Annotated in this window: 115 protein-coding genes, 2 tRNA genes and 1 pseudogene (2 of these 118 cut by a window edge); 48 read left to right on the forward strand and 70 right to left on the reverse strand. The window is 63.1% G+C overall.

Annotated elements, in window-relative coordinates; translation table 11 throughout:
* The 3 genes from ASE71_RS15495 to ASE71_RS15505 all read left to right on the forward strand — a co-directional run.
* On the forward strand, positions 1-46 hold the 3' portion of the coding sequence (locus ASE71_RS15495) for an antibiotic biosynthesis monooxygenase family protein (protein WP_034801289.1). Its footprint begins 305 nt before the window's first position; 46 of the gene's 351 nt are visible here — the last part of the coding sequence; the start codon falls outside the window, past its left edge; it ends in the stop codon at positions 44-46.
* A gap of 198 nt (positions 47-244) precedes the next feature.
* Complete coding sequence (locus ASE71_RS15500) at positions 245-1,375, forward strand: site-specific DNA-methyltransferase (RefSeq protein ID WP_034801293.1); 1,131 nt, start codon at positions 245-247, stop codon at positions 1,373-1,375.
* A gap of 240 nt (positions 1,376-1,615) precedes the next feature.
* Positions 1,616-2,017, forward strand: coding sequence for a YkvA family protein (locus tag ASE71_RS15505; protein WP_060516293.1), 402 nt, complete (start codon positions 1,616-1,618; stop codon positions 2,015-2,017).
* A 57-nt stretch (positions 2,018-2,074) separates the two neighbouring features.
* Here the strand turns inward: ASE71_RS15505 and ASE71_RS15510 are convergent, their stop codons facing one another.
* The 3 genes from ASE71_RS15510 to mutY all read right to left on the reverse strand — a co-directional run bounded on the left by ASE71_RS15510 (position 2,075) and on the right by mutY (position 4,872).
* On the reverse strand, positions 2,075-3,007 hold the full coding sequence (locus ASE71_RS15510; protein ID WP_060516292.1) for a hypothetical protein: 933 nt from the start codon (positions 3,005-3,007) through the stop codon (positions 2,075-2,077).
* Between the two features lie 99 nt (positions 3,008-3,106).
* Complete coding sequence (locus ASE71_RS15515) at positions 3,107-3,724, reverse strand: HAD family hydrolase (RefSeq protein WP_060516291.1); 618 nt, start codon at positions 3,722-3,724, stop codon at positions 3,107-3,109.
* A gap of 59 nt (positions 3,725-3,783) precedes the next feature.
* Positions 3,784-4,872 (reverse strand): A/G-specific adenine glycosylase, encoded by a 1,089-nt coding sequence (mutY, locus tag ASE71_RS15520; protein WP_060516290.1) that lies wholly within the window; start codon positions 4,870-4,872, stop codon positions 3,784-3,786.
* Positions 4,873-4,964: 92 nt separating this feature from the next.
* Here mutY and ASE71_RS15525 point away from each other — a divergent pair, with 92 nt between their 5' ends.
* The 3 genes from ASE71_RS15525 (at position 4,965) to ASE71_RS15535 (ending at position 10,096) form a co-directional block, all read left to right on the forward strand.
* On the forward strand, positions 4,965-5,471 hold the full coding sequence (locus tag ASE71_RS15525; protein WP_060516289.1) for a DUF721 domain-containing protein: 507 nt from the start codon (positions 4,965-4,967) through the stop codon (positions 5,469-5,471).
* 221 nt (positions 5,472-5,692) lie between these two features.
* The gene (locus ASE71_RS15530) at positions 5,693-6,529 is read left to right on the forward strand and encodes a DsbA family protein (RefSeq protein ID WP_060516288.1); all 837 of its coding nucleotides are present in this window, start codon (positions 5,693-5,695) and stop codon (positions 6,527-6,529) included.
* A 105-nt stretch (positions 6,530-6,634) separates the two neighbouring features.
* Positions 6,635-10,096: a chromosome segregation SMC family protein gene (locus ASE71_RS15535; RefSeq protein WP_060516287.1), complete on the forward strand. Its 3,462-nt coding sequence runs from the start codon at positions 6,635-6,637 to the stop codon at positions 10,094-10,096.
* A 1-nt stretch (position 10,097) separates the two neighbouring features.
* On the opposite strand, the gene ASE71_RS15540 is transcribed toward ASE71_RS15535, so the two are convergent.
* Together ASE71_RS15540 and ASE71_RS15545 are read right to left on the reverse strand one after the other, a co-directional pair.
* Positions 10,098-11,867: a caspase family protein gene (locus ASE71_RS15540; RefSeq protein ID WP_060516286.1), complete on the reverse strand. Its 1,770-nt coding sequence runs from the start codon at positions 11,865-11,867 to the stop codon at positions 10,098-10,100.
* 59 nt (positions 11,868-11,926) lie between these two features.
* Entirely contained in the window at positions 11,927-13,807 is a 1,881-nt protein-coding gene (locus tag ASE71_RS15545) for a caspase family protein (protein ID WP_060539199.1), read from the reverse strand.
* Between the two features lie 317 nt (positions 13,808-14,124).
* On the opposite strand from ASE71_RS15545, the gene ppdK reads away from it, so the two are divergent.
* Positions 14,125-16,791, forward strand: coding sequence for a pyruvate, phosphate dikinase (gene ppdK / locus ASE71_RS15550; protein WP_034801313.1), 2,667 nt, complete (start codon positions 14,125-14,127; stop codon positions 16,789-16,791).
* Between the two features lie 49 nt (positions 16,792-16,840).
* On the opposite strand, the gene ASE71_RS15555 is transcribed toward ppdK, so the two are convergent.
* Both ASE71_RS15555 and ASE71_RS15560 read right to left on the reverse strand, forming a co-directional pair.
* On the reverse strand, positions 16,841-17,113 hold the full coding sequence (locus ASE71_RS15555; protein WP_034801317.1) for a hypothetical protein: 273 nt from the start codon (positions 17,111-17,113) through the stop codon (positions 16,841-16,843).
* A 349-nt stretch (positions 17,114-17,462) separates the two neighbouring features.
* Positions 17,463-17,846: a hypothetical protein gene (locus tag ASE71_RS15560; protein ID WP_060516284.1), complete on the reverse strand. Its 384-nt coding sequence runs from the start codon at positions 17,844-17,846 to the stop codon at positions 17,463-17,465.
* A 267-nt stretch (positions 17,847-18,113) separates the two neighbouring features.
* On the opposite strand from ASE71_RS15560, the gene ASE71_RS15565 reads away from it, so the two are divergent.
* Positions 18,114-19,022, forward strand: coding sequence for a DUF1499 domain-containing protein (locus ASE71_RS15565; RefSeq protein WP_060516283.1), 909 nt, complete (start codon positions 18,114-18,116; stop codon positions 19,020-19,022).
* Between the two features lie 25 nt (positions 19,023-19,047).
* On the opposite strand, the gene ASE71_RS15570 is transcribed toward ASE71_RS15565, so the two are convergent.
* Genes ASE71_RS15570 through ASE71_RS15585 form a run of 4 tightly spaced genes read right to left on the reverse strand, consistent with a single transcriptional unit; the run spans position 19,048 to position 21,348 of the window.
* The gene (locus ASE71_RS15570; protein ID WP_060649568.1) at positions 19,048-19,659 is read right to left on the reverse strand and encodes a DUF4166 domain-containing protein; all 612 of its coding nucleotides are present in this window, start codon (positions 19,657-19,659) and stop codon (positions 19,048-19,050) included.
* Entirely contained in the window at positions 19,656-20,108 is a 453-nt protein-coding gene (locus ASE71_RS15575) for a thiol-disulfide oxidoreductase DCC family protein (RefSeq protein ID WP_060516281.1), read from the reverse strand. Before ASE71_RS15575 ends, ASE71_RS15570 begins: the two co-directional genes overlap by 4 nt.
* Before the next feature lie 2 nt (positions 20,109-20,110).
* Positions 20,111-21,034, reverse strand: a complete 924-nt coding sequence (locus ASE71_RS15580; protein ID WP_060516280.1) for an MBL fold metallo-hydrolase — start codon at positions 21,032-21,034, stop codon at positions 20,111-20,113.
* 17 nt (positions 21,035-21,051) lie between these two features.
* A complete protein-coding gene (locus ASE71_RS15585) occupies positions 21,052-21,348 on the reverse strand; it encodes a cupin domain-containing protein (RefSeq protein ID WP_060516279.1) in 297 nt (98 codons plus the stop codon).
* A 203-nt stretch (positions 21,349-21,551) separates the two neighbouring features.
* Here ASE71_RS15585 and ASE71_RS15590 point away from each other — a divergent pair.
* Positions 21,552-21,626, forward strand: a tRNA-Gln gene (locus ASE71_RS15590).
* A gap of 123 nt (positions 21,627-21,749) precedes the next feature.
* A complete protein-coding gene (locus ASE71_RS15595) occupies positions 21,750-21,932 on the forward strand; it encodes a YegP family protein (RefSeq protein WP_034801332.1) in 183 nt (60 codons plus the stop codon).
* A 109-nt stretch (positions 21,933-22,041) separates the two neighbouring features.
* On the opposite strand, the gene ASE71_RS15600 is transcribed toward ASE71_RS15595, so the two are convergent.
* Together ASE71_RS15600 and ASE71_RS15605 are read right to left on the reverse strand one after the other, a co-directional pair.
* Positions 22,042-23,772: a hypothetical protein gene (locus tag ASE71_RS15600; RefSeq protein WP_060516278.1), complete on the reverse strand. Its 1,731-nt coding sequence runs from the start codon at positions 23,770-23,772 to the stop codon at positions 22,042-22,044.
* Positions 23,773-23,886: 114 nt separating this feature from the next.
* The gene (locus tag ASE71_RS15605; protein ID WP_034801335.1) at positions 23,887-24,324 is read right to left on the reverse strand and encodes a hypothetical protein; all 438 of its coding nucleotides are present in this window, start codon (positions 24,322-24,324) and stop codon (positions 23,887-23,889) included.
* 318 nt (positions 24,325-24,642) lie between these two features.
* Here ASE71_RS15605 and ASE71_RS15610 point away from each other — a divergent pair.
* Positions 24,643-24,719, forward strand: a tRNA-Pro gene (locus ASE71_RS15610).
* A gap of 177 nt (positions 24,720-24,896) precedes the next feature.
* Here the strand turns inward: ASE71_RS15610 and ASE71_RS15615 are convergent.
* Positions 24,897-25,829 (reverse strand): ribose-phosphate pyrophosphokinase, encoded by a 933-nt coding sequence (locus tag ASE71_RS15615; RefSeq protein ID WP_060516277.1) that lies wholly within the window; start codon positions 25,827-25,829, stop codon positions 24,897-24,899.
* Positions 25,830-26,118: 289 nt separating this feature from the next.
* On the opposite strand from ASE71_RS15615, the gene ASE71_RS15620 reads away from it, so the two are divergent.
* Complete coding sequence (locus ASE71_RS15620; protein WP_060516549.1) at positions 26,119-26,532, forward strand: hypothetical protein; 414 nt, start codon at positions 26,119-26,121, stop codon at positions 26,530-26,532.
* 356 nt (positions 26,533-26,888) lie between these two features.
* Positions 26,889-27,725, forward strand: coding sequence for a glycosyltransferase family 8 protein (locus tag ASE71_RS15625; RefSeq protein WP_051659149.1), 837 nt, complete (start codon positions 26,889-26,891; stop codon positions 27,723-27,725).
* Positions 27,726-27,793: 68 nt separating this feature from the next.
* Here the strand turns inward: ASE71_RS15625 and ASE71_RS15630 are convergent, their stop codons facing one another.
* The gene (locus ASE71_RS15630) at positions 27,794-27,973 is read right to left on the reverse strand and encodes a hypothetical protein (protein WP_034789185.1); all 180 of its coding nucleotides are present in this window, start codon (positions 27,971-27,973) and stop codon (positions 27,794-27,796) included.
* Positions 27,974-28,463: 490 nt separating this feature from the next.
* Here ASE71_RS15630 and ASE71_RS36435 point away from each other — a divergent pair, with 490 nt between their 5' ends.
* A complete protein-coding gene (locus ASE71_RS36435) occupies positions 28,464-28,607 on the forward strand; it encodes a hypothetical protein (protein ID WP_089045238.1) in 144 nt (47 codons plus the stop codon).
* A 130-nt stretch (positions 28,608-28,737) separates the two neighbouring features.
* Here ASE71_RS36435 and cysN read toward each other — a convergent pair whose 3' ends face one another.
* From cysN to ASE71_RS35085, 4 genes are all read right to left on the reverse strand, one after another.
* Complete coding sequence (gene cysN, locus ASE71_RS15635; protein ID WP_034789186.1) at positions 28,738-30,243, reverse strand: sulfate adenylyltransferase subunit CysN; 1,506 nt, start codon at positions 30,241-30,243, stop codon at positions 28,738-28,740.
* Positions 30,243-31,196: a sulfate adenylyltransferase subunit CysD gene (cysD, locus tag ASE71_RS15640; protein WP_060516276.1), complete on the reverse strand. Its 954-nt coding sequence runs from the start codon at positions 31,194-31,196 to the stop codon at positions 30,243-30,245. The genes cysN and cysD overlap by 1 nt, the downstream gene beginning before the upstream one ends.
* 43 nt (positions 31,197-31,239) lie before the next feature.
* Complete coding sequence (locus tag ASE71_RS15645; RefSeq protein WP_034789190.1) at positions 31,240-31,998, reverse strand: phosphoadenylyl-sulfate reductase; 759 nt, start codon at positions 31,996-31,998, stop codon at positions 31,240-31,242.
* 231 nt (positions 31,999-32,229) lie between these two features.
* Positions 32,230-34,143 (reverse strand): methyl-accepting chemotaxis protein, encoded by a 1,914-nt coding sequence (locus ASE71_RS35085; protein ID WP_082566276.1) that lies wholly within the window; start codon positions 34,141-34,143, stop codon positions 32,230-32,232.
* 382 nt (positions 34,144-34,525) lie between these two features.
* On the opposite strand from ASE71_RS35085, the gene ASE71_RS15655 reads away from it, so the two are divergent.
* Together ASE71_RS15655 and ASE71_RS15660 are read left to right on the forward strand one after the other, a co-directional pair.
* The gene (locus ASE71_RS15655) at positions 34,526-34,915 is read left to right on the forward strand and encodes a DUF6152 family protein (protein ID WP_034789195.1); all 390 of its coding nucleotides are present in this window, start codon (positions 34,526-34,528) and stop codon (positions 34,913-34,915) included.
* The gene (locus ASE71_RS15660; protein WP_060516275.1) at positions 34,912-35,391 is read left to right on the forward strand and encodes a hypothetical protein; all 480 of its coding nucleotides are present in this window, start codon (positions 34,912-34,914) and stop codon (positions 35,389-35,391) included. Before ASE71_RS15655 ends, ASE71_RS15660 begins: the two co-directional genes overlap by 4 nt.
* A gap of 8 nt (positions 35,392-35,399) precedes the next feature.
* On the opposite strand, the gene ASE71_RS15665 is transcribed toward ASE71_RS15660, so the two are convergent.
* The 6 genes from ASE71_RS15665 to betI all read right to left on the reverse strand — a co-directional run bounded on the left by ASE71_RS15665 (position 35,400) and on the right by betI (position 42,830).
* The gene (locus tag ASE71_RS15665) at positions 35,400-36,035 is read right to left on the reverse strand and encodes a flavodoxin family protein (RefSeq protein ID WP_060516274.1); all 636 of its coding nucleotides are present in this window, start codon (positions 36,033-36,035) and stop codon (positions 35,400-35,402) included.
* Between the two features lie 165 nt (positions 36,036-36,200).
* Positions 36,201-37,094, reverse strand: a complete 894-nt coding sequence (locus ASE71_RS15670) for a sigma-70 family RNA polymerase sigma factor (protein WP_060516273.1) — start codon at positions 37,092-37,094, stop codon at positions 36,201-36,203.
* 219 nt (positions 37,095-37,313) lie between these two features.
* A complete protein-coding gene (betA, locus tag ASE71_RS15675) occupies positions 37,314-38,963 on the reverse strand; it encodes a choline dehydrogenase (protein ID WP_060516272.1) in 1,650 nt (549 codons plus the stop codon).
* A gap of 267 nt (positions 38,964-39,230) precedes the next feature.
* A complete protein-coding gene (betB, locus tag ASE71_RS15680) occupies positions 39,231-40,694 on the reverse strand; it encodes a betaine-aldehyde dehydrogenase (RefSeq protein ID WP_060516271.1) in 1,464 nt (487 codons plus the stop codon).
* 1 nt (position 40,695) lies between these two features.
* Positions 40,696-42,231, reverse strand: a complete 1,536-nt coding sequence (gene betC / locus ASE71_RS15685) for a choline-sulfatase (RefSeq protein WP_060516270.1) — start codon at positions 42,229-42,231, stop codon at positions 40,696-40,698.
* Complete coding sequence (gene betI / locus ASE71_RS15690) at positions 42,228-42,830, reverse strand: transcriptional regulator BetI (RefSeq protein WP_034789209.1); 603 nt, start codon at positions 42,828-42,830, stop codon at positions 42,228-42,230. The genes betC and betI overlap by 4 nt, the downstream gene beginning before the upstream one ends.
* A gap of 146 nt (positions 42,831-42,976) precedes the next feature.
* Here betI and ASE71_RS15695 point away from each other — a divergent pair, with 146 nt between their 5' ends.
* Positions 42,977-43,525 (forward strand): HdeD family acid-resistance protein, encoded by a 549-nt coding sequence (locus ASE71_RS15695; protein ID WP_034789210.1) that lies wholly within the window; start codon positions 42,977-42,979, stop codon positions 43,523-43,525.
* Positions 43,526-43,527: 2 nt separating this feature from the next.
* Here ASE71_RS15695 and ASE71_RS15700 read toward each other — a convergent pair whose 3' ends face one another.
* Positions 43,528-44,103 (reverse strand): TetR/AcrR family transcriptional regulator, encoded by a 576-nt coding sequence (locus tag ASE71_RS15700; protein ID WP_034789212.1) that lies wholly within the window; start codon positions 44,101-44,103, stop codon positions 43,528-43,530.
* An 83-nt stretch (positions 44,104-44,186) separates the two neighbouring features.
* Here ASE71_RS15700 and ASE71_RS15705 point away from each other — a divergent pair, with 83 nt between their 5' ends.
* From ASE71_RS15705 to ASE71_RS15720, 4 genes are all read left to right on the forward strand, one after another.
* Entirely contained in the window at positions 44,187-44,588 is a 402-nt protein-coding gene (locus tag ASE71_RS15705) for a hypothetical protein (RefSeq protein WP_060634956.1), read from the forward strand.
* A gap of 34 nt (positions 44,589-44,622) precedes the next feature.
* Positions 44,623-45,057 carry a DUF3995 domain-containing protein gene (locus ASE71_RS15710; RefSeq protein WP_051659152.1) on the forward strand — a complete coding sequence of 145 codons (435 nt, stop codon included), beginning with the start codon at positions 44,623-44,625 and terminating at the stop codon, positions 45,055-45,057.
* A gap of 218 nt (positions 45,058-45,275) precedes the next feature.
* Positions 45,276-47,072, forward strand: coding sequence for a GGDEF domain-containing protein (locus ASE71_RS15715; protein ID WP_060516268.1), 1,797 nt, complete (start codon positions 45,276-45,278; stop codon positions 47,070-47,072).
* Between the two features lie 95 nt (positions 47,073-47,167).
* Positions 47,168-48,166, forward strand: coding sequence for an NAD(P)H-quinone oxidoreductase (locus tag ASE71_RS15720; RefSeq protein WP_060516267.1), 999 nt, complete (start codon positions 47,168-47,170; stop codon positions 48,164-48,166).
* A 12-nt stretch (positions 48,167-48,178) separates the two neighbouring features.
* On the opposite strand, the gene ASE71_RS15725 is transcribed toward ASE71_RS15720, so the two are convergent.
* The 3 genes from ASE71_RS15725 to ASE71_RS15735 form a co-directional block, all read right to left on the reverse strand.
* Positions 48,179-48,475, reverse strand: a complete 297-nt coding sequence (locus tag ASE71_RS15725; RefSeq protein ID WP_034789220.1) for a hypothetical protein — start codon at positions 48,473-48,475, stop codon at positions 48,179-48,181.
* Positions 48,476-48,485: 10 nt separating this feature from the next.
* Positions 48,486-48,971 (reverse strand): NUDIX hydrolase, encoded by a 486-nt coding sequence (locus ASE71_RS15730; RefSeq protein ID WP_060516266.1) that lies wholly within the window; start codon positions 48,969-48,971, stop codon positions 48,486-48,488.
* Between the two features lie 89 nt (positions 48,972-49,060).
* Positions 49,061-49,798, reverse strand: a complete 738-nt coding sequence (locus ASE71_RS15735; RefSeq protein WP_060516265.1) for a DUF3750 domain-containing protein — start codon at positions 49,796-49,798, stop codon at positions 49,061-49,063.
* A gap of 71 nt (positions 49,799-49,869) precedes the next feature.
* Between ASE71_RS15735 and ASE71_RS15740 the strand changes: the two genes are divergently transcribed.
* The gene (locus tag ASE71_RS15740; protein WP_060516264.1) at positions 49,870-50,877 is read left to right on the forward strand and encodes an asparaginase; all 1,008 of its coding nucleotides are present in this window, start codon (positions 49,870-49,872) and stop codon (positions 50,875-50,877) included.
* 63 nt (positions 50,878-50,940) lie between these two features.
* On the opposite strand, the gene ASE71_RS15745 is transcribed toward ASE71_RS15740, so the two are convergent.
* Positions 50,941-51,693, reverse strand: coding sequence for a DeoR/GlpR family DNA-binding transcription regulator (locus ASE71_RS15745; RefSeq protein ID WP_060516263.1), 753 nt, complete (start codon positions 51,691-51,693; stop codon positions 50,941-50,943).
* Between the two features lie 92 nt (positions 51,694-51,785).
* Between ASE71_RS15745 and ASE71_RS15750 the strand changes: the two genes are divergently transcribed.
* Entirely contained in the window at positions 51,786-52,157 is a 372-nt protein-coding gene (locus ASE71_RS15750; protein ID WP_060516262.1) for a hypothetical protein, read from the forward strand.
* Positions 52,158-52,417: 260 nt separating this feature from the next.
* Positions 52,418-53,038: a glutathione S-transferase family protein gene (locus ASE71_RS15755; protein WP_060516547.1), complete on the forward strand. Its 621-nt coding sequence runs from the start codon at positions 52,418-52,420 to the stop codon at positions 53,036-53,038.
* Between the two features lie 17 nt (positions 53,039-53,055).
* On the opposite strand, the gene ASE71_RS15760 is transcribed toward ASE71_RS15755, so the two are convergent.
* Positions 53,056-53,961 (reverse strand): bestrophin family protein, encoded by a 906-nt coding sequence (locus ASE71_RS15760; RefSeq protein ID WP_060516261.1) that lies wholly within the window; start codon positions 53,959-53,961, stop codon positions 53,056-53,058.
* A gap of 170 nt (positions 53,962-54,131) precedes the next feature.
* Here ASE71_RS15760 and ASE71_RS15765 point away from each other — a divergent pair, with 170 nt between their 5' ends.
* Positions 54,132-54,716, forward strand: coding sequence for a dihydrofolate reductase family protein (locus ASE71_RS15765; RefSeq protein WP_060516545.1), 585 nt, complete (start codon positions 54,132-54,134; stop codon positions 54,714-54,716).
* On the opposite strand, the gene ASE71_RS15770 is transcribed toward ASE71_RS15765, so the two are convergent.
* Together ASE71_RS15770 and ASE71_RS15775 are read right to left on the reverse strand one after the other, a co-directional pair.
* Entirely contained in the window at positions 54,692-55,072 is a 381-nt protein-coding gene (locus tag ASE71_RS15770) for an MmcQ/YjbR family DNA-binding protein (RefSeq protein ID WP_060516260.1), read from the reverse strand. The genes ASE71_RS15765 and ASE71_RS15770 overlap by 25 nt on opposite strands.
* Positions 55,073-55,112: 40 nt before the next feature.
* On the reverse strand, positions 55,113-55,307 hold the full coding sequence (locus ASE71_RS15775; protein WP_034789229.1) for a hypothetical protein: 195 nt from the start codon (positions 55,305-55,307) through the stop codon (positions 55,113-55,115).
* An 89-nt stretch (positions 55,308-55,396) separates the two neighbouring features.
* On the opposite strand from ASE71_RS15775, the gene ASE71_RS15780 reads away from it, so the two are divergent.
* Positions 55,397-56,335 carry a LysR substrate-binding domain-containing protein gene (locus tag ASE71_RS15780; protein WP_060516259.1) on the forward strand — a complete coding sequence of 313 codons (939 nt, stop codon included), beginning with the start codon at positions 55,397-55,399 and terminating at the stop codon, positions 56,333-56,335.
* Between the two features lie 28 nt (positions 56,336-56,363).
* Here the strand turns inward: ASE71_RS15780 and ASE71_RS15785 are convergent, their stop codons facing one another.
* Positions 56,364-57,026, reverse strand: a complete 663-nt coding sequence (locus ASE71_RS15785; protein ID WP_060516258.1) for a glutathione S-transferase family protein — start codon at positions 57,024-57,026, stop codon at positions 56,364-56,366.
* A gap of 197 nt (positions 57,027-57,223) precedes the next feature.
* Between ASE71_RS15785 and ASE71_RS15790 the strand changes: the two genes are divergently transcribed.
* From ASE71_RS15790 to ASE71_RS15805, 4 genes are all read left to right on the forward strand, one after another.
* Positions 57,224-57,592 carry a hypothetical protein gene (locus tag ASE71_RS15790; RefSeq protein ID WP_060516257.1) on the forward strand — a complete coding sequence of 123 codons (369 nt, stop codon included), beginning with the start codon at positions 57,224-57,226 and terminating at the stop codon, positions 57,590-57,592.
* Between the two features lie 124 nt (positions 57,593-57,716).
* On the forward strand, positions 57,717-59,087 hold the full coding sequence (locus tag ASE71_RS15795; protein WP_060516256.1) for a PepSY-associated TM helix domain-containing protein: 1,371 nt from the start codon (positions 57,717-57,719) through the stop codon (positions 59,085-59,087).
* 174 nt (positions 59,088-59,261) lie between these two features.
* Positions 59,262-61,595 carry a putative bifunctional diguanylate cyclase/phosphodiesterase gene (locus ASE71_RS15800; RefSeq protein WP_060516255.1) on the forward strand — a complete coding sequence of 778 codons (2,334 nt, stop codon included), beginning with the start codon at positions 59,262-59,264 and terminating at the stop codon, positions 61,593-61,595.
* Between the two features lie 139 nt (positions 61,596-61,734).
* Positions 61,735-62,523, forward strand: coding sequence for a L,D-transpeptidase family protein (locus ASE71_RS15805; RefSeq protein WP_034789236.1), 789 nt, complete (start codon positions 61,735-61,737; stop codon positions 62,521-62,523).
* 74 nt (positions 62,524-62,597) lie between these two features.
* Here ASE71_RS15805 and ASE71_RS15810 read toward each other — a convergent pair whose 3' ends face one another.
* Complete coding sequence (locus tag ASE71_RS15810; RefSeq protein WP_060516254.1) at positions 62,598-63,074, reverse strand: MarR family winged helix-turn-helix transcriptional regulator; 477 nt, start codon at positions 63,072-63,074, stop codon at positions 62,598-62,600.
* Between the two features lie 116 nt (positions 63,075-63,190).
* Here ASE71_RS15810 and ASE71_RS15815 point away from each other — a divergent pair, with 116 nt between their 5' ends.
* Positions 63,191-63,613 carry an organic hydroperoxide resistance protein gene (locus ASE71_RS15815; protein ID WP_043610962.1) on the forward strand — a complete coding sequence of 141 codons (423 nt, stop codon included), beginning with the start codon at positions 63,191-63,193 and terminating at the stop codon, positions 63,611-63,613.
* An 89-nt stretch (positions 63,614-63,702) separates the two neighbouring features.
* Here the strand turns inward: ASE71_RS15815 and ASE71_RS15820 are convergent, their stop codons facing one another.
* Positions 63,703-63,990: a DUF1236 domain-containing protein gene (locus ASE71_RS15820; RefSeq protein ID WP_060516253.1), complete on the reverse strand. Its 288-nt coding sequence runs from the start codon at positions 63,988-63,990 to the stop codon at positions 63,703-63,705.
* 138 nt (positions 63,991-64,128) lie between these two features.
* Here ASE71_RS15820 and ASE71_RS15825 point away from each other — a divergent pair, with 138 nt between their 5' ends.
* Positions 64,129-64,386, forward strand: a complete 258-nt coding sequence (locus tag ASE71_RS15825) for a hypothetical protein (RefSeq protein ID WP_060516252.1) — start codon at positions 64,129-64,131, stop codon at positions 64,384-64,386.
* A 58-nt stretch (positions 64,387-64,444) separates the two neighbouring features.
* Here the strand turns inward: ASE71_RS15825 and ASE71_RS15830 are convergent.
* Both ASE71_RS15830 and ASE71_RS15835 read right to left on the reverse strand, forming a co-directional pair.
* Positions 64,445-64,646 (reverse strand): annotated as a pseudogene (locus ASE71_RS15830) (PhnA domain-containing protein).
* An 80-nt stretch (positions 64,647-64,726) separates the two neighbouring features.
* Positions 64,727-66,301: a helicase HerA-like C-terminal domain-containing protein gene (locus ASE71_RS15835; protein WP_060516251.1), complete on the reverse strand. Its 1,575-nt coding sequence runs from the start codon at positions 66,299-66,301 to the stop codon at positions 64,727-64,729.
* 250 nt (positions 66,302-66,551) lie between these two features.
* Between ASE71_RS15835 and ASE71_RS15840 the strand changes: the two genes are divergently transcribed.
* On the forward strand, positions 66,552-66,944 hold the full coding sequence (locus tag ASE71_RS15840) for a hypothetical protein (RefSeq protein WP_060516250.1): 393 nt from the start codon (positions 66,552-66,554) through the stop codon (positions 66,942-66,944).
* A gap of 75 nt (positions 66,945-67,019) precedes the next feature.
* On the opposite strand, the gene ASE71_RS15845 is transcribed toward ASE71_RS15840, so the two are convergent.
* Both ASE71_RS15845 and wrbA read right to left on the reverse strand, forming a co-directional pair.
* On the reverse strand, positions 67,020-68,222 hold the full coding sequence (locus ASE71_RS15845; protein WP_060516249.1) for a CynX/NimT family MFS transporter: 1,203 nt from the start codon (positions 68,220-68,222) through the stop codon (positions 67,020-67,022).
* A complete protein-coding gene (gene wrbA / locus ASE71_RS15850; protein WP_060516541.1) occupies positions 68,222-68,854 on the reverse strand; it encodes an NAD(P)H:quinone oxidoreductase in 633 nt (210 codons plus the stop codon). Before wrbA ends, ASE71_RS15845 begins: the two co-directional genes overlap by 1 nt.
* Positions 68,855-68,962: 108 nt before the next feature.
* Here wrbA and ASE71_RS15855 point away from each other — a divergent pair, with 108 nt between their 5' ends.
* A complete protein-coding gene (locus ASE71_RS15855) occupies positions 68,963-69,874 on the forward strand; it encodes a LysR family transcriptional regulator (RefSeq protein WP_060516543.1) in 912 nt (303 codons plus the stop codon).
* Here the strand turns inward: ASE71_RS15855 and ASE71_RS15860 are convergent.
* The 3 genes from ASE71_RS15860 to ASE71_RS15870 form a co-directional block, all read right to left on the reverse strand.
* Positions 69,871-71,031: an MFS transporter gene (locus ASE71_RS15860; RefSeq protein ID WP_060516248.1), complete on the reverse strand. Its 1,161-nt coding sequence runs from the start codon at positions 71,029-71,031 to the stop codon at positions 69,871-69,873. The genes ASE71_RS15855 and ASE71_RS15860 overlap by 4 nt on opposite strands.
* Positions 71,032-71,124: 93 nt before the next feature.
* Positions 71,125-71,961, reverse strand: coding sequence for an aldo/keto reductase (locus ASE71_RS15865; protein ID WP_060516247.1), 837 nt, complete (start codon positions 71,959-71,961; stop codon positions 71,125-71,127).
* A 104-nt stretch (positions 71,962-72,065) separates the two neighbouring features.
* Positions 72,066-73,247: an MFS transporter gene (locus tag ASE71_RS15870; protein WP_060516246.1), complete on the reverse strand. Its 1,182-nt coding sequence runs from the start codon at positions 73,245-73,247 to the stop codon at positions 72,066-72,068.
* A 139-nt stretch (positions 73,248-73,386) separates the two neighbouring features.
* Between ASE71_RS15870 and ASE71_RS15875 the strand changes: the two genes are divergently transcribed.
* Positions 73,387-74,280: a LysR family transcriptional regulator gene (locus ASE71_RS15875; RefSeq protein ID WP_060516245.1), complete on the forward strand. Its 894-nt coding sequence runs from the start codon at positions 73,387-73,389 to the stop codon at positions 74,278-74,280.
* A gap of 21 nt (positions 74,281-74,301) precedes the next feature.
* On the opposite strand, the gene tam is transcribed toward ASE71_RS15875, so the two are convergent.
* The 6 genes from tam to ASE71_RS15905 form a co-directional block, all read right to left on the reverse strand.
* Positions 74,302-75,075: a trans-aconitate 2-methyltransferase gene (gene tam / locus ASE71_RS15880; protein ID WP_034789252.1), complete on the reverse strand. Its 774-nt coding sequence runs from the start codon at positions 75,073-75,075 to the stop codon at positions 74,302-74,304.
* A 12-nt stretch (positions 75,076-75,087) separates the two neighbouring features.
* Positions 75,088-75,750, reverse strand: coding sequence for a haloacid dehalogenase type II (locus tag ASE71_RS15885; RefSeq protein WP_034789254.1), 663 nt, complete (start codon positions 75,748-75,750; stop codon positions 75,088-75,090).
* A gap of 190 nt (positions 75,751-75,940) precedes the next feature.
* Positions 75,941-76,501 carry a phosphatase gene (locus ASE71_RS15890; protein WP_034789256.1) on the reverse strand — a complete coding sequence of 187 codons (561 nt, stop codon included), beginning with the start codon at positions 76,499-76,501 and terminating at the stop codon, positions 75,941-75,943.
* A 106-nt stretch (positions 76,502-76,607) separates the two neighbouring features.
* Positions 76,608-77,291: a YoaK family protein gene (locus tag ASE71_RS15895; RefSeq protein WP_034789257.1), complete on the reverse strand. Its 684-nt coding sequence runs from the start codon at positions 77,289-77,291 to the stop codon at positions 76,608-76,610.
* Between the two features lie 108 nt (positions 77,292-77,399).
* Positions 77,400-78,440 (reverse strand): zinc-dependent alcohol dehydrogenase family protein, encoded by a 1,041-nt coding sequence (locus ASE71_RS15900; RefSeq protein ID WP_034789258.1) that lies wholly within the window; start codon positions 78,438-78,440, stop codon positions 77,400-77,402.
* Positions 78,437-78,970, reverse strand: a complete 534-nt coding sequence (locus ASE71_RS15905; protein ID WP_060516244.1) for a GNAT family N-acetyltransferase — start codon at positions 78,968-78,970, stop codon at positions 78,437-78,439. The genes ASE71_RS15900 and ASE71_RS15905 overlap by 4 nt, the downstream gene beginning before the upstream one ends.
* A 152-nt stretch (positions 78,971-79,122) precedes the next feature.
* On the opposite strand from ASE71_RS15905, the gene ASE71_RS15910 reads away from it, so the two are divergent.
* On the forward strand, positions 79,123-80,004 hold the full coding sequence (locus ASE71_RS15910) for a branched-chain amino acid aminotransferase (RefSeq protein WP_034789259.1): 882 nt from the start codon (positions 79,123-79,125) through the stop codon (positions 80,002-80,004).
* Positions 80,005-80,078: 74 nt separating this feature from the next.
* On the opposite strand, the gene ASE71_RS15915 is transcribed toward ASE71_RS15910, so the two are convergent.
* The 3 genes from ASE71_RS15915 to ASE71_RS15925 form a co-directional block, all read right to left on the reverse strand.
* A complete protein-coding gene (locus ASE71_RS15915) occupies positions 80,079-80,594 on the reverse strand; it encodes a hypothetical protein (protein ID WP_060516243.1) in 516 nt (171 codons plus the stop codon).
* Between the two features lie 184 nt (positions 80,595-80,778).
* A complete protein-coding gene (locus ASE71_RS15920; protein WP_060516242.1) occupies positions 80,779-81,366 on the reverse strand; it encodes a TetR/AcrR family transcriptional regulator in 588 nt (195 codons plus the stop codon).
* 112 nt (positions 81,367-81,478) lie between these two features.
* On the reverse strand, positions 81,479-81,817 hold the full coding sequence (locus tag ASE71_RS15925; protein ID WP_060516241.1) for a hypothetical protein: 339 nt from the start codon (positions 81,815-81,817) through the stop codon (positions 81,479-81,481).
* A gap of 218 nt (positions 81,818-82,035) precedes the next feature.
* Between ASE71_RS15925 and ASE71_RS15930 the strand changes: the two genes are divergently transcribed.
* The gene (locus tag ASE71_RS15930; RefSeq protein WP_060516240.1) at positions 82,036-82,638 is read left to right on the forward strand and encodes a superoxide dismutase; all 603 of its coding nucleotides are present in this window, start codon (positions 82,036-82,038) and stop codon (positions 82,636-82,638) included.
* 84 nt (positions 82,639-82,722) lie between these two features.
* Here ASE71_RS15930 and ASE71_RS15935 read toward each other — a convergent pair whose 3' ends face one another.
* Complete coding sequence (locus ASE71_RS15935; protein ID WP_060516239.1) at positions 82,723-83,406, reverse strand: helix-turn-helix transcriptional regulator; 684 nt, start codon at positions 83,404-83,406, stop codon at positions 82,723-82,725.
* 130 nt (positions 83,407-83,536) lie between these two features.
* Here ASE71_RS15935 and ASE71_RS15940 point away from each other — a divergent pair, with 130 nt between their 5' ends.
* The 4 genes from ASE71_RS15940 to ASE71_RS15955 all read left to right on the forward strand — a co-directional run bounded on the left by ASE71_RS15940 (position 83,537) and on the right by ASE71_RS15955 (position 86,603).
* Positions 83,537-84,172 carry a LysE family translocator gene (locus ASE71_RS15940; protein ID WP_060516238.1) on the forward strand — a complete coding sequence of 212 codons (636 nt, stop codon included), beginning with the start codon at positions 83,537-83,539 and terminating at the stop codon, positions 84,170-84,172.
* Positions 84,173-84,402: 230 nt separating this feature from the next.
* On the forward strand, positions 84,403-84,849 hold the full coding sequence (locus tag ASE71_RS15945; protein WP_034789273.1) for a c-type cytochrome: 447 nt from the start codon (positions 84,403-84,405) through the stop codon (positions 84,847-84,849).
* 106 nt (positions 84,850-84,955) lie between these two features.
* A complete protein-coding gene (locus ASE71_RS15950) occupies positions 84,956-85,870 on the forward strand; it encodes a c-type cytochrome (protein ID WP_060516237.1) in 915 nt (304 codons plus the stop codon).
* A gap of 58 nt (positions 85,871-85,928) precedes the next feature.
* A complete protein-coding gene (locus ASE71_RS15955; protein WP_060516236.1) occupies positions 85,929-86,603 on the forward strand; it encodes a nitroreductase family protein in 675 nt (224 codons plus the stop codon).
* A 52-nt stretch (positions 86,604-86,655) separates the two neighbouring features.
* On the opposite strand, the gene ASE71_RS15960 is transcribed toward ASE71_RS15955, so the two are convergent.
* The 8 genes from ASE71_RS15960 to ASE71_RS15995 form a co-directional block, all read right to left on the reverse strand.
* Positions 86,656-87,243 carry a DJ-1/PfpI family protein gene (locus ASE71_RS15960; protein ID WP_034789277.1) on the reverse strand — a complete coding sequence of 196 codons (588 nt, stop codon included), beginning with the start codon at positions 87,241-87,243 and terminating at the stop codon, positions 86,656-86,658.
* Positions 87,244-87,253: 10 nt separating this feature from the next.
* The gene (locus tag ASE71_RS15965) at positions 87,254-87,757 is read right to left on the reverse strand and encodes a GNAT family N-acetyltransferase (protein ID WP_034789278.1); all 504 of its coding nucleotides are present in this window, start codon (positions 87,755-87,757) and stop codon (positions 87,254-87,256) included.
* Between the two features lie 214 nt (positions 87,758-87,971).
* Positions 87,972-88,385: a MerR family transcriptional regulator gene (locus tag ASE71_RS15970; RefSeq protein ID WP_060516235.1), complete on the reverse strand. Its 414-nt coding sequence runs from the start codon at positions 88,383-88,385 to the stop codon at positions 87,972-87,974.
* A 125-nt stretch (positions 88,386-88,510) separates the two neighbouring features.
* Positions 88,511-89,386 carry an alpha/beta fold hydrolase gene (locus tag ASE71_RS15975; RefSeq protein WP_060516234.1) on the reverse strand — a complete coding sequence of 292 codons (876 nt, stop codon included), beginning with the start codon at positions 89,384-89,386 and terminating at the stop codon, positions 88,511-88,513.
* Between the two features lie 229 nt (positions 89,387-89,615).
* Positions 89,616-90,083, reverse strand: a complete 468-nt coding sequence (locus ASE71_RS15980; RefSeq protein ID WP_060516233.1) for a hypothetical protein — start codon at positions 90,081-90,083, stop codon at positions 89,616-89,618.
* A gap of 104 nt (positions 90,084-90,187) precedes the next feature.
* Positions 90,188-92,521, reverse strand: a complete 2,334-nt coding sequence (locus ASE71_RS15985; protein WP_413814640.1) for a glucose/quinate/shikimate family membrane-bound PQQ-dependent dehydrogenase — start codon at positions 92,519-92,521, stop codon at positions 90,188-90,190.
* Between the two features lie 424 nt (positions 92,522-92,945).
* Entirely contained in the window at positions 92,946-94,451 is a 1,506-nt protein-coding gene (locus ASE71_RS15990) for a protein adenylyltransferase SelO (protein ID WP_060516232.1), read from the reverse strand.
* Between the two features lie 152 nt (positions 94,452-94,603).
* Positions 94,604-95,560, reverse strand: coding sequence for a homocysteine S-methyltransferase family protein (locus ASE71_RS15995; RefSeq protein ID WP_060516231.1), 957 nt, complete (start codon positions 95,558-95,560; stop codon positions 94,604-94,606).
* Between the two features lie 238 nt (positions 95,561-95,798).
* Here ASE71_RS15995 and ASE71_RS16000 point away from each other — a divergent pair, with 238 nt between their 5' ends.
* A complete protein-coding gene (locus ASE71_RS16000; RefSeq protein WP_034789290.1) occupies positions 95,799-96,413 on the forward strand; it encodes a TetR/AcrR family transcriptional regulator in 615 nt (204 codons plus the stop codon).
* A 57-nt stretch (positions 96,414-96,470) separates the two neighbouring features.
* Here ASE71_RS16000 and ASE71_RS16005 read toward each other — a convergent pair whose 3' ends face one another.
* From ASE71_RS16005 to gstA, 5 genes are all read right to left on the reverse strand, one after another.
* On the reverse strand, positions 96,471-96,989 hold the full coding sequence (locus tag ASE71_RS16005) for a DUF1697 domain-containing protein (RefSeq protein WP_060516230.1): 519 nt from the start codon (positions 96,987-96,989) through the stop codon (positions 96,471-96,473).
* A gap of 70 nt (positions 96,990-97,059) precedes the next feature.
* Positions 97,060-99,168: a S9 family peptidase gene (locus tag ASE71_RS16010; protein WP_034789294.1), complete on the reverse strand. Its 2,109-nt coding sequence runs from the start codon at positions 99,166-99,168 to the stop codon at positions 97,060-97,062.
* Between the two features lie 147 nt (positions 99,169-99,315).
* The gene (locus tag ASE71_RS16015; protein WP_060516229.1) at positions 99,316-99,528 is read right to left on the reverse strand and encodes a tautomerase family protein; all 213 of its coding nucleotides are present in this window, start codon (positions 99,526-99,528) and stop codon (positions 99,316-99,318) included.
* A gap of 9 nt (positions 99,529-99,537) precedes the next feature.
* Positions 99,538-99,933 carry a nuclear transport factor 2 family protein gene (locus ASE71_RS16020; protein WP_034789298.1) on the reverse strand — a complete coding sequence of 132 codons (396 nt, stop codon included), beginning with the start codon at positions 99,931-99,933 and terminating at the stop codon, positions 99,538-99,540.
* On the reverse strand, positions 99,930-100,547 hold the full coding sequence (gene gstA, locus ASE71_RS16025) for a glutathione transferase GstA (protein WP_309139229.1): 618 nt from the start codon (positions 100,545-100,547) through the stop codon (positions 99,930-99,932). Before gstA ends, ASE71_RS16020 begins: the two co-directional genes overlap by 4 nt.
* Before the next feature lie 134 nt (positions 100,548-100,681).
* Here gstA and ASE71_RS16030 point away from each other — a divergent pair, with 134 nt between their 5' ends.
* Positions 100,682-101,113 (forward strand): winged helix-turn-helix transcriptional regulator, encoded by a 432-nt coding sequence (locus ASE71_RS16030; protein WP_051659156.1) that lies wholly within the window; start codon positions 100,682-100,684, stop codon positions 101,111-101,113.
* Here the strand turns inward: ASE71_RS16030 and ASE71_RS16035 are convergent.
* Positions 101,073-101,993: a LysR family transcriptional regulator gene (locus ASE71_RS16035; RefSeq protein ID WP_034789469.1), complete on the reverse strand. Its 921-nt coding sequence runs from the start codon at positions 101,991-101,993 to the stop codon at positions 101,073-101,075. The genes ASE71_RS16030 and ASE71_RS16035 overlap by 41 nt on opposite strands.
* Positions 101,994-102,140: 147 nt before the next feature.
* Between ASE71_RS16035 and ASE71_RS16040 the strand changes: the two genes are divergently transcribed.
* From ASE71_RS16040 to ASE71_RS16050, 3 genes are all read left to right on the forward strand, one after another.
* Positions 102,141-102,413 (forward strand): DUF2798 domain-containing protein, encoded by a 273-nt coding sequence (locus ASE71_RS16040; protein WP_060516228.1) that lies wholly within the window; start codon positions 102,141-102,143, stop codon positions 102,411-102,413.
* 164 nt (positions 102,414-102,577) lie between these two features.
* A complete protein-coding gene (locus tag ASE71_RS16045; protein WP_090294691.1) occupies positions 102,578-102,943 on the forward strand; it encodes a hypothetical protein in 366 nt (121 codons plus the stop codon).
* A gap of 112 nt (positions 102,944-103,055) precedes the next feature.
* The gene (locus ASE71_RS16050; protein WP_060516226.1) at positions 103,056-103,814 is read left to right on the forward strand and encodes a class I SAM-dependent methyltransferase; all 759 of its coding nucleotides are present in this window, start codon (positions 103,056-103,058) and stop codon (positions 103,812-103,814) included.
* A gap of 64 nt (positions 103,815-103,878) precedes the next feature.
* On the opposite strand, the gene ASE71_RS16055 is transcribed toward ASE71_RS16050, so the two are convergent.
* Both ASE71_RS16055 and ASE71_RS16060 read right to left on the reverse strand, forming a co-directional pair.
* Entirely contained in the window at positions 103,879-106,038 is a 2,160-nt protein-coding gene (locus ASE71_RS16055) for an inverse autotransporter beta domain-containing protein (RefSeq protein ID WP_060516225.1), read from the reverse strand.
* Positions 106,039-106,204: 166 nt separating this feature from the next.
* Positions 106,205-107,044 (reverse strand): SDR family oxidoreductase, encoded by an 840-nt coding sequence (locus tag ASE71_RS16060; protein ID WP_060516224.1) that lies wholly within the window; start codon positions 107,042-107,044, stop codon positions 106,205-106,207.
* A gap of 130 nt (positions 107,045-107,174) precedes the next feature.
* Here ASE71_RS16060 and ASE71_RS16065 point away from each other — a divergent pair, with 130 nt between their 5' ends.
* On the forward strand, positions 107,175-107,531 hold the full coding sequence (locus ASE71_RS16065) for a winged helix-turn-helix transcriptional regulator (RefSeq protein ID WP_034789314.1): 357 nt from the start codon (positions 107,175-107,177) through the stop codon (positions 107,529-107,531).
* Between the two features lie 61 nt (positions 107,532-107,592).
* On the opposite strand, the gene ASE71_RS16070 is transcribed toward ASE71_RS16065, so the two are convergent.
* Complete coding sequence (locus ASE71_RS16070) at positions 107,593-108,471, reverse strand: VOC family protein (RefSeq protein WP_034789472.1); 879 nt, start codon at positions 108,469-108,471, stop codon at positions 107,593-107,595.
* Between the two features lie 300 nt (positions 108,472-108,771).
* On the opposite strand from ASE71_RS16070, the gene ASE71_RS16075 reads away from it, so the two are divergent.
* Positions 108,772-109,117: the 5' portion of a universal stress protein gene (locus ASE71_RS16075; RefSeq protein WP_029742913.1), read on the forward strand. It continues 77 nt past the right edge of the window; only the first 346 of its 423 coding nucleotides appear in the window; it begins with the start codon at positions 108,772-108,774; its stop codon lies off the right edge, out of view.

Consider the following 109,117-nt stretch of genomic DNA (forward strand, 5'->3'; position numbering starts at 1 on the left):
CCATGAGGCCCCCTCAGACAGCCGCGCCTTTCACGACGCCCGGTGAAACGGCGTCCGCGACGCTTGAACGGGGCGGCGGGAGGCGGGTGAACGCCCGTTCCCGCCTTTCCTGTCCACTCCAGAAGACCTCTCTAACATAGCGCGACTACGCACTTTTTCGAAACGGCCTTCAGGCTTTGGTAACCATCTTCGGTAACCATACGCTCCATGATCCGTTCCGAGTAAGCGTATTTGCGAGTTGTCCATGTCTTCAGTTGTTTCGCTTGCCGAAGTCTCCCGTTCCACCCGTCCGTTGGGCTGGCTCGACAGCATCATCAAGGGTGACTGCGTTGCGGCGCTCAATGCGCTTCCCGACAATTCGGTCGACGTCGTTTTCGCCGACCCGCCCTACAACCTCCAGCTCGGCGGCATGCTGACCCGTCCCGATCAGTCGGTGGTCGACGCCGTCGACGACGAATGGGACCAGTTCGCGTCGTTCGAAGCTTACGACGCCTTCACCCGTGCCTGGCTGCTGGCCTGCCGCCGCGTGCTGAAGCCGACCGGCACCCTCTGGGTCATCGGCTCGTACCACAACATCTTCCGCGTCGGCGCCATCCTGCAGGATCTGCACTTCTGGATCCTCAACGACATCATCTGGCGCAAGACCAACCCGATGCCGAATTTCAAGGGTCGGCGGTTCCAGAACGCTCATGAGACGCTGATCTGGGCGACGCCGAATGCCAATGCCAAGGGCTACACCTTCAACTACGATGCGATGAAGGCGGCCAATGACGACGTGCAGATGCGCTCCGATTGGCTGTTCCCGATCTGCTCCGGTCACGAGCGCCTGAAAGGTGATGACGGCAAGAAGGTGCATCCGACCCAGAAGCCGGAAGCGCTGCTCGCCCGTATCATGATGGCTTCGACCAAGCCGGGCGACGTCATTCTCGATCCCTTCTTCGGTTCCGGCACGACCGGTGCCGTCGCCAAACGCCTCGGCCGCCACTTCGTCGGCATTGAGCGCGAGCAGGATTACATCGACGCGGCATCGGCACGCATCGACGCGGTCGAACCGCTCGGCAAGGCGATGCTCTCGGTCATGACCGGCAAGAAGGCCGAGCCGCGCGTCGCCTTCAACACGCTGATCGAAAGCGGGCTGATCAAGCCCGGCACGGTTCTGACGGACGCCAAGCGCCGCTACAGCGCGATCGTTCGTGCCGACGGCACGGTCGCCTCCGGCGGCGAGGCCGGTTCAATTCATCGCCTGGGCGCCAAGGTCCAGGGGCTTGATGCCTGCAACGGATGGACATTCTGGCACTTCGAAGAGGGGAACACCCTGAAGCCCATCGACGAACTCAGAAGCGTCATTCGAAATGATCTGGCAAAACTGAACTGATCAACCAGTTCCGCCGGATCCTTCGAAAAGCGCTCTAACCGGATTTTGTACCTTCAGTCCCGGAAAGAGAGCTTTAAATGCCCGGAATCCTCAATGTGAGGATTCCGGGCATTTGTATGTTTGGGCCATCCGACGGAGCGTTTGAAGCGCCCGGCAGGGCCCTGAGGTCGATTGCCAATCTTCGCATCCGCTCATAGGGTTCGGACAGAGCAACTTCATCCGAACAAGAGTGTTAACCGCATGGCCGTGCCCGATCGTCTCCAGCGCGTGAAGCAATGGGCGCGGCAAATCAAACGCGACGTCGTTGCGCTCTGGTTCGCCGCGCGAGATCGTCGAACGCCGTTTTCGGCGAAATTCGTTGCCGGCACTGTGGCGGCCTACGCACTTTCGCCGGTTGACCTGATCCCCGATTTCATTCCGATACTCGGCTACCTCGATGATCTTATTCTCGTTCCGCTCGGCATCCTCTTGGCCGTACGTCTGGTGCCGCCAGCGCTGATGGAAGAATTCCGAGAGCGGGCGGCGGCATTGGAAGGACGCCCGTCCAGCCGCAGCGGCCTCCTCGCGATCCTGAGCATCTGGTTCGTGGCCGCAGTCATTGCGGCCTGGCTGGCATGGGGCTTCATCGCGGCCAGGCCCTGACAATGGGCGGCGGCGACCCGTGCCGCCGCCGCGCGCCGAATGGAGGATACGCCGCCTTTAGAGAGCCGGCGTTCCCTGTGGGCGCAAGTGGTAGAGGGTTCGGGCGCCCTTATCCTCGAAGCCGCAACTGGCGAGCACAGGCTCGAGGCGTGCTCTTTCGTCTTCCTGTAACTCGACGGTGGCGACCCTGATATCGGGATAGGCCGCGGGTATGCGCTGAAGCAGTGCGGCAACCAGGGCAATCAGCCCGCAAGACGGGGCATGGTGTTCGGTGATGTGGATCATCATTTCATCGCTCCAGACAAAGGCGTAGGCCTCGGCGACCACGAGGTCGTGATGTTCCAGCCACTGCATCAGCAGCCCGCCCTCATCCCAGTCAGCGATACGTTGGGCGACGGAGTCCGCGTCCCAGGTCGTGGTGCAGGTTTCTTCACTGCAGTCCGGTATCCCCGCGCGTGTGAGGAAGTCCACGAACTTTGCGAGGAGATTTTCTGGAAGAGGCGCCTGGACGGCGTAAACGACGGCACCGTCCTTGGGTTTTGCGATTGCGGCCGGCCAGCGCTTGGGTGACGCCTGCCAGGTCCTGAACAGATCCCGAAGCGCGGTCGCGCCGGTCATTTCGACGACCTGCTGGTTGAGGGCGGTTTTTCGGGAGTGCCAGATGATGCCTTCTGAACCGGCCTCTACGGCTGCAAGCCGAATGAGCCGCGCGAGAATTTCGGCGTCGTGCAGGTCGTGCGACGGCATGGCGTGCCAGCCTCGATCGGCCACTCTCTTGTCGTCGCCTTCAGTCGGCGGCCGAAGGCTGAGCCAGCCCGCCAGTTTGGCATCGCGTCTGGCGACGACGAAACGGGTATCTGAAAACCGTTCTCCAAACTCTTCCGGAGGCACCTCGTCGCGAAAGCTGGCCTCGGTCGTCGCGTAGAGCTCGTCGATGAAGGCGTCCTTGGCGGCGCCGTCTGGAATTACTGAAAATTCTAAACTATTCATATATTACCTCTGCGATTACGCAATCGCAGGTAGTAAATATGATTCGTGGCGGAATCGTGCCGCCACGAGCAGGAACCATCCTCGACCGGCAGTTTCAGCCTACGGATGAATGCCGTAGCCGGCGAGATCGGCCTTCAGCTTTTCCGGATCGACGAAATGCACCGCATGCCAGCCGGCAAGCCGCGCGGCTTCGACGTTGGGAATGCTGTCGTCGATGAAGAGGGTGGCCGATGGGTCGAGATCGAAGGTCCGCGTGTGCGTCTCATAGATGGCGATATCGGGCTTGATCAGCTTGACGTCGCCCGAAACGGTGACGCCGCGTGGCAGCGTCAGGAAGGGATAAAGGACCTGCGCCTCGCGGAACGTGTCGGAGGCGAAGTTGGTCAGCATCGTCACGTCGCGTCCTTCGGCGATCAGTCGCTCCAGGAGCGACACCGTCTCCACATAGGCGTGCGGCACCATCTCCTGCCAATATTTGCGGAAGGCGCGGATCTGTTCTTCACGCTCGGGAAAGTCCTTGATCAGCAGCGCTTCCGCCTCTTCCCAGGAACGGCCGCGGTCCTGCTCGATGTTCCAGTCGTGAGTGCAGACATTGGCAAAGAACCATTCGCGCTCGGCCTCGTCGGGGATGAGGCGGCTATAGGGCAGGTTGGGGTCGTAGTGGATCAGCACCTTGCCGATGTCGAAGACGATGTGGCGGATGTCGATGCTGCTCATGAACGTATTCCCTGCTTGAACTTTCGGAGTTGGAGCGGGACGGGTGGCCCCGTACCGCGCTAGCGTTCCGCCTTGAAGGCATGCGGGATCGCTTGGGCGATCGCCTTCTTCATCACCGTCGGCAGCGCCTGGGCACTCAGCGAGTGAACTGGCTCCCACCAGCCGTTGCCCTGCGTTCCGGCGCGCGCGACATTGGCGCGGTAGACGGAGAGACGCAACTCGAAATGCGTGAACACGTGGCTGATGGTGCCGCAATCTTCCCAGGCCGCTGCAAAGGGCTGCGAGGCAAGCGAAGTGTCGCCGTCCTGCCGCGACGTCCAGTCAGTGCCGGGCACTTCGGTCATGCCGCCAAGCAGGCCCGTCTCGGCCCGCTTGCGCAGATAGACCGCGTTGTCGGCGTCGATCGCGACGAAGGCGGCGCCGCGCCGAAGCGGCTTGTCCTTCTTCTGCGCTTTGCGCGGAAAGGTTTCCGGGTCTGCGACGGCAAGCGCGCGACAGTGGGCGCGGAAGGGACAGAGCGAGCAGGCGGGCCGTTTCGGCGTGCAGATCGTCGCGCCGAGATCCATCATCGCCTGGGCGAAATCACCCGGCCTGCTCTCAGGGGTGAGCGCGGCGACGCGGGCCCGCATCTCGGGCTTTGCCGCCGGCAGCGGCGTTTCGATTGCATAGAGGCGGGAAATCACCCGCTCGACATTGCCGTCGAGCACGGCGCTTCTGCGATTGAAGGCGATCGCCGCGACCGCGGCGGCGGTATAGTCGCCGATGCCGGGAAGGGACTTCAGCCCATCCTCCGTGTCGGGAAAGCGGCCGCCATGATCGTTCGCGACGGCCTCGGCGCATTTCTTCAGGTTGCGGGCGCGCGCATAATAGCCGAGCCCGGCCCATGCCTTCATCACGTCCTCATTCTCGGCGCGCGCAAGGTCCTCGACGGTCGGCCACAGTGACAGGAACTTTTCGAAATAGGCTTTTACCGCCTGCACCGTCGTCTGCTGCAGCATCACTTCGGAAAGCCAGACATGGTAGGGATCGGCGACGATGCCTCGGCGCGCCATCGGCGGCGAAACCCGCCAGGGCAGGTCGCGATGGTGCCTGTCGTACCATTCCAAAAGCAGGGGTGCGGCGTCCGCCGCCGGTATCGTATCGTGCATGATTTGCCGGGAGTTCCGTTTCCGGCCTATACTTGGCGAAGCGGAGCCGCGGCATCAAGGCTCAATCGACATTGCCTACAGAAAGTCCATACGTGAGCGAGCAGAAGACCCGGAAGGGCGTCGTCCAGATCAGCGAAGTCGCGAACGGCCTGATCGACCCGGTGCTCGCCAAGCGGGCAGGCATCAACACCATGCTGCTCGGCTCCTGGGACGAAATCGCCGGCGAGGACTTTGCCGATTGCACGCGGCCCGAAAAGATCGCCTGGCCGCGCCGGGCCTCCGAGATCATGGGCGAGGGCGGCCATCAGCCGGGCGTCCTGACGGTTGCCTGCGAGGGCGCGCGCGCCCTGTTTTTGACCCACGCCCAGGGCGAATTGATCCAGCGCATTAACGGCTTCTTCGGCTTCTATGCGATCGGGCAGCTGCGCATCGTTCAAAAGCCCGTCTCCCAGCAGCCGAAACACCGTGGCAAGCCCAAGCCGCTGACCGGTGAACCTGCACGGCGGCTCGAGACCATGGTCGAAGGCATCGAAAGCGAGGAGCTGAAGGCGGCCTTGCGTCGGCTGGGGACCGCCGTGCTCAATCCCCGGCGCCGCTAAGGCACGGCGCGCAAAACTATGCAGCGGTTTTCGCGACTACGAGACGCGAAAACCAGAGGCTTAAAGCGCAAGCAGCGAATCGGAAAGATCGCGATGCGCTTTTGGGCAGCCATCGCTCGGTCACAATTCTTTGAATTCTGTTGACGCCGCGCCACTTGCCGCCCTGCGCGGGGCAAGATATCGAATCCGCACTGCAATTCCCTCCGAACACGGGTCAAATCATGTCCGCTTCCGCAATGAACCTTACCAAGCGCCTGCTCAGCGGTGCCGCCGTCGCAACTGTCGCCCTGGTGCTTGCTGCCTGCAGCGACGAAAAGAAGGAAACGGCCTCCACCGCACCGGCCGAGACCACCGAAGCCGCCAAGGCTGAAACCAAGCCGGCAACGGACGCGACCACGACTGCATCGACGACCGCGACCCCGGCCACCACCGAAGCCAAGCCCTCTGCCGGCACCGAAGTCGCCCAGACGACGGCTGCTCCCGTCAAGGTCGAGCTCCCCTCGTCGGAAGGGTCCGTCGACGTCGCCAAGCTGATGGAACCGGGCGCCCTGCCGGAAATGGCGATCGGCGACGCCAACGCGCCGGTGACGATCGTCGAATACATGTCGATGACCTGCCCGCACTGCGCCGCCTTTCACAACAACACCTTCGAGGCGATCAAGACCAAGTATGTCGACAGCGGCAAGGTCCGCTTCGTGCTGCGCGAATTCCCGTTCGATCCGCGCGCGGCGGCCGCCTTCATGCTGGCGCGCTGCGCTCCGGAAGGCCAGTACTTCCCGATGATCTCGATGCTGTTCAAGCAACAGCAGCAGTGGGCCGCAGCCCAGAATGGTCGCGACGCTCTGCTGCAGATGTCCAAACTCGCTGGTTTTACACAGGAGAGCTTCGAGGCCTGCTTGACGAACCAAAAACTTCTGGATGATGTGAACACTGTTATGCAACGGGGCGCCAAGGAATTCGGGGTTCAGTCGACGCCGACCTTCTTTGTCAATGGCGAGCACTATTCGGGGGACATGTCGGTTGACGTTATGTCGGCCCTCATCGACAGCAAGCTCTGATCCTTCGCTTTTCCTGAAAACGGGCGACGGCAGCAGCTGTGCGCCCGTTTTTCTTGTCTGGGCTGATGGTAGAGGGGGGGACCTCGTAGCCCCAGCGTCCGCTCCATGAAGTTCAACAAGCTTCGCCTGCTCGGCTTCAAGTCCTTCGTCGAACCGACCGAATTCATCATCGAGCGCGGATTGACCGGTGTCGTCGGACCGAACGGTTGCGGCAAGTCGAACCTCGTCGAAGCCTTGCGCTGGGTGATGGGGGAGAACTCCTACAAGAACATGCGCGCTTCCGGCATGGACGACGTGATCTTTTCCGGATCCGGCAATCGTCCCGCGCGTAACACGGCCGAGGTCGGCCTCTATCTCGACAACAGCGACCGCACGGCACCCGCTGCCTTCAACGACAGCGACGAGATCCAGGTCAGCCGCCGCATCGAGCGCGAGCAGGGCTCGGTCTACCGCATCAACGGCAAGGAAGTGCGCGCCAAGGATGTACAGCTTCTCTTCGCCGACGCGTCGACTGGTGCACGCTCGCCGTCGATGGTCGGGCAAGGGCGCATCGGCGAACTGATCGCCGCCAAGCCGCAGGCCCGTCGCCAGCTCCTGGAAGAGGCGGCCGGCATCTCCGGCCTGCACTCTCGCCGCCACGAAGCGGAGCTGCGTCTGCGTGCCGCCGAGACCAATCTCGAGCGTCTCGACGACGTCACCTCGCAGCTCGAAAGCCAGATCGAGAGCCTCAAGCGCCAAGCGCGCCAGGCCAACCGCTTCAAAATGCTCTCGGCCGATATCCGCAAGCACGAGGCGATCCTGTTCCATATTCGCTGGGTGCAGGCCAAGGAGGCGGAGGGCGAGGCGACGAGCCAGCTCAACCAGGTGACTGCGCTGGTCGCGGAAAAGGCGCAGCAGCAGATGCAGGCGGCCAAGGACCAGGCGATCGCCAGCCTGAAGCTGCCGGAGCTGCGCGAAAACGAAGCGAAGTTCGCCGCCGCCCTCCAGCGTCTGCAGATTGCCCGCTCACAGCTCGAAGAGGATGCCGGCCGCATCCTCAGGCGCCGCGACGAGTTGCAGCGCCGGCTGGCGCAGCTTGCCGAGGATATCGCCCGCGAGGAGCGCCTTGTCGTTGACAATGCCGGCATTCTTTCGCGTCTCGACGAAGAGGAAGCCGAACTCAGCGACATGCTTGCCGAGGCCGACGACCGTGCGACGGAAGCGCGCGAGCGCCTCGAAGACGCAAACGAAAAGCTCGCCGGCAGCGAGGCGCTTTTGGCGCGTCTAACGGCGGAACGCGCCGAGGCACAGGCCGGCCGCAACCAGCTGGAGCGCACGCTGCGCGACCTGTCGGAGCGCCAGGCACGTCTTGCCCGCCAACTTGGCGACCAGTCGCGCGATCTCGATGAACTCGACCGCCAGATGGCGGCCCTTCCCGATCCGCACGAAAAGCAGGGTCAGGTCGAGGTCGCAGAAGCTGCGCTGGAAGAAGCCGAAAGCAATGTGCTCGCGATCGAGGAAAGCCTCGCTGAAGCGCGGCGCATGGAGGTCGAGGCGCGTCAGCCCGTCGATCGGACGCGCGCGACGCTGAACGGCATCGAGACCGAGGCACGCACCATCCGGCGCATGCTGGAGGCGGTGGCCGGTGGCGCCTATCCCGCCGTCGTCGAGGAGATGAAGGTCGACCGGGGCTTCGAGACCGCATTGGGCGCGGCCCTTGGCGACGATCTCGACTCGCCGCTCGAAACCGACGCGCCGGCCCATTGGCGCGCGCCGGGGGATCATGTCGGGGACGGCGAATTGCCGGAAGGCGTGAGCCCGCTGATTGCCCATGTAAAGGCGCCCGACGCGCTGACCCGCGCCCTGAAGCAGATCGGCATCGTCGCAAGCGAGGCGGAAGCCGAGCGGCTGCTGCCCCTGCTGAAACCCGGCCAGAGCCTTGTCACCAAGCAGGGCTCCGTCTGGCGCTGGGACGGCCACGTGACCGGCTCCGAGGCGCCAAGTGCTGCCGCATTGCGGCTGGCGCAGAAGAACCGGTTGGCCGAACTCGATACCGAGGCCGACGGCGCCGCTGAGGCGCTGCGCCTCGCGGAGGCCGAACTTGCCTCTGCGGGCAGTCGCATCCGCGCCGAGGACGAGCGGCTGCGGCTTGCCCGCGACGCGCAGCGCATGATCACCCGACAGCTCGGCGAAGCCCGCGACGCGCTCGCCGCCGCTGAACGCGCCTCGGGCGACCTTGCCCGCCGCCGCGCGGTGCTTGCCGAATCGCGCAGCCAGATCGAGTCGCAGGTCGAAGAGGTGGCCGAGCAGATCGAGACGGCCAACGACGCGCTCGCCGATGCGCCCGATCTCTCCGAACTGGAACTGACGCTGCGCACCCAGACGGCCGATGTCGCAGCCGATCGTGCCGCCGTCGCCGAGGCCCGTGCCGCCCATGATGGCCTGGCGCGCGAGAACGAGGCGCGTCAGCGGCGCATCGCGGCGATTGCCAATGAACGACAGACCTGGAAGGCGCGCGCGGCGAGCGCCGATGAGCACATCGCGACCCTGCGCGACCGCGAGGCAGAAGCCCGCGACGAGGTCGAAGAGCTGATCGATGCGCCCGACGAGTTCGAGGACAAGCGCCGGGCGCTGATGAACGAGTTGCAGAAGGCGGAAGCGGCCCGACGCGAAGCGGCCGATCTGCTCGCCGAGGCTGAAAACCGTCAGCGCGAGGCGGACCGGTTGGCGGCAACCGCGCTCTCCGAACTGGCGGAATCGCGCGAAAAGCGCGGCCGCGCCGAAGAGCGGCTGGTCTCCGCCCGCGAACGTCGCGTCGAGATCGAGGCCCGCATTCAGGAAGCGCTCTCCTGCGCGCCGCACGAGGTCATGCGATTGACGGGGCTTGCCGTCGACGAGGCACTGCCGGACATGCGCAACATCGAGCGCGAGCTCGAACGGCTGAAGATCGAGCGCGAGCGGCTTGGCGCCGTCAACCTGCGGGCCGAAGAAGAACAGAAGGAGCTTTCAGAAAAGCTCGCCCTGCTGCTCAGAGAGCGCGACGACGTCATCGAGGCGATCCGCAAGCTCAGGAGCGCCATCCAGAACCTGAACCGCGAGGGCCGCGAGCGCCTGATCGCCGCATTCGACGTCGTCAACGTACAGTTCCAGCGGCTGTTCACCCACCTCTTCGGGGGGGGCACGGCCGAGCTGCAACTGATCGAGAGCGACGATCCGCTGGAGGCCGGCCTTGAAATTCTCGCCCGCCCGCCGGGCAAGAAGCCACAGACCATGACGTTGCTTTCCGGCGGCGAGCAGGCGCTGACGGCGATGGCATTGATCTTCGCCGTGTTCCTGACCAATCCCGCGCCAATCTGTGTGCTGGACGAAGTGGATGCACCGCTCGACGACCACAATGTCGAGCGCTACTGCAACCTGATGGACGAAATGGCGGCGTCGACCGAGACACGCTTCATCATCATCACCCACAACCCGATCACCATGGCCCGCATGAACCGCCTGTTCGGCGTGACCATGGCCGAGCAGGGCGTATCCCAGCTCGTCTCCGTTGACCTGCAGACGGCGGAACGCCTGCGCGAAGTCGTCTGATTCACTCAAATTCGGCGATGAAACCGGATACCGGCCGCGATGGGTCGCGCGCTTCCCAGGTGTCGATGTAGGCGGCGAGGGGGACTTTGTTTGCTCGATAGGCTGCGTAAAGCGTTGCCGCCCCAGCCTTTTCCGGCGGCCGCCTGAACCACCTGCCGAAGGTGACGGCAGCGCCCGTCGTCCATCTCCACCCTTCGGCACTGCCGTTCTCGTTGGAGAGCCCGAGCCATGGCCCGACCCGCCGGTGCTCGCCGCCTTCGAACGAACTGCTGAAGAACCGGTCATCCGTATTCACGAGTGAGGCGACGAACGTATTTTCATCGCTGGAATCGATCGTGGCAAGGTGACCGCCGCAGCGCTCGACGATCGCCTTCGCTTCCTGCCAACCGACTTGCTGCCCGTCATAGACCGCTGCATAGAGGTGTCTGGCAAAGGTGCCGTAGGTCAGTGGTAGAGGCGAAAGACACCGCACCATGGCGATCACCGGTTCGTCCTCCAGTCCCTCGAGATCGGTGGCGTCATAGCGGCGTGCGCTGGTAGCCGAGAGAATGTCCTGATCGATGCGGGCAAAGGTGAGACCCAGGCTCGCTCCGGTTTCCTGATCAATAAATCCGGATTGCTTTAGCCCGCGGGCCGCCTGAAATGCCGTGACCGCCCTGCGTGTCTGGCCACCGAAGGCGCCGTCCGTCGCGCCCGTGTCAAAGCCCTTGCTCTGCAGGGCCTGTTGCGCGGCTGCGCGCTTGTCCTTGCTATCGAGCATCTTCTGTTCCTGTGCCATCGCAGCCAGGGATGATCTGAAGTCGTCGCTTTTGCCGAGCCGCTGAATGGATTGACGCGCCGCGTCGGCGTAGCTGCTCTCGCCATGTTTGGCGATGAAGCGTTTCCAGGTCCTGGCCGTGTCCACGCGCATCGCCTTGTTGAAGTCGAGCGCGGTGATATCGACGTTGTCAACTTTCGAGGGTCGGGGCGCTTCAAGCGTGGCGCTGCCGTCGAGGTAGAATTCCAGATCGAGAGAGGAGAGGATCTGCGGCGACTGTTTGCCGCCCGTTGCCGAGCGCACCTCACGGATCACGCGCTTGAAGGCGGTGCCGATTTCGATCCCTGGGCCGGAGAGGTTGGCTATCAGCGCCCGGGTGAAGGGCGAATGCCCGTCGGTTCCGTCAGCCGCCACCTGTCCGGGCGCCGCAGCAAAGGCAACGAGCGTGCCGGCGCCCTGTGTCTCGATCGGTGCCAGACCTCTGGTGGCGCCGCCGCGGCTTGTCCCCGCCACGTCACGATTGAGTCTGTCTGCGAGCGGATTGTTGCGGCAGGCGTCGAGGAAGATCAGGGAGATTTTCGCGCGTTGTTCCAGCGCGTTCATGATCTCCGACAGCGGCATGGTTTCTGCCGGAACGTCAAACTCGCTCTCGAGCCGTGCGTCGGTGCCGACGAGGAAGTTCTCGCCGCGCAACTGCATGCCGTGACCGGCGTAGTAGAACAGGGCGACATCGTCAGGCCCGATCTTGCGCGAGAAGTTTGAAAGTGCGCCGGCAAGACCACGGCGATCGGCGTTGAGGATCAAGTCGGTTTCAAAACCCTGGCCTTTGAGAAAGACATTGAACGCTTCAGCGTCGCGCGAGGCGTTAGGCAGGGTTCCCGCAAGCACATAGTTGCTCATGCCGATGACGAGCGCCAGTCGTTTGCCATTGCCTTCGGCGGGGGCATTCCCTGTGGTGAAGGGCACGATCACAGCGCAAAGAACCAGCCATAGCAGCTTCACACGCCAGTTCATGACCTTGCCTCCTGCTTATGATTGACTCAGCCGTGCAGGTGTTGAATTGCCCCAAGCGGTCACTCGAATTCGAGGATCAGACCGCCCGTTCCATCGGTTGGCCCCATATCGTCCCAGCTATCGACGTAGACGGATTTCGTGTCGGCTCTGCCGTTGCGATGGGCGTAGTACATGCCGATATCGTCGCCCTTCTTGCCTTCGTTCGGCATATCCTGGAACCATTTCGTGTAGGTCAGGGGCGCGCCGGTGTCCCAACGCCAGCCGCCTCTGGGCTCCTTGCCCTGTGGGTCCTGCGTCAGGCCGATCCAGGGCCCCATCTTGTAGCTGACATTGCCTGAGGGGTCGTAGCCGGTGTTGAAAAAGGTCTGATCGGCGTTGAAAAGCGATGCGACGAAGGCGTTCTCCTCTTGAGACGAAATCGACGCGAGGTGCGCTCCGCAACCGCCGGCGATCCCCCGCGCATAAACGGCCAAAATTATTCCCGTCCGCACTGCGACATAGAGGTGCCCTTCGAACACGCCATATACGGTTTCGAAGTGGCGCAGGCAGGTCAGCGCCCGCAGGACGGTTTGATCGGTTTCCAGACCCTCGAGGTTGGCAACATCATAGCGTCGGGCCTTCGAAGAGCTGTATATGCCCTCGGCTCTGTCATTGACTTTGATGCCGAGGGCTTCTGCCGTGCGCTCTGTGATGAAGCCGCTTGCTGGCTGCTGGTTGGTGCTCTGGAACCGCTTGATCGCTTCGCGCGTCTGTCCACCAAAAACACCATCGGCTGTGCCCGCCGCAAATCCGCGCGAGGCGAGTGCCACCTGGACGTTTCGTCGCTTGTCCTTGTCCGGCAATAGCCACGCTTCGACGGACTGAGGCAGATGCGACTGGTTGCGCACGGCGGCGGGTTCGATCTGCGCCAGCGCCTGGCGTCCGAGGTCGGCATATTCGCCGATGCGGTGTTTTTCGACGAAGAAGTGCCAGATGCGCGCCGTTCCGATCTTCAGCGCCTTTTTGAAGTCCTTCTCTGCCTCAAGCGCTTCGGGATCCATGGCCGGCACAGTGAGGGCCGGCTGCACCGGCTGAACCGCCGCAGTCTGCGGTATGGCCGTCTGTACCGCCGGGGTTTGCACCGCCGGGGTCGTCTGGGGCGCTGCGGTTTCCGGCCCGAAGTAGAATTCCAGCGACAGGGATGACAGGATCTGCGGCTGCTGCTTGCCTTGCGTTTCCTTGCGCACGTCGCGCACGACCCGCTTGAAGGCGGTGCCGACTTCGAGGCCGGCGCCCGAGAGATTGGCGATCAGCGCCCGCGTAAAGGGCGAATGCCCGTCGGTGCCGTCGGCGGCGACCTGTCCCGGGGCTGCGGCAAAGGCGACGAGCGTGCCGCCGCCCTGCGTTTCGATCGGCGCCAGCCCGCGGGTCGCCGCACCGCGGGTCGCACCTTCGACTTCGCGTGTCAGCCGCTCGGCGAGCGGATTGTTGCGGCAGGCATCGAGGAAGACCATCGAGATGCGGGCACGTTTTTCCATCGCGCCGATGATCTCGGACAGTGCCACGGTCTCGGCCGGCACGTCGAACTCGCTTTCGAGCTTGGCATCGGTGCCAACAAGGAAATTCTCGCCGTGCAACTGCATGCCGTGGCCGGCGTAGTAAAACAGGGCGGTATCGTCGGGCCCGATCTTGCGCGAGAAGTTTGAAAGTGCGCCGGCAAGACCACGGCGATCGGCGTTGAGCACGAGGTTCGTTTCGAAGCCCTGGTCCTTGAGAAAGGTGTTGAAGGCTTCTGCATCGCGTGAAGCATTGGGCAGCGTTCCAGCGAGCACGTAGTTGCTCATGCCGACGACGAGCGCCAGCCGCTTGCCGTTTCCTTCGGCAAAGGCGTTTCCCATGGTGAAAAGGACCATTAGCGCCGCCGAAAGGAGCCAGGTTGTCAGATTTGCACGCCACCTCATGACCGACCCTCCGAGCCATCGAGACGGAAACGGATTGCCATGACGGGATATTCCTGGATGCACCCCCATCGCACATCTGTATATTAGATAATTGTTATGTTGCGGGCAATGTCGGATCGGGCCGCCCGGCGCAGCCTTTTCAGGAATTTCGGCTGCTATTTAAAGCCACCGACACGATTTGTGGGAGGTCAAGCGCGATGTGTAGCAATGTTACAGAAAATGATGCGCTGCAGCATAAATCTTCGCCGGGTGCATTTTCAGCCTGAAGCATATACTGTAAATCGTCATTAAAGACTGTTTCTGGGTGGAGAGCAGGCATGACGAAATGGGTTTACACCTTCGGTGGGGGCAAGGCCGAGGGACGTGCGGGTGATCGTGAGCGCTTGGGTGGCAAGGGCGCCAACCTTGCCGAGATGTGCAACCTCGGCCTGCCGGTTCCGCCGGGCCTGACGATCATCACCGATGCCTGCAACAGCTTCTTCGACAACGACAGGCAAATGCCGGATGGCCTGCGCGACCAGGTGCGCGAGGGGATCAGCCGGATGGAAGAGGTGACCGGCCGCGTCTTCGGCGACACCTCCCGTCCGCTGCTGCTTTCGGTTCGCTCAGGCGCGCGCGCGTCCATGCCCGGCATGATGGACACGGTTCTCAACCTCGGTCTCAACGATCAGTCGGTACATGCGCTTGGCCATGACGCCGGTGATGCCCGTTTTGCCTGGGACAGCTATCGTCGCTTCATCCAGATGTATGGCGACGTCGTCATGGGCGTCGACCACGACGTCTTCGAGGAAATCCTCGAGGATGAAAAGGCGCGCCTCGGCCATGAGCAGGATACCGAGCTTTCGGCGGTGGAGTGGCAGAGCGTCATTGCCCGTTACAAGGAAGCGATCGAGGAAGCGCTGGGCGAACCCTTTCCGCAGGATCCGGAAGTGCAGCTCTGGGGCGCGATCGGCGCCGTGTTTTCGAGCTGGATGAACCCGCGGGCGATCACCTATCGCCACCTGCACGCCATCCCCGCCGCCTGGGGCACCGCCGTCAACGTCCAGGCGATGGTCTTCGGCAATCTCGGCAATTCGTCGGCGACTGGCGTTGCCTTCACCCGCAACCCCTCGACCGGCGAGAACGAGCTTTACGGCGAGTTTCTGGTCAATGCACAGGGCGAGGACGTCGTTGCCGGCATCCGCACGCCGCAGAACATTACCGAAGCGGCGCGCCTTGGCTCCGGCTCCGACAAGCCCTCGCTCGAAAAGCTGATGCCGGAAGCCTTCGCCGAGTTTCGCTCGATCTGCGATACGCTCGAACGCCACTATCGCGATATGCAGGATCTGGAATTCACCATCGAGCGCGGCACGCTCTGGATGCTGCAGACGCGCTCCGGCAAGCGCACCGCCAAGGCGGCGCTGAAGGTCGCGGTCGATATGGCGGAGGAGGGGCTGATCTCCGAACAGGAGGCCGTTGCCCGCATCGATCCCGCCTCGCTCGACCAGCTGCTGCACCCGACGATCGATCCACATGCGCGCCGCGACATCATCGGCTCGGGCCTTCCGGCCTCGCCGGGGGCTGCGACGGGCGAGATCGTCTTTACCTCGGAGGAAGCGGTGCAGGCCGACAAGGAAGGCCGCAAGGTCATCCTCGTCCGCGTCGAGACCAGCCCTGAAGATATCCACGGCATGCATGCCGCCGAAGGCATTCTGACGACCCGCGGCGGCATGACCAGCCACGCCGCCGTGGTTGCCCGCGGCATGGGTACCCCTTGCGTTTCCGGCGCCGGCAGCATTCGTGTCGACCTTCGCAACGAAACGCTGACCGCCGGAGGCGTGACGCTCAGGAAGGGCGACGTCATCACCATCGACGGCTCGTCAGGCCAGGTGCTGAAGGGCGCGATCGCCATGCTGCAACCGGAACTTTCCGGGGACTTCGGCAAGATCATGGCCTGGGCGGATGCCACCCGCCGGATGACCGTCAGGACCAACGCCGAAACGCCGGCGGACGCACGCGCCGCGCGCTCCTTCGGTGCGGAGGGCATCGGCCTCTGCCGCACGGAACACATGTTCTTCGAGGACGACCGCATCAATGTCATGCGCGAAATGATCCTCGCCGACGACGAAGAAGGTCGCCGTTCGGCGCTCGCCAAGCTTCTGCCGATGCAGCGCTCGGATTTCGCCGAGCTGTTCTCGATCATGCACGGCCTTCCGGTAACGATCCGCCTGCTCGACCCGCCTCTGCACGAGTTCCTGCCGAAGACCGACGAGGAGATCGCCGACGTTGCCGGCGCGCTCTCGCTCGATCCGTCGGAACTGCGCCAGCGCGTCGATGAACTGCACGAATTCAATCCGATGCTCGGCCACCGTGGTTGCCGGCTGGCCATCTCCTATCCGGAGATCGCCGAGATGCAGGCGCGTGCCATCTTCGAAGCCGCCGTTGAAGCGGCGCACGAGACCGGAGCGGCCGTCGTTCCCGAAATCATGGTGCCGCTTGTCGGCCTCAAGGCAGAGCTCGATTACGTCAAGGCGCGCATCGATGCGGTCGCCAAGGAGGTGATCGGTGAGGCGGGTATCGACATCGACTATCTCGTCGGTACCATGATCGAATTGCCGCGTGCAGCCCTGCGCGCCGGCGTCATCGCCGAAGCGGCCGACTTCTTCTCCTTCGGCACCAACGACCTGACGCAGACGACCTTCGGCATCTCGCGCGACGACGCCTCGCAGTTCCTGGCGACCTACCAGCAGAAGGGCATCATCGAGCAGGACCCCTTTGTCTCGCTCGATTTCGACGGCGTCGGCGAACTGATCCAGATCGCAGCCGAGCGTGGTCGTCGCACCAAGAACGGTCTGAAACTCGGTATCTGCGGCGAACACGGCGGGGATCCGGCCTCGATCCGCTTCTGCGAGGACGCCGGCCTCGACTACGTCTCCTGTTCACCCTTCCGCGTGCCGATCGCCCGGCTCGCCGCGGCCCAGGCCGCGATCAACGGCAAGGGGTAACGTCTATCGCCAGCGCCGCCCAAGCGGCGTTGGCTCGGCATGATCCGCTTTACCTGGCCTGGACGATCACCGGTCGTGAGACGATGACCGGCCGGTCCCAGCCCCACATCATCATGTCGTTCTGGTAGCGGAATGCGCGCGATTCGGCGCGGCGGTCGAGCTCGATCCGCTGCAGGCAGGTGGCAAACGCATCGGTGCCGCGGCGGAAGCCGTAGGACGCGCAGGTGTTGCCGTCGGCGATGCGCCGTTCCTCCGGCGTCATCGTCTGGCATGCCGTCAAGAGAAGCGCGGCTGCGATAAGGATGGACAGTCGTTTCATCATGGTTCTCGCGCCTCCTGGGCGCAACCGGATCGTGTGAGGCCGTACCGGTCTGCGTCTCGCCGTGAGCAATCGAGCGGCACACCACTCAACGCCTCGAATCACAATCAATATAGGGACTTGTATCGAGAATCGAAACGAACGTTGCCAATTCGGTGTCGTGTCGCGGTTGTAGGCGAGGGCACCTCACACCCGTCGTTGACGGGTGTGTGTGTGAGCCTGTTCCGGAGGGGGGCGGGGTGTGATCCCTGCGCGATTGTCCGATTGCGCGTAATCCGCTGCCAAAACGCATTCACCGTCGCTGGCGGCCTCGCCCAGGGGTATGGTTAGAGTTGTCCCTGTGAGAGGTCCGCTACATGCGTTCCAGCACGCCGACAAAGGATTCGGCGAAGCGCTCGAGGTCGCGCGTGGTGTCGCTGGGATGTTCGATACGGACGGCTCGGCCTTGTTCGTCGAGGCAGGCAAACAGGATCGAAGCGTCGCCTCCGGCATCAGGCAGACGGAGCACGGCAATGCTGCGGCAGTCTTCGATCAGATCAGAAGCGGGCAGGGCAAACAGAAACTCACCGCCGACGTTGTCAGCAACCGCGCGCACGAAGCTGGTGAAATCGGCATTGTTGCCGGAGAAACCATCGAGGGAGAGTTCGAGCTCAAGGAGCCCCATGGGGATGCCGCCGTCTCCGGCCGGAAGGGCAGAGGGGGTGGCGATGGCCACGGCTGCTTGCGATGCGCCCATGTCGGTTCTCCGTCGATTGCCGAGCGCCCTCGTTTGATGTTGCGCGCTGGCCGTTGCCTCCGATTGAAACTCCGCGTGCCCTTTAAATCCCGGGCGCGCGGGCACATTCCCATGTGTTGATAGGTGGTTAACGAGAATGGCGATTTTGCGGCGAACTGTAAGGTAGGCCCGGAGCGCGGTGGCGGACTGCCGCATTGCCTGTTCCCTCGGCACGGGGCATGGTCTAAGAATGCGGTCTGTTTCGCGGCAGGGAATTGATTCAACTATATGATGGTCCGGTACGAGCGCCCCTATTCCTTTGCCGCCCACTGGGCGCGCCGCTTCGCCCGTGTCTCGTTCCTGCTCTTTGCGCTCTCGCTGCTGGCGCACCGCTTCGGTCCGCTGACGACACCGCATTTCCTCGCCCTTGTCGGCGTCGCCGGCGTCTTTGCGCTGTTAGGCGTGCTGTTTGCCGTCGTCGGGTTGGCGCGCTTGTGGCAGGTTGCGGCGATTGGTGGCCTGGCGTCTGCTGCGGCGCTTGTCTACGCCGCGCCGACGCTCGGCTTTATCGGCTATGGCGTCGTCCAATATCTGACCCGCCCGGAAATCTACGACGTCAGCACGGATACGGTGACGCCGCCGCCGTGGCTCAAGGTGCCGCAGGCGGAAGAGAGCTGGCTGAAGCGCAAGGCGGCGGTAACGCCTCAGGACCGTGAAGCGCAGATCCTCGCCTATCCGGCTCTGACCGGCCGGCGCTACGATGGCGCACTCGACCGCGTCTATCAGGGGGTGCGCAACGTCATCGAACAGAGCCGCGTCGGCATCACCGAAGAACTTGGTGTCGAGAACGCCCGCGCCGATCTGGAGGATCTGGCAGTACGGCCGAATGCGGGCGCGGATACGAACGCCGAACCGGAAAATGTACCCGTTCCGGCGGCGCGCCCGGAGATGGCTCTCGAAGGCGCGATTGCAGGGCGCCGCGCCAGCGATGTCGTGCTGCAGGGCGAGTGGCGCACGCTGATCGCGGGTTTTCGTTTCGATGTATTGATCCGGCTGCGCGAAGAGGCGGAGACCACCTTCGTCGACCTGCGCGTCGCCTCGCGTTACGGGCCTCATGATCTCGGCATGGGCGCCGCCTTCGCCGATCAATTCCTGCGGGCGCTCGATGCCGAGCTGTTGGGCATTGCCGGCGACTGATCGGCGGAGTGCCCGCCAGAAAACGTCATTCGTCTACGAGGGCTTTGCGACCACCCAAGTCGGCTGTCGGCTCGCCCGCTGGCCGTAGCCAGCCGCGATAACGCACGATCAGGCTGGTCAACGGGCTTGCGACCTCCACGTGGAAATGAAACAGGCCGTCACGATCCTCCTCGAACGTCCGGCCACCCGGCGCAAGCAGTAAAGGAAGCGGAAGGCCGAGGAAGGACCAGGCGCGAACCAAGAGATGCAGGCGGTTTTCGGCGGGCTCAAGCGCGCACAGGACACGGAACGGTCCGAAATCTTCCGCGAGCAGTGGTTCGTTCTGCCTCTCGGCCTTTCGTTGCGAGCTGCGCAGGACTTTCCCACCGAAGCGTCGGGTCCAGACTTCCCGACCATTGCTGCATGCGAAGTGGATTTCAACAGGGACGTCAGCGCCTGCGCCGGGAAAGCCGAGCATGGAGGCGACGAGCCGAGCCCCTATCGAGCTGCCGCGCTCGATGACCGCACGTCCGCGAAAGGTGGCATGTCCCTCTGATAGGTCGTGCAGGGCGCGGATCGACGCGGGCAGGTGGTTCCATTGCCGGCCGAGGATCTGGCGGTAAAGGCTCTGTTTTTGGACCATGTCTTCCATCGTCATGCGATGAAGCGCCCACGCTCCTCAGGCGTCGGCACCATGCAGCTCTGGCGGCGGCCGGCGATGCGGTAGCGGTTTCTCGCCACGAGATCATAGAGCGGATCGCGAAGGGCAGCGGGCAGGATCCGGCAGATGTTGGCGAGCGACCACGGCAGACCCAGCCGCGCAAGCGTGCGGATCGATCCGTCGGATTTGATGCGGGCGATGCCGTCCTCGATCAGCATGTTGCTCTCGAAATGGACGGTATCGAGCCCGTAGTGCCGGTAGAGCGCCTGGCCAAGCGGCGACTGTGCTGTCAAATAGCGATATTGCGCCCGTCGGTCGTGGCGAAGCAGAAAGCGCACCCAGCCGGAACAAAAGATGCATTCGCCGTCGAAGACGATCACCGGCTTGTCGTCGGCAAAGGCGGGCACCGAAGCATCATTGCGATAGCTGTAGGCCTCGCGCCGCATGATCAGCCCGCTCCGCCGGGCGCCAGCCGGTAGGCGCCGAGAAGCGAGGGCGGGCCATCGGTTTCGATCCGTCCCTGTTCGATCAGGTCTTCGAGATGGGCGAGCACCGAAAGTGCCGCCGCCCCATGCAGCCGCACGTCGGTGGACGCATAGATGACCTTGACCATGTCAGGGATATGGCTGTCGCCGGCGCGGATGCGTTCGAGCACGGCACGCTCGCGCATCTTGCGGTGGGCGCGCAGGCCGCGAAGGAAGGAGGCAGGCTCGATCACAGGTCCGCCATGGCCGGGCAGGTAGAGATGCTCGTCGCGGGAAAGCAGCTTTTCGAGCGAGGCCATGTAATCGGCCATGGCGCCATCGGGCGGCGCGACGATCGTCGTCGCCCAGGCCATGACGTGGTCGGCGGAAAAGAGAATGCCGGTGCCATCGAGCGCGAAGGCCATGTGGTTGGCCGTATGGCCGGGCGTCGTAAGCCCCGTCAGGCTCCAGCCGTCGCCCTCGATGCGCCCGCCGTCGGCAAGCCCGAGATCGGGGACGAACTCCATGTCGGAACTCTCGGCGAAAGGATTGCTCTCGCCCGCATGCAAGGGACGGGCGGAGCGATGCGGGCCTTCGCCGACGATCACCGCACCTGTGGCAGCCTTCAGCCGGCGCGCCAGCGGCGAGTGGTCGCGATGCGTGTGGCTGACGGCGATATGGGTGACCTCGCGGCCAGCGAGCGCCGCCATCAGCGCCTGGAAATGCGCCTCGTCATCGGGACCGGGATCGATGACGGCAACGGAACGTCTTCCGACGATATAGCTGTTGGTTCCGTGAAAGGTGAAAGGGCCGGGATTGTTGACCGTGATGCGCTGCACATCGTCCGCAACCGTCACGGCCTCGCCATGGGCCGGCTTGAAATCGAGATCGAAGTCCGGGCCCTGCATGCGTCCCTTCCTGGATTTCACTTGTATTCGATCTCGATGAACGACATCGGCTCTTTGCCGGCATTGACGACGTTGTGCGCCATGCCCGCCTCACGGCGGTAGGCGGCACCCTTGGCGATATCAACCCGCCGGCTGCCCGCCTCTTCCTCGAGCAGGAGCTGGCAGTCGGTCATCGGCACCACCACATAGCCGAGCCCGTGCACATGGTGACCGGTGTCGGCGCCGGGCTCGAAATCCCAACGGGTGATCCTGACGACCGTGTCGTCGACGAGTACGGTTGGAACGGCAGGGGGGCGGGCGCGAAACTGGCTCATGAAATTCTCCATCTGCCGGGACAATAGGAGGTGCGGTCAGCGAAGGGAAGGGTACATCCGGTACCCACGGCGAGCGCCCTTCGGCGTCGTCGCCAACAAATCCGCCGAAAATTCAACTTAGTGCCAACTTAGTGATTGTGACGGGCGGCGAGCTTTGATAATCAGGCGCTCGATTTGGCGGACGTATTGTCCCGTCAATCCGTTGGGGCGTCGCCAAGCGGTAAGGCACCGGTTTTTGGTACCGGCATTCCCAGGTTCGAATCCTGGCGCCCCAGCCACATTTTTCCAGGCAGTTGATCCATTGGGCGGGCGATCGCGCGCCGGATTTGCATGCACTCTTGTCAAGTCATCTTGCAACTGACACGCTAGTTTCGTTGATTCCAACATGTGTGAGGGAGAAGATGGCTCACAAATTCGAAATCTACAAAGACAAGGCTGGCGAGTTCCGTGTTCGCTTCAAGTACAACAGCGAAGTGATGTTCTCGACCGAGGGCTACAAGACCAAGGCCAGCGCGCAGAACGCCATCGACTCGATCAAGAAGAACGGTCCCGACGCGCCCGTCGAGGACAACAGCGCCGGCTGAGTTCGACGCAATCCCCTAGAAAAAACCCGCCGATTTTCACCCCAGCCACTTACTTAAATGTGGAATCGACTTTCGGGTCGATTCCACATTTATTAGGTATCGCTAAATTTCAGTCGAAATAGAGGATATCCTCGAAGCGAACTGGCCCCTTGGCGAGGCCCAACCGCATGGCTGGTGTCTGGCCATCCTTGCCCTTGGCGATGAAGTTGAAGTAGGTGCGGAAGATCACCAGGCACTTCTCGACCATGTCCGGGGAGTAAAACCCGTACAGGTACCATTTCCGTGCCGCCCGCCTCGGATACGACGGCGCTCGTTCCAGCCCGGCGATGCTGCGGCGGACCTGCATGAAGAACCTGTCGACCTGGTGGAGCGAGACATCGTGGAGCACCCTTGCGATCTGCAGACCCGTCCTTCTGCCGTCGTCCGTTAGCAGGCGGACGCGCTTTCCGGGTTCTGACTTGTTGATGTACGGGTAGTCGACCTCGGTGGTCCTGAGGTGCTCGCTTCGCTCCGAGGTGCTCATCCGATCCAGCCCGCTAATCTGCAGGAAGAATGTCAGCCAAGCCACGAATGGATGAAGGAAGGGATACGCCTCCTCGGCGAGCGCCTTGATCTTGTTGGCCGCCATCACCCGCTCGTTCTTCTCGTCGATGGTGGAGTTCTTGTCGAACGACATCACTGCCACGTCCAGCTTGCGGGCCATCGCCTTGTCGACCCAGCCCGCCAACACCGCAGTCGGGAGACCGGGGTCAGCGTCGAGCGAAAAGTACACATGGTCGGCGCGGCCGAGCAGATGGCGGAGATATCGGAAGTGCCCTATTGCCAGATAATCGATGTGAACCATCGCCCCCTGCCTGGGTAGCTGGCGGTCTTCGGTCATGTGCTCTGGCGACTCCTGGTCCTCGCGGACTGGTCGAAACACGTTCGATGGAAGTGACAGGGCGCTGGCGTAATCCTCGAAGTTCCAAAGGCGGGCGTACTCCCGGAAGGCAGGGCGCTTCAGGAGATCGTCGCATTCCTCGACGAGCTGCTGGACCTCCAGCGTATTGAAACGTAGATCGAGCTGCGGGTGGCAGGCGAGGACGTATCCGGTGTTGAGGCAGCTCGTCACGATTGCTCGGAACTGGATCGTCTTGCGCATCGCCTTGGTCGGCCAGTTGACCATGTAGTCCTGCATGTCCGTGCAGAGACGCATGTCGCCCAGGTCCATCGTGGGAAGGCGACGCTCGCGGTCCGCGACGAACTTGGCGCACTGGCCGTGGATAAAATCGATCTTGTCGTAGACCGTCTTGATATTCAGGCCCGTGACCTGCGCGATCTTGGCAAGGGCGACCTTTGCGACGAGAAGCTGGAAGACGGTCTTGTTCTCGTGCGACTTCCGATGCCTTGCATGCCGCCTTGCCGCCGAAAAGGTCGTCCGGCATTCACGGCATCGGTATCGCGGGTCGCCGCTCGCGTTGGTGCCGTGGCGGTAGTATTCTCCGGGATGCGAATCAAGCGGCTTCGAGTGGTTCGAGCAGGCCTTCTTCGTGCACCTGTGGCCAAGAGGTGCGGCGAGCGACTGTAGGTGTCGGTCGAACTCCTCCCAAACGGCCTTGTTGCTTTTGACGATGGAGGACGTGCCGCATGTCGTGCACCTGAGGACAGCGTTATCGTCCCTCGCTGAAACCTTATACGGTGTCCGATTGTTGTCTGATCGGGATCGCCCTCGACCGTCCTCCAGCTCCGCTGCAACGCCAAAGTTTGGGCAGTGCGGATTTTTACAGAAGTTGACGTTCACTCCCTGGAAGGGGAGAGGCAGTCGCAAGCGTTTTTGGGTCTCCGAAAAAATCTCCGGCATACGCAATACCCCCGATAACCAGGGTTATAAGGGGTATTGCTGAAGACGGTCCTAACGATTCCACATTTAAGTAAGTGGCTGGGATTTTCACCGGCGGGTTTTTTGTTTGTTGGTTTAGCCTGCAGTTGCCGCCGGCTTGGTCTGGGCCGGGGCGCCGAGGAACTCTTCGCACCAGCTCGGGCCTTCGGCACGCTTGCGGTCGCCGGCAATGTGGATCGAGCGGATGACGTAGTCGGACGAGACGGTCAGTTGCACCGCGCAGCTCAGATACTCGGTGCGCGCCGAGGAAATGCGCTTGCCGCGCTTGCCGTCCTTGGTGGTTTCGTACTGCGCCGGGATCTTGCGGGTCTTGTAGCCGCCCTTCCAGCTATAGACCGTGGAGCTGCCGCTTTCGACGTCGGAGATCGGCGGACCGTACTGGGCGAAGAAGCCGCCGGCCGGCTGGCCGAGCCAACGGGCTTCGACTGCGTTCCTGGAAATCCCCGTCCCGGTCGTCGTGCAGCCGGCGAGCACGAGCGCGAGGCCCGCCACCGTCATCATGCGGAAGTTCATGTTTCTGCCCCTTTGGCTCTCGTTCTGAAATCGGCATGGCACGGAAGCCCGTATCCCCTGGCTTTCCGCGCTTTCCGTTGAGCCTCTAGCGCCAAAAGAGACGAAAGGAAATGCACGCAGCGGTTCCTGTTCCAGGAAATTATGAAGCGTTGCAGAAAGTCCCTATCACGCGCATCTCCGGGGCGCCGTTGGCGCCGACCAGGGCCATTTCGCGCCTACGTTTTCCACCGTCACGATTTTTTTGGAAAAGGCGCAATGTTTTTCGAGATAGGCGCTTGTGAAATCAAAATGCCTGTTCTATAGAGGCGCCGCTGGTCACGGAGTGTAGCGCAGTCTGGTAGCGCACCACGTTCGGGACGTGGGGGTCGCAAGTTCGAATCTTGCCACTCCGACCAGCCAAATCAACCGCTTAGCCGATCTTTCCCGAAATATGCGCCAAAGCGCGGATCGACTGCGGACTGCTTCAATCATCACTTCTATAATGCATTTCGGATGGGCGGGCGGATTACATTCTTTTCCCCGCGGCCACGCCGCCTGGCTCAATCGAAACGGCCTTGCACCGTTCGCGTGGGTCAGTTGAAAAGGCTTGAAACACTTTGCTCTCGGGCGGTTCGGGCAAGGGCCTCTCCGAGCAGCGGCGCGACGGTGACGCGGCGGATCTTGGTGGTCTGGCGTTGCGCTTCGGTGTCTTGAATGGAATCGGTCAGCACCAGTTCCCTGAGGTTGCTGGCGCCAATACGCTCGCAAGCCCCCTCGGAAAGCACGCCGTGGGTGATGTATGCCGAGACCTCTCTGGCGCCCGCTTCCAGCAAGGCGTCAGCCGCATTGATCAAGGTCCCGCCGCTATCGATGATGTCGTCGATCAAGAGGCAGGTCTTCCCGAAGACGTCACCAATGATGTTCATGACCTCCGACACGCCGGCGCGGGGGCGCCTCTTGTCGACGATCGCAAGATCGGTGCCAGTGCGCTTGGCGATGCCGCGAGCCCGCGCCACGCCGCCGACGTCAGGCGAAACGACCATGAGATTTCCGACGTCGTAGCGCTCTTTGATGTCGCGGGTCGTCACCGGCGCCGAATAAAGGTTGTCGGTCGGGATATCGAAAAAGCCCTGAATCTGGTCCGTATGCAGATCGAGCGTCATAACGCGATTAACACCCGCGCCGGCGATCATGTTGGCGACCAGCTTCGCCGAAATCGGTGTGCGGCCGGTGGCGCGGCGGTCCTGACGGGCATAGCCGAAATAGGGGATGACGGCGGTGATCCGGCGCGCAGACGAACGGCGCAGCGCATCGGTCAGGATCAACAGTTCCATGAGGTTGCCGTCGGCAGGAGCACTGGTCGACTGGAGGATATAGACATCCTCGCCGCGCACGTTCTCGTGAAGTTGAACGTTGACTTCCTGGTCGGCGAAGCGCCCGACCGTACAGTCCGTGAGGGGAAGATTGAGATATCTGGCAATGGCTTCGGCAAGGGCGCGGTTGGAGTTACCGGTCACCAGCTTCATGAGCGCAATCCTGTTACAGGGAGCCTTTGAGGCAGCTTTAGAGCCTCGCTGGTGGATTCACAACCAGTGCTGCACACTTTTGTGACGCAACCGGTTTGGGGTTGTTTGAGATGGCTATTCGCGACGCTGCACTCCGGTGCCTTAATGTCTGCGCAAATGCCGTTCGTCGCCGCTTAAAAGCCGTTGGTCGAATAGAGGTGTATTCGCAACGGGGTTGCTCTGTCGGCATGCGGGCGAAGCCTCTAGGTTCCCGCCATTCAATCACGGACGACGGGGAACGGGAATGTCGATCAAGCATCTATCCATTGCGACGGTTCTGCTGGTGGCCGGCCATTCGGTGGCGGCGGCGCAGAGCTGCGAGAAGAATTTCAAGGCGAGCGGCGTTCCGCTGGTGACGCCTGTTTTCTATAAGACCTGGCAGGAGTTCCCGAAGGTGAAGCCCGAGACCGCTCTGCAGCGGATGGCGCGGGGCGTCGCGGCGGAAGGCTTTTCCGGGATCGAGATCAACAAGGCACTCGGAACCATCGAAGCTTACCAGGATACGGCAGGCTCCGGGCGGCTGCAGACATTGCGAGTCGTCGCCCGCAAGCGCGGTTCAGGCACGCGGGTTGATGCGATGTTTGATATTCAGGTGGGGCAGGTGGCCACCAAGCAGGTGGTGCAGGAAGGCCTTTGCAACATCATCCGGTCCGCGACCGAATAGGTGCCGCGCGCAGGTCTTTTACACGATCTGCGCGAGATTCTGCGGACAAACAACTATTATCTGCTCTGCCCACTTGACGCGGAAGCATGGTGTGCGAAGTCATTCGCCATGAAGAGAAGCACACCAGTGCATCCGCGTGTTTTCGGGTAAGAGATGACCTATTAATTTCATTGATACTTCCGTCGCATATTGCGCGACACCATGAGCGTGGCCCTCGCTTGGCGAGGGTCACGCCATTTCAAATGAAAGCAATCAAAGCGTCTACCGGTATGTCCGGTCGAGCGAGATCTTGCTTTTGGCCTGGACACCGCATGCGGCCCTGTGGCTGCGCGTTGCATTGCTGAAATTGACTTTAAATGATTGTTGCATGCTCGATCGACAGGCGCTTCGCGGAACTCGCGGGTGTCATGCTTTACTCGCTCGAAAAGAACGGTGGCATTCCAGATGCGCAGGTCTTTATCCTGGGTGACGGGCTGCGGGCGTCCGACAAGGAAATGCTGCAAGCCTGTGCCAAACGGAAGCTGTGCTTCATCGATGTCGAAGGCGACATTCTCTCAAAAATCTCAGGCCTGAAGACGACGAGCTACTGGAGCCGCGCTACCTACGCTCGACTGTATCTGCCGGAATTGCTAGCCGACCGGCACGACCGTCTGCTCTACCTGGATGCTGACACGCTGATCAAAAAGAGCCTGGCACCACTGGCGGATCTGTCGTTTGAAGGCAGGGCCGTTGCAGCCGTTCCCTATGATGACCCGACGCGTTTCAATCCGTCGCTCGGCCGAGAGGCGAACACACCCTACTTCAACGCGGGAGTCCTGCTGGTCGATATCGACGCCTGGAACGCGCAGGACTACACGGCTCGCATTGCCAGGCTGCTTCAGGCGCGTTCGTTCGATTTCTTGGATCAGGACGTACTGAACCTTACGACCGAAGGGAATTTCGTTCATCTCCCCGGCCACTGGAATGCGCAGAAGGGGTGGGAAGACTATTCTCAAGCTTCCATCGTGCACTTCACTCACGCCAAGCCGAACACGAAAGAATGCGAGCACCCGGAGAAGGCGACGTTTCTGGAGTACCGGAAACAGACGCCCTGGCGTTCGGCGCGACTAATCACAAATCGCGACCGGCGCATTCGCACGCTGCTGCTATCGATCAGAAAGAAGTGGCAGTGGCTCTCGGCGTTTGCTCGGTAGCTGCGCTTGACTTGTGTAGGGGCGGTGCGGTGCGGGCCGCATAGCACCGCCGCCCGCCATGCGCTCGGTCAGCCCCGCTTTTCCAGGCCGTTCAGCACGGATTGCGCGGCGGCCTGTGCCTCCAGCATCGACGTGAAGTTGCCTTGGGCGGGGTAGGTGACGCCGCGGAACTTGATGACGAAGCACCATTTGCCGTTGATGCGTTTCTCGACCTTTACGGTGGTTTCCGGTTGCTTGTCGGTGCTCACCCTGTCGTCTCCCTGATTCGGCATTCTTGCGCCAAGGCCGCCCAGATACGCCGAGGAGAGCGGTTCTGTCCACCGCAGGGTGCGCGACCGTCGATGCAAATGTTCCGGGCGAGGGGGTGAAGGCGAACGTCGCGTCCGCTTTCATTCGTCCATGGTCAGGCGGACTGTCCCACGGCGTTCGGAAACGGTGAAACAGCCCTATCGATCCTCATGATCGACGCGCCAAGTTACGAATGCGGCGGTGGATTGATAGTCGTGATCGCGCGAGGCTTGCGCCATGGTGAAGCGATTACCAGTGTTGTTTCATTTTGAAGCAACGCCTCTCCGGCTTGATAACGCCGCAACGGAACCTTGACCTCGGCGATCGCGGCGCCGACGCAGGCCGTTTATTGTTCACATGGAAACGACGTGTTCGCAGATTGGTGTCTTATCAGCGTGAACAATCGGGGCGATATTTCCATCAACACTTGTTTTTGCCCGAGAGGCTCAGATGTTGAAGGAACCAATTTTTACCTTTCGCGAGATCGCCATTTGGTCCGCTATTCTTGGCAGCGTCGTCGGCTACCAGCTTTGGCAGCACGCCGATCCCGCGCCGTTGACGATCACTCTTCCTGCGATCGAGCAGCAGCTTTGATGAATGCCTGCGGAGTTGCGCCTCCGGCAAACCGTCGAAATGCGTCCACGGCGATCACCACTGATTCTCAGCCGTCCATGCAAATTAAAAAGGGGCCGCTCCGGCCCCTTTTTGCTGCGTGCGATGTCACTCACCCGTCGATGTCGTCGATGATTTCCACGGCCCTGCCGGCGGAGACGCGGCGAACTTCGGCTTCCTCGCGGCGACCGGCGAAAAGTTCGGTCGCCATCAGCTGGTCGGCAAGGTCGGCCGGCAGCGAGAGGATGACGCGGGCGTCTTCCGTGTGGATGCCGCCGAGCGCCGAGCGCTTGGCGGTGATCATGCCGCCCGCCACCGTGTTGTTGGTGTCCGGATCGATCAGGATGAACGCGCCGGTGGTGCGGTTCTGCTCGTAGGTGTCGAAGATCGCCTGCTCGTCGAAGGCAAGATGCACCTTGCCGATGGCGTTCATCGGCAGCTGATCGGCCTGGTTCCACTTACCGGTCTGGAGGTCAAGCTGGCTTGCCGGCTGCACCTGGACGCGCTGGCGTCGGCTGCCACTCTTCAGCCAGTAGCGCTTGCCGGGCTGGATGCCTTCGGCCTGCAGCGCGACGAGCTGGGCGTCGAAGGAAAGACCGGTCAGCGGCTGGCTGTCGATCGCGACGATCATGTCGCCGCGCGAGACGTCCACTTGGCGGTCGAGCACGAGCGTGATCGCGTCGCCGGCGACCGCTGCGTTGCGCACGAGATCGAAGGTGACGATCTTGGTGACGTTGGCAACCATGCCCGAGGGCAGGATGACAACACTGTCGCCGGGCTTCACCGAGCCGCCGGCAACCGTGCCCTGATAGCCGCGGAAGCTTTCGCCGGGCCGCGAGACGCGCTGCACCGGCAGGCGGAAACCAACGGTCTGGGCCGAACGAGTGGTTGCCAGCTCCAGTACCTCGATCAGCGTCGGGCCGTCATACCAGGGCATCGAGGCGCGGCCGTCATAGACGACGTTCTCGCCCTTTAGCGCCGAGACCGGGATGGCGATGACCTGGCGCACGCCAAGCGACAGCGCCAGCTCGCGGAACTCGTGGCTGATCTCTTCGAAACGGGCGCGGTCGTAGTCGGTGAGGTCGATCTTGTTGACCGCCAGCACGAATTGCTTGATGCCCATCAGCGTCGCGATCGTCGCATGCCGGCGGGTCTGTTCGAGCAGTCCGACGCGTGCGTCGACGAGCAGCACGGCGAGATCGGCGGTCGAGGCGCCGGTCGCCATGTTGCGGGTATATTGCTCATGACCGGGCGTGTCGGCGACGATGAACGAGCGCTTGTCGGTCGAGAAGTAGCGATAGGCGACATCAATGGTGATGCCCTGTTCGCGCTCGGCCTGCAGCCCGTCGAGCAGCAGCGCGAAATCGGGAAGGCCAAGATCGTTCTGCTTGCCTTTGGAATCGCGCTGAAGCGTCGCTGCCTGGTCTTCCTTGACCGCCTTGGTGTCCCAGAGCAGGCGGCCGATCAGTGTCGACTTGCCGTCGTCGACCGAGCCGCAGGTGATGAGCCGAAGGGGACGGCTGTCACGGGTGGCGCGCGCCGGCTCCTGCGCCGGGAAAGCGAGAACTTCGCCAGCTGCAACGTGCTCGACGGCATTCGCGGTTGCGGGTGCGGTCATCAGAAATATCCTTCGCGCTTCTTCTTTTCCATCGAGCCGGATTGGTCACGGTCGATGGCGCGGCCCTGGCGTTCGGAAACGGTCGCGGTTTCGAGTTCGGAGATGATGTCGTCGAGCGTCGTCGCGGTCGAACGGATGGCGCCGGTCAGCGGGAAGCAGCCGAGCGTGCGGAAGCGGATGACTTCTTCGCGCTTGGTCTCGCCAGGCAAAAGTTCGAGGCGCGGGTCTTCGGCAAGGATCATCATGCCGTCGCGTTCGACGATCGGGCGCTTTTCAGCAAAGTAGAGCGGCACGATCGGAATGTCTTCGGCCTGGATGTAGCGCCAGATATCGACCTCGGTCCAGTTGGACAGCGGGAAGGCGCGCACGCTCTCGCCCTTGCGGATCATGCCGTTGTAGACGTTCCAGAGTTCCGGACGCTGGTTGCGCGGGTCCCAGCGGTGGTCGGGCGTGCGGAAGGAGTAGATGCGCTCCTTGGCGCGGCTCGCCTCTTCGTCGCGACGCGCGCCGCCGAAGGCAGCATCGAACTGGCCGGCGTCGAGCGCCTGGCGCAGCGCCTCGGTCTTCATGATGTCCGTATAGAGCGCCGAGCCGTGGGTGAACGGCGTGACGTTCTCGGCGGCACCGCGCGGATTGACGTGCTCGATCAGGTCAAGGTCGTAGCGCTCGACGATCTCGTTGCGGAACGCGATCATCTCGGCGAATTTCCAGCCGGTGTTGACGTGCAGCAGCGGGAACGGAACGCGGCCGGGATAGAAGGCCTTGCGTGCCAGATGCAAGAGAACCGAGGAATCCTTGCCGATCGAATAAAGCATGACCGGGCGCTCGAACTCGGCGGCCACTTCGCGGAAGATGTGGATCGCTTCGTTTTCCAGCGCCTTCAGATGCGGATCGAGCGGCGGCTTGGCACTCTGCGGATTATGCAGTTCCGTTTCCGGATGGATGTGGGGCATTTCAGTCTCCGGGAGGATTTGTCTTCGGATGAGCGCACCAGCCTCAGGCGGCGCTGCTCGAATTGGGGATGATGGAGCTTGCGGCGGCCTCGGGAACATGCAGACCACATTCGCGCTTCTCGTCGTTCTCCCACCACCAGCGGCCGGCGCGCTCGGGCTCGCCGGGCTTGATGGCGCGGGTGCAGGGCTCACAGCCGATCGACGGATAGCCGCGGGCGTGCAGCGGGTTGACCGGAACGGCGTGCGTGGCGACGTAGCTGTTGATGGTCTCGATGTCCCAGTCGGCCAGCGGATTGATCTTGATCAGGCCGCGTTCGGCATCTGCCTCGGCAAAGGGCGTGGAGGCACGGTTGCCCGACTGGCCGCGGCGCAGCCCGGTAACCCAGAAGCTTGCTCCTTCGAGTGCGCGCGCAAGCGGCTTCAGCTTGCGCACGTCGCAACAGGCATGTCGCGCTTCGACGCTTTCATAGAAACCGTTGAGACCGTAGCGCGCCGCATAGGCGTCGATGTCGGCCTTTTCCGGATGGTAGCGCTTGATCAGGATGTCGTAGGCTTCTTCCGTCTTGTCGATCAGCGCCGCGGTCTCATCGAAGAGACGACCGGTCTGAAGCGTGACGACATCGACGGCAAGCTTGTTCTTGCCGATCGCGGCGGTAATCACCTGATCCTCGATGCCGAGCGAGGTCGTGAAGACTGCCCGCCCTTCAAGGCTTGCAACGAGCGCCAGCCGCCCGGCGAGATCCAGGCTTTCGAGCCTCTCGTTCAGTGCCTTGGCGGTGGTTTCGAGGGATGACGTGGTCATGGCTGCGTCCTGTTCCAACTTGGGCGGAATATCGCAGCCGAACAGGACAATGGACAGAAATAGCGGTTTCTAATGCTGTTTGTTTGGAGCAAATCTGCCTCTCAGATCGAAAAGCAGCGAAAAACCGAATATAGACTAGTAATTTACTAGATTTAATACTGTATGTGGCAAAAGCTGGAGACGCGAACCCTGCGGCTCGCGTCTCCTTGTTTTGCGGCCGAAGCCTGATCGTCAGAATTCCGCCCAGCCGTCCTCGTGTGGTCGCGCGCCGCCGCGATAGGCGCCGGCGAGCTTGCGGGTCAACGCACGTGCGGGCGAGGGGGCTGCACTTTCCGTGGCACCACTTGCCACGAGGCGTGGTCCTGCCGAAGAGCCGTTGCCGGTCCTGAAGCGCATCAGGAGGTCGTTGAGCGCGCCGGCCTCGCGGGCAAGGCTGTGGCTGGCGGCGGTCGATTGCTCCACCATCGCCGCATTCTGCTGCGTGCCCTGGTCGATGGCATTCACCGCCGTATTGATCTGCTGGATGCCGGCTGCCTGTTCGCGGGCGCTTTCGACGATCGCCGTCACGTGGTTGCTGATCTCCTTGACCTCGACGATGATGCTTTCGAGTGCCGCGCCGGTCTCTCGCACCAGGGTGACGCCGGATTTGACCTGCTGGCCGGATGTGGCGATCAGCACCTTGATCTCCTTGGCAGCCTGAGCCGAGCGCTGGGCAAGCTCGCGCACTTCCTGGGCGACGACGGCAAAACCCTTGCCCGCCTCACCGGCGCGAGCCGCCTCGACGCCGGCGTTGAGCGCCAGGAGGTTCGTCTGGAAGGCGATGTCGTCGATCACGCCGATGATGCTGGAGATCTCCCGCGACGAGGCTTCGATGCCGCTCATGGCGGTGACGGCATTGCCGACGATTTCGCCGGATTTCTCCGCAGCACCACGGGTGCGGGTGACGAGCGTGCCCGCCTCTTCCGCGCGCCGGCTGGCATCGGCGACGGTGGTGGCGATCTGGTCGAGCGCAGCTGCTGTTTCCTCGACCGAGGCGGCCTGTTGTTCCGTGCGCTTGGAGAGGTCGCCGGCGGCGGAGCGGATTTCGCTGGCGCCGGCATTGATGCTGCGGGCATTCTCCCCGACCGAGCGCAGTGCCTCTTCGAGGTTGGTGACCGAGCTGTTGAAGTTGGTTCGCAGCGCGTCGAGCCGTTCGGCAAGCGGCGTGTCGATGCGGAAGGTCAGATCACCTTCGGCAAGGCGATCGAGGCCAAAGCCGAGCGCGCTGACTGCCGCCTGGACCTCGGCCGCCTCTTTCGCCTTCTGTGCCTCGCGCTGTTCACGCTCGCGTTCAGACAGCGAACGACCGGCTTCGGCCTCTTGCTCCAGCCGCTCGCGTTCCAGCGCATTGTCTCGGAAGACGGCGACAGCGCCGGCCATCTGGCCGATTTCGTCGCGGCGACCTTCGCCGAAGATCAGTGCCTTGAGATTGCCGGCGGCAAGCTGGCGCATGGCTTCGCGCAGGCCCGTCAGCGGGCGCAGCAGGCCGGCAATCACGAACCAGGCGGTCGCGCCAAGCATGAGCAGGGCGAAGCCTGCAATCACGCTTTGCCAGAGTGTCAGGTTGTCCTTCTCGGCATTCGCCGCTTCGAGCTCGCCGTTAGCCTCGGAAAGCTGCAGCTTGATCAAGTCGCTCATTGGCGCGGCGAGGGGATCGACTGATGAGTAGAGCTTGGTATCGACAAAGCGTTCGAGTTCGGCCTTGTCCTGACGTTGCATGATCTGCACGAGATCGCGGATCGACGCATCACTTGCGATGCGCGCCCTGTCGAAAATCTCGGTCAGCGTCTTTTCCTCCGGCGTGAGCCGTGTGGCTTCGTAGGTGCGCCAGCGCGTATCGATGGTCGCAAGCGCCGTGTCGATCGCTTTTGCGCCGGCCGCCCAGTCCAGGGCGCCGCTGCGGACTTTATGGGTCGTGTCGACGATTTCGACCGCATACATGTCGGACACCGTCTTCAAGTGGTCGACCGGCAGCAACCGGTCGGCGACGATCGATTCGGTGCGTTTGGAGATGGAAGTCAGCGCACTGAAGGCCGTAACGATCATGACCAGCATGGCGACGGCGAGCAGGGACAGACAGACGAGCAGGCGTGCTTTGATTGTCATGAATAACGCTCCGCGGTTGCCCGCAAGGCGAATCATCCTCGGCCGATGGCCGCGGGCATGGCCGCAAAGGCATCGGTAAGCGAGCTCGCCTTGGCAGGGGAGTGATGTCGATGATGGGATGGAGCACGCGATATTGCGCGGCGAAACTGCCGTCATGGCATGTTCGCCCAGCGTTCACTCCGTCTCATATAGACATAACAACCGGAGATTAAGAATGGCTAAATTTTAAGCTGTTGATTAAAGTTCGCGCAACCCAAGATTATCGCAACCTTAGGCGGTGGCTGTCTGCGATGCTCAAGAAGTGTTGAAGACCGCGTCCTTTCGCAAACCGCTCTTCGGGTTCAAGCTGCCACCTCTCCGAAACAGGCGAAGGAGCAGGGACATGTTGAATGCCATTTCACGCCGTGGCGTTGTCGCAATCATCCTGACGGGGCTTCTGGTTACCGGCGCCTATGCCCATCACGGATGGTCCTGGGCCGAGGCCGACCAGATCGAGCTCAAGGGCACCATCCGCGAGATCTCGATGGCGCCGCCGCATCCAACCTTACAGGTGGAGTCGTCCACGGATGGCATGTGGCACGTCGAACTCGGCAATCCCCGCCAGACGGAGCGCTCAGGCTTTGTCGAGGGATCGGCCAAGGCCGGTGACGAGATCATCGTTCTCGGCAACCGTTCGCTCGACCCGAACGAAAAGCGCATGAAGGCGGTGCGCATCACGGTCGCCGGCAAGACCTATGACATCTATCCGGAACGCATCCGGGCCGGTGGATGAGCGGCGCGGAACTCGTCGAGTGGATCGCCGGCTGGCCGGTGGGCGCGGCGCTCAGACGCTCGGCGATCCTCTATCTTGTGGTCAACGCGGCTCATATTCTCGCGATCGGCCTGCTCATCGGCGCGATCGTGCCGCTTGATCTGAGGCTGCTCGGGCTTGTCGGTGAGGCGCCCGTCGCGGTGCTTGGACCCTTTCTGGCGCAAGCGGCTGCGATCGGCCTGGCGATGGCGATCGTCACCGGCTTTTGCCTCTTCAGCGTCAGGCCTTCGGCCTATCTCGCCAATCCGGCGTTTCTGACCAAGCTCGCGCTTCTGGCAATCGGAACGCTCAATGCACTGTCGGTCCACGTGGGTACAGCCTGGTCGGTCGCGCGCGCAGGGGGAGCCGTTGCGTTGCGCCTGCGTGCGCAGGCGCTTGCCTCCTTGGTCACATGGCTGGGTGCTCTGCTCGCCGGCCGCTGGATCGGCTTTCTCTGACGCTGATCCTATCGCTCGCCTGCCGTTCTCCACGCAGGAAGGGCAGGCTCCTGTTCGACCGTTCTTCCTCGCACGAACTGCAGCGTTGTCTCGGCCACGCGTTGGCCGAGATGACTTGCCGTCTCAAGATCGGATGGTGGCGGCGCCAGATCGGCGCCCTGGTCGACATAGGACTGGGCGCCGGCGCCCAGCCAGAAGCCAAGCCGGTTGAGATCGTCAGGTGATCCTTTGGTCGAGTGGTTGGCCGGTGGTAGGTCGAGGTTGATCCAGTGCATGCCATGCTGGGCAGCAAAGAGAGCAAGTTGCATCAGCGTCGCGAGTTTATCGCCCGAGGCGGTTCCCGAGTTGGTGAAACCGGCAGCAAACTTGTTTTTCCAAAGGTAGCCCTTGGCCATCACGGCACTGGAACTCGCTTCCTGAAATGACTTGAACGCGGCTGACTGGCCTCCGACATAGGTCGGCGTGCCGAAAATGATCGCCTCGGCCGAGCGGAGATCGTTCCACCGTGCCGGTGCATCCTCAACCGCTAGGAGCAGACCTTGTGCGCCGTCGACGCGCTCGATACCGGCTTTAACAGCCCTGGCCTGGCGTGCCGTGTGCCCGTATCCGCTGTGGTAGATGACGGCAATGCATATGTTGCTCATGGTTTGGTCTCCTATGGTTTGGTGTTGGGCCTGCCGAGCGAGTAGAGGCACGCGCCTTCGGCGCGTGGCAGGTTAAGTTTGTTTGGAGCAGGGGCGATCAGCAGAGCTGTCGGCTCTGGTGCCTGTGCGCGGGGGCGCGATCGTTAGGGCGCGGTCACCCGTCGCTCAATGAACGGCCGGAGCATCGAGATATGTCAGCGCTTCTGGGAGGTGTTTTAGCTTGTCCGGATTGCGCGTGACATAGATGACGGTGATTCTATCCCGCTCGATCTCGATCGCGGTGGTCTGCAGGACCCCGTCTTCGATGGTGATAAAACCAGGCAGCCCATTGATGAATTCGTAACGCACGAGCCGCGACATCGCCCGGGCAAAGATCAGCCTCAGCGAGGCGTGCAGCATTATCACCTCGTCTATTCCGACGATCGGCCGTCTTGGCGCCACTGTCTTGCCGCCGCCGTCGGCATAGACGATCGCGCCGGTCGCAAGCAGCGAACGAAGCTTGTGCAAATCGCCGCCACGGGAAGCGGCAAAGAAGGCGGCGGCGATTTCCATGCCCTGTTCCCGTGGCATCGCAAATCGGCGGCGGGTCTCGCGGACATTGACACGGGCACGGCTGGCCAGTTGACGGCAGGTTGCTGCCTTGCGGCCGAGCGTCTCGCCGATTTCATCGAAGCTGACACCGAAGACGTCGTGCAGCAGGAAGGCCGCTCGTTCCAGCGGCGACAGGCGTTCCAGTGCCATCATCAGAGGCAGGGTAATGTCGTCTAGTTCGTCGCACTGCTCGACGACCGGTTCCGGCAGCCATGGCCCGAGGTAGGTTTCGCGCCGCCGCCGTGCCGACTTCAACTGGTTGAGGCAAAGGCGTGTCACGATCCGGCCCAGAAACGCCGATGGTTCTTTGACGGCCGCACGGTCGGCGTTCAGCCAGCGCAGGAATGCTTCCTGTACGACATCTTCGGCTTCGCTGACGGAGCCCAGCATGCGATAGGCGATGCGGATCAGTCGCGGGCGTACCGCGCCGAAGGTCGTTCTGACGTCTTCGTCGGTCATCCCGGCCATCACGCGCCCCGCTGCGATATGGCGCGGCCGGCCCCGAAATGGCTAGCGCGCACACGGGGCCATGATGGCATCACCGCTGCGGCAGTCCCATGCGGATCGGGCTTCGCTGTCATCTTCGTCTCCTTCATCTCAAGCACTCGAGAAGACAAGACAAGATAACACCGGCGAATGTGACATGCGGCCGTCGATCGCCGGCAAAAAAGTTCGCCTTGCGGCGAACTATCTGTCGCTGACCTGCCAGCGCGGGTTGATCCACGGTTCCTGGTTCGATCTGGCGAGGGGCTGCTTGCCGAGAATGTGGTCGGCCGCCTTCTCGCCGGTCATGATCGACGGGCTGTTCAAGTTGCCGTAGGTCACGTGCGGGAAGATCGAGCTGTCGGCGACACGAAGGCCTTCGACACCGATGACGCGGGTCTCCGGATCGACCACCGCCATCGGGTCGTCCTTGGCACCCATCCGGCAGGTGCCGCAGGGGTGGTAGGCGCTTTCCAGATGCTCGCGCAGGAACGCGTCGATCTGTTCGTCCGACTGGACTTTCTCGCCCGGCTGGATCTCCGGACCGCGATAGTGGTCGAAGGCTTTCTGGCCGAAGATCTCGCGGGTGAGGCGCACGCAGTGGCGGAACTTCTCCCAGTCCTCCGGGTGGCTCATATAGTTGAAGCGGATGACGGGGTCGGCCATCGGATCGGAGGAGCGCAGCGTGACGTTGCCGCGCGACTTCGAGAGGTTGTAGCCGACATGCACCTGGAAGCCGTGGGTGTTGGCGGCCGCCTTGCCGTCGTAGCTGATCGCCACCGGCAGGAAGTGGTACTGGATATCTGGCTGCTTGACGCCGGGGGCCGAGCGCAGGAAGGCGCAGGCCTCGAACTGATTGGAGATGCCGAGGCCCTTCTTGAAGAACAGCCACTGCGCGCCGGCAACGCCCTGCCAGAACCAGGGCAGCCAGGAATAGAGCGACACGGGCTTGGTCGAAATCTGCTGGAAATAGAACTCCATATGGTCCTGCAGGTTTGCGCCGACGCCTGGTCGGTCAACCTTCACCTCGATGCCCATCTCCTTCAGGTGCTCGGCCGGGCCGATGCCCGAGAGCATCAAGAGCTTCGGCGAATTGAACGAGGAGGCCGAGACGACGACCTCACGGTTGGCCTTGACGACCTCGATCTTGCCGCCGCGCTCGATCTCGACCCCGGTCGCTCGGCCGTTCTCGATGATGATCCGACGGGCGAAGCAACGCACGAGCGACACGTTCTGCCGCTTCATCGCCGGCTTCAGATAGGCGTTTGCCGCCGACCAGCGCCGGCCCTGCCAGACGGTCTGCTCCATCAGCCCGAAGCCTTCCTGCTTCGAGCCGTTATAGTCATCGGTGAGTTCGAAACCGGCCTGCTGGCCGGCCTCGATAAAGGCATGGAACAGCGGATTGTGGACCGGGCCGCGTTTAACGTGCAGCGGTCCGTCGGTTCCGCGCCAGCCGGTTTCGCCGCCGTGGCTGTTTTCCATACGCTTGAAATAGGGCAGCACATCCGCATAGGCCCAGCCGCGCGCGCCGAGTTCTTCCCAACGGTTGAAGTCTTCCGCATGGCCGCGCACATAGACGAGGCCGTTGATCGAGGAGGAGCCGCCGATCACCTTGCCGCGTGGCGCGGTGATGCGGCGGTTGTTGAGGTTCGGCTCAGGCTCAGACAGATAGCCCCAGTTGTAGCGCTTCATGCTCATCGGCCAGGCAAGCGCTGCCGGCATCTGGATGAACGGCCCCGCATCCGTTCCGCCATATTCCAGTACCAGGACGGTATTCTTGCCGTCTTCTGAGAGGCGATAGGCGAGCGCCGAGCCGGCGGAGCCGGAGCCGATGATGATGTAATCTGCCTGCATAAGCGTGGTCTTTCTTTTAATCGTTGCCCCTCGGCATGCCTCTCATCCGCAGTGACGGGATGCGCCGCTCATACGCACGGTGAGGGATCCGCCCCTCATCCGGCTGCCGCCACCTTCTCCCCGCAGGCGGGGAGAAGGAAAACGCGGATATGTCTTGCTCCCTCTCTGACGTCCCTATGCGTTGCCGCGTGTGGTCTGGCGAGCAGGCCTCGTCCCCTCTCCCCCGCGAGCGGGGAGAGGGCTAGGGGGAGGGCCAAATCAACAATCTCAATACGGCGCCTGCACCGGTCCCATGCCGACATAGACGGTCTTCAGCTCGCTATAATGGTTGAGCGCCGCGACCGAATTCTCGCGGCCGAAGCCGGATTGCTTGGAGCCGCCGAAGGGGATTTCCACCGGGCAGAGATTGTAGGTGTTGATCCACAGCGTACCGGCCTCCAGCTGGTCGACGACGCGGTGGGCGCGGGTAATGTCGGCGGTGAAGACGCCGGCCGAAAGGCCGAATTCGGTGGCATTGGCGCGGGCGATCACTTCGGCCTCGTCGTCGAAGTCGAGCACGCACATGACAGGCCCGAAGATTTCCTCGCGCGCGATCGTCATGCCGTCGGTGACGTCGGCAAAGACCGTCGGCTGGATATAGGTGCCTTCACTGTTCACGGCATTCGGAATGCCGCCACCGGTCACCAGTCGCGCACCTTCGGCCTTGCCCTTCTCGATATAGGAAAAGACCTTGTCGCGCTGTGGCGCCGAGACCATCGGCCCGAGCTGCGTTGCCTCGTCCATGGGGTCGCCGATGACGATCGCCTCGGTGCGGGCTTTGAGCCGCGTCAGGAACTGTTCCTTGATGCCCTTGTGCACGAAGACGCGGGTGCCGTTCGAGCAGACCTGCCCGGTCGAATAGAAGTTGCCGAGCATGGCGCCGCCGATGGCGCTTTCGAGGTCGGCATCGTCGAAGACGATCAGCGGCGACTTGCCGCCGAGTTCCATCGTGACGTGCTTGAGTTCGGCCGCTGCTGCACCCGCCACCTTCTTGCCGGTCGGAACGGAGCCTGTCAGCGATACCTTGGCGACGTCGGGATGGTTGACGAGCAGGGGCCCGGTGGCGCGATCGCCCTGGATGACATTGTAGAGGCCCTTCGGCAGGCCGGCTTCGACGAGAATTTCGGCGATCTTCAGGGCGCCGAGCGGCGTGTTTTCCGAGGGCTTGAAGACCATGGCGTTGCCGGCGGCGAGCGCCGGCGCGCCCTTCCAGCAGGCGATCTGCTGCGGATAGTTCCAGGCGCCGATCCCGACGCAGACGCCAAGCGGCACGCGCTTGGTATAGGCAAAGTCGCCGCCAAGCGGGATGTAGTCGCCATTGAGGGCGGTGGCGATGACGCCGCCAAAGAACTCGAAACTGTCGGCGCCGGAGGTCGGATCCGCGACGATCGTCTCCTGGATCGGCTTGCCGGTGTCGAGCGTTTCGAGCTCGGAGAGCTCGCGGTTGCGCTCGCGCATGATCTCGGCGGCGCGCTTAAGGACCCGGCCGCGCGCCGTCGGGCTCATCGCGGCCCATTCCGGCTGGGCGCGCTTGGCAGCGGCAATCGCCTTTTCGACGATCGCCGGCGTTGCCGCATGCAGCCGGGCGATCACTTCGCCGGTCGCCGGGTAGATGCTCTCGATGACAGTGCCTTCGATGTCCTCGACATATTCGCCGTCGATGAAGTGCGAGGCTTGCGGTTGGGCTTTCATGTCATTCTCCCCGCGGATAGCGTTTGGATTCCTCGAGATTGTCGAGGTTCATATGGTTGCGCATGTAGCGCTCGGATGCCTTCTGCAGCGGCTGGTGATCCCAAGGGTAATAGGCGCCGTTCCTGAGCGCCTCGTAGACCACCCAGCGCCTGGCCTGGCTTTCGCGCACGGCCGCATCGAAACCTTCCATGTCCCAATGGGCGGCGCACATGTCCTGGAACGCCTGCAGGGTTGCCGCCTGTACCGGCGTTTCGGGCTTGGCAGCGAGGTTTGTCAGTTCCAGCGGATCCGCTTCGAGATCGTAGAGCTGGTCGGGATCGAGCGCACAGTGGATGTATTTCCATTTGCCTTCGCGGATGGCGACCAGCGGCGCGTAGGAGGCTTCCGCCGCATATTCCATCAGCACCGGCTCTGAGCGCTCCTCGCCGTTGATCATGGGCACCAGGCTGATGCCATCGGTCCAGGGCTTGACCTCGTCCATGGTAATGCCGGCGAGGTCGGCAAGCGTCGGCGTCACGTCGAGATTGGAGGTCGGCGCCAGATGCAGGCCGGCTGCGACGCCGGGGCCGGCGACCATCAGCGGCACGCGGGCAGAACCCTCAAAGAAGTTCATCTTGAACCACAGTCCGCGCTCGCCAAGCATATCGCCGTGATCCGAGCAGAAGAGGATCAGCGTGTCGTCGAGCATGCGGGTGCGCGTCAACGTATCCAGAAGTTCGCCGACTTTTTCGTCAAGATAGGAAATGTTGGCGAAATAGGCGCGGCGCGAGCGGCGGATGTTGTCTTCCGTCAGGTCAAAATTGACGTAGTCGCAGGAATGCATGATGCGCTTGGAATGCGGATCCTGCCGGTCGTCCGGCAGCATGCCGACCTCGGGCAACAGATGCTCGCAATCCTCGTAGAGGTCCCAGAACTTCTTTCGCGCCACGTAAGGGTCGTGCGGGTGGGTGAACGAGACCGTCAGGCACCAGGGGCGGCGCTCCGCGTCATCGTTTTCGCGCGACAGCTGGTAGAGCTTCTGGTTGGCAAGGAAGGCGACCTCGTCGTCATATTCCATCTGGTTGGTGATCTCGGCGACGCCGGCGCCGGTGACCGAGCCGAGATTGTGGTACCACCAGTCGATGCGCTCGCCGGGTTTGCGATAGTCCGGCGTCCAGCCGAAATCGGCCGGGTAGATGTCGGTCGTCAGCCGTTCCTCGAAGCCGTGCAGTTGGTCCGGGCCGACGAAATGCATCTTGCCCGACAGCGCCGTGTAGTAGCCGGCGCGGCGCAGGTGGTGTGCATAGGTCGGGATCGACGACTGGTACTCGGCGGCGTTGTCGTAGACGCGGGTGCGGCTCGGCAGTTGCCCGGCCATGAACGAGGCGCGGGCAGGGGCGCAGAGCGGCGACGAGGTGTAATTGTTGCGGAACCGGGCCGAGCGGGCGGCGAGTGCCTTCAGGTGCGGCGCATGCAGGAACGCGGCCGGTCCGTCGGGAAAGAACTTTCCGTTCAGCTGGTCGACCATGATGATCAGGATGTTCGGTCTTGCGGTCATGCGGCCGTTCCCTGGTATGTGAGCCGATCGATGTGCGAGGTGACATAGTCTTCGGTAAGCGCGATCGAAGCTTCGATGCTGATCGGCGCGGAGCGCAGACTCTGGCGGATATAGAGCCCGTCGATCATCGCAGCTGCGCCTTCGGCAATGCGTTCCGCGTCATCATCGGCACAAAGCGTCTTGAGGCTCGCCAGCAGATTGGATCGCAGGCGCCGGGCATAGACCACGAGCAGCCGCCGCACCTCTTCCGAGCGCTGCGCTTCCGAGTAAAAGGCAAGCCAGGCGGCGATCGTATCAGGGGCGAACTGGCTTGCCTGGAAGGAGACGCGGATGAGCGCGCTCAGCCTTTCGCGCGGGCCTGCCACGGTGCGGAGCGCCGTCACCGTGTCGTCGCGCAATTGCCTTAGAAGGCTGCGGATGGTCTCGATCAGCAATTGTTCCTTGCTGCCGAAATAGTGGTGGGCAAGGGCAGGGGAAACGCCGGCGTGGCGGGCGATCTCGGACATGGTGACGGCAAGCGTGCCCTGATCGCCGATCACGCGCAGCGCTGCGTCGACCAGCGCCTTGCGGCGCACCGGTTCCATCCCGACCTTTGGCATCCGTCTCTCCCTTGACGATGATCAGTCTATTTTTGATTGACTCATCAATCAATAAAAATCGACTGTGTTTTCACTTTCCTTTTGTGCAGAAATCCGGCTCAATCCCCGCGTTAGCGATCTCGCGTTGCAAAGGACTGGAGGTTGAGATGACCCACGCATTCGATCGAGCCGACAAGTCAGCGGTTGCCGGTAAATGGGGGTGGTTCGTCGCCCTCGGCGTGCTGTTGATCATGTGCGGCGGCCTTGCCTTCGGCAATCTGCTGATGGCGACGGTCGCGTCCGTCTATTATGTCGGGATCATCATGCTGGTCGGCGGGCTGTTCAATCTCGCCCACGCCTTTCAGGTAAAGGGCTGGGACAGTGTGCTCTACTGGGGCCTGAGCGGCGCCTGCTATACGATCGCCGGCCTTTTTGCCTTCATCAATCCCGTGCTCGCCTCGTCCTTCCTCACCTTTATCATGGCGATCGCCTTGATCGTCGCGGGTTGCTTCCGCATCTGGGTTGGCCTGAAGCTCAGGCCGCTGCAGGGCTGGGGCTGGGTTGCACTCGGCGGTCTGGTCACGCTTGTGGCCGGCCTGATCATCGCTGCCGGCTGGCCGGTCAACAGCCTCTGGATCCTCGGCCTGTTTCTCGCCGTCGACCTCGTCATGCAGGGCTTGTCGCTGATCGCCTTCGGCGTTCTGGCCAAGGGCTGAGTTTAGCGCGAGGTTCTGCTGCCGAGCAGCGCCTCGAGCAGCCGGAGCAGATCGCCGCGAAGATCGGCAAGACCGTTTGCAGCGAGCGCCTCAAGTCCGATCAGCGCGCCGTAGAGCGCGCTGGCGCCGCTGCGGCTCTCACTTGACGAAAATCCGCAATGACCGAGCAGGTCGGCAATGTAGCCAAGGCGGCGTTCGTCGACGGACTTAAGGGTCATGGCGGCCATGGTGTCGAAGCGCGCCCATTCGCGGACCGCGCCGTCCGTCAGCAAGCCGCCATAGGGAAGGCTGCGTTCGTCGGTCGCGGCATGCACCAACAACCGCAATCGCTCCTGCGCCGTTACTTCCACGGCTTCGATTTCCGCGATGATCGCGTCTGTCGCTTCGCGCGCCCAATGGGCTAGCATCTTTGCCTTAAGATCCGGCACATCCTTGAAATGCCAATAGAAGGAGCCCTTGCTCACCTTCAGGTCGCGGGCGATCGCCTCGGCCCGGATCGCCTGCACGCCGCCGGTCGTCAGTGCGCGGAAGGCGGCCTTGATCCAATCATCGCTCGTGAGGGTGCTTTTTGTCGTCATGGCCTTCCATACGCCACCGTATTGACTGATGCAACCAGGTCGCGTACATACGCTGCCGTATGGTGAAGGTTGGAGGCGAAGGCATGAGCAAATGGCTTCTGGCAGCGGGCATCCTGTCCCTGGCGACAACGGGCATTCATCTCTTTGCCGGCGGGCCGGAGGTGCATGTGCCTTTGCTTGCAAGCAGCCCCTCGGCGCTGCTTAAAACCTATGTCTCGCTTCTCTGGCACGCGACGAGCGCCATCCTCCTGATCAACAGTATCGCCCTGCTGTTTGCCGCCGTGAACGGGCGTTACCGTGCGCCGTTGGCCGCTGCGGTGATCGTGCAATATCTCGCCTATGCTGTGCTCTTCATCGGCTACGGGTTTGCCTATCTCGGTTCTCTCTCGACCACGCCGCAATGGGCGGTCTTTCTCCTCATGGCCGCGCTCGCGGCGATCGGCGTGCGGTCGGGCAAAGGGTCTCCGTCAACCGTAACCGCTTGAGGCGGTCCGCCCACAGGCAAGCAAGGAACCCATCATGTTGGCGGCAATCGCGATCCTGCTTTTCCTCGTTCTTTCCGGTATCGCCGGGCTGCATGCCTACTGGGCGTTCGGCGGACTTTGGCCCTGTGACGACGAAGAAACGCTTGTCCGCACGGTGGTCGGCACGAAGCACCGGTCGGCGATGCCGCCGGTCTGGCTGACGCTGGTCGTCGTCGTACTCCTCTTTGCGGCGGCGCTCCTGCCATTGTCCGTGACGCCCGTCTTTGCAGGGCTTTTGCCGCCGATCCTCGGCCATGGCGGCCTTGCGGGGCTTGCCGCCATCTTCGTCGCCCGTGGCCTCCTGGCCTTCACCACCGCGTTCCACCAACGCCACGGCACGGAGCCCTTCGTGACGCTCGACCGTCGCATCTACGGTCCGCTCTGCCTGGTCATCGGTGCCGGATACCTGACATTGCTCGTTCTCGTCTGAACCATCCTGGCGCGACGGTCAGGATGGGGCAGACGCCGACCGATCGCAGGACTTGCTCATGAAACTACTGATTTCATTAGAGTGTTTGCATCTGATTGACGCAGTTGCGGCTGTCACATAGCTTTCATCAAAGCTTCATAATGGGGAAAGACTTCGTTGACGCTTGCTGGCCATGCTGCCGGCGTTCGACCGTCCGTCCCATATTTCTGGAGCCCGGCATGTCCGCCGCCCCCGCCGAAATTCTCTCGTTGCGCCGGTTTGGCGACGACCAGATCGTAACGCTCGCCAAGTTGGTGATCGAAACCGCCTTCCAGCCGATCGCAGAAGCGGCGACCGGCACCGTCTTCGGCTACGAATCCCTGATGCGCGGCTTTCAGAAACTTGGCTTTGCCTCGCCGCTGGAGCTGCTCGACAAGGCGGAAGAAGAAGGGCAGCTGCTGGCGCTCGAACACATGATCAACAGCCGCGCCGTCGCCGGCTTTGCAACGCTGCCCGATCATTCCGCCCGCACGCTGTTCCTCAACTTCGACTCACGCCTCGTTGGCGGTGAAGGCGACATCGTCGAACGCCTCGTCAACCACTTGAAGCGCGCCAATATCGCCCCGTCGTCACTCTGTTTCGAGCTTTCCGAGCGCTTCGATGGCGGCAAGATGCCGGATTTCTCGGCCCTCGTGCGTGATCTCCGGCTTGCCGGTTTCAAGCTGGCGATTGACGATTTCGGCGCCGGCTTCAACGGGCTGAAGCTGCTCTGCGACCAGCCGGTCGACTATGTGAAGATCGACAGACACTTCGTCTCGGGCATCGAGGCCGATGCCCGCAAGCGCCATCTCGTCCGCCACACGGTCAACACCGCCCATGTGCTCGGCACGCGGGTGATTGCCGAAGGCGTGGAGACGGAGGCGGAGTTTCTGACCTGTCGCGACCTCGGTTGCGATCTGGTGCAGGGTTATTACGTCGCCCGGCCGACGACGCATCTGAGCGAACTTCTGCCTGCCTATCCGCATCTCGACCAGAGCGTCGCCAGCCGGCGGTCCTCGTCGACGCTGGACGGCATCCTGATCCGCAAGCAGATCGAGCAACTGCCGACCGTTCGCGAAAGTGACGAACTCGATTCCGTCTTCGATCTCTTCCGGCGCAATCCGCGCCAGGGATTCTTCCCAGTCCTGAACGCCAATGGCGAGCCGCGCGGCATCCTGCACGAGTATCACGTCAAGGAGTTGATCTATCACCCTTTCGGCCGCGATCTCCTGAAGAACCGGATCTACCAGCGGCGGATTTCGCACTTCGCCAGCCCGGCGCCGATCGCCGATCTCGACACGCCAGCGGATGAAATGCTGAAGATCTTCGCCGGAATGGACGGCAGCGATTGCCTGATCCTGACGGAGAACATGCGCTACGCCGGCACGCTCTCGGCCTCGTCGCTTTTGAAGATTATCAACGAAAAACAATTGAAGATGGCGCAGGAGCAGAATCCGCTGACGGGTCTGCCCGGCAACCGCGCCATCCGCGACTATGTCCAGGACGCGATCCTCGACGGCGATCATGCGCGTTACTTCTGCTATTGCGATTTCGACGACTTCAAGCCCTTCAACGATACCTACGGTTTCCAGAAGGGCGATCTCGCGATCACGCTCTTTGCCGCCCTGCTGCGCCGCCATTTCATCGGCGAGGAGAAATTCCTCGGTCATGTCGGCGGCGACGACTTCTTCGTCGGTGTCAACGGCTGTTCGGTCGAGGAGCTGGAAGCGGTGCTGAACCGCCTGCTCGACGATTTCCGCTCCGACGTAGGCCAGCTCTATTCGCCGGAGCATCAGGCGGAGGGCCGCATCAGCGGCTACGGCCGTGACGGCTCGGCGAAGGATTTTCCGCTGATGCGCTGCTCGATTGCCGTCCTGGGGCTGCCCGAAGGCTTTGTTTTCTCCGACGCCCAGGCCGTCAGCGCCCGCATCGCCGAGATCAAGTCGCGCGCCAAGGCGAGCGATACCGGTCTTGTCATGGATGCACTCGGCGGCTGAGCTTCGCTTTCGACGACCGGTCGTTCGACAATCAGCCTTTTCGCCTCGCGTTTCCGGCGCTACCTATGCGCCTTGAGAATTCGCGAGGTAGTGCCATGTCTCTTCCATTGGAAATGCAATTCGTCGACCTTCCAGCCCCGGGCGGGCCTGAGAACATGGTGCTCGCGAAGGGGCCGTTGCCAGAGCTCAAGCCGGGCGACATCCTCGTTCGGGTGGAGGCGGCGGGCATCAACCGTCCCGACGTTTTGCAGCGCAAGGGCGACTATCCGCCACCGCCGGGCGCAAGCCCGATCCTCGGCCTGGAAGTGGCGGGCGAAGTCGTGGCGCTCGGCGAGGGGGCTCAAGGCTTCCGGATCGGCGACAAGGTCTGCGCGCTCGCCAATGGCGGCGGCTATGCGGAATATACGGCGGTGCCCGCGACCCAGGCGCTCGCCTGGCCTAGGGGTTATGACGCCGTGAAGGCGGCCGCCCTGCCGGAAACCTTCTTCACCGTCTGGGCCAATGTCTTCGATATGGCCGGGCTGAAAGCGGGCGAAACCATCCTCATCCATGGCGGCTCCAGCGGCATCGGCACGACGGCGATCCAGCTCGCCAAGGCCTTCGGCGCCGAGGTCTTCGTCACTGCCGGCAGCACCGAGAAATGCCGCGCCTGCGAAGCGCTCGGCGCCAAGCGGGCGATCAACTATCGCGACGAGGACTTCAAGACGGTCGTTCTCGAAGAGACCGGCGGGCGTGGCGTCGATGTCATTCTCGACATGGTCGGCGGCCGCTATTTCGACCGCAACATCGGTTCGCTCGCCAAGGACGGCCGTCTGTCGATCATCGCCTTCCTCGGCGGCGCCAAGGTTGAAGGGGCGAACATCGCGCCGATCCTGACCAAGCGGCTGCATGTCATGGGCTCGGCCTTACGTCCGCGCACGGCGGCGGAAAAGCAGGCGATCCGCGACGGTCTGGTTGAGAAGGTCTGGCCGCTGCTGGAAACGGGCAAGGTCGCGCCGGTCATCCATTCCGTCCTGCCTTTCAGCGCGGTCGCCGACGGCCATCGCCAGATGGAGCAGGGCGACCATGTCGGCAAGATCATCATGTCCCTGTGATCGGAACGATCGTCAGGCCTGTGATCGGCGGCGAAGAGGAAAACGATCTTCGACCATCGTCGCCCTTGTAATCGCTGATGGATCGCTTACCTTCAAATCATCAGCAACGAACAGAAAGGAAGGTGGTCCAATGTCTAATGAGATTTCGGTCTTGGTGAAGGGCATGGAAGAGGTGAAGGTGTCGAGGCAGCCCTCGGCATAATCCCCGCCTTCCTTCGGGTCTGAAAGCCCGGGCCAGTCATACGGCCAAAACTCATGGAAGGGTCGCCTCGCGCGGCCCTTTTCCATTTTTAGCACTTGGCTCAGCATCAAGCCTCGCCTAACCGGCCGATCCGACCGGCGCCGTTTCCTGGATCAGCAGCCAAGGGTTCGGTTCGTTGTCGACGAACTCGTCCCGGATATGCTTCAGCACTTTCCTTTGCCCGGCAAAGGGCACCATGCGGAGCGCTTCGTCAAAGCTCACCCAGCGAAACGCGCTGTGTTCGGCATTGAGCCGGACCGTGGCGCCCTTGGCTGCAAAGCCGACGAAGACGGGCAGCAGGCTGATGGCATTGCAGTCGGCCTCGTAAAACTGCTCGCAGATGTCGGCGGAATAGAAACGGTCGGGCCGCAGGCCCGTTTCCTCCTCGACTTCGCGCAGGCCCGCCTGCCAGGCCGTTTCATTCGCTTCGATCGCGCCGGCGACTTGGCACCAGGTTCCCGCAAGTGTTCCGGTGCGCTTGAGAAGGAGAACCTCGAAGGTGCTCCCAGCCGGGCGGAGAACGACAACCGAAACAGCAAAGCTCCTGATCGGTATTTCATGCATGCGGGCGCGTCCTCCTGATTCGACCGGCGCACCATGCAATGCAAACCACCGGCGCTCAACCTAAGCGATGGCCCGTCAAGCCTGGACCATCATATGCCGATGCGTCCGATCGCCGGAACCTTGATGCCGGGATTGGCGAAGTCGAAACCGGCGACAAGGCCGAAGAAATGCAGCTCGAGGCCGCTGCGAACACCCGCCGAGATACCGGCCAGGCCATAGAACGTCGCGTGCAGGTCGCGCCCGTCGGCATCGATCTGGAACAGCTTTCCCTCCGGCAGATAGTCGCGGCCGACTGCGTCCGGCGGTAGCACGGCGCCGAGTTCCGGTACGGTTCGCAGCACGTGGGCGACGAAGGTGTTGGAGTTCGGGCCGGGCCAGATCCGGTAGCCGCCAGGCGAAGCGTAAGGGTAGCTGGCGATCGCCGCCTCGATCTTCGGGATCAGCCGCGTGGCGTCAGCGCCGGTCACCGAGACGACCAGCCGCGGCTCATTCGAGTACCAGCGTGCATCCGCCGGATAGCCGTTCTTGCGGATCGGTTTGCCCCAGCCGACCTTGTCGTAGCGATCGTAAGTGGCAGCGCCCTCATTCTTGGTCACGATCCAGGCGTGGCTCGCGACAGCACCCTTCATGCCGCCCGTGGTCGCCGAGAACACGTAGATCGCCGCGTCTGCGCTTTCCGTTGCCTTCGGCAGGATCCCGGCTGAGGACCAATCGGCGTCGCGCCAGCTTTGCGGCCGGTCCTGCATGTACCACCAGCCGGCCGAGGCCAACGCCGGCAGCAGGTAGATGACGAGAAAAGCAGCGGCCAGCCTGCGGGCGAATTTCATGAAAACTCCGTTTCTTGCCGGTAAAATCCTGCTAAATGCACGGAGCAATTTCGGATATTTGAGGGCAAGGCATGTCAAATCCCGTTCTCGTCGAAGTTACCCGCGGAAACCTCGTCGAAAGCCGCCACCGCGGCGTGGTCATTGCCGTCGACGGCGACGGCCGGACCGTCTTCTCGCTGGGCGAAACCGACAGCGCCGTCTTCCCGCGCTCGGCCTGCAAGGCGATGCAGGCGCTGCCGCTGATGGAAAGCGGCGCGGCCGACGCCTTCGGCTTCGGCAACCGGGAACTGGCGCTTGCCTGTTCGTCCCATTCCGGTGAGCCGGAACATGTGGAACTGGCCGCCAAGATGCTGGCCGCCGCCGGCCGCGATGTCTCGGCGCTCGAATGCGGCGCCCATTGGTCGTCCGACCAGAAGACCCTGATCGGCCAGGCCCGCAGCCTGGAAGCGGCGACGGCGCTGCACAACAATTGCTCCGGCAAACATTCCGGCTTCATCTGTGCCTGCTGCCATTCGGGCACGGAGGTGAAGGGTTATGTCGGCTACGACCATCCGCTGCAGCGCGAAATCCGCGGCGCTATGGAAAGCCTGACGGGCGCGATCCTTGCCAAGGACAATTGCGGCGTCGACGGCTGCTCGATCCCGACCTATGCGGTGCCGCTGAAGGGGCTCGCACACGGTTTCGCGAAGATGGCGACCGGCGTCGGCCTTGAAGCCGAGCGCGCCCGCGTCTCGCGGCGGCTGATCGAGGCCTGCATGGCCGAGCCCTTTTTCGTTGCTGGCACCAAGCGCGCCTGCACGCGGCTGATGAAGACGGCGCCCGGCCGCATCTTTGCCAAGACCGGGGCGGAAGGTGTGTTCTGCGCCGCCATTCCGGAAAAAGGCATCGCGATCGCTTTGAAGTGCGAAGATGGTACGACCCGGGCTGCCGAAGCCATCGTCGCGGCAACGCTTGCCCGCTTCTTCAGGGACGAGCCCGAGCTGCACGCGGCGCTGATGGCGCAGGCCAACCATTCCATGCACAACTGGAACGGCATCCATGTCGGCGACGTCCGAGTGACCGACGCTTTCGCCGCCTGAACTGTGGCGGGCCGTCTCGGCCCGCTCACTTTCCCGACGTTCCGCTGTCGGCGCAGTGCGCCATCAAGCGCCGATGATCGCAATGTCCGTGCCGTCATAAGGGGCGAGCATGTCGTCGCTGATCTCGTTGGGAACGATGAAGCCCGAGAGCTCAGGGATCGCGGCCACGTGGTGCGGCGAGACCGCATCGAATTTTTCCACCGTTGCGAGCACGTAGGTTTCCGCGACCTGGCCGAGGATCGCCCGCTTGACGGCCGCCTCCTCGAAGTCGCCGGTTGAAACACCGTGGGCCGGGTGAATGGCGGTGACGCCGAGGAAGAACAGGTCGGCTCGGATGCCGGCAATCGCCGCAAGCGCTGCTGCTCCCGTCGCGACCATCGAATGCTTGTAGAGCCGCCCGCCGATCAGGATAACCTCCGCTTCGTGGCGCTCGAGTTCGGCGGCGATCGTCGGGCTGTGGGTGACGACGGTCAGCCGCATGTCGCGCGGCAGCGCCCGGGCAATCTCTGCATTGCTCGTGCCGCCATCGAGAAAGATTGTCTGACCGGCTTCGATCATCGCAGCCGCCTTTTGTCCGAGCCGGCGTTTGACGTCGCCGGCGATCTCCTGACGCGCCGCAAAGTTGGGCAGCGGCGGCACCAGAGGCAGCGCGCCGCCGTGCACGCGCTTCAGCAGTCCCTCCGCCGCCATTTCGCGCAGATCGCGCCGGATCGTGTCCTCGGACAGGTTCAACTCGTCAGCCATGCGCTTGGCGACGACCTCGCCATCTCGCGCCAGCCGCGCCGAAATCAAAGCCCGCCTCTGTATCGTCAGCATGAAATGTCTCCTTGACTCTTCACGATATTGCACGAAATATCACGATTATTCCAGAATAATCTGGATCGTTCATAGCATCTCGGGAGAGAAAAATGCTGATCTTGATCGCAGGCCCCTATCGTTCGGGAACCGGGGACGACCCGGCGAAAATGGCCGCCAACCTGAAGCGGCTGGAAGAGCCGTCCTATGCGCTGTTCAAGGCAGGCCACGTGCCGATGATCGGCGAGTGGGTGGCGCTGCCGGTCTGGCATGCGGCTGGCGGCGCGCGGATCGGCGACGATCTCTATGAGGAGATTTTTCATCCTGTGGCGGGCCGGTTGCTGGCGCTTTGCGAGGCCGTTCTGCGCCTGCCGGGCGACAGCAAGGGGGCCGATAACGACGTGCGCATTGCCCGCGAGCGCGGCATTCCCGTCTATTATCGCCTGGAGGACGTACCCGGCTGCAGCGAGCCGCTGGTCGCGTGAACGTGCAGGCCCGGCAGTTGTAGCCTGCCGGGCACCCCTAACCGACGGCGGACGGCAGCGATCTGTGGCGCCTTGCCACTTCTGCTTGTCAATTGGGGTGACTTCCTTTCTTCTGCAGCCGGTCTTTGCTTTGGAGCGACACGGCAGGAAGCGTGCGGTTCTCCGCGCGCATGCCGCTTCTATCCATGGAATTGACAGAGCCGGTTCGGTCCATCGACATCACGTCAACCGGTCCGCATGATCGCAGAGGAGAGCTCAAAGTGTTGAAACTGTTCTACGCCCCCGCAACCTGTTCACTGGCTTCGCATATCGCGCTGGAAGAAGCGGGCGCCGAATACGAGGCGCGCCGTGTCGATTTTTCGACAGCCGAGCAGACCAAGCCCGACTATCTCGCGGTGAACCCGAAGGCGCGGGTCCCAGCGCTCGTGACCGACAGGGGCGTCATCACCGAAACGCCGGCGATCCTGACCTACATCGCGCAGGCCTTTTCAGCTGCGAAGCTCGCTCCGGCGAACGACGCCTTCGCCTTCGCGCAGTTGCAGTCGTTTCTGAATTACCTCTGCTCGACGGTGCATATTGCCCACGCCCATGGCCGCCGTGGCGCACGCTGGGCCGACGATCCGGCCGCGCATGAGGCGATGAAGGCCAAGGTCGCCTCCAACATGACCGCCTGCTACGAACTGATCGAAAGCAAGATGTTCGAAGGGCCGTTCGTTTTTGGCGACAGCTATTCGATCGCCGATCCCTATCTCTTCACCGTCGCCGGCTGGATCGAGCCGGACGGTGTGGATCCCGCGCGCTTCCCAAAAATCGTCGATCACCGCAACCGCATGACCGCACGTCCAGCCGTCGCCCGGGTGCTGGCGATGCTGAAGGTCTGACGCCTCGGCAGTTGCGGCTACATCAGGATGTAGTTCTTCGGCTGCGGCAGAGGCGGAAGGTTGGTCTCGCCCAGCGCTTCGCGCAGGTTGATTTCGATGGTCTCGGCAAGCGCAACGATCGGCAAGTCGTTCGGCAACACGCCGAACGGCTCCTCCAGCTCGTCGCCGAGCGCGTCGAGGCCGAAGAAGGTGTATGCGACAAGCGCGGTGACGAAGGGCGTCGCCCAGCCGAGCGCATCGGCAAAGCCGAAGGGCAGCAGAAAGCAGAAGAGATAGGCGGTGCGGTGCAGGAGCAGCGTATAGCCGAACGGCACGGGGGTGTTGCGGATCCGCTCGCAGGCCGCAAGCATGGCCGACATCTTGCCGAGCGTGCCATCCAGCTGCGCCCACTGAAAGTCGCTGATCGTGCCGGTTCCGTGCAGTCCGGCGAGAATGCCGCCCATTTCGCGCAGAAGAAAGTCCGGTCCGTTGCGGCTTGCCTTGTAGCCGGCAACGAGATCTGTCGGCAGCCGCGCTAGCGGTCTACCGACATCGCTTCCCGGCCGCAGATGGCAGACCAGCGCGTGGCCAAAGGCGATCGTGATGTCGAGCAGGCGCTGCCGCTCGGTTCCGGCAAGGATCAGCGTCTGGCGGGCGAGGTCGCGTGCGGTGAAGATCAACTGTCCCCAGTCCTTCCGCGCCTCCCACCAGCGGTCGTAGCAGGCATTGTTGCGGAAGCCGAGAAACACGGAGAGCGCGATGCCGAGCAACGCGAAGGGGCCGCTGCTGACGCTCGGCACCAGGCCGGGATCGACGCGGTGCGCCCAGACGACGAAAGCGGAGAGCGCAAAGACGAACAGCACTTGCGGAAAAATCCGCTGGATGACCGAACCCCGGAGGATGAAGAAGAGTTTCAAAAGGGTGGGGCGGTTGCGAACGATCATGGAAATACCTGTCCGGCTGTTCGCTTAACCGGTATAGGCGCCGGCTTGGAAATGGAAGAGCCGTCCGTTCGGCGAAGTCCCCGCGTAGCCAGGATTATTTTGCCTGGGATGTCGGGCTTCCCGTCTGCCGCGCGTCCTTGGCGTGTAACGCCAACAGGGAGACAATGACGATGCGCAAGGTGGTTGCAGGCATGCAGATGTCCATCGACGGTCTGATCGACGGGCCGGATGGCTATACGGACTGGGTCGATTCCTGGTCGGATACGTTCGACCTCCTGCCCGAGATCGACGCCTGCGTCCTGGGGAACGGCATGTATTCGGGCTACGAGCAGTATTGGAGCGCGATCAAGCGCGACCCGCATGCGCCGCTGGAGTTCACCGGCCAGTTGCCGACGCCCGAAGAAATCGAATATGCGGACTTTGCGCTTGGCACGCCGCATTATGTCCTCTCGAAAACCTGTTCCGACGTCGAATGGGAAAACGCCAGGATCGTGCGCGACGTCTCCGAAATCGAGACGCTCAGGCAGGCGCCGGGCCGCACTATCTATGTCGTCGGCGGCGCGCGCACGGTGTCGAGCCTGATGGACCACGGCCTGATCGCCGAACTGCGTCTCACCATCCACCCGCTCGTGGTCGGCAAGGGCAAGGCGCTGTTCGACACCGTGGCGGAGCGCCATCATGTGCAGCTCGATAACGTGAAGCGACTGGATGGTGGCAAGGTCTGCCTGGTCTACAAGGTCGGCGGCGGAGCCTGACCTGGCTCGAGGAAGCTCGCGGCGAGCCGCCTTGGCGCCTTCTCGCGCCAGGCGGCAACCAGCCGCCCGGTTAGGCTTTGGTTGTCGATTTCCGAAAGCCGCACCAGCATAGCGGGCCAGCCCTTGTAGTGATCCGTTTGAAAGTAGAGCCCCGGGTCGAGCTCCAGCAGCATTTCCTTTTCTTCGAGCGCGCACATGACGACCAGCGTCTCGCCATCCTTCATGCGCACAAAACTCTTGTCTTTCACCAGCAGCGCCGGCGTACCGTAGGACGTGCCGATCGTCACTTCGGGCAGGCCTGCGGCCTCCGCCAGCCTGACGACACGGATGAAGTTGCGCTCGAGATCGTCGCTCATCCGGCCAGCATATCATAGTGCAGCTTCAAAGCCGCAGGTCCTAGAGGCGGCTGCCGGTGCACTCCGCCGTGCGTGGCCACGGCCAGCCCGGGAAGGGCAGGTCACCGAGTTCGCGCCCATCCATCCGTTCGAGATCCGGATGCTGCAGCGGATCGCGCGCCCAGGCGAGCGGCGCATCGTCCTTTCGGTCGTCGGATGTTTTGAGCGGCGTCAGTTTCGAGAGAAGCCTAAACATGGCGGACCATCCTTTCGATGCTTGGATGATCCGCCTGTCCTGTCACCTTTTCAATTGAGAATGGCAGAGATCGTGTTTAGAAAAACTATATGAGAGATCTGAACACGGTACATTTGAACGGGCTGCGCGCCGTCGAGGCTGCCGGCAGGCTGGGATCGCTGGCCGCCGCGGCGGACGAATTGGGCGTGACCCCTGGCGCCGTCAGCCAGCAGATTGCCAAGGCGGAGGCCCAGCTCGGCCGCGTGTTGTTCGAGCGCACCCCGCGCGGCCTCGTGCCCACCGATTTCGGCGAGCGCTTCCTCGCGCGCATCAGCAACGCCTTTCACGAGCTGGCAGAGGCCGTGGCTTCAGCGCGCCGCCGCGACGAGTCGGTGCTGACCATCTCGGTCGCGCCGGTCTTTGCCGCCCGCTGGCTGGTCTATCGGCTCAACCGTTTTGCCGAACGGCATCCCGACATTCGCCTGCGCATCGACGCGACGACAAAGCTCGTCAATCTCGACACGTCGGATGTGGATGTCGGCATTCGCGTTGGTACGGGCGAGTGGCCGGGCGTGAAATCCGAGCCGCTGTTGCAGCAGGAGGTTTTTCCGGTCTGTTCGCCGGCCATGGCCGAAGGGCTTCGGAAGCCTGCAGATATTCTAAAACTGCCCGCTGTTATCGACGGCCATTCGATGTTCAGCTGGGAGGTGTGGCTCCGCGAAGTCGGGCTCTCGGGCGCGGAAGTGAACGTGCGCCACACCTTCAATGAGGCGTCGCTGGTGCTCGATGCCGCGATCTCCGGCCAGGGGGTGATGCTCGCCTGGCAGACACTCGCCGGCTTTGCAATCGCGCAGGGCAGCCTTGTGGTACCGTTCGGCATCCGGGTGCCGACGGGCTTCGGCCACTACTTCGTCAGCGCGCCGTCACGGCGCGAAAGCAAGGCCGCCAAGGCGTTCAAGCGCTGGGTTCGTGATGAGGTGGAGGAGGGCATGCGCCTGCTCGACATCAAGGCGCCGCGCGTTCGCTTCGACGCGGCGACCATGGGCTGATCGGAGGGAGGCCCCCCTTATTGACCGCTCAGTCCGCCAGTTCTTTCAGGCGTTCTTCCATCATCGCCTTGAAGGCCGGGCGGGCATGGCAACGGGCAAGCCAGGCCGAAACCCGCGGATGCTTGTCGAACAGCTGCGTCTGGCTCATGGCGTAGCGGAAGACCTCCGCAAGATTGAGGTCGGCGACGGTGAAGCGATCGCCGACGAGATAGTCGCGTCCGTCGAGGTGGCTTTCCATGCGGGCAAAGACCTTGTCGAGCGACGTCACGCATCTGGCGATCATCGCCTTGCCTTCATCCGTGTTCTCGGCGCCGCAGTCGTAGGTCAGGATGATCTCTACGGTGTGCGGCTCGACCTCGGTCGCCGCCCACATCGTCCAGTTGCCGATCAAGCCTTCCTCGGCGATATCGGCAGGCGCCAGTGGGCCGCCATACTTGCGCGCGAGATAGAGATTGTTGGCAAGCGATTCCGTCAGCACCACGCCATCATCCTCGATCGCCGGGATCAGCCCCATCGGATTGACGGCGAGGAAGGCGAGCGACTTGGTGTTGATCGGCGCATCAGCAGCCAACGGATCGGCGACGCGGCGTGCCTGGATGACCGGTACCGATTGGAAAGGGATGCCGAGTTCTCGCGCCATCCAGTAATTGCGCGATGCGCGCGAGCGATAAACCCCATAGATCGTCAGCATGCCGTGTTCCTCCCGTCCTGCGTTGTCGCCTGTCTTAGGCAAGCATCGGGAGTGACGGAAGCGGGCGGCGCTGATAGCACACATGAAATCTTTTGATGGTCCGTGCGGCGCTTTGCCGACTTGCGTTTGCGGTCGCAGATCTTTAGCTGTCACCCGTCGATTTGGGGATGCATTTGGCAGGGCTTTTAGGGGATCGGTTGACGAACTTGGCGGCGCGCATGCTTTGCGCGCTGGTTCTCGTCGTTTCGGCCTTGATCCAGCAACCGGCCGCCGCCATGCCGCGGTCGCCGGATGCTATCGCCTACGTCCTCCCGGATGGCAGCCTTGCCGATCTTTGCCTCTCTGTCCACGACGATCCCGATGGAAAAGGTGGCACGAAGGGCCACGGCTGCCAGTCCTGCTGCCTGGTTGCGCCCGCCGACCTACCGGCGCCTTACCCGATCGTCTTGCCGTCGCAAGCCCGCGCGCGCCCGCTTTCCGTTCCAGCTGGCGATTTCGGTTTCGTTCGCTCGGTGCTCTTAACCGGAGCAGGGCCAAGGGCGCCACCAACGGTTTTCTCCGCCTGATACGCGCTTGAACGACAGCTGATTGGCCTTGGGGCGTCCATCTTCGACGCGCATTGCCGTGATCGGCGGTCGTCCCGATCACCAAGAGGCGAAGCCGTGCAAACGGTCCTTCCCGGAGAAAACCATGACAACCGCATCCTTCACCAATGCCGTGGACAGCCCCGCGGCCACAGAGCGCGGCATCTCGCTCTACCGTGCCATCTGGCGCTGGCACTTCTTTGCCGGCCTGCTCGTCATCCCCTTCATGATCAGCCTGGCGCTGACCGGGGGGCTTTATCTGTTCAACGACGAGATCGACGATACCGTCTTTGCCTACCGCAACGTCGTGCCAGTGGGCGCCGAACGGATGTCGCCCTCGGCGATCGTCGCGACGGCGGTGGAGTCCGTGCCGGGCAGCGCTGCCGTCTCCTATCGCACGCCGGCCGGCGCGGATCGCTCCGCACGCGTCACCGTCGGCATCGGCAAGGCGCGCATGCTGGTCTTCGTCGATCCCTACACCGGCGCGATCCTCGACCGGGTCGCGCCATCGGAGGAGTTCAACCAGGTGGTTGAGGACCTGCACAGCCTCGACTATTTCGGCAAGTCGGTCGAAACAATCATCGAGATCGTTGCGGGCTTTGCCATCCTGTTGGTTTTCACCGGCATCTATCTCTGGTGGCCGCGCCAGCAGACCGGCGGTGTGTTGACCGTGCGCGGCACGCCGGCACGCCGGGTGTTCTGGCGCGATCTCCATGCGGTGACCGGTATCGGCGCCGGCCTGCTGATCGTCTTTCTTGCCTTCTCCGGGCTTCTGTGGTCCGGCTATTGGGGTGCAACGGTCAACGGCAAGCTGACGGCGATGGGGCTCGGCTATCCGGCAGCGCTTTGGGATGAGGTCCCGACCTCCAGCAAGGTGTCGACCGACGTGTTGCCCAGGGCCAATTGGCTGATGGAAAACGCGCCGGTTCCGGCGTCCAGCGGTGGCGCGGGCGAGCCGGTCGGGATCGATCGCGCCGTCGCGATCGCGGATGCTGAGGGCATGCTGCCCGGCTACGAGCTCGCGATCCCGCTCGACGAGACTGCCGTCTATACGGCCGCCATCTTTCCCGCCGACCTTGCGCGGGAGCGCACGATCCATATCGATCAATATTCCGGCAAGCCGCTCGTCGACATTTCCTTTGGCGATTACCCGGCGTTCGGCAAGGCCATCGAATGGAGCATCAACGTGCACAAGGGGCAGGAATGGGGGCGCGTCAACCAGCTCCTGATGCTGGCCGCCTGCATTTCTATCGTGCTCGTTTCCCTTTCCGCCGTCATCATGTGGTGGAAGCGGCGCCCGGCGGGACGCATCGGCGTGCCCCCGATGCCGCCGCGGCGCAGCGTCTATGTGGGCTTGTGGCTCATGGCCATTGTCTTCGGGCTGGCGTTTCCGTTGACGGGCATCGCGATCGTCGTCATGGTGATCGTCGATCAATTGCTGATGCGCGTTGCACCGGTACGTCGGCGGTTGTCCTGAGCGGACATTAAGGGGTGGCGTCGTCCACCCCTTCTATCGCCTCTTGCAACTTGACCGTTGCAACCTCTACACGATTTTTCTACAGTTCTTTAGGAAGAGCTAACTCTTGCTCGTCTAACGTGAAGTGGGGAAAGATCGACCAGCGACGCGGCGAAGAGCGTCGGGAGGCCTTGCTTGGCGAAGAACACGTCCCGCAATCCGCGATATGCCGCTCTCAATGCCGGCGGCAACGCGGAAACGCGCCGCCTGATCGACGCCAGCAATCGGCTGGCCGAGGAGGTCGCGCGCATCTTTCCGAGCGAACCCGATATCGCCGATCGCCACTACTGGTTGGAGACGATCATCAACCATGTGCCGGACTACATCTACGCCAAGGATGTGGAGGGGCGGTTCCTGATCGCCAATCAGGTGACGGTTGCCGACAACGGGCTCGAAGCCATGAAGGATATCGTCGGCAAGACCGATTTCGATCTCCATCCGCCGCAGATGGCCAAGGCGATTGCCGACATCGAGCGTCGCGTCATCGAAACCGGCGAGCCGATCTTCGGCATCGAGGAACGGGCCATCGTCAGCAAGGGCCGCGATCGCTGGCTGATGACCTCCAAGGTGCCGCTGCGCAACAAGAGCGGCAAGATCGTCGGCATCGTCGGCGTTTCGCGTGACATCTCCGACCGCAAGGCGGCCGAGCGGCTGCTCGAAGGGCAGGCGCGCCTGCTTGAGATGATCGCCAACGGCCGGCCGCTCGACGCCTTCTTCCGCGACATGATCCTGTTGATCGAAGCCTTGATGCCGGGCATCAAGGGCTCGGTGCTGCTGCTGTCGCCCGATGGCCGCTATCTCTTCCACGGCGCTGCGCCAAGCCTCGACGAGGCCTATTGTGCGACCATCCACGGCGTCGAGATCGGCCCGCGCATGGGCTCCTGCGGCACGGCCGCCTGGCGCGGCGAGCAGGTGATCGTCTCGGATATTCAGGTCGATCCGCTCTGGGACGATTATCGCGAGCTGGTGCTTCCCTACGGCTTCCGCTCCTGTTGGTCGACCCCGATCCATTCGCGTGAGCGCAAGGTGCTCGGCACCTTCGCGCTCTATTCAGATGTCGTCGGCGTGCCCGACGACGGACAAAAGGAACTGATCGCCATGGCGGCGCATCTCGCCGGCATCGCGATCGAGCGCAAGCAGGCGGAAGATCGCATCAGCTTCATGGCGCACCACGACGCGCTGACCGGTCTGCCCAACCGCGCACAGTTCGAGGAACAGGTCGCCGAGGCGCTGGAAGCCCTGCGCGGCAGCGGCCAGTGGGCGGTGCTCGCCTTCCTCGATCTCGACAATTTCAAGCTGGTCAACGATACGCTCGGCCACGCCGCCGGCGACGAACTCTTGAAGGTCACGGCCTCGCGCATGCGCGCTTCGGTGCGCAAGTCCGACATGGTCGTGCGGGTCGGCGGCGATGAATTCATCCTGCTTTTGAACGGGCTTCCCTGCGAGCGCGATATCGTGCTGGCTCGGCTCGAGGATATCCGGCGAGCGATCGCCGCGCCGATGCAGATCGAGGGCCGCAGCCTGCAGGTCACCTGCAGCATGGGGGTCGCCTGTTTTCCCAATCAGGGCAAGACGGTCGGCGAACTGCTCGCCAATGCCGACATGGCGATGTACCGGGCCAAGGAGCTCGGCCGCAACAACCTGCAGGTCTTCACCGAAGAGATGGCCGCCAAGGCGCATGAGAAGCTCAAGCAGCAGGAGGAGCTGCGCCAGGCGCTCGCGCGGCAAGAGTTCTTCCTGCAGTTCCAGCCGCAGATGAATCTGGCGACTGGCCGCGTTTTCGCGGCCGAAGCCTTGCTGCGCTGGCGCCACCCCGAACGCGGCACGGTCTCGCCGGCGGCGTTCATTCCGCTCGCCGAAGAAACCGGGCTGATCGTGCCGATCGGCGACTGGGTGCTGCGCGCGGCCTGCCGCCAGGCCAGGGCCTGGCAGGATGCCGGCCTGCCGCCGCTGATCATCAGTGTCAACGTTTCGGCGCGCCAGTTCCGTGAGCGCAACTGGGCCGCCCATGTCGCGGCAATTCTCGCAGAGACCGGGCTTGACCCGTTCTGCCTCGAACTGGAACTGACCGAGAGCCTGATCATGCAGGATGTCCCTGGCGCGATCGCCACCATGCACGAGCTGCAGGCGATCGGGGTGCACCTGGCGATCGATGATTTCGGCACCGGCTATTCGAGCTTGAGCGCGCTCAAGCGCTTCCCGGTGCGCCGACTGAAGATCGACCGGTCCTTCGTCGCCGACATTCCGACGGATCTCGACGACAACGCGATCACCGCCGCGATCATTTCGCTTGCGCGGAACCTCGGCCTTCGTGTCATTGCCGAGGGTGTGGAAAACCAGGCCCAGGTGGAATTCCTGCGCCAGAGCGGTTGCGACGAAATTCAGGGCTACTTCTTCAGCCGGCCGCTCTCGGCTCCGGATTTCGAGGCGCTGATGCTGCAGCCGCGGTTCAGTATCCACAGCGTTTGAGCCCTGCCACCCTCTCGACGCAAGCTTCGTTCCAGCCGTAAATGCAAGCATCGCCCCAATCCGTGGGGGCTGTGCGTAGCATTTCGTTAAGCAAATTCATGCAGCACTCCTCATGCCGCACTCAAGCCCCCAGAGTTCGATGTCCTCTTCAGTCCTTTTCTCCCGTCGCCAGTTTCTTCGCTCGTCCGGCGTGGCGCTCGCCTCCGCCGGTCTTGCGAGCTGCACTTCGTCGATGAACACGGATGTCTTTCGCTATGAGACGGCGCCGGTGTTCCGCAATCCAGCGGTCGAGGGACGGTTTACCGATCCGCGCGCCGAAGGCATCTATGAAAGGCAGGATGGCCCAGGGCCAGTTCCAACCGGTCTTCCGCCGCAGGGCCTCTATGTCTCGGACATCTATGCCTCTGTAAGCGACAGTGGCTATCAGGTGCCGGAAATTCCCTATCGCCAGATCGACGCGCGCTTCTACCGCCAGGAGGTCAGCGATCCCTTCGGCGAGCAACCGGGCACGATCGTCGTCGATACCGGCGACCGCTACCTCTATCTGATCCAGCCGGGTGGCCGGGCGCTGCGTTACGGCGTCGGCCTCGGTCGCGAGGGTTTTGCCTGGTCGGGTCGCGGCGTCATCCAGTGGAAGCAGAAGTGGCCGCGCTGGACCCCGCCGGACAGCATGGTCGCCCGCCAGCCACAGCTAAAGCCTTATTCGGCCCAGAACGGCGGCATGGCCCCAGGCCTCAACAATCCGCTTGGTTCGCGCGCGCTCTACATCTTCCAGAACGGCCAGGACACGCTTTACCGTGTTCACGGCACGCCGGAATGGAAGTCGATCGGCAAGGCGGTCTCGTCGGGCTGCGTGCGCATGCTCAACCAGGATGTCATGGATCTCTACGATCGCGTCCGCGGCAAGGCGCCGATCCTCGTTATCTGATGACGGGCAGGGGCGGATATCCGCCCCTCACGTTTCTGCACAGCACCCACCGCGTCGAGCGGAAGGCGGGTCGGTCAATCCTCGCCGGGGCCAGCATTGAGCTGCCGCGTCAGCTGATGCAGCGTCTCGCGAATATCTTCTGCTTGCTTCAGGCTGCATCCCGAGGCCTTGCTGATGCCGATCAGGATGCCGAAAGCCTCGTTTTTCAGGTCCTGGCCCTTGTCCGTCAGCCGCACGATCACCTGACGTTCGTCGCTCGGGTCGCGCTGGCGACCGACATAACCAGCTGCCTCCAGGCGCTTGAGAAGCGGCGACAACGTGCCTGAGTCCAGACCGATCTCCTCGCCGATCCGCTTGACCGTCATCTCGTCCTGTTGCCAGAGCGCCAGGAGCACGAGATATTGGGGATAGGTGAGGCCGAAACGATCGAGCAGCGGCTTGTAGGCGCGATTGAATGCATGCGCCGCAGAGTAGACCGCAAAACACAGCTGCTTGCCGAGCGCGAGTGCTTCCTCGGGAATGGTGTCGCTATGTGCCGCCTTGTTCGCCATGCGTCATTGTCGCAAAAAGACGCTCGAAATGCAATTTGCAAAATTAATTTGCGTACAATTGAATCTTGCGCTATCTAAATCGCATTCACTCAGGAAACGCAAAGGAGACCCCGCCAATGCCCATTCTTTACCGCACCACTGCATCCGCAACCGGTGGCCGCGCTGGCCAGGCCAAAAGCGCCGACGGCGTGCTCGACGTCACGCTCACCGTTCCGAAGGAACTTGGCGGCGACGGCGCCCGCGGCACCAATCCCGAGCAGCTCTTTGCAGCCGGCTACTCGGCCTGCTTCCTCGGCGCGCTGAAATTCGTGGCCGGCAAGGAGAAGGTAAAGCTTCCGGAAGACACCACGGTGACTGGAACCGTCGGCATCGGTCCGCGCGAGGATGGCACCGGCTTCGGCATCGACGCTGCGCTCGAAATCTCTTCGCCGGGCGTCGACAAGGCCGTGCTCGAAGATCTCGTCCAGAAGGCGCATATCGTTTGCCCCTACAGCCATGCAACCAAGGGCAACATCGACGTCAAGCTGACCGTCGCCTGAGTTTCTCAGATTGAGTTCTCTCAGATCCCCTGTTGAAAGAAGCCCGGCGGTCTCCGTCGGGCTTCTTTTTTCAGGCATGTTGTGCCGGTCTACTGCAGAACCTCGATGACCCGCCTGCTCTGCGGATCAACCAGCACCCTTTGCTGGTTGACGACGACATAGCCGTAGGTCGGTTGCTGCGGGATCGGGTAGACCTCGACCGTGTCGGGCAGGGGGTCGCCCACGACGACAGTGCCGTCATAGGTCACGGATGGGCTGGTTTGCTGAAGGACGTAGGTTTTGACCTCGCCGGGAACGATGACTGTCGTGGTCTGAGCCAGGGCGACGCCGGAAAAGGCAAGGCTTGCCACAAAACCGGCTAGGATGATTTTCTTCATGACAGTACCTCCTGTCCCTAGCCAACGGTCCGGCGACCGATTGGTTCCCCTGCCGCGGCGCGGGAACCTATGCTTCGACTGGGAGATGCTGGAACCTATGCTCGGGCTGAGGAGTTGATGAGCAGGAGGTAAAATAGGATGATCGCCAGGCCGAAAACCAGAACCTGCGCGCTTGCGCAGCGAGAGCTCGAATGCGCGACCGCATTGCGCGAGGAGTTCCAACTGCTGACGGATCTCGCCGAGCGGGTAGGGTGGCATTGGGACGAGATCGCCTTGGCTCTGCTGGAGTTGACGGACGAATACGCCGCCACCCAGCGGGCCGCCGTTGCGGTGAGCGGGCGCCGCTTGAGCGCTTCACCCTCCCCAACACACGGCATTGACAAGACACGGCATTGATCGGCACGGCGGGCCGTCGAGTCTTTTCGCCGTGCCGTTCCGGCATCCCGCGCGGGCCTTAAGCCTTCTTCAGAAATTCGGTGCGCATCACCCGACCCTTGGTCTTTTCGACGCGGCACTCGACTTCATCGGGGGAGGATGCGCTTGACCATCGTCCCGCGCTTCAGCGTCGTCGCGGTTCCCTTGCCTTTCAGGTCTCTGATCAGGGTGACGTTGTCGCCGTCCTTGAGGATGGCGCCGATTGAATCCTTCACATCCATGCGGATGTTCCAGAAATGACGACGCGCCCTGATTTGGTCAGGGCGCGTGGGAATGGATGGGCCGCGTCGGCCGGTCTTGGTTAGCGTCGGCTAAGGCTGCCTAGGATGCCGCGCACCAGGGCGCGGCCGACCTGGGTCGCGACTGTGCGGGCGACCGATTTCATCGCCGCTTCGACGACCGTCTCGCGCTGGTAGCCGGAGCTGCGCGGGCGCGCCTGCTTGCCGGCCGGTGCCGCCTGATCGTCGTCGCCAAAGCCCGGCAGCGTCCAGCGGCTGCCGCCGGTGCTCGCCTCGCTCGTCTGCTGCTCGGCCTGAGACTGTGCCTCGGCCTGTGCGTCGGCTGCCTTTTTGGCGCGCGCTGCCAGAATTTCGTAGGCCGATTCACGGTCGAAATCCTCATCGTAAAGCTCACGGACCGGGCTGACGTCCATGACCTTCTTCCGTTCGGCCTCCGTCAGGGGACCGACGCGGGACTGTGGCGGTCGCACCAGCGTACGCTCGACCATCGAGGGCGCGCCCTTGCCTTCGAGCGTGGAGACCAGAGCCTCGCCGGTGCCGAGATTGGTGATCACCGTGGCGCAGTCGAAATCCGGGTTCGGGCGGAAGGTGTCGGCGGCGGTCTTCACCGCCTTCTGGTCGCGCGGCGTATAGGCGCGCAGCGCGTGCTGAACGCGGTTTCCGAGCTGACCGAGAACCGTGTCGGGCACGTCGAGCGGGTTCTGGGTGACGAAATAGACGCCAACGCCCTTGGAGCGGATGAGGCGCACGACCTGTTCAACGCGCTCGATCAGCGCCTTCGGCGCGTCGTTGAAGAGCAGATGCGCCTCGTCGAAGAAGAAGACCAGCTTCGGCTTGTCCGGGTCGCCCACTTCCGGCAGCTCCTCGAACAGTTCCGACAGCAGCCAGAGCAGGAAGGTGGCGTAGAGCCGCGGGTTCATCATCAGCTTGTCGGCCGCCAGCACCGAGATCGCGCCGCGGCCGTCATTGGTGGTGCGCATGATGTCGGAAATCTTCAGCGCCGGCTCGCCGAAGAAATGTTCGGCGCCCTGCTGTTCGAGGATCAGCAGCTCGCGCTGAAGCGAGCCGACCGAGGACTTGGAAATGAAACCGAACTGATTGGAAAGCGTGCTGGCATTGTCGCCCATGTAGTTGAGCAGCGCCTGCAGATCCTTGAGGTCGAGCAGCGGCAGTCCGCCCTCATCGGCGATCTTGAAGGCGATGTTGAGCACGCCTTCCTGCGCGTCGGTCGCGTTCATAAGCCGCGACAGGAGCAGCGGGCCCATCTCCGACATTGTGGTGCGAACGCGATGGCCCTTCTCGCCGTAGATATCCCAGAAGATGACCGGGAATTCCTGAAACTCGTAAGGATTGGTCGGCAGGCCGATCTGTTCGGCACGCTTCAGGATGAAATCCTTGGCCTCGCCGATCGCGCCGATGCCGGAGAGGTCGCCCTTGACGTCGGCGCAGAAGACCGGGACGCCAGCGTTGGAAAAGCCTTCGGCAAGCACCTGCAGGGTGATCGTCTTGCCGGTGCCGGTGGCGCCGGTGACCAGGCCGTGGCGATTGCCGAACTTGAGCTCCAGATACTCGCCCTTGTTGATCGAATCATCAGGCTTGCGGCTGGTGCCGATAAAGAGCTTGCCTTCTTCCAACATGTGGGCTTCATCTCCGTTTCATCAATGAAAGCGGGCGGTTCGCAGTGTCGCAGGGGCGCGCCGTCATCGAAATGTGCCTGGATTTCTGTTATAGGTGGTGCGGTTGCGCCCGGCAACAAGGCTGTGCCCATCCGCAACCGGAATGCGGCGATATCGACGGGTCGATAGTCACGGCTCACGGCTTGTCATTTGGTGGGCGATCATTTACCTTGACGTCAACGTCAAAAATCCAAAATGAGGGAGTTTCTCCATGAATGAACTGGTCACGCGCGTTGCTGAAAATGTCGGCATCGAGCCGGCAACCGCCGAAAAGGCTGTCGGCATGATCCTCGGCTTCCTGCAGCGCGAAGCCGCCGACGGTCCGGTTGCCCAGATGATTGAAGCGATCCCGGGCGCGTCCGAACTGATCGCTCAGTACAACGGCGAAGGCACGGGCGGCGGCGGCCTGCTCGGCGGTCTGATGTCGGCAATCGGTGGTGGCGGCGTCATGGCGCTCGGCCAGCAGCTGATGAGCCAGGGCCTCGGCATGGGTGAAATCACCGGACTTGCAAAGGAAACCATCGCGTTCGCCAAGGAGAGGGCCGGCGCAGACGTGGTCGACGAAGTCGTCGCTTCGGTTCCGGGTCTCAGCCAGTTCGTCTGATACCGGCGACCCGAACGTAAAAAAGCGAAGCCCACCGGCGTCTGCCGGTGGGTTTTTTGTTGCCTGCGGCCCCTGTCAGCGTTCCGGCCTGCTTTCCCGTAGCGTCCGTTCGAGTGTGGGCGTCAGCGCGATGCAAAGAACGGCACTGGCGCCGATAAAAGCCGCACCCGATGTCCATCCGTAGAACTCGATCGCGGTTCCGACCGCGACGGGGCCGACGAGTTGCCCGAGATTGCTGCCCTGCATCAGCAGGCCCATCGCCATCGGCGCAAGCGCCGGACGTGGCGACAGGAGCGGCACCGATGAGATCAGCGTCGCCGGAATGAGCCCGCCGATCGCGGAAAACAGGAGGCAGAGCGCCAGGATCAGATGTCCGCCTGAAGGGCTCAGGAAGATCCAAAGGCCGGACACGCCGGTCAGCAACGCGGCGCTTGCGACCAGCCTGCCGCGGGCGAAGCCGCGGGACAGAAGATGGCCGGCGGCCAGATTGCCGAAGACGTTCACCAGCGTGATGACGGCGCTCAACAGGCCAACGGTTCCAAGCGAGACCTGCAGGCGCTCGATCAGCAGGATCGGCAGAAAGCTGGAAAGCGTGAAGCTCATCAGGCTGTAGAGCGAAAACAGCGCGAAGAGCAGCACGGGCCCGCGGCTCGTCAGCGTTTCCGCGGCATCATCCCGGAAGCGGGTGGCGACACGGGGCGTTTGCCGGGATGGCGACACGGCCAGGAAAATGGAGGCGAGGCTCGCAAGCGTGAGCAGCCCGTTGCTCCACCAGATCGCCTGCCAACCGGTAAAGGCGGGCCCCGTCAGCATGGCGATCGCCATGCCCGCGGGCATGAAACAGCTCCAGAGGGCAAAGACGAGGTCGCGGCGCTCCTGCGTCACCAGACGCATGAGGATGGCGGGACCGGCGACGACGACAAGCAGAAAGCCGAAGCCCTCGATGATGCGCGACAGCAGAAGCAGCGTGAATGCTGGGCTCGCCGCGCCGGCAAAGGAACCGAACGCCAGCAGCGCCATGCCGATGCCAAGCAGGCGCCGGTCGCCGACAGCTGTGACGAACGCGCCGGCTGCCATGCCCCCGACGACGCCAACGACTGCGAAGACGGAGGTGATCCAGCCGAGGGCAGAAAGGTTGAGCCCAAGATCGGATTGAAGCAGCGGGCCTGCAATCAGCCCCTTGCCCACCTGCATCGCCGCGACCACGCCGGCCGCAACAACGGTCATCACGCCCGACCAATCGGTTCTTTCGCGAACAAAGGCTGCGGCCGTGGCCATCAGGCGATCTCCCCAACGCGGGTGCGTCCGGCAACCAGCGCTGCCGCCAGTTCCGCCACGTGGCGCCCCTGGAAGCGTGCGCCATCCAGTTCGTTGGCGCTCGGCTGCCGGTCGCCGCCGTTGCCGTCATCGGCCAGCGTCGAGGCGCCATAGGGTGATCCGCCGGTGATTTCGTCCATGCGCATCTGGCCTTTGAAGCTGTAGGGAAGGCCGGTGATCACCATTCCGAGATGCAGCAGTACGGTATGCGTGGCGAGTATCGTCGATTCCTGGCCGCCATGCTGGCTTCCGGTCGAGGTAAAAACGCTGCCGATACGCCCGACCAGGGCATCGCGCGCCCAGATCCCACCCGCCTGGTCGAGAAAGTTCTTCATCTGGGCAGCCATGTTGCCGAAGCGTGTCGGCGTGCCGATGATGATCGCGTCATAGTCGGGCAGTTCGGCGACGGTTGCCACCGGCGCATCGTGGTTGCGCTTGTAGCCGGCCTTGACGGCCACGGCTTCCGGGACGATTTCCGGCACGCGCTTGAGCGCGACGGTGGCGCCGGCGGTGCGCGCACCCTCGGCGACGGCCTTCGCCATGGTCTCGATGTGGCCGTAGGAGGAATAGTAGAGCACGAGCACCTTGGTCATTTCGGTTTCCTTTTTGTGGGCGGCATTGCCGTTCACAGAAAAGATGGGTGCTTTTCTCGATCTCTTGGAGTGATATAATTTTCATCAAGATGATCTATGGAATCGATCATGCTCGATGCCCTTACTCTCGATCAGATGCGGACCTTCGTGACCGTCGCCGAAAGCGGAAGCTTCCGCGCCGGCGCCGCCAGGCTCTCACGGGTGCAATCGGCCGTCAGCCACGCCATCGCCAACATGGAGGCCGAACTGGGGGTCGCCCTTTTCGACCGGTCCGGCCACCGGCCGGTCCTGACGGCGGAAGGGCATGCGCTGCTCGCCAATGCGCGCGACATCCTGTTGCGGGTGGACGCGATGCGCGCCCGGGCACGCGGGCTCGGCGAAGGCATCGAGCTTGAGCTTTCTCTGGTCGTCGATACGCTGTTTCCGATCGAGACCGTCGGCCTGGCGCTGAAGGAGATGCGCGGCGCCTATCCGGATGTGTCGATCCGGCTTGCGGTCCTGCCGCTCGGTGGGCCGCTCGACGGCCTGGTCGATCGCCGCTTCACGCTCGGCATCACTGTCGGCGAAGATTTCCGCGACCCGGCGATCGCCCGTCGGGCGCTTGCGACGGTCGAACTCGTCGCGGTCGTTGCCGCAAATCATCCCTTGGGGCTGCGCGCAGGGGGAGACGTGCTCGACAATGCCGAGCTTGCGGACCATCTGCAGATCGTCCTGTCGGATCAGTCGCAGCGCACGGTCGGGCGCGACTACGGCGTGCTCTCGCCGCAAACCTGCCGTGTCAGCAGCCAGGACACAAAACATGCGATGATCCGCTCGGGCCTCGGCTGGGGTCGATTGCCGTTCTGGCAGGTGGAGCGCGACCTTGCGGAAGGCCGGCTCGTGCGCATGCCGACGGCCGCCCTTGGCCGCAACAGCCAGGTGGGGGCCGAAGCCTATCTCGTTCATCGGATCGACGAGCCGCTCGGGCCGGCCGCCCGCGTCTTCAACGAGGCTCTCGCCCGGATCTGCGCGGAGGGCTAGCGTCGGCCGTTGAGCGCGAAGGCAAGCGTGAAGACCACCAGCACGACGCCCACGCCGATCGGGCCAGCGATCGGGTTGATAAAGTTCATCAGCGCGCCGGTCGCGCCGGATCCAGCCGCGCTGCCGGCGGCATAGGCGAGCGAAAAGGCGGCACTGCCGGCAACCAGCATGCTGCCGCGATACTCTTCCCCGAGCATGGTTAGCGCCGCCGTATAGAGCGCGAAGCTCGCCGCGCCGATGAAGGCGAAGGTCAGAAGCAGAGCGATATCGGACGACAGCAACGGCACGAGCAGATAGCCGCTGGCAGCGACCGCGGCCGCCGAGATCGCCACCCGGCGGCGCGGCAGGCGGTCGAGAAGCACGCCGATGAAAGGCTGTGCCACAGCTGTCGGTATCGCCAGTGCCGTTACGCTCAGCGCGGCAAAGGCCTGGCTGTGGCCGGTCTTGACGAAATAGACCGGCATCGCCGAGATCGCGGCGATATCGGCAAATCCGAACATCAGCACCATGAGGATCAGCATCGGCGCCTTCCCGAAAAAGGCGAAGAGGTCCCGCGTCGAGGACGGCTCGGGCCGGGTGCGGGCGCCCATGGTCAGCAGCCCCGTGAGGAAGGCGACGAGTGCGATATAGATCGCCAAGAGGGCAAAGCCGAGACCGCCGCTGGTGCCGAGCAACGGGATCGCCAGCGGACCGGCCGCAAAGCCGCCGCACATGCCGGCGCCATAGAGGCCGGAGACGCGGCCGCGCAGCCGGTCCGGGCAGGCGGTGTTCAGCCACGCTTCACCAAGCATGAAGACCATGCTGACGAAGAAACCCAGGGCAAAGCGGGCGATAAACCAGATGACGAGTTCCGACGTCGAGGCAAGTGTCGCGAGACAGATGGAACAGCCGATGAGGCTGGCGATGATCAGCTTGTCGGCCGAGGCGAGCCGCGTCAGCCGCCCGAGAATAAGCGTCGCAACACCGAGACCGGCGGCAAAGCCCATGGCATTGAGGCCGATCATGCCGGCCGAAACGCCGCGGCTCTCAAGCGAAAGCGAGATCAGCGGATAGGTGAGCCCCTGCGCCACCGAGAAGGCGGTGACACCGAGAACGACGGCGATAATCGCCGGCCAGTCGGGAGCAAAATCGCTCGCCTGTGCCTCGTGCAACGACATCGCCCCCTCCCTACGATCTGTGTCCTTGAGGCGATGTCCATATCGTATCCGCCGCCGGCAGGGAATTGGCCGGCGGCGAAATGATTGCGTTCGTTAAGCAACCTTGTCCCAGACGGGGGCAAGGCCTTCCGGGTTGACGATGCGGCCGTCGGCACGCGCAAGGGCGTGGATTTCGGCCATTTCGCCGTCGCCGAGCGCAAAGTCGAAGATCGCGAAATTTTCCTTCAGGCGATCGATCGTCGCGGTCTTTGAAAGGGTGATCACGTCCTTCTGCTGCACGAGCCAGCGCAGCGCCACTTGCGCGGCCGTCTTGCCGTGGCGGGCACCGATCTCCTTCAAGAGTGGATCGCTCGGCACCTTGCCGTTCGCCATCGCATAGTAGGCGGTGATCGACATGCCGTGCTTGCGGGCGGTCTGAAGCACCTTGGTCTGGTCGAGATACGGGTGGTACTCGACCTGGTTGGTGGCGATCGGCGCGTCGCTCAGCTTTACGGCCTCTTCCATCTGCGCCGTGTTGAAGTTGCTGACCCCGATGTGGCGAACCTTGCCGGCCTTGTGCACTTCGTTGAGAGCGCCGATGCGCTCGGCCATCGGCACGTCGCTGCCGCCCGGCCAGTGCAGGAGAAGCAGGTCGACATGGTCGGTCCGCAGCTTCTTCAGGCTTTCGTCGACCGAGGCGAGGAAGTCGCGATGGGCATATTTGTCGACCCAGACCTTGGTGGTGAGGAAGATATCGGCGCGTGACACGCCGGAATTATGGATGGCCTCGCCGACTTCGGCCTCGTTGCCGTAGATCTGCGCCGTATCGACGTGATGGAATCCGAGCTTCAGGGCTTCCGGCAGAACGCGCAGCACATCGGCGCCGGGCATGCGGAAAGTGCCGAAGCCGAGCGCCGGAATGTTGGCGCCGTTGGAATTGACGGAATGCATCGTGGGTAACTCCTTGTACTGGGCATGTTATGCTTGATAAGCGCCCGGCCACCTGGCCGGGCGAAAAAGGAATGAGGCTATAGGTGGTCCTCGCAGACGGCGGTTCAAGCCGTTTGGTAGGCCGCCCCGGTGCGACGATCAAGGGCGCCGCTCAGGAGCGTGAGCAGCAGGGCTGCGGCGACGAGCAGGGCACCGATCACGGGCGTCATGCCAAGGCCGAGCGGCGAGGCGACGATGACGCCACCGAGCCAGGCGCCGACGGCGATGCCGAGGTTGAAGGCCGCGATGTTGAGCGCCGAGGCGACATCGACGGCGCCCGGACGATGTTGCTTGGCAAGCTGCACGACATAGAGCTGCAAGCCCGGCACATTGGCGAAGGACAGGAAGCCAAGGGCTGCAAGCGTGACCAGCGTCAGCACCGGCGAGGGGGCCGTGAAGGTGAAGAGCACGAGCACCGCCGCCTGCGCCAGGAACAGGCCGACCAGCGCCTTGACCGGGTCGCGGTTGGCGATCTTGCCGCCGGCAATGTTGCCGATGGCAATCGCGATGCCGTAGAGCACCAGGATCAGGCTGACGGCGCTCTCCGAAAAGCCGGTGATGTCCTGCAGGATCGGCGCCAGGAAGGTGAAGGCGACGAAGGTGCCGCCGTAACCGAGCGCGGTCATGGCAAAGACGATCAGCAGCCGGCCGGAGCCGAGCACGCGCACCTGGTCGATGAGCTTTGCCGGCGGCGCCTTGGACAGCGTGTTCGGCAACAGGGCTGCGATCGCGACAAGAGCGACGACGCCGAGACCGGTGACGGCCCAGAAGGTGGCGCGCCAGCCGAAGGTCTGGCCGATCCAGGTGCCGAGCGGCACACCGGTGACGATCGCGACGGTCAGGCCCATGAACATCATGGCAATGGCCGAGGCGCGGCGGTCTTCCGGTACGAGGTCGGCGGCAATGGTCGAGCCGACCGAGAAGAACACGCCATGGGCAAAGGCAGAAATGACGCGGGCGACGAGCAGCGGTTCATAGCTCGGCGACAATGCTGCGGCGGCATTGCCGACGATGAACAGCGCCATCAGGCCGATCAGCAGCGGTTTGCGCTCGATCCGGCCGGTGAGCGCGGTGAGAACTGGCGCGCCGAAGGTGACGCCGAGCGCGTAGACGCTGACGATCAGGCCGGCGAGCGGCAGGGTGACATTGAGGTCGGTGGCTACCGTCGGCAGAAGGCCGACGATCACGAATTCCGTTGTTCCGATCGCATAGGCCGCGATCGTCAGCGCAAGTATGGCAATAGGCACGACGAGACCTTTCCCACCCGGCTGGGAGCACCGGGCGTGTGGTTGTTGTTGAAGTCGGGTGGAATATGAGCCTTTGCACTCATCACGATAATACGCATAATCAGACAAACGTTTGTGAATTGAGTTCAAAGGGAAGCGCATGGACAACCGAGCCGGTGAGATGGAGGTTTTTGTCGCCGTGTCGGAGACCCGCAGCTTCTCCGCTGCGGCGCGGCGCCTGAAACTGTCGCCGTCGGCCGTCAGCAAGCTGGTGACCCGCATCGAGGACCGGCTTGGCACGCGCCTGCTCGTGCGCTCGACCCGGACCTTGCAGCTGACCCCGGAAGGCGAAGTCTATTTCCAGCGGGCGCAACGGATCCTCGGAGATATCGCCGAGACCGAGCATGTCGTTGCCGCCGGCGGACGCATGGCGCCGCGTGGGCTCTTGCGGGTGAACGCCGCCGTCGGCTTCGGCGAGCGCTACATCATGCCGCTCGCGCCGGAGTTCCTGGCGCGATACCCGGAGGTCCAGCTCGACCTGACGCTGACCGACAGCATGATCGATGTCGTCGGCGAACGCACGGACGTGGCGATCCGCACCGGACCGCTGCGTGATTCATCCCTGAAGGCGCGCAAGCTGATGGAAACCCGGCCGGTGGTGATCGCCTCGCCCGCCTATCTTGAAAAGTTTGGGATCCCGCAAACCCCTGACGATCTCGACGGCCACAACTGCGTTCGCTTCAACTTTCGCCGCAGCGTCGACGAGTGGGCGTTTCGTGGGCCGGGCCAGTCTCAGATCGCGCACCGAACCGTCTCCGGCAATATGCAGGTATCGAGCGGTTCGATCGTCCGCCAGCTTTGCCTTGCCAGCGTCGGCATCGGGCGCATCGGTCGTTTCCATGTCGAGCCGGATTTCGAGGCTGGAACGCTGGTGCCGCTGCTCGAGGACTATCAGTCGGGCGAGATCGAGACGGTCTATGCCGTCTATGCCGGCCACGAGCATCTCGCTGCCCGTATCCGCGCCTTTATCGATTTTCTGGCAGAGCGCATGTAAGCGCTCGGCGGGCAGACGAACTCAGCCCGCCTTGACCGCCACGATGAAGAACCTCGGAAAACGCAAGAGTACCTTGCCGTCGCTCGTTGCCGGATAGGCCGCGCGTATCCTGTCCGTGTAATCGGCGAGAAAGGCGCTCCGCCGGTCCTCGGGCAAGGTATCGAGATAAGGTCTGAGGCCGGTCCCCTTCACCCACTCGACGATCGCTTCGGCATTGGCGAGGCGATGATAGTAGATCGTATGCCAGACCTCGATGCGCGCTGCCCACGGAACCAGGCATTCGACATAGGTTGCCGGCGGCGGCATCGGGTTGCGGCGGATGGTCTTGCCGGCAAAGGCTTCAGCGAAAGCCGGGCTGCGCGCGGTCTCTTCCATCAGGAGGTGGCTCGGCTCTCCGAGGTTGTCCGGCATCTGCACCGCGAGCGTACCGCCGGAGGCAAGCGCCTTCATCAGCCTTTCGAAGATAGTGAGATGGTTCGGAAGCCACTGGAAGACGGCGTTGCCGTAAAACAGCGAGGCGCCGGCGGGAGGAACCCAGGCCGCAAGATCCGCCTTTTCGAAGGACACCCCGGGCAGCCGTTTGGCGGCGGCAAGGAGCATGTTCTCGTCGCTGTCGAGGCCGGAAAGCGTGGTCCAGGGAAACCGGTCGCGGATGAGCTCGGTCGAGTTCCCCGGGCCGCAGCCGAGGTCGAAGGCGAGGCCTTCTGGCAGGTCAGGCACTTGGGCGAGAAGGTCTCTGGCTGGTCGGGTGCGTTCGTCTTCGAACTTGAGATACTGCGCGGGCGACCAGACCATCAAAGAACTCCTTCAGATACCGAATTGCAGGCTTTCGAGAGAGGGCAGGATCAAGGCAGGCCCATGATCGCGGTATTCGTCCGGCATGTCTGCCCGATTGATCCACACGGTGCGGAAGCCGAATTTCGTCGCCCCGGCAATGTCCCAGCGGTTCGACGACTGGAACGAGACTGCGTGCGGGTAGAGCCGGTAGCTGGTGGTAACGAGATCGTAGACGGCGGGCGCCGTCTTGAACGCCTTCACCGCGTCGACCGAAAAGACGTCGTCGATGACGATATCGAGTGCGGCGTTGCGCACGGCCGACGCGAGCATGGCCGGCGAACCGTTGGAGAGGATGGCGATCCGCGCCCCGCGCTCCTTGAGACCTTTCAGAACGGCCGGCACTTCCGGATAACAGTCGAGCGTCCAGTAGGCGTCCAGCAACCGCTTGCGCAGCTTCGGGTCGGCGGAGGGAAAGCGCGCGAAGGCAAAGTCGAGCGCCTGTTCGGTCAGCTTCCAGAAATCCTGGTAGCTGCCCATCAGCGAGCGCACCCAGGAATATTCGAGCTGCTTGGCACGCCAGAGTTCGGAAAAAGCCTGCCCGTCCGGACCGATCTCCTCAGCGTGGCGCCTGACCGCCGCATGCACGTCGAAGAGCGTGCCGTAGGCGTCAAACACATAGGCCGCGTGGGACATCGTTTCCTCCCGTCAGTTGTCTTCGGTGCTGGCTGACATGGCGAACATGCCACGTCAAAGCCTATCCGAAAACAAAGGCTTACAGCATCACGCCCGATCGGACAGCCCGCTGTCACCGTTCTTTACGCGGATCATGTCAAATATTTGTGCGTCGCACAACGGCTGGCCGCTCAAAGGCAGGTATCCTGCCTTAGCCCTTGGCCGGTTTCCAGACTTTTGCCGGGAAGCGTAGCGCCTGCTTGGCGAGCTTGCCCTTGAACCCGAGCGCCGTGTCGCACAGGTTGACCACATGCCGGTTCGGCTTGGCTTCCGGGCGAAGCGCATGCAGGGCCGCGGCTGCCTCTTCCGGCGGCATGTAGCGTGCCAGAATGCCCAGCGTCAGCGCCGTCGCGCGGCCAATGCCCCGCAGGCAATGGACGAGCAGATGCGCGTCCTCGGGCAAGCGGTCGATGAAAGCGAATGCGGCGTCGATCGCCTGCGGACGCGCCGCATCCGGTTCGTCCGGATCGGTGGTGTCGCCGAAAAAGAGTTCCAGGTGATTTTCCGGCGGCAGCTCGATCATCGACAAAAGCCGGCTGCCGGGTGCGCGCACGGAGATGAGATGCGTCGGCGCCCAAAGCGCACGATTGTGCCGCGCCTCGGTCTGCGAGCTGACGATGACACGGATCGGCCAGCCGGCCGGATGCGCCGGATTGGCGTTGAGGATGGGATGGTAAAGTTCATCCGCAGTAACGGCTGCCGCAAGCGCCATGGCAGGACCTCGCTCGTGATTCTTCAGCGCGGATTTTGCCCTGAAACCCGTCCGGGCTTAAGGGCAAAATCTTGGGGGAAGGCGAAAAGCTGTGGCCGGAGCGGGATCAGCCCGGATGGATGTAGCGCTTCGACCAGCGCGACGGCACCAGAATGGTGGCCAGCGTGAGCCCGGCGCTAAGCGCGAAGGAAGCCCAAAGAGACGCCGGGCCGAAATGGCGCTGCAGGACGGCGCCGGCGACAGCGCCAGAGAACATGCCAAGCCAGGGCACGATCTGCATGAGCCATTGGCGGTTGGTGTTGCCGAGCAGCCAGCGGCCGAGGCCGCGCCCGAAACGGGAAAGGGCACCAGTCACGTAGGTGAGCCCGATCGGCAGGCCCTCGATGTGCTCGACGGCGGCATTGACCAGGCCCATGGCAAGCACGATGCCGTAGAAATAGAAGGGCTTTGGCATCGAGGTTCCGAAGCCGGCGCAGAGCATTAGCACCAAACTGACCATCGAGAGGACGCCGACGACGCCGAGGCGTGCGGCCGCAATCACGCCGAGCGCGTTGCCGATGATGAACGCTCCAAGCGCGCCGACGAGCAGCAGGGCGCCGGTGAAGTCGCCGTCGCCGAGCGCGATCGCCGCCCGCGTCGTGTTGCCGCTCATGAAGGAGACGAAGTCACCGATGCTCAAGAGCCCGATCGCGTCGGTCATCCCGGCGAGAAACGAGATCGTCGCGGCGACGGCCAGCGCCGTGCCGGTGCGCTGCCGCTTGATCAGTCTTCGCCGTCTCGCAATGGTCATCTGCCTTGCCCCCGATTGGAGGCAAGGCTAGCGCATGCGGATGGTGAGTCGGAATGGGCGGTCATCATATTGCCTGCCGGCTGCGGCGTTCACGGCTTGCCGTGGCCGTCAGAAGCGGGTGATGACGCTGATACCGAGATCGGTGGCGCGGTCCATGGCGACGAGGGCGGGGATCGCCTCTTCAAGAGAAATTTCCCGGCCGATCAGTTGCTGCGGCTTCAGCTTGCCGTCGGCGATCATCGCCAGCATGGCGTCGTAGCGCCAGGCCTGCATGCCGTGGCTGCCATAGATTTCGAGTTCGTGGCCGATCACCTGCGCCATCGGGATCTGTGGCGTCGCCTGGTCGCCGAGCATCAGGCCAACCTGGACGTGGCGGCCGCGCCGGCGCAAGTTCTTGATCGAGTTGAAGCAGGTGACGGGATTGCCGAGCGCGTCGATCGAGACATGGGCGCCACCGCCGGTGATATCCTTCACCGCCGCTGCCACGTCCTGCACGTCACGGCCATTGATGACAGCGACCGCGCCGAGTTTTTTGGCGAAGGCGAGCTTGTCTTCGGCGATGTCGATCGCGATCGGCTGGGCGCCGAGGGCCGCCGCGATCATGATTGCCGAGAGGCCGACGCCGCCGCAGCCATGCACCGCCACCCACTCGCCGCCCTTGACCTTGGCCTGGTCGGCGATGGCGCGGAACGACGTTGCGAAGCGGCAGCCGAGGCTCGCAGCCGTGGTGAAGTCCATGCTTTCAGGCAGATGCACGAGGTTCTGGTCGGCAAAGTCGAGCGCGACATATTCGGCAAACGAGCCCCAATGGGTAAAGCCCGGCTGGAACTGCGCCTCGCAGACCTGCTGGTTTCCCGAGCGGCACTCGCCGCAACGGCCGCATCCGGAAACGAAGGGCACGGTCACCCGATCGCCGACCTTGTAGCGCATGACGCCGCGGCCGGTGGCGGTCACCACGCCCGCCAGCTCGTGGCCGGGCACATGCGGCAGGCGGATATCGGCGTCATGGCCCATCCAGCCGTGCCAGTCGGACCGGCAAAGCCCTGTTGCCTCGACCTTGATGACCACGCCGTTCTCCGTCGGTGTCGGATCGGGAAGGGTACGGATTTCCGGCATCTTCTCGAAGGCGTCGTAATACATGGCTTTCATCGGATCGCTCCTTGCAATGTCTCAATGGGTGGGGCGCGGCCGTCGATGTGGCGCGCCATCAGAAATTCGTCGACCTCCCGGTCGCCGTCGAGCATGCCGCCGGGAACGTGCCCGATCTTGTAGAAACCCGCACGTTCATAAAAGCGGATCGCCGTCGGATTGTCGGCACGCACCACGAGTTCGAGCAGTCGGATGCCGGCCGAGCGCGCATGATCGGTCAGTTGCGCAAGCAGCTGTCGCGCCACGCCGGACCCGCGGGCCTCGTCGCACACATAGACCATGATGATCGTGCCCCGATGCGCCAGCCGGCTCGCACGCTCGCGCATCAGGCCCATGATGCCGACCGGCTCATCGCTGTCGAAGGCCACGAATACGGCGTTGGCGATCAGCCGCGCGCGCCATTCCTCAGCCGAAAGGCGCTCCCAGTCGGCCGCTGTCGAGGCGAAGGCCTGCGGCTCGCGGTTGAGCGCTTCCAGCCTGATGCGGCGGAAGATGTCCACGTCGTCTGCGTCGAGATGCTTGATGCGCACGGCTTTCCCTTTTCTTTGGCGAAGAGACTAAGCGAGAGGCCTTCGCGGTACCAGAACGGCCGCCATGACATTTTTTGATAGACCCATTCACCCCGATGCTGTTTTTTCGGGGTATGCGGAAAGACTAGAATAAAAACCTCAAGGAGACGCAGATGGCCGTCGATACATCCCCCCGCTCAGTGACCTGGACCTATGTCGATGGTGAATGGCTCTCGGGCAATCCGCCGCTGATCGGCCCGACCTCGCATGCGATGTGGCTGGGCTCGACGGTGTTCGACGGCGCCCGCGTTTTCGACGGCGTCGCTCCCGACCTCGACCTGCACTGCCAGCGCGTCAACCGCTCGGCCGCCGCACTTGGCCTGAAGCCGACGATGGCGGCGGAAGAGATCGAGGCGCTGACCTGGGAAGGCGCCAAGAAGTTCGACGGCAAGACAGCGCTTTATGTGAAGCCGATGTACTGGGCCGAGCACGGCGCGGCCGGTGTCGTCGCCATCGACCCGGAATCGACCCGTTTTGCGCTCTGCCTGTTCGAGGCGCCGATGGGCAACGGCCACGGCGGCTCGTCGCTGACGCTGTCGCCCTTCCGCCGTCCGACACTGGAATCGATGCCGACCGACGCCAAGGCCGGCTGCCTCTATCCCAACAACGCGCGCATCCTGACCGAGGCCCGTTCGCGCGGCTTCGACAATGCGCTGGTGCGCGACATGCTCGGCAACATCGCCGAGACCGGTTCTTCCAACGTCTTCCTGGTCAAGGACGGTGTCGTCTTTACGCCGGCCGCCAACCGCACCTTCCTTGCCGGCATCACCCGCTTCCGCGTCATGACGCTGCTGCGCGAAGCCGGTTTCGAAGTGGTCGAGGCGACGCTGACGATGGCGGACTTCGAAGCGGCCGACGAGATCTTCACGTCCGGCAACTACTCCAAGGTGCTGCCTGTGACGCGTCTCGAAAGCCGCGACCTGCAGGCCGGCCCGGTCGCCGCCAAGGCGCGCGATCTTTACATGGACTGGGCGCACGCGGCCCGCGACGTCTGAACTGCGCGCATGCAAAACCCCGGCGCACGGTCGTACCCGCTGCGCCGGGGCAAGATGGCCTTCGGTTCAGGCACTCAGCGCGAGCGGGGCGCGAGCGCGCCGACCACGGCGCGCCTGTGGATCAGGTAGGCCTGGACGGAGAGGCCTGCGAGGAAGATCACCAGCCAGGCAAGCAGCGTCGTCTGCACGATCGGCGATTCCGGGCCGCTGGCAAGTGGCTGCGAGGCGGGCAGGCGCTTCAACGTCTCGGCGATCGCCGGCACGATCAGCAGGAAATAGCTGAACGAAAGGCCAAGCGTTGCCAGGTAGGGGCGCAGGCGGCCGAAAAATTCGAGCCTTTGTGCTGCAAGGCTTCCACCGATGACGAGCAGCGTGACGATCCCGAGCGCATGGCCCGCGTTGAAGCCGCCGGTGCTCGAAAGCCCCGCGGACGTCAGCACCGCCAGGATGATCGCGGCGAGGTAAAGCTTGCCGGAGCGCGTGCCGGGAACAATCGCACCATACCGGGCAAAGCCATAGAGGCCCGCCACGACGGGGGCGAGGCTGATGACGGTATGGATGATGCCGAGTGTGGAAAGCGGATTTGCCATGATCTTCCTCCTTCGTTGGACCGACTAGTTGGTCGGGAGAGATTTGAAAAAGAAACGCGATGATTTCACCTGCCATCGCGTCCGTTCGGATTGATTTCTAGCGCTCGCAAATGTGGCCCGCCGTTCCCACGGGAACAACTGTCTTTTTCGACCGGTGTCGCTTCGAAGGGTCGGAGCTTCGGGGTCAGGCATCGCTTGGCGCCTGAAGTTGTGCCAAGGCGGGCCGTGCGATCGCCGAAAACGTGGCTTGATCCGAGCCAGCGACGCGGGCCGCGAGCATTGCGCCGTGGACCGTCGCCATCAGCGCCTCGGCGGCCGCCTTGGGGCCGTGAGCGGTCCTCAGGGATCCCTTCGCTACGCCATCCTCGATCACGGCTCCGAGCCAGCCGGAAAGGTCGGCAAAATGACCGCGCACTTGCGCGACGACAATATCGGGAAGCGAAGGTATTTCCGAGGCCAGAAGGGCGCCGATACAGAAGGGCATGTCCCGTTTGGCGATACATTCTTCCCAGAAGCCGACATAGGCCTCGAGCCGGGCCGCCGGATCGCCGACAGCTGCTAGCAGTCCTTCAACGCTGCGGCGATTGTTCTTGCGGTAGCGGGCAAGCACGGCTGCGGCAAGGTCCGCCTTGGTCGGGAAGTGATGGTGGATCGTCGCCTTGCCGATGCCAACCACGGCCGAGATGTCCGCGTAGCTGAACGCGCTGTAGCCCCGCGACACCATCAGGCGTTCGGTTGCGTCCAGGATTCGTTCGGAAGTATCGCTCACCATTAGCAAGATCTATCAACCGGTCGGTCGAAGCTCAAGTGAGGAGCAGTCCACATATGCAGTGACCGGGGCCGACGTGGGCGGCAACTGGACGGCTTGCGCCGGGTCGCGCGCGCTATTTCTTCTTTGCCGGCACGCCCACCTTGACCGCGTCGGGTGCAAGCTCACCACCGAGCTCGACCGTCTTCTTCTGCTTGTCGAAGACGCAGATCTGTGTGATGGCGGCCTTGGAGCCCTTGGGCGTGCCGATCACCAGCGCCAGCCCGAAACTCTCGGAGCCGAAGGGGTCTACGACGACGCTGGGTTTTTGCAGCGAGGTGGCGGCGGCGAGGCACTTCTTCGAAACCTCTGCCCGGAATGTCTCCCACGCGTCGCCGGAAGAGGCTGCTGCACTGGACGCAGCAAAAGCGGCGATGGCGGAAAGGGCGAGGGCAGGGATGAGACGCTGCGGCATGGACTGTCCTTTATGCATGGTTGCAACGGTCGCGAAGCTGCAGCCAAACCGTGGCATGAATGTGCTTGAAAGTGTCATGCTTTCAAAATGATGTTGAAAGTATATTCCGTGGGTTGAGGAAAAATTGGCATTGCATCGGTTGCCTCCATGAGGGTCGGTGCCTATGTTCCCGCTCACGGATTTCCCGACGAAATTCCATGCCAAGAGGAGATGCCCACATGGCTTTCGAATTGCCGAACCTTCCCTATGACTACGATGCGCTGGCGCCCTACATGTCGCGCGAGACGCTCGAGTACCACCACGACAAGCACCATCTGGCTTACGTGACCAACGGCAACAAGCTTGCTGAAGAGGCCGGCCTCTCCGACCTGTCGCTGGAGGAAGTCGTCAAGAAGTCCTACGGCACCAACCAGCCGCTGTTCAACAATGCCGGCCAGCACTACAACCACATCCACTTCTGGAAGTGGATGAAGAAGGGCGGCGGCGGCACCAGCCTGCCGGCCAAGCTCGACGCGGCCATCAAGTCCGACCTCGGCGGCTACGACAAGTTCCGCGCCGATTTCATCGCCGCCGGCACCGGCCAGTTCGGCTCGGGCTGGGCCTGGCTCTCGGTCAAGAACGGCAAGCTCGAAATCTCCAAGACCCCGAACGGCGAAAACCCGCTCGTTCACGGCGCCTCGCCGATCCTCGGCGTCGATGTCTGGGAACACTCCTACTATATCGACTACCGCAACGCCCGTCCGAAGTACCTCGAAGCCTTCGTCGACAGCCTGATCAACTGGGATTACGTGCTCGAAATGTACGAAGCGGCTTCCAAGTAAGCTGCCCGTCTTCGATGCATGACGTTTGGACCCGGCGCTTGCGCCGGGTCTTTTCGTTTGTGCTGGGTACCGATGAGGCCAGGCTCAGGTGGTCTTCCAGCCGCTGATCCAGAGTTCCCTGAGGCGGTTTCCCTCGCCTGGAAAATAGGCGCCGACCGCCTCGCAGTGCTCGACACGGTCGGCGCGAAAGTTGCGGATCGCCTGGCGCAACTCGCACCAGCCGACGATGTTGGCAGTTTCCGAATAGTAGATCAGCGCCACCGGCCGGATCGTGCGTTCTGTGGCGCGGCCGAGTTCGTCGCGATAGTCGAGTTCGAGCTTCTGCTCGTCGCGGATCGCCCGGCGTACCAGAGCGAGATCGATGCCGGCGGGCGAGGGGGCGATCGTTCCCCAGGCGTGCAGCGCCCGCGAACGAAAGGCCAGTCTCAGCGGCTCGGGCACGGCTGCAGTGATTTTCTGGTTGACGCGGCCGGCGGCTGCCTTCAGTTCCTCGTCGCCGGTTCGTGCCAGCAGCGCCAGAGCCAAGGCGATCGCTTCCGTTTCCTCGATCGAAAACATCAGCGGCGGCAGGTCGAAGCCGGGCCTAAGAATATAGCCGATGCCGCGGCCGCCTTCGATCGGCACGCGCATCGCCTGGAGTGCCGCGATATCGCGGTAGATCGAGCGCACCGTCACCTCCAGCGTCTCGGCCATTTGCGCGCCGGTCACGGGCTTTCTCGCAAGCCGGAGGATCTGGATGATCTCGAAAAGCCGTGCCGCCTTGCGCATCGAAAACCTCCCCCGTCGTCAACGCTCCTGACACTACCTTGTCAGTTGCCCGGATCTATACCATCAGCCAACGGATTGAAAAAACAGCAATTCGATTGAGAAGTGAAAACCCGGACGACGGACAACTGACATGACCTACACGGAAAACCTCTGGCTCTTCTTCACCCTTCTGTTCGGCATCATCATCGTGCCGGGTATGGACATGGTCTTCGTCCTTGCGAACTCGCTAACGGGAGGGCGGGCCTCCGGTCTGTCGGCGACGGCCGGCATCATGGCGGGCGGCGTGCTGCACACGCTCTATGCGGCACTCGGCGTCAGCGTCATCCTGCATCTGGTGCCCGGCCTCTTCAACGTGCTGCTCGTCGCGGGTGCTGCCTATATCGCCTGGATCGGCTTTTCCCTGGTCAAAAGCTCGATCACCATCGGCGGCATCGACGGCGCGGACCGGCTGTCGCGCTGGGCGAGTTTTCGCCAGGGCGCGCTGACGAGCCTGATGAACCCGAAGGCCTATCTCTTCATGCTGGCGGTCTATCCGCAGTTCCTCAGGCCGCAGTTCGGGCCGATCTGGTCGCAGGCCCTGGTCATGGCCGCGATGATTGCGGCGACGCAGCTCGCTGTCTATGGCGGCCTTGCCCTTGCTGCCGGCCGCGGCCGGGATTTTCTGGTCGGCAGCCCTGAGACGACCGTGTGGATCGGCCGGGCCGCCGGGGCGGTGCTCGTTCTGGTCGCGGCTTTCACTGTGTGGCAGGGCTGGTCGGCACAGTGAAGCTGTCCCGGTTTCTGTAAAGTATAAACATGAATATTAAAGTCATGTTATTGGCGGGCCTGTTGAAATCCCGAAATTACGCCGGCCGACGGAAATTCCTTTGTCCTAACAAGCACATCAAAAAAATGTTACTTCCGTCGAATACTCAAGATGACATCATGCGGCCGCATTGGGCATGAAGGCCAGGCAGGCAGATTCGCCGAATAGATTTCATTGACCGGGAGATCCTGATGAAAATACGCGCACTCATGTTGGCTGCCGCTCTTGCGGGCCTGGGTGTTACTGCCGTGACCGCAGCCGACGAGCCGCAGGTGGTTCGCCAGCAGGCGATGAAGAAGGTGGGCGCTGCGACTGGCGCGCTTGCCGGCATCGCCAAGGGCGAGAAGCCCTATGACGCGGAGGTCGTGAAGGCATCGCTGACGACGATCAGCGAGACGATGAAGACCTTCCCGGACCATTTCCCGGCCGGATCGGAAGCGGGCCACGAGACCGAGGCGAGCCCGAAGATCTGGGAAAACCTGGATGACTTCAAGGCCAAGGCCGCCAAGCTCGGCACCGATGCCGAGGCGGTTCTGGCGCAGCTGCCCGCTGACCAGGCGGCCGTTGGCGCGGCCCTCGGGGGCATCGGCAAGGACTGCGGCAGCTGTCATGAGAGCTACCGCCTGAAGAAGAATTGACCGGCGGCAACGTCCTATCCGGCTGAAAGAGGAGGCACGCGACGTCCCGCCGCGTGCCTTCACTCGTATTGAGCACACTGTTTGCGGCAGGGCATGAGGGGAGACTATGGGTCGTCGGGCGAGAAAGCTGATATCGGGTCTTGTGGTGCTGGGCGTCGTCGGCGGTGCCGGCTTCTGGTGGCTGACGAAGCCGGCACCCTGGAGCGCCTCCCATTGGGAGGGTCTCGGAGAACCGGATCTTGCCAATGGCGAACAGGTCTTCTGGGCCGGCGGCTGCGTCAGCTGTCATGCCAACAAGGGCGCCGAAGGTGACGCGCGTCTGGTGCTTTCGGGTGGCGCGCCGCTGAAGAGCCCCTTCGGCACCTTCCACGCGCCGAACATCTCTCCGGACGAAGCGGCCGGAATCGGCGCCTGGACGCTCGCGGAGTTCGGCAACGCCATGACCCGCGGCGTCGGGCGCAACGGCGAGCATCTCTATCCGTCGTTCCCCTATGGCTCCTATGCGCGCATGGCGGCCAAGGACGTCAACGACCTCTGGGGCTTCATGAAGACGCTGCCGAAGAGCACCGAGGTGGCGCCGCCGCACGAATTGCCATTCCCTTACAACATGCGGATAGCCTTGGGTGGCTGGAAGCTGCTGTTCCTGACCGACAAGCCACGCGCCGCGGTAAACGCCAACGACCCGAAGCTCGCCCGCGGGCAATATCTCGTCGAGGGGCTTGGCCACTGCGGCGAATGCCACACGCCGAGAAACGCGCTCGGAGGCTTCGAGCCGGATCAGTGGCTCGCAGGCGCGCCGAACCCGGAAGGCGAGGGCCGTATTCCTGATATCACGCCCGGCTCCAAGAGCATCGGCAGCTGGAGCGCCTCTGATATCGCCTCCTATCTGGAAACCGGCTTCACGCCGGAGTTCGATTCCGTCGGCGGTTCCATGGTGGAAGTGCAGAAGAACATGGCAAAACTGACGCCGGCCGACCGCGAGGCGATCGCCGCCTACCTGAAGGCGGTACCAGCGCTCTAACGCTTGATCTTCGTAGCAAGGCGCGCTCAACTCGGCTTCATAACGAGGAGGAGACTGAATGCGCCCACACGAAACCGCGCCCTACGACCAGTGGATCGAACGCAGCCCCGAGGAGATGGTGGCCCGCGCTGCGGACTTCTATGAAGAGGTCAACCGCCGCCGCACCACGCGTTACTTCAGCGATCGTCCGGTGCCGCGTGAGGTCATCGAAAACTGTCTGAAGGCGGCGGGCACGGCGCCGAGCGGCGCCAACCATCAGCCCTGGCATTTCACCGTGATCGAGAGCCCCCGGATCAAGGCCGAGGTGCGCCACGCGGCGGAAGAGGAGGAGCGTATCTTCTATCGGGACAAGGCGCCGCAGGAGTGGCTCGACGCGCTGGCGCCGCTCGGCACCGACGAAGACAAGCCCTTCCTTGAGACCGCTCCCTACCTGATCGTCGTCTTCTCGCAGAAGCGCGGTGGTCCCAATCCGGGCGATCTGAAAAAGAACTACTACATCAACGAAAGCGTCGGCATTGCCACCGGCATCCTGATCACGGCGCTGCATCATGCGGGCGTTGCGACACTGACCCATACGCCGGCGCCGATGAACTTCCTCAACGAGATTTGCGGTCGGCCGGACAGTGAAAAGCCGTTCCTGATTCTGGTGGCCGGCTATCCAGCCCCGGATGCGACCGTGCCGGTGGCCGGCAAGGTGAAGAAGCCGCTCGATCAGATCTCGAACTGGCTCTAGGCCTGTTGCCAAAAGTGGAGAGGCCGCTTTCTGCACCGAAATGGAAGGCGGCTTACCCGATGCTGCCGCTGTCGTCGGGCCGATGCTCCCGCCCGTAGAGTGCAAGAAATCCGTCGAGCTCCGGTGAGCCGAGACCGAGGCCATGCAGGATCTCGCCGGAAAAGCTGATCGGCGCGGTGCCGGCGGCGGTGACGACGTGGCCGCTGCGCATCGCCTGCGGCTGATCGCGATAGTGCGAAGCACCATGATAGCCGGTCAGCGCCGCAAGGCTTTCGGCGCTGTTGCCGGTGTGGTCGACGCGGTCGAGAAGGCCGCATGTTGCAAGGGCATGGACGCCGCCGCAAATGGCTGCGACCACCCGCTTGTTGCGATCGAAGGCACGGATCGTCGAGGAGAGATCGGGCGCCTCGTTCGTGTCCCAGATTGCGCCGCCGCAGATCACCAGCCCGTCGAAGCCGGCCGGGTCGAGGGCATCGACGGAGAGATGCGCCGAGACGTCGAGGCCGCCCATCGAGGTGACACGCGCGCCGTCGACGGTGGCAACCTCGATATCGACGCCGAGATGGGTGCGCGCCGCCGCCATCAACAGCGCACATTCCCAATCGGCGAAGCCTTCGCACAGGACGATTGCAAGACGCATCGGCAGCTCCTCAGCCCAGCTTCTGCATATAGCGCATGCCGGTCACCGGGCGAGGGACGAAGCGTTCGGATTCGTAGAAATGGTGTGCCTGGAAGTTGCCCGTGGCGGCGCTGACCGAAAGGAAGTCGCAGCCGGCCATCTTCGCCTGCTCACGCGCCTTGGCGACCAGGTGGCGGCCAATGCCTGTGCCGCGGCTTTCCGGGCGAACGAAGAGGTGATGCAGCTCCATGCCGCGTGCGCCTTCGGCGGCCCGGTAGATCGGCACGAGGATCGCGTAGCCGATCAGCCGGTTGCCGGCCTCGGCGACGAGCGCCGTAATCCACGGCGTACGGCCGAAAAGGTCACGCTCCAGCTGTTCGGGCGTGATCGGGGCGGCGTCGCCGTGATGGGCCGAAAGTTCGGCGATCATGTCGCGCAGTTCCGGCAGGTCGCGCTGCTTGGCGCAACGGATCGTCACCATCGGCGGGCGCGTCGCCGGTGTCGCATGAAGGGTGGGGATGGCGGTCTGTAGCATGTCTGGGCTCCTCGGGTTTTCTCGCCATCAGGAGCCGGAAAAACAAAAGCCGCCTGATGGCGGCCTTGTTGAATATGATCAGCAGGCCGCTCCTATCGGAACAGCCAAAAATACACGCGGCAAATGGGTGCGTTCTTGATCATGGGCGCTAGATTGTTTGTTTTCGTGATTTTGTCAACGGGGATTTTTCAAGGCGACTAATTAAGCTGCCGCCTCAGTGCTCGCTCTCGCACATGGAATGGTCGGCGAGCGCCCGGATCACGTAGCAGTCGCCGACGGTGTGATTGCCGTCGCAGGCGACGATGCGTTCCAGTTCCTGCTCCAGCTTCCTCAATCGCGCGATCTTCTCGCGCACCGTTGCCAGGTGCTCGCTGGCGATGCGGTCGGCTTCGCCGCAAGGTCGCTCCGGATGCTGGCTGAGGGCGAGCAGATCCTTGATCGAATCGATCGACAAGCCGAGGTCGCGCGCATGGCGGATAAAGGCCAGTCGCTCAAGTTCGCTTTTCTCGTACCTCCGCTGATTGCCTTCGGAGCGCTCGGGCGCTGCGATCAGTCCCATCTGCTCGTAGTAGCGGATCGTCGGGATTTTGACGCCGGTGCACCGGGAGAGATCGCCGATGGAATACATGTTCGCCTCAAACCTATAGCTTCTGGAGCAATAGATAGTTGGGCGCGACCAAGTGTCAATGGTTGGGAAGGGGAGGGGCCGGTCTCGGCCCCTCCGAATGCTGGACGCTGCGAGGGCGGCTTGTCCTAGCCGCGGTCGTTTTCGAGGAACGAGAGCAGGGCTTCGTCGAAGAGATCGCTTTCTTCCAGTTGCGGCGTATGCCCGCTCTGTTCGAAGAGCCGCACCGTCAGGTCCGTGAAGTCCGCCCGATACTCGTCCCAGCTGAAGGCCGGGGCGACGAGATAGTCCGAGCGGCCGAGCGCAAGCAGCACCGGCGCTGCCAGCCTGTTCAAACCCTTGCGGATATCGATATCGCGAAAGACCTCGCCCCAGAGATGGTCGAATACCGCGTTGTTGACAGTGACATCTCGCCAAAGAGGCGTTGCGTCGAAGTCCGGCTGATGCCAGCTCTTCGCGCCGAGCCGGATCAGCAGGGCTTTGAAACGTTCCTCAGGCCGCGCCGTGATGTCGTCGCCAAGCTTGGCCATCTCCCGTGCGAAGATCGCTTTTCGGGCCGGCGACACCGTTTCTTCCCAGATCCGGTCGGCGAGCGCCATATGACGAGCCGAATGGCTCGGACCGGTGCCGACCATGATCGCGTGGCTGACGCGCTCCGGGTGCCGCTTGGCATATTCGAGGGCCATATAGCCATGGCCGGAGTGTCCGAGAATGGCGAAGCGTTCGAGCCCCAGATGCGCCCGCATTCGCTCGATATCATCGAGCACCGACTCGAAGCCGATGTCGCCAGCGGCATAGTTGGTCCGCGCCGGTGCGAAGCCGCGGTGGTCGATGAAGATCAGCCGCAACCTCTCGCGAAGCGCTTGGGAGAAGGTGCGGGGGTAGTAGGCGGCGCTGCCGATGACGAGCAGCGGCGTGCCGCTGCCTTCGATCCTATAGCCGAGGTCGAAGGGGCCGGCGCCAAGGCTGCCGGCTTCGGAAACAAATCCGTCTTTGGTGGTCATGAGGATGATCCTAGCGATGGCCGGTGAACGGTCATGTCCGTGTCAGGACGTTCAGGCGGCCGAAAAAAAGCCATGCCAAAAACCGCCGAAGGGCGGCTGTGGCGTCGGTCGTTTTCTGCCGGCGAACGTCGCTAACGGATCAGGCGCATGGATCTTGGTCCTCTTTGGAGGATCGCTGGATATCATCGATTGTCCGACCGAGACAAGCCGATCGGCGCAAACCGCCCTCTCAGGGGATGTCGTCGCCGCCGTTGGCGAGATCGGCGGTCGCCACGTCGCGCTGCTGCTCGACACCCATCGCGCGCTCGACAGCCTTGCGGATCTCTTCCTCGGCGGCCTGCCGCTGCTCGGGGGGCATCTCCTTGAGATTCGCTTCGGTCAGGCCCATCGCCTTGAGGACCTGTTCGCGGATTTTCTCAACCAGGCTCTTCTTCGCTTCCTTCAGAAACTCGTCGCTGACCGAACCGTCCGAGGCCGCAGGGCCTTCTTTGGCGGAAATCGAAGCCGTGTTCTCGCCGTCGCGCGCCGCCGTCATCCACAGCGCGTTGGAAAGGGCGTTCGAGGTCGAAGGCGGCGCGATCGTCGGGGCCTGGCGCGGGCGCGCATCACCGCCGCTCTCCTCGATCGGCGCGATAGTGCCCGCCTGCTGGCGGCGCTGGGAGAAGTAGTAGCTTGAGATGCTGTTGTCGATCTTCATGGGAATCCCCCGGAATCTGTCGTCCGGGGGAAGCTGCTGTCGCGGGCTTGCGCGGAGCTTACTTTTGCAACCTTCTAGCGAGAATTAGGGATGCTTCGCGCGCGTCAAGGCAGAGTGTAGGCGATGATGTAGTCACCGGGCCTGGTGCCGACCGAGCCGTGGCCGCCGGCAACGATCAGCACATATTGCTTGTCGCCGACCGCATAGCTCATCGGCGTCGACTGGCCGCCGGCGGGAAGGCGCGCCTCCCAGAGCTGGCGGCCGGTCGTGAGGTCATAGGCGCGCAGATAATCGTCGACAGCGGCACCCAGGAAGGCGACGCCCCCCTTGGTGATCATCGGCCCGCCGATGCCCGGTACGCCGACCTTGAACGGCAGCGGCAACGGCGTCATGTCCTCGACGGTGCCGTTCTTGTGCTTGTAGGCGATCTTGCCGGTCCTGAGATCGGCTCCAGCGACGTAACCCCACGGCGGCGCCTGGCAGGGAATGCCGAGCGGTCCAAGGAAGGGGCCCATGAAGACGCCATAGGGCGCTCCATCGTTGCGATTGAGCCCTTGCTCCGATCCCTTCTCGTCCTGGCCCTTCGGCGGCACCTGGTCGCGGGGCACGAGCCGCGAGGTAAAGGCGAGATAGGTCGGCATGCCGAACATCACCTGCCGCTCCGGATCGATCGCGACGGAACCCCAGTTGAAGGTGCCGAAGTTGCCGGGATAGACGAGCGTGCCCTCGATCGACGGCGGCGTGTAGCGTCCCTCATATTTCAGCGAGCGGAACGCGATGCGGCAGGCAAGCTGGTCGAACAGCGTGACGCCCCACATGTCCTTTTCCTGTAGCGGTGCAGGCATGAAGGTGAGGCCGGAGACCGGCTGGGTCGGGGCGGTGAAGTCCTCGGGGATCGCGCCACCCGGCGCCTGCACCTCCTCGACCGGGATGATCGGTTCGCCGCTCCTGCGGTCGAGCACGTAGATGTCGCCCTGTTTCGTCGGTCCGACCAAAGCTGGCACGACGGTGCCGTCCTCCTTGGTGATGTCAAGCAGCGCCGGCTGCGCCGGCACATCCATGTCCCAGAGGTCGTGATGTACGGTCTGGCGAACCCAGCGCACCGCGCCCGAATTGATGTCGAGCGCGACGATCGAGGAGGAATATTTCTCGACGTGTTCGCTGCGGCCCATGCCGAGCTGGTCGGGCACCTGGTTGCCCATGGGGATGTAGACGAGGCCGAGACCCTCGTCATAGCTGAAGACCGACCAGCTGTTCGGCGAGTTGGTGGTGTAGGTCTGGCCTTCTGGGAGCGGTGCCGTCACATCAGGGTTGCCGCTATCCCAGTTCCAGATCAGCGCACCGGTGTTGATGTCGAACGCGCGGATGACGCCGGACTGTTCCTGGGTGGAATAGTTGTCGTTGACCGCACCGCCGATGATCAGCTTGCCGGCGACGGCAACCGGCGGCGACGTCGAATAATAGTAACCGGCCGGGTTGTATTTCATGCCCGTTTCGAGATGCAGGACGCCATTGTCGGCAAAGCTGGTGCAGACGGACCCCGTCGCCGCATCGAGCGCGATCAACCGCGCGTCGGAGGTCGGAAGGTACACCCGTTCGGCGCAGGGGCCGCCCGGGGCTGCAGCCGGGTCGGCCCAATAGGTAACGCCGCGGCAGGTCTGGTGCTGGCGGTCTGGGTTCATGCCCGAGTTGCTGTCATATTTCCATTTCTCTTCGCCGGTTGCCGCATCGAGCGCGATCGCCCAGTTGTGCGGTGTGCAGGCATAGAGCGTGTCTTTGATCTTGAGCGGCGTCACCTGATAGGTCGTCTCGCCCACGTCGTCGGGTCTCTTGATGTCGCCGGTCTGATATTGCCAGGCAACCCTCAGCCCCCCGACATTCTCAGGCGTGATCTGATCGAGCGGCGAGTAGCGCTGGCCGAAGGCGGTGCGCCCGTACTGGTGCCATTCGTCCGGCGGTACCGAGCCGCCGAGCGGTGGATTTTCAGCGACGACATCGCTCGGCAGATCGCCGCGTATGTCGTGCGGGTCCTGCATGATTGCGTAGCCCGCGACACCAACCGATACCACCACCGCAAATGCCAGCGGCCAGCCACTCACGGCATAACGCTCGCCCGTCGGGCTTTCGAAGCCGAGCGGCCGGCGCACGGCCGGCAACAGCAGCCAGAGCCCCAGAAGGACGATGACGCCGCCACGCGGGCCAAGCTGCCACCAGTCGAAACCGACCTCAGACACCGCCCAGCCGAGCGAGCCCAGGATCATGAACGCATAGAGCCAGATCGCCGCCGATTTCCGCATGAACAGCAGCACCGCCGTCAGCAGGAAGCCGATGCCGATTGCGAGGTAATAGGGGCTGCCGCCAAGCATCAGCAGCTTGGCGCCGCCGCCGCCAAGCGCGAGGCCGATGATTGCAAAGACGATGGCCGTCAGAACGAGCATGATGGGAACTCCCGCATCGAAGAACGGTGCAGTGGCACGGTTCTTTCCATTGCGGCGGTCCGTTGCCGGGACCGCGTGAGACAGGTGGCTTCGAAGCGGCGGTCGCAAGCCTGTCGCGGCCGCCCGGTCAGGGAAGGCGCAGAGCGCCTGTCCTGTTAGCACCTAACGCGCCGTCTCTGCCTTTCAATAGCCACATTCCGCAACGCGGAAATATTCGCAGGCCCGCAATAAAGTTGCGGTCAAGGCGACCGAACGTGGACGACCGGTGCGTTCAAGCGCCGCTGGCGGCGCGTTGGCTGAGGGTGGCCAGGTGCCCGTCACCGTGTAAAAACAGCGGCATAGAACGATTTGATGAATCGGCCTGGCAGCAGAAGCGCAAGGCCGCGGAAATGCGTCGCACCGGAATGCCGCATTCCCGAGACGGCTATGTGCCGCAGAAGGTGCGCTGGACTTCCTCTCCCGGGCTCGGCGGAGCCTGGTAGCGGGCAAACTGCGGCTGGTCGGTATAGGGGTTGGCGGTAACTTCGACCAGGGCCTCAAAGAGCGAGAAGTCCGCATCCTCAGTCGCGGCCGCGATCGCCTCTTCGATCCGGTGGTTACGCGGAATAAAGGCCGGGTTGACCGCCCTCATCGCGGTCGCGCGTTCATCCGGCGTCGCCTTCTCGCGGCTGAGACGCTGACGCCACTCTTGCAGCCACGGCCCGATCGCCCCGGTAGAGGCAAAGGTCGAGGCGAGCACCGCATCGGCGGCCGGGTCGCGGGCGCTGTCGCACAGCCGCCGGAAGGTGAGGGTGAAATCCGCTTCCCCCTGATGCATGGCCGTCAGCAGCGCCTGCAACAGGTCGAGATCTCCCTTTTCGCTCATGGCCAATCCGATCTTGCGCCGCATGCCATCCAGCCAGTGGCGCTGGAAGATCGCGCCGTACTCGCCGAGCGCATCATTGGCCAGTTCCACCGCCGTATCCTGGTTGTCGTCGAAGAGCGGCACCAGGGTTTCTGCCAGGCGCGCCAGGTTCCATTGCCCGATCGCCGGCTGGCTAGCATAGGCATAACGACCGATCTGATCGATCGAGGAAAACACCTTCTTGGGATCATAGGCATCGAGGAAGGCGCAAGGGCCGAAGTCGATCGTCTCGCCCGAGATCGTCATGTTGTCGGTGTTCATCACACCATGGATGAAGCCGACATGCAGCCAGCGCGCAATCAGCTCCGCCTGGCGCGCGGTCACCGCCTTGTAGAAGGCAAGATAGGGCCGTTCAGCGTCCCTGACCTCAGGGTAGTGGCGATCGATCGCGTAGTCGGCAAGCATCTTCACCGACTCCATATCGCCGCGCGCCGCGAAAAATTGGAACGTGCCGACGCGCATATGGCTTGCCGCGACCCGCGTGACGATGGCACCCGGCAGGATCTGTTCGCGATAGACCGGTTGCCCGGTGACGACGGCGGCAAGCGCCCGTGTCGTCGGAATGCCGAGCGCGTACATCGCCTCGCTGACGATGTACTCGCGCAAGACTGGACCGAGTGCCGCGCGCCCGTCGCCGCGCCGTGAGAAGGGGGTCTGGCCCGGTCCTTTGAGCTGGATGTCGCGCCGCTTCCCGTTGCGGTCGATCACCTCGCCAAGGAGGATCGCCCGGCCATCACCGAGTTGCGGCACGAAGGTGCCGAACTGGTGGCCGGCATAAGCCATGGCAAGCGGATCGGCACCGGCGGGAACGCGGTTGCCCGAAAAGATCTCGGCGCCCTCGCGTTCGAGCGTCGCCACGTCGAGACCGAGCTCCTCGGCCAATTGCTTGTTGAGCTTGATCAGCCAGGGCTCCGCCACCGGAGTGGGCGCGACGCGCGCGAAGAACTGCTGCGGCAGGCGCGCGTAGCTGTTGTCGAAGGCAAAGGCTTCGGCATTTCCGGTCGGCGAGGCGGGAGCGTAATTCATGACAGGGCGGTCAACGGCCTTTGCCGGGATGTCCGGCTGCCGTCCTTTCCGTTCAAGTCTACACAAACACTGTGGCTTTCGCGAGGGTGGCGACGAGAAGGCGCCCTCCCGCAATTGCTTGCGAGAGGGCCGGGAGGGCGAGGCCCCGCGCCTCAGGCGCTAAGCGCCGTCGGTGGAAGGCAGGCCTCGCAGATTGCCGCGATGTGGCGATGGTCGGTGCCGCAGCAACCGCCAAGAATGCGCAATCGTGGCAAATGCGTCGTCAGTGTTCGATAACGCTGGCCGAGGTCGAGGGGATCCCCGGCATCCAGGATTTCGCTGTTGTCGAGCTCGGCATGGCTCATCCTGGAAGCGTTGGCTCGGATACCGGCAATGCGCTGCGCCCAGGCGCTCCCTGTATCGAGGCTGGTCTCGAAATGATCGGGGTGGGCACAGTTGATCATGTAGTAGTGCGGATAGCCGCCGGTCGCCGCATCAACGGTCTCGATCGCGGCCTGAAGGGTTCGGCCGTCTGGGAGCCGGCCGTCGGTTTCCACCGTGAAGGCAATCGAGCAGGGCATGCCATGGCTCTGGGCGGCCCGGGCAATGCCGGTCGCCTCGTCGATGCTGGTCAGCGTATAGGCGCCGACGATATCGGCGTCACTGGCGGCAAAGGCGGAGATCTGTGGTCCGTGATAATCCTCGGCCTCATCCGCGCTCATGCGGCCCAGGCGATAGCCGTCGCCGCGCGGCCCGATGGCGCCGCTAAGCACGATCGGCGCTTGCGGACGTTCGTACTCGGCGCGCAGTTCCGCCAGCATGTAGATGGCGTTCTGGTTGACCTCGGCCAGGGCCGCGGCGTCATAGCCGAGCTTCACGCCCCAATCGGCGCTGGCGCGCCAGGTGGGTGTGTCGAGCACGAAGCCGGTGCCGTGCTGCTGTGCGATTGCGAGATATTGCTTGTAGTAGTCGAGCAAGCGCCGGCGCCCGTCCGCCGTCGAAATGAGCACGAAGGCGGCAAAATGCGGGAGGGAGATGCCCTCATGAAAGATCAGCGTCGTTTCGATGCCACCGTCACTCAGGAACAGTCCACCCTTCAAGAGCGGCAGGCTGCGTCTGTATTTGGCCATATCGGTCTCCACCGGTTCAGTCGTGGCTGAAGGGCCCGCGGATGCCTCCAACACCGCAGAACCAAGTAAATTTCTGCCTTATGATCATCTTCTAAACTAGACGACTTGCGGTATACTATTGCTAATATACTAAATTAGTGTCGAAAAATCAGTGACTTACTGGCTTGCAGCCGCCGCTGCGCTAGGAGCTGGCCGCCGAGTAATTGCTGGAAACCGTACCAATGGTAGGGAGCAGCTAATGCGAAAGGGTGAGGAAACGCGCGCCAGAATCCTCGACGTCGCCGAGGCGGCGGTGCTTGCAAAGGGTTTCGGCGCGACTTCGATCGACGAGCTGATCGCCGAGACCGGCATCACCAAGAGCGGATTCTTCTACCATTTCCGCGACAAGAACGAACTCGCGCGGGCTCTGCTCGAGCGCTACATCGAGAACGACGAGCGCATCTACGACGAGATCTTCGGCCGCGCCCATCAATTGTCAGACGACCCGCTGCAGGCTTTTCTTCTGGGACTGAAGATGCTGTCGGAAATTCTCGCTGACCTGCCGAACGGCCATCCCGGCTGCCTGGTCGCGGTGATGTGCACGCAGGAGCGTGCTTTCGATCGCGAGATCCAGGAGATCAACCGGCAGGCGGCGCTGATGTGGCGTCGGCGTTTCGGCACGATGTTCGAGGCGATCATGCAAGTCTACCGGCCACGCGAGCCGCTCGACGTCGACCAGCTGGCCGATATGGTTTCGACCGTGCTTGAAGGCGGCATCATCCTGTCGAAGGCGCTGAAGCAGCCTGAAAGCCTGCCGCAGCAGCTGCTCGTGCTCCGATCCTTCGTCCGGCTGCTGTTCCAGCCGGCAGCGTGAGCAATTCCAGGAAAAGTGTGGCGCGGTTTTCCGTCCGGAATGGCGCCTTGCGGTGCGTCAGCCTTCCATCTCAAGCGCCAAGGCAGCAAGCTTGCGCACCGTGTTGAGGTTGCGCGCGGTGCCTGGTTTGGCGGCCGGCAGCTTGAACTTCGAACGGCCGGAGCCGTTCGGGAAGTGGATATAGATCTCAGCTCCGGCAACCTGGGCTTCTTCGCCATCGGGTGCCACGAGTTTGTCGAGCGCGTCTGATGGTGCCGGCTCGCGCAGGAAAACGACAAGCAGCAGATTGGGCTTGGCGTCCGGGAAGGGGGCCTGATCGGCGATCGCCTGCAATTGCGCGCCGGTCCTGATCATCACGCCTGGCGCCTTACCGAGCTTTTCCTGAAGTGCGCTGTCCAGCATTGCCGCCGCGTCTGCCGCCGGCAGATCGGAGCGGAACAGCACGTTGCCGCTCTGGATGTAGGTCTTGACGTCGGCAAAGCCGAGCCCCTCGCAGATCGCCTTGAGGTCGGCCATTGGAAGCGATCCCGTACCACCGACATTGACGGCTCGCAGCAGGGCGACGTGGACGGGCATGGCGGGACCTTTCACATCAGGTGGCAATGGGATGAGAAAAACGCAAACAGGTTTCCTCATCCCGATCCGTTTACATCTTGCCGGCGACCTTGATGGCAAAGGCGTATTCGAAGGCGATCTCCTCGAGCCGCTGGAAGCGACCCGAAGCGCCGCCATGGCCGGCGTCCATGTTCGTCTTCAACAGGATCGGCGCGCTGCCCGTCGTCTTCTCGCGCAGCCGCGCGACCCACTTCGCCGGCTCCCAATAGGTGACGCGCGGATCGGTGAGACCGCCGAGTGCCAGGATCGCGGGATAGGACTTCGCCTCGACATTGTCGTAGGGCGAGTAGCCGGCGATGATGTCGTAGAACTCGCGGCTCTCGATCGGGTTGCCCCATTCCGGCCATTCCGGCGGGGTCAGGGGCAGGGTGTCGTCGAGCATGGTGTTGAGCACGTCGACGAAGGGTACGGCCGCGATAACGCCGGTGAACTTCTCCGGCGCCATATTGGCGATCGCGCCCATGAGCATGCCGCCGGCGGAGCCGCCTTCTGCGACGATCTTCGCGTAGGACGTGAACTTCTGTTGATTCAGATAGTCAGCGGCCGCTATGAAATCCTTGAAGGTATTGGTCTTCTTGGCCATCTTGCCGTCTTCGTACCAGGCAAAGCCGCGATCCTTGCCGCCGCGGATATGGGCGATGGCATAGACGAAGCCGCGATCGGCCAGCGACAGGCAATTGGTGTTGAAGCCGGCTGGAATGGTGATGCCATAGGCGCCATAGCCATAGAGCAGGCAGGGCGCCGAACCGTCGAGCGGCGTGTCCTTGCGGTAAAGCAGCGTCACCGGCACTTCGGTGCCATCCCAGGACGGCGCGAAGACGCGGCGGGTGACATAGTCGTCCGGGTTGTGGCCCGAAGGCACTTCCTGGGTTTTCAAGAGCGTGCGCGCGCGCGTCGCCATGTCGTAGTCGAAGAGCTGCGACGGCGTGGTCATCGACGAGTAGGAGAAGCGGATGACGTCGGTGTCGTATTCGGCAGCACCGGAAAGCCCGAGCGAATAGGCCTCTTCGGCAAAGGCGATCGCGTGCTCTTCGCCGGTCTTGCGGTCGCGGATGACGATCTCCGGCAGGCCTTCGCGGCGCTGCAGCCAGACGAGGTGGCGGGCATAGGCCATGTGGCTGAGGATCAGTGTGCCGGGCTTATGCGGCACCACCTCGCGCCAATTCTCCTTGCCCGGTGCCGTGACCGGCGCTTCGACGATCTTGAAGTCCTTGGCGCCGTCGGCATTGGTGAGGATGTAGAAGACGTCGCCGCCTTCGGTCATCGCGTATTCGAGCCCGGTGACGCGCTCGGCGACGAGCTTCGGCTCAGCCGTCAGATCCTTTGTCGAGAGCAGTCGGTATTCGCTCGTCTCGTGATCGTGGATGTCGATGTAGATGAAATCGTCGAGCAGCGAGCCGCCGACCGACATGAAGAAGCCGGGATCCGTCTCCTCGAAGACCAGCCGGTCGTCGGTCTGGGCGGTGCCGAGGATATGGTGGAAGATCTTCGACGGGCGGTGGTTGTCGTCGAGCACTGTGTAGAAGAAGCTCTTGCCATCGGGCGCCCAGGCGCCGCCGCCGCCGGTGTTCTCGATCACGTCTGCCAGGTCTTCGCCCGTTGCGAGGTCGCGCACCCGAAGCGTGAAATACTCCGAACCCTTGTCGTCATAGCCCCAGATGCCGAGGCTATGGTCGGTCGAATGGTCGAGCCCGCCAAGGCGGAAATAGGCCTTGCCTTCGGCTTCCTTATCGCCGTCGAGCAGCAATTGCCGGATCGCCTCGTCCTTGTGGTCGCCGTCACGGGGAATGCGGAAGTAACGCGGCTGCTCGCCGCCGGTGACATAGGCATGGCCGTAGGCGAAGGGACCGTCCTTGACCGGGATCGAGCTGTCGTCCTCCTTGATCCGGCCGCGCATCTCGGCAAACAGCGTCTTCTGAAGAGCCTTGGTGTCATCCATCGCCGCGTTCATGTAGGCGTTTTCGGCCTCCAGATGCTTGCGGATATCAGGATCGAGGATCGAGGGATCCTTGAACATCGCCTGCCAATTGTCCGCGCGCAGCCAGGCATAGTCGTCGGTGCGGGTAATGCCGTGGCGCGTGTCGCTGACCGGCTTCTTTGCGGCGACGGGAGCTTTGGGGAGGTTGCTGAATACGGACAAGATACGTCTCCGGGATCAATGCGGCGGGAGACAATGAGATAGAGACCCTGTCGAAAGCGATCAAGCGCAATCGAGCTACGCGCGGATCACCGCGGCATCGGGTGGGCTGCTGCCCCTTCCATCGTGGTGGGTAGGGGCAGCGTGTTGCTACGATTTTTCGCCGACCTTTCGCCGGTACGCATCAACCGGCAATCCACCGACGCCCCAGTCTTCGAGCGCCACTTCGTCGATGACAACGAAGGTGGTGGCCGGATCCTTGTTGAGCACGGTGTGAAGCAGATCGGTGACGCCCTTGATCAGGGTTGCTTTCTGCTCGGGGGTTGCACCCTCGCGGGTTATCTTGATGTTTACGTAGGGCACAAGCTTCTCCTATTGCGCGGATGCGATGTCGTAATGGAAGACCTTGGCGATGATCTGCCAGCGGCCGTCAAGAAAGACCAGGGACAAAAAGTCGGTGAAGGCCTTCTCGCCGATGGCGCATTGCACCTTGGCAAATGCGGTTACGGGGCCTGCGAACTCAATGGAAAGAATACGGTCGATGCGCGCTTCGTCTCGGCTTTCGGGCGAGGGACGTTTTTCGACGATCGGAAAGTACCTGTTCATGTCGAGTTCGAGCAGGGTTCCGTCCGTTGCGGTGGCATAGAGCGCCTTCGGGTGGAAGACTTGCCTGAGAATGTCGGTGTCGCTGCGATAGAGCCCGTCGAAGTAGCGTTGCAGGACGTGGACGATGGCTGCGAACTGCGGATCCTTCGGTGACGCGCTCATGCCGCGACCAGGCCTTCCGCCTGCATTGCGCTGCGCACGGCAGGACGTGTGCCGATCCGTTGCATGTAGGCTGCGAGATGCGGCCATTGCGTGAGCGCGATCCCGGTGCCGCTGCTCCAGTTGACGACCGTGAAGAGATAGGCGTCGGCGACGGAGAAGACCTCCCCGAGCAGGTAAGGGCGCCCGTCCGCGAGCAGGCTTTCGACATGGGTCAAGCGTTTCGCCACCTGCAGCGTGGCTGCCTCCTTTGCATCGGGGGATGCGGTCGGGTCGAACAGCGGCGAGAAGGCCTTGTGCAGTTCCGATGAGATGAAGTTCAACTGTTCCTGAAGGCGGGTGCGCGCCAGCGTGCCGTTTTCAGGCGCAAGTTTCGCCGCCGGAAAGCGATCGGCGATGTACTGCACCACAGCAGCACCTTCGGTAACGACCTCGCCGCTTTCCAGCACCAGCGCCGGTACGTAGCCCTTGGGGTTGACCGCCTTGTAATCCGCACCGGTCTCGGTGCGATGAGTCTTGGTATCGACCCGGACGATCTCGAAATCGGCACCGGCCTCGTGCAGGCTGATATGGGGGGAAAGCGAACAGGCGCCGGGGGCGTAATAGAGCTTCATCATCTGGTTCCTTCTGAAATGATTGTCCGTTTGTCGAGGACGGCGGAACCTAAGCGGAAGCGGTAACCTTTGTATATCAGATAACCTTATGTTACCTCCCTTTCCGGTTTCCCCGCGGTAACTGGAAAGTTTTGCCCATGAGCTTGAAAATTCGGAAAAATCGGGCCGCGGCCTTGCCGCCGAACTGCCCGGTCGGCGAGTGCATGGTGCTACTCGGCGGCGCATGGACGCCGAACATCCTCTGGTCCTTGAGCGCCGGGCCGCGCCGCTTCAGTGAACTGAGGATCGACGTGCCCGGTATTTCGGCAAAGGTGCTGAGCACTCGGTTGAAGGAACTTGAGGAGAAGGGTGCTGTCGAGCGGCGGATCATGCCGACGTCGCCGCCTTCCGTGGAATACAGCCTCAGTGAGCTCGGCGCGGAGTTCATCCCGGCCATCCATGCCATCGTCGAGGTCGGCTATCGGCTGAAGCAGCGGCGAGGCGTCGAGGTCGTGCGCAAGGAAACGGCTGCCGCTCCGGTCCCGGTCACTACCAGCGCCCCTTCAGGCTCTGCACCGCATGCTCGATGAACGCGCGCACCTTCGGCGTTTGCGCCTGGCGGTCGGCAAAGCAGGCATAGAAATCGAAGGGCTCGTGGTCGGTGCTGGCCAATCCCTCCTGCGGCAGTTCGCCGAACAGCGGCACCACCAGCCCGCGTTCGATCAGCGGCGCTGCGATGAAGGCGCCGAGCCGGGTGATGCCGGCGCCGGCGATCGCCATCTCGGCGAGCGTGTCGATATCGTTGCTGACGATCGTCGCCTTCAGTTCCGGCTCGAAGCGCAGGCCGTCGCGGGTAAACGCCCAGCGAAAGATCCGGCCATGCCCCGCATAGCGGTAGACCAGGCAATCGTGGTGCACGAGATCTTCCGGTTGCTGCGGGCGGCCGCGTCGCTCCAGATAGGAGGGGGCTGCACAGATGATCATCGGCACGGAGGCAAGCTTGCGGGCAATCAGCCCCTGTTCGAGCTGCAGACCGAAGCGCACGCTGATGTCGATGCCTTCGCCGATATGATCGATCTCGCGGTCGGTGACGACGAGCTCGATCGAGACATCCGGATACCGGGCGGCGAAGGAGGGAACGAGCGGCGCCACCACATGGCGGCCAAAGGCGACGGATGAGGCGATCTTGAGCGGCCCGCGCGGCTCGGTGCTGAGTGCCGAAACGGCGGCGGCTGCAAGCTCCAGCTCGTGTACGACGCCGCGCACCCTCTCGTAGTAAATCCGCCCGCTCTCGGTCAGGCCCAACTGGCGCGTGGTGCGGCTGAGCAGCCGGCTGCCGAGCGTTCGCTCCAGGCGGGCGATGTTCTGGCTCGCGGAAGCGGGTGTAATCCCGAGCTTTCGTGCCGCCGCGGCGATGCTGCCTTCCTCGACGCTCCTGACGAAACTCTCGACGCCGCGCAAAGTGTCCATAATCCAAACCATCGAATAGAAACATCCATTCGATGGTTTTGCCTGTTTCTGAACAAGGCTGCAATGGCCTACCTGGCTGCGACGCGATCCGTATAGTGCGGCCAGAAACGAGGGGGTGGTCCCCTCGATCAAACCAGGAGACTTCTGATGGAAGACACCCTATCGGCGCCGCGGCTCGCGCGCAGCCGCAAGCTACCGCCGCGTGCGGCCCCCGTTGCCTTCGCCTTCTTCATGTCGGCGATCATGGCGTTCCTGATGTGCTGCGTCATCGTCGGCGTCAACACCGGCATCGACGCCGGCTACCCGGCCCGCGTGCTCGGTTCCTACGCGCTCGCCATGCCCGTCGCCTTCGTCTGCGTGCTCATGGTCCGCCCCGTGGTCGCGCGGCTGGTCGGCGTCGTCTGCCGCCTGCCGGGCTGACAAGACCCCGTCCCGGAAAACCGGGGCGGGCGGCATGCCCACGTCGTCATGGGATAAGGGGCGCTCTCGTCGTGAATCCATTCAGTTGCAATTCAGCCGAGGGGTCGCATTCTGTTTTCTGCCGCAACGACTGGCGGTCTGATCAAGGGGCAATGGAGATGGGCATGTTGAACAAGCTGGTGCAGGCGGCCATTCTGGCCGGGTCGCTCTCCACCGCACTTCCCGCTACCGCAAGCACGTTCGCCGCCTGGGAAGTGTCCGGGGTCGACTGGAACGACGTACTCAACGCGCGCGCCTGGCCATCCTCCTCCTCGGCGATCCGCGCCGGCTATCCCAACGGCACGAAACTGCAGATGACCGGCCGCTGCATGAACGGTGTCGATCTCAAGCGCATCGCCCGCTGGTCGGCTTCGGCCCAGCGCCAGGCCGTGCGGGCCACCTGGTGCCAGATTTGGCACGATCCGCAGCGCAGTGGAAACTGGCAGGAGGGCTGGGTTTACGGCAAGTTCATCCGGCCGGCGCGCTTCTGACACGTTTGGGCGGTGACGATAAAGCGTCGGCGTGGCTGGCAAACAACAGCCCTGGTCGCATACTCCCGTATAAAGCACAGCGTTGCTTTGTTTTATCGGGAGCAGAGGTATCGTGAACAATACCTATGGCAGACTTGCCTCTCATGTTTATAATTTAGACAAATATATTGGTAAGTCTTTCGGCGACATCGAGTATTATCGGCAGAGGCTCGAGGGCTATCGTGGGCCGATCCTCGAACCAGCCGTCGGCAACGGCCGAGCGCTGATCCCGTTGCTGGAGGCCGGTTTCGATGTCTGCGGGTTTGATGCCTCGCAGGACATGCTCGACTATTGTCTCGCCCAATGCGCCGGCCGCGACTTGGCGCCGGCCCTGTCTCGCCAGACCTTCGAGACCTTCACCTATGCAAAGCGCTTCGATGCGATTGTCGTGCCCGCCGGTTCGTTGCAGCTGATCGCCGACCATGCAGCGGCATCAGCCGTGCTGAAGCGCTTTTACGATCACCTGGCGCCGGGTGGTCGATTGATCTTCGATCTTTACTCGGGCGACATGGTCGCCGACCTGCAGCCGAATATCCGCAGCTGGCAAACGGAGGCGGGCGACCTTTTGACCCTGACCAGCCAGCGGGTGAAGACCGACATCCTCGGCCAGACGACCGTTTCGCACCTGCGCTACGACCTCTGGCAAGAGGGACGGCTGGCGTCGAGCGAGCTCGAATTCTTCACCATGCGCTGGTGGGGCGTTCAGGAAATGGCACTGACGCTGCAGGCAGCCGGTTTCGCCGATATCGTCGTTTCCGGCGATTATGCCTTCGGTAGAGTTCCACGAGATGGTGACCACGTGGTCACCTTCGAATGCCGACGCCCGGTATAGATCGCGCGGCGAAGCAAACCGGACAAAAGAGCCACGCCCGGTTGCCCGGGCGTGGCTTCGGTTATCAGCGGCAACGGGCCGCGGCGTTGCCCTGATCGAGCTTGACGCCGTTGACGGTCAGCACCGAACCCGGCGACTGGGTGATCGTCCCGGCCGACCAGCCGTTGTCGAGCAGGCAATCCTTCGGCGTGTTGCTCACGCTGACATTGCCGGTGATGTCTTCGGTCGGGCCCGAGAAGTAGAGGCCCGCCTTGCCAGCTTTGTCGACGGTCATGTTCTTCAGCACGACGTCGCGCACCGGTCCTCCAAGGAACTCGAACTCGTTGCCGTAGATGAAGGCGCCATAGGTGCCGGCATTCGTTACCTTGACGTCCTCGAGCGAAATCCCGGAGACGGGATTGAAGAAGATGCCGGCGTTGCGGGTACCGTCGACGGTCAGTCCTTTGACGTTGACGTTGGTGGTCGTCGCATCGAGGTTCGGGCTCGAGACCAGCATCAGACCGTTGATGCCGCCAAAGAGCCGCATGTCGTTGATCGCGACGTTGGAGGTGCCCTGCAGCACAACGAGATCCATGTCCCGGTCCTGCTTGGCATTGTCGACCGTTACACGGTTGAGCCTGACATCCTTGCCGGCGACGAGCAGCACGCCTTCGCGGCGGGAGTTGCTGATCGTCACCTTGTCGAGCGTGACGTTCTGCGTGCCGGTGACCAGTTCGTAGTCTGTCCGTCCGACCTTCCTGAACTCGCCGCCGGCAAAGACCCCATAGGTGACCTTGTCGATGACAGTGTCGCGCACCGTCACGTTTCGGCTGCCGACGGAGCTGACGGCGGCATAGGGCGCCTTGTTGGGGTTGTAGATCGAGAATTCGCAGGTCGTGTTGTTCTCGCAAATGTAGAGGTCGTGGATGCGGCTGTCCTGAACCAGCGCGCCATTAACGCGCGTGAAGCGAATGCCGTCGTGGTTGGTGGCGCCAATGTCGACCTTGTCGACGGTGACATCTGCGGTATTCGTGGCCGAAATGCCGGCCAGGCCGCCGCGGACCGAAAGCGACGAGATGGTGCTGCCCGACGCCATGGCAATCACGTCCTCGGCCGGGTTGTAGCCGGTGATCGTGGTGGCCGCACCCTGATTGACGAAGGTTGCGGTCGCGCCGCTGCGCGCGCCGCTAACGGCAATTGCGCCGCCGCCGCCAAGGAGTGTCTGGCCGTTGCCGAGTGCGAGTGTGCGGTCGAGACCGAGGTTGCCGTCCGCGAGGATCAGCGCGTCGGCGCCGGCAGCCCCGATCAGGGCGTTGATGTCGGAGGCATTGCCGGAAGCCGAGGAAACGGTCACCACCCGGCCGGCGTTACGGCCGGTGCCGGCAAGCTGCGCGGCCTCGACATCGCCGGTGGCGCCTGCATGGGTGCGGATGCGGGTGGCGCGCTCGACACGCTGGGTCATCGGATCGAAGGCATCGGCGGTCGAGCCGGTCGCGCCGAACGGGATGCGCAGCCGTGCCATGACGGCGCCCTTCAGCTTGTCCTCGTTGTCATAGGTGCCGGTCACGCCGAGCGAGACGGTCGATCCCTCGGAAAGGCCCGGCAGGTCGGCAAAGGTCAGTTCCGCACGCAGCTTGGCGCCGAACATGTCGCCGAGGTTGCGGCCGCCATACCAGTAGCTGCCGCCGAAAACCTTCAGCTGAACGTTGGAGTCTTCCGCAAAGACAGGCAGGCGCCCGCCGATTTCGGCGTCGATGCCGCGCCGCGCCCGTTCCTTGCCTTCCTGGAAGACGAGCACGTGGTCGCGCACATAGGCGGCATTGAAGGCGCTCAGCGTCTTGGCGCCGGTCAAAGGCAGATAGAAGTTGCTGCGCATTTCGAGGTCACCGCTGAGCGCCTCGAGGCCGAAGGACAGCTGGCTGAAGGCGTTGCCGTGGTCGCTCTTCAGATAGTCGTAGTAGCCGTAGCCGCCGATGACCCATTGGTCGTTGGCGCGGAAACGATAGCCCACGCCGACGGAGCCCTGGCGGACGGAATCGTTGGCAATGGCCCCGCGTGTATCGATGAAAATCGCATCGCCCGAATCGAGCACGAAGGGGAGGAAAAAGCCGCCGCCGGCAGCTGACCCGCCGCTGAAGAAGCCGCCTTCGATTTCCGCCTGCGGACGAAAATCCACCGCCAGCGCGGGGCTCGAAAGAAGGGTGCTGCTCGCCAGGGCAGCCGCAAGAAAATTCTTATTTTTCATATTATTAACTCCGCATGAATGCGACCTTGGGCGAGGCCGATTGGGCATGCGGTTAAAATATGTGAGTATAATACTCAAGTTTATTGATCGGTTGTCTGGGAACTATCCAGCGGCGTGTTGACGCAGGCCGCCCGCGCGGGAACGAGCGGCCATCGTCCGGGTTCGGTCAGGCCCTGAGAGCCTCGGCATTGTCCTTGGCGTAGGTTTCCAGGCTACGCGGCTCGTGGCCTGTCAATATCTTTACGTCGCCGGTAGGGTTTTCCACCCAGCCTTCGCGCACGGGATGGAAGATCGACGCGAGGAAGCGGGCGTAGTCCTCGGGCACCCCGGCGCCGACCAGCACGCCGACGAAGGTCTCGTCATCGACAGGCGTGTAGGCGATGGGCTTAACGGTCACGCGTGACAGGATCGCTGCCGCCTCGCCGTAGCTCAGCGCTTCCGGCCCGGTGAGGTTGAAGGCGCGGCCGTTGAAGGCTTCGCTGGTCAACGCTGCCACGATGCTTTCGGCAATGTCGCGTGTATCGATGAAGCTCGTCCTGCCTTCGGCCGCCGGAACCGCGATCGCGCCGTGGCGGATACCCTCGATCCAGTAGCTCTGGAAATTGTCGGAGAACCAGTTTGGCCGGAGGATGACGAAGGGTGTTCCGGTTTTCTCGAGCTGCAGCTCAAGTTGGCGATAGGGGATGTTGTCGTCCGCATCGACGCCGATGACGGTCATCAGCACGACCTTGATGCCGCGCGCGGCAGCGGCGGCCATGATCGGTCCGACCAGCCCGACCGGGTCGAGATATCCCGCCGGTGTCAGAACGAACAGGCGGTCGACGCCGTCGAGCGCCGGGCCAAAGGTCGTGGCATCCTCGTAGTCGAAGGCGACGGCTTCCGCGCCATCAACGGCTGTCGCCTTTCGGGACGCAGCCCTGACCGTTTCACCACGCGCGACCAGCGCCCGTACCACCTTGCTGCCGATCGTCCCGTTCGATCCAAGAACCAGAATCTTGCCTGCCATCACCGTTCTCCTAAGTATCCAAATGAAACCATGTTGCGGATGGATACTGGATATTGGTCCGGGAAAATGCTGTAAAGGAGGCAGTTTTTGGTGACATGGTTTCCGCCCGGAAACCGCGATGGGGTGCCCGATGGAGTACGACGTCTATATCCAGACCTGTCCGACCCGCCTGGTGCTGGACAGGCTTGCCGACAAATGGGCCGTGCTGGTGCTTGGAAAGCTCGATGAACAGCCGGTGCGCTTCAACCAGTTGAAGCGCGAGATCGACGGCATCTCGCAGAAGGTGCTGTCGCAGACCCTGAAGAAGCTGGAGCGGGACGGGCTCGTCAGCCGCAGCGTCTTTGCGACGGTGCCGGTGACCGTGGAATATGCGATCACTCCGCTCGGTCGCACGCTGACATCGACGGTCGCGGCGCTGACGCGCTGGGCGGAGGAGAACATCGAGGCTGTGCTGCAAGCCCAGCAAAAATACGACCGCAGCGCCTGAGGCGGCTGCGGCCGGCAAGTTTGCCACTGGCGCAAAGGCGCCTGTGGCCTGGGAGAGAGGATCAGGCGACGAGCTTGAGGCCGATGCCCCAGGGGTCGACGAGGCTGTGGCCATTGCCGTTGCGGCTGACAGCGATTTCCAGCGTATCGAGCTTCGCGAGCGCCGCTGTGAGCTCGCCCGGCTCCTTGTACTGGATCGTGTAATCCGAAAGTCCGGTCATGTGGCCTTCGCGCTTCGGCGCACCCCGCGAGTTCCAGATATTGGCGGCGACGTGATGGTGGTACTTGCCCGCGCCGAAGAAGCTCGCGCCGGGATAGCGTGCCATCAGCCCCAGGCCCAGCACGTCGCGGAAGAAAGCATCGGCCTGAGGAATATCGGACACCTGCAGATGGATATGGCCGATGGCCGTCCCGTCCGCCATGCCGCCCCAATTGTCCTTGGGTGCTTCGTCGTAGAGCGCCTGCAGATCGAGCGGCAGCGTATCCATGCCGACGGTCCCATCCGGCTTAAACGTCCATTCGCTCCGCGGTCGGTCGCGATAGACTTCGATGCCGTTGCCTTCCGGATCGGCGAGGTAAATCGCCTCGCTGACCAGGTGGTCGGACGCGCCCTGCAGCCTGATATTGTTGTGCGCGATATGGGCGAGCCAGCGGCCGAGTTCTTCGCGGCTCGGAACAAGAAAGGCGTTGTGGAAGAGGCCAGGCGCGTTGCGTGGCGCCCGCGCGGCGTTGCCTTCGGTCGTCAGCGTCAGCAGCGGGTGGCCATTGACGCCCAGCGTCTCGCCGCTCTTGCTCGCTTCGATCGGGCTCAGGCCCATGATCTTCTGATACCAGGCGGACACGGCCGGCAGATCCTGGACGACCAGATGCGCATGCTCGACATGCGCGGGCATGGCAAGCGCATGGTCGGTTGGCATGTCGAAAGTCTCCTGCGAGGTCATGTCTGTCTCCTTGGCATCGAAGCTACGGCCGGTTCGCCGTTTCAGTTTCATCGAAACTGTTGGGAATATGGGCCGCCTCGTTCGTTCACGGAAGCCTGTCAGTCACTTGATGTTGTGTTCGACGCGCGTTGACAGTGGTTGTCGTCGCCCTACCTCATTTCGAGTGGGGCCATGCGCGCGCAGCGCTTTCGATTTGATTTCAATCAAAGCCGAAGATGCCGTCGAGGCGCAATCTTGAGACGAGGGATTGGCCTGTGGCAACAGCCTGGCGATCCGCGTGGGCAACAGAAGGAGTACAGCATGTACAAGAAGATCATCGTCCCGATTGCCATGGATCAGCTCGAACACGGCGAGTCCGTGCTCGGCATTGCCGAAAAGCTGATCGATGAGGGGGGCGAGATTATCCTGCTGAACGTCGTCGAGGATCTGAACGCCTATGCGCAAGGCTACATGATCGTGGATTTCCCGCTGGAAATGGTCGAGGAATCCCGAAAGCAGGCGTTAAAGACGCTCGAGGCGCTCAAAACCAAGCATGGGATCAAGGGCCGCATCGAAATCCGCACCGGCGGGGCCGCCGGCACCATTAACGCCCTTGCCAGCGAAGAAAACGCCGATCTCGTCATCATCGCGTCCCATCGGCCGGGTC

The organism is Ensifer sp. Root954 (assembly GCF_001429005.1).
Taxonomy (GTDB): Bacteria; Pseudomonadota; Alphaproteobacteria; order Rhizobiales; family Rhizobiaceae; genus Ensifer; species Ensifer adhaerens.

Bases quoted from the DNA above. Each gene is read 5' to 3' on its own strand.
- betI (WP_034789209.1), bottom strand. From the start codon at position 42,830: ATGCCAAAGGTCGGGATGGAACCGGTGCGCCGCAAGGCGCTGGTCGAC.
- ASE71_RS15670 (WP_060516273.1), bottom strand. From the start codon at position 37,094: ATGGCCGGGATGACCGACGAAGACGTCAGAACGACCTTCGGCGCGGTA.
- ASE71_RS36435 (WP_089045238.1), top strand. From the start codon at position 28,464: ATGTTGAAGGAACCAATTTTTACCTTTCGCGAGATCGCCATTTGGTCC.
- ASE71_RS35085 (WP_082566276.1), bottom strand. From the start codon at position 34,143: ATGACAATCAAAGCACGCCTGCTCGTCTGTCTGTCCCTGCTCGCCGTC.
- ASE71_RS15710 (WP_051659152.1), top strand. From the start codon at position 44,623: ATGTTGGCGGCAATCGCGATCCTGCTTTTCCTCGTTCTTTCCGGTATC.
- ASE71_RS16055 (WP_060516225.1), bottom strand. From the start codon at position 106,038: ATGAAAAATAAGAATTTTCTTGCGGCTGCCCTGGCGAGCAGCACCCTT.
- ASE71_RS15605 (WP_034801335.1), bottom strand. From the start codon at position 24,324: ATGAACTTCCGCATGATGACGGTGGCGGGCCTCGCGCTCGTGCTCGCC.
- cysD (WP_060516276.1), bottom strand. From the start codon at position 31,196: ATGCCCCACATCCATCCGGAAACGGAACTGCATAATCCGCAGAGTGCC.
- tam (WP_034789252.1), bottom strand. From the start codon at position 75,075: ATGGTCTGGTCGCCCGCGCAGTATCTCAAGTTCGAAGACGAACGCACC.
- ASE71_RS16060 (WP_060516224.1), bottom strand. From the start codon at position 107,044: ATGGCAGGCAAGATTCTGGTTCTTGGATCGAACGGGACGATCGGCAGC.
- ASE71_RS15715 (WP_060516268.1), top strand. From the start codon at position 45,276: ATGTCCGCCGCCCCCGCCGAAATTCTCTCGTTGCGCCGGTTTGGCGAC.
- ASE71_RS15820 (WP_060516253.1), bottom strand. From the start codon at position 63,990: ATGAAGAAAATCATCCTAGCCGGTTTTGTGGCAAGCCTTGCCTTTTCC.
- ASE71_RS15840 (WP_060516250.1), top strand. From the start codon at position 66,552: ATGAATGAACTGGTCACGCGCGTTGCTGAAAATGTCGGCATCGAGCCG.
- ASE71_RS15990 (WP_060516232.1), bottom strand. From the start codon at position 94,451: ATGAATTACGCTCCCGCCTCGCCGACCGGAAATGCCGAAGCCTTTGCC.
- ASE71_RS15910 (WP_034789259.1), top strand. From the start codon at position 79,123: ATGGCCGTCGATACATCCCCCCGCTCAGTGACCTGGACCTATGTCGAT.
- ASE71_RS15810 (WP_060516254.1), bottom strand. From the start codon at position 63,074: ATGGCGAACAAGGCGGCACATAGCGACACCATTCCCGAGGAAGCACTC.
- ASE71_RS15705 (WP_060634956.1), top strand. From the start codon at position 44,187: ATGAGCAAATGGCTTCTGGCAGCGGGCATCCTGTCCCTGGCGACAACG.
- ASE71_RS15985 (WP_413814640.1), bottom strand. From the start codon at position 92,521: ATGCTCGTTCTGACGGCCATCGTCTTTGCAATCATCGGCCTCGCGCTT.
- cysN (WP_034789186.1), bottom strand. From the start codon at position 30,243: ATGACCGCACCCGCAACCGCGAATGCCGTCGAGCACGTTGCAGCTGGC.
- ASE71_RS16020 (WP_034789298.1), bottom strand. From the start codon at position 99,933: ATGAGCGCGTCACCGAAGGATCCGCAGTTCGCAGCCATCGTCCACGTC.
- ASE71_RS15770 (WP_060516260.1), bottom strand. From the start codon at position 55,072: ATGAGCGACGATCTCGAGCGCAACTTCATCCGTGTCGTCAGGCTGGCG.
- ASE71_RS16070 (WP_034789472.1), bottom strand. From the start codon at position 108,471: ATGACCTCGCAGGAGACTTTCGACATGCCAACCGACCATGCGCTTGCC.
- ASE71_RS15565 (WP_060516283.1), top strand. From the start codon at position 18,114: ATGATGGTCCGGTACGAGCGCCCCTATTCCTTTGCCGCCCACTGGGCG.
- ASE71_RS15655 (WP_034789195.1), top strand. From the start codon at position 34,526: ATGTTGAATGCCATTTCACGCCGTGGCGTTGTCGCAATCATCCTGACG.
- ASE71_RS15895 (WP_034789257.1), bottom strand. From the start codon at position 77,291: ATGACCATTGCGAGACGGCGAAGACTGATCAAGCGGCAGCGCACCGGC.
- ASE71_RS15960 (WP_034789277.1), bottom strand. From the start codon at position 87,243: ATGCGTCTTGCAATCGTCCTGTGCGAAGGCTTCGCCGATTGGGAATGT.
- ASE71_RS15745 (WP_060516263.1), bottom strand. From the start codon at position 51,693: ATGCTGACGATACAGAGGCGGGCTTTGATTTCGGCGCGGCTGGCGCGA.
- ASE71_RS15945 (WP_034789273.1), top strand. From the start codon at position 84,403: ATGAAAATACGCGCACTCATGTTGGCTGCCGCTCTTGCGGGCCTGGGT.
- ASE71_RS15785 (WP_060516258.1), bottom strand. From the start codon at position 57,026: ATGCTGACGATCTATGGGGTTTATCGCTCGCGCGCATCGCGCAATTAC.
- ASE71_RS15580 (WP_060516280.1), bottom strand. From the start codon at position 21,034: ATGCAGGGCCCGGACTTCGATCTCGATTTCAAGCCGGCCCATGGCGAG.
- ASE71_RS15530 (WP_060516288.1), top strand. From the start codon at position 5,693: ATGTCCGCTTCCGCAATGAACCTTACCAAGCGCCTGCTCAGCGGTGCC.
- ASE71_RS15930 (WP_060516240.1), top strand. From the start codon at position 82,036: ATGGCTTTCGAATTGCCGAACCTTCCCTATGACTACGATGCGCTGGCG.
- ASE71_RS15890 (WP_034789256.1), bottom strand. From the start codon at position 76,501: ATGGCGCTTGCGGCAGCCGTTACTGCGGATGAACTTTACCATCCCATC.
- ASE71_RS15955 (WP_060516236.1), top strand. From the start codon at position 85,929: ATGCGCCCACACGAAACCGCGCCCTACGACCAGTGGATCGAACGCAGC.
- ASE71_RS15915 (WP_060516243.1), bottom strand. From the start codon at position 80,594: ATGGCAAATCCGCTTTCCACACTCGGCATCATCCATACCGTCATCAGC.
- ASE71_RS15500 (WP_034801293.1), top strand. From the start codon at position 245: ATGTCTTCAGTTGTTTCGCTTGCCGAAGTCTCCCGTTCCACCCGTCCG.
- ASE71_RS15625 (WP_051659149.1), top strand. From the start codon at position 26,889: ATGATTGTTGCATGCTCGATCGACAGGCGCTTCGCGGAACTCGCGGGT.
- ASE71_RS15645 (WP_034789190.1), bottom strand. From the start codon at position 31,998: ATGACCACGTCATCCCTCGAAACCACCGCCAAGGCACTGAACGAGAGG.
- ASE71_RS15950 (WP_060516237.1), top strand. From the start codon at position 84,956: ATGGGTCGTCGGGCGAGAAAGCTGATATCGGGTCTTGTGGTGCTGGGC.
- ASE71_RS15560 (WP_060516284.1), bottom strand. From the start codon at position 17,846: ATGGGCGCATCGCAAGCAGCCGTGGCCATCGCCACCCCCTCTGCCCTT.
- ASE71_RS15920 (WP_060516242.1), bottom strand. From the start codon at position 81,366: ATGGTGAGCGATACTTCCGAACGAATCCTGGACGCAACCGAACGCCTG.
- ASE71_RS15775 (WP_034789229.1), bottom strand. From the start codon at position 55,307: ATGTTTAGGCTTCTCTCGAAACTGACGCCGCTCAAAACATCCGACGAC.
- ASE71_RS15965 (WP_034789278.1), bottom strand. From the start codon at position 87,757: ATGCTACAGACCGCCATCCCCACCCTTCATGCGACACCGGCGACGCGC.
- ASE71_RS15555 (WP_034801317.1), bottom strand. From the start codon at position 17,113: ATGATGAAACGACTGTCCATCCTTATCGCAGCCGCGCTTCTCTTGACG.
- mutY (WP_060516290.1), bottom strand. From the start codon at position 4,872: ATGCACGATACGATACCGGCGGCGGACGCCGCACCCCTGCTTTTGGAA.
- ASE71_RS15570 (WP_060649568.1), bottom strand. From the start codon at position 19,659: ATGACGATGGAAGACATGGTCCAAAAACAGAGCCTTTACCGCCAGATC.
- ASE71_RS15995 (WP_060516231.1), bottom strand. From the start codon at position 95,560: ATGGCCAAATACAGACGCAGCCTGCCGCTCTTGAAGGGTGGACTGTTC.
- ASE71_RS15545 (WP_060539199.1), bottom strand. From the start codon at position 13,807: ATGAGGTGGCGTGCAAATCTGACAACCTGGCTCCTTTCGGCGGCGCTA.
- ASE71_RS16030 (WP_051659156.1), top strand. From the start codon at position 100,682: ATGAGCTTGAAAATTCGGAAAAATCGGGCCGCGGCCTTGCCGCCGAAC.
- ASE71_RS15900 (WP_034789258.1), bottom strand. From the start codon at position 78,440: ATGAAAGCCATGTATTACGACGCCTTCGAGAAGATGCCGGAAATCCGT.
- ASE71_RS15765 (WP_060516545.1), top strand. From the start codon at position 54,132: ATGCGCAAGGTGGTTGCAGGCATGCAGATGTCCATCGACGGTCTGATC.
- ASE71_RS15970 (WP_060516235.1), bottom strand. From the start codon at position 88,385: ATGTATTCCATCGGCGATCTCTCCCGGTGCACCGGCGTCAAAATCCCG.
- ASE71_RS15805 (WP_034789236.1), top strand. From the start codon at position 61,735: ATGTCCTCTTCAGTCCTTTTCTCCCGTCGCCAGTTTCTTCGCTCGTCC.
- ppdK (WP_034801313.1), top strand. From the start codon at position 14,125: ATGACGAAATGGGTTTACACCTTCGGTGGGGGCAAGGCCGAGGGACGT.
- ASE71_RS15515 (WP_060516291.1), bottom strand. From the start codon at position 3,724: ATGAGCAGCATCGACATCCGCCACATCGTCTTCGACATCGGCAAGGTG.
- ASE71_RS15855 (WP_060516543.1), top strand. From the start codon at position 68,963: ATGCTCGATGCCCTTACTCTCGATCAGATGCGGACCTTCGTGACCGTC.
- ASE71_RS16065 (WP_034789314.1), top strand. From the start codon at position 107,175: ATGGAGTACGACGTCTATATCCAGACCTGTCCGACCCGCCTGGTGCTG.
- ASE71_RS15535 (WP_060516287.1), top strand. From the start codon at position 6,635: ATGAAGTTCAACAAGCTTCGCCTGCTCGGCTTCAAGTCCTTCGTCGAA.
- ASE71_RS15740 (WP_060516264.1), top strand. From the start codon at position 49,870: ATGTCAAATCCCGTTCTCGTCGAAGTTACCCGCGGAAACCTCGTCGAA.
- ASE71_RS16040 (WP_060516228.1), top strand. From the start codon at position 102,141: ATGGAAGACACCCTATCGGCGCCGCGGCTCGCGCGCAGCCGCAAGCTA.
- ASE71_RS15835 (WP_060516251.1), bottom strand. From the start codon at position 66,301: ATGTTGGAAGAAGGCAAGCTCTTTATCGGCACCAGCCGCAAGCCTGAT.
- wrbA (WP_060516541.1), bottom strand. From the start codon at position 68,854: ATGACCAAGGTGCTCGTGCTCTACTATTCCTCCTACGGCCACATCGAG.
- ASE71_RS15600 (WP_060516278.1), bottom strand. From the start codon at position 23,772: ATGCCGGAGATTTTTTCGGAGACCCAAAAACGCTTGCGACTGCCTCTC.
- ASE71_RS15980 (WP_060516233.1), bottom strand. From the start codon at position 90,083: ATGAAGATCGACAACAGCATCTCAAGCTACTACTTCTCCCAGCGCCGC.
- betA (WP_060516272.1), bottom strand. From the start codon at position 38,963: ATGCAGGCAGATTACATCATCATCGGCTCCGGCTCCGCCGGCTCGGCG.
- gstA (WP_309139229.1), bottom strand. From the start codon at position 100,547: ATGATGAAGCTCTATTACGCCCCCGGCGCCTGTTCGCTTTCCCCCCAT.
- ASE71_RS15730 (WP_060516266.1), bottom strand. From the start codon at position 48,971: ATGCATGAAATACCGATCAGGAGCTTTGCTGTTTCGGTTGTCGTTCTC.
- ASE71_RS15940 (WP_060516238.1), top strand. From the start codon at position 83,537: ATGACCTACACGGAAAACCTCTGGCTCTTCTTCACCCTTCTGTTCGGC.
- ASE71_RS15925 (WP_060516241.1), bottom strand. From the start codon at position 81,817: ATGCCGCAGCGTCTCATCCCTGCCCTCGCCCTTTCCGCCATCGCCGCT.
- ASE71_RS15885 (WP_034789254.1), bottom strand. From the start codon at position 75,750: ATGTCCCACGCGGCCTATGTGTTTGACGCCTACGGCACGCTCTTCGAC.
- ASE71_RS16045 (WP_090294691.1), top strand. From the start codon at position 102,578: ATGTTGAACAAGCTGGTGCAGGCGGCCATTCTGGCCGGGTCGCTCTCC.
- ASE71_RS15585 (WP_060516279.1), bottom strand. From the start codon at position 21,348: ATGAGCCAGTTTCGCGCCCGCCCCCCTGCCGTTCCAACCGTACTCGTC.
- ASE71_RS15505 (WP_060516293.1), top strand. From the start codon at position 1,616: ATGGCCGTGCCCGATCGTCTCCAGCGCGTGAAGCAATGGGCGCGGCAA.
- ASE71_RS15720 (WP_060516267.1), top strand. From the start codon at position 47,168: ATGTCTCTTCCATTGGAAATGCAATTCGTCGACCTTCCAGCCCCGGGC.
- ASE71_RS15575 (WP_060516281.1), bottom strand. From the start codon at position 20,108: ATGCGGCGCGAGGCCTACAGCTATCGCAATGATGCTTCGGTGCCCGCC.
- ASE71_RS15510 (WP_060516292.1), bottom strand. From the start codon at position 3,007: ATGAATAGTTTAGAATTTTCAGTAATTCCAGACGGCGCCGCCAAGGAC.
- ASE71_RS15700 (WP_034789212.1), bottom strand. From the start codon at position 44,103: ATGACGACAAAAAGCACCCTCACGAGCGATGATTGGATCAAGGCCGCC.
- ASE71_RS15795 (WP_060516256.1), top strand. From the start codon at position 57,717: ATGACAACCGCATCCTTCACCAATGCCGTGGACAGCCCCGCGGCCACA.
- betB (WP_060516271.1), bottom strand. From the start codon at position 40,694: ATGAAAGCCCAACCGCAAGCCTCGCACTTCATCGACGGCGAATATGTC.
- ASE71_RS16000 (WP_034789290.1), top strand. From the start codon at position 95,799: ATGCGAAAGGGTGAGGAAACGCGCGCCAGAATCCTCGACGTCGCCGAG.
- ASE71_RS16005 (WP_060516230.1), bottom strand. From the start codon at position 96,989: ATGCCCGTCCACGTCGCCCTGCTGCGAGCCGTCAATGTCGGTGGTACG.
- ASE71_RS15665 (WP_060516274.1), bottom strand. From the start codon at position 36,035: ATGAGCAACATATGCATTGCCGTCATCTACCACAGCGGATACGGGCAC.
- ASE71_RS15615 (WP_060516277.1), bottom strand. From the start codon at position 25,829: ATGAAGCTGGTGACCGGTAACTCCAACCGCGCCCTTGCCGAAGCCATT.
- ASE71_RS15595 (WP_034801332.1), top strand. From the start codon at position 21,750: ATGGCTCACAAATTCGAAATCTACAAAGACAAGGCTGGCGAGTTCCGT.
- ASE71_RS16035 (WP_034789469.1), bottom strand. From the start codon at position 101,993: ATGGACACTTTGCGCGGCGTCGAGAGTTTCGTCAGGAGCGTCGAGGAA.
- ASE71_RS15815 (WP_043610962.1), top strand. From the start codon at position 63,191: ATGCCCATTCTTTACCGCACCACTGCATCCGCAACCGGTGGCCGCGCT.
- ASE71_RS15695 (WP_034789210.1), top strand. From the start codon at position 42,977: ATGACCCACGCATTCGATCGAGCCGACAAGTCAGCGGTTGCCGGTAAA.
- ASE71_RS15725 (WP_034789220.1), bottom strand. From the start codon at position 48,475: ATGCTGAGCCAAGTGCTAAAAATGGAAAAGGGCCGCGCGAGGCGACCC.
- betC (WP_060516270.1), bottom strand. From the start codon at position 42,231: ATGACCGCAAGACCGAACATCCTGATCATCATGGTCGACCAGCTGAAC.
- ASE71_RS15975 (WP_060516234.1), bottom strand. From the start codon at position 89,386: ATGACCACCAAAGACGGATTTGTTTCCGAAGCCGGCAGCCTTGGCGCC.
- ASE71_RS15780 (WP_060516259.1), top strand. From the start codon at position 55,397: ATGAGAGATCTGAACACGGTACATTTGAACGGGCTGCGCGCCGTCGAG.
- ASE71_RS15735 (WP_060516265.1), bottom strand. From the start codon at position 49,798: ATGAAATTCGCCCGCAGGCTGGCCGCTGCTTTTCTCGTCATCTACCTG.
- ASE71_RS15860 (WP_060516248.1), bottom strand. From the start codon at position 71,031: ATGTCGTTGCACGAGGCACAGGCGAGCGATTTTGCTCCCGACTGGCCG.
- ASE71_RS15540 (WP_060516286.1), bottom strand. From the start codon at position 11,867: ATGAACTGGCGTGTGAAGCTGCTATGGCTGGTTCTTTGCGCTGTGATC.
- ASE71_RS15760 (WP_060516261.1), bottom strand. From the start codon at position 53,961: ATGATCGTTCGCAACCGCCCCACCCTTTTGAAACTCTTCTTCATCCTC.
- ASE71_RS15865 (WP_060516247.1), bottom strand. From the start codon at position 71,961: ATGCATTCCGTCAATTCCAACGGCGCCAACATTCCGGCGCTCGGCTTC.
- ASE71_RS15825 (WP_060516252.1), top strand. From the start codon at position 64,129: ATGATCGCCAGGCCGAAAACCAGAACCTGCGCGCTTGCGCAGCGAGAG.
- ASE71_RS15935 (WP_060516239.1), bottom strand. From the start codon at position 83,406: ATGCGCAAGGCGGCACGGCTTTTCGAGATCATCCAGATCCTCCGGCTT.
- ASE71_RS15875 (WP_060516245.1), top strand. From the start codon at position 73,387: ATGGACAACCGAGCCGGTGAGATGGAGGTTTTTGTCGCCGTGTCGGAG.
- ASE71_RS15845 (WP_060516249.1), bottom strand. From the start codon at position 68,222: ATGGCCACGGCCGCAGCCTTTGTTCGCGAAAGAACCGATTGGTCGGGC.
- ASE71_RS15750 (WP_060516262.1), top strand. From the start codon at position 51,786: ATGCTGATCTTGATCGCAGGCCCCTATCGTTCGGGAACCGGGGACGAC.
- ASE71_RS15660 (WP_060516275.1), top strand. From the start codon at position 34,912: ATGAGCGGCGCGGAACTCGTCGAGTGGATCGCCGGCTGGCCGGTGGGC.